Origin of the sequence: Bacillus sp. NPDC094077 (assembly GCF_050279465.1) — a bacterium.
GTDB lineage: Bacteria > Bacillota > Bacilli > Bacillales > Bacillaceae_G > Bacillus_A.
In genome coordinates this window covers 57,672-173,014 of record NZ_JBNNUF010000006.1, presented here as the reverse complement: position 1 = coordinate 173,014, position 115,343 = coordinate 57,672, and the positions used below count along the sequence as shown (strand labels likewise).

Below are 115,343 nucleotides of genomic sequence, written 5' to 3'. Positions count from 1 at the left end.
ATTGTTACCGCATGTGGTAAATAAAGCTCACGATTGCCCACAAATTAGTATTTACACAATTGAAGGGCCATTATTTTTTGGGGCTGCTCAAACATTTGAACAAAACATTTTAGCAACCATTCATTATAAACCTAAAGTTTTAATTTTACGTATGGGAAAAGTTCCTTTTATTGATACAACAGGAGAGTCCTATTTTAGGAATATTGTCCAGCATTTTAAAAAGCAGGGTGGCATACTTCTTGTTTCGGGAATTCAATCGGAGTTGAAAAATAATCTGGATAAAAATGGATTGTACACTGAGATTGGGGAAAAGAACTTTTTTGATCACACAGGGGATGCGATTAACCACGCTCTAGAGCACTTAGAGAAGAAAAAATGTGTAGGGTGTAAACATTTTGCTTTTCACGAATGTACGCAACTTTCTCAACAATTTCAAGAAGTAAATAATAAAGAAAAAGTATTAGAGTTTTAAAGAAAATAAAAAAATAATGCTTATCTATTCAAATGAATGATAACAAGCGGAGGAAATAAAAATATGTCTAATTTACCAAATTGTCCAAAATGTAATTCAGAATACACTTACGAAGATGGGAATCTTTTTGTTTGTCCAGAATGTGCTCATGAGTGGTCTTTAGAATTAGAAACTGAAAATAGTGAAGATACAAAGGTAATTAAAGATGCAAATGGAAATATTTTAAACGATGGTGATTCTGTAACAGTAATTAAAGATCTTAAAGTAAAAGGAACTTCATCAGTCGTAAAAATAGGTACAAAAGTAAAAAATATCCGATTAGTTGATGGAGACCATGATATTGATTGTAAAATTGATGGTTTTGGAGCTATGAAATTAAAATCTGAATTTGTTAAAAAGGTATAAATGCAATTTCATTACATCAGAATTAGTTTGATTTAATTGTTTAAAATCAATGAATATACAATATTTTCTCGGCTGTACCCTATGCCCATCAACTTAAGGGTTCAGAATTATCCCGAAATGAAAAAATGAACTTTTTTATTATAATTTAGCAGGAAATTTCGTTGTGGGGGTATTATAAAATTTTAGCGTGATAGCGATGGGGTGCTACTCAATATTTGAAATGGTCATCGGGCTATTCTTTCGATGTTATGATGAAAGAGACGGCAAAGGAATAGGTACCAATCAGACCCCGATGTTAATTTTCGCGATTAGCCATAAAAAATGCACCTCCAATTGTTAGACTGTGTCTAACAATTGGGGTGCACTTTACATAAGGTGGCTTTTTTGGTATTCACATGAGTAAAATATAGTATCTTTTTGCAAGGCCATTGTCGCACTGCAAAAAATGCAAACACCTTGATTTATATGAATTCGTCACGTCTAAATGAATCTTTTGAAGCAATGAGCTCTAAATTAGTACCATCTGGATCACGGAAGTAGGCAAGTCCTGTATCAAATCCTGATTTCTAGTCATCTTCTTTCTTGAAAACAATCGGCTCGCCACCTGGTTCTACCCCAATTGCTTTTAGGCGTTTCACAGCGGTATCAATATTTTCTATTTCAAAACAAAGATGCATCGCACTAATTTGATCATTTGAGTAAGATGCTTTATCTGATTTAGGGACAATATATTCTAAAATATCGATGTTCAAAGTATCTAAGTGAAGGTTTGCATACTTAATACGAGTATCATAAGAGTGTTTTTCGACTAGAAAAGAATCTAATACCGAATAGATTCTTTTTATTTTTGTTTAATTTGATAAAAGACTTCTTTGATGAATTTGGATTGTAGCCATTTTGAAAAAAGTTTACTAATAAAAATATTATTGTTTAGTACATACATTTTTAATATGTTAAATATATTTCATATGAGCCTATGTAAGAGGGGGATAAGTAGGAGAGTACTTTCAAGTACGTATTTTTTATTGTGTTGAATATAATTCATAATAGCACCTGTAAGAAGAAAACGAGCTTTACGGTACTAGTTACTAACTATGTTCCAGCGGTTTATTTAGACTCAGAATTATTGAAGGGTTGTACTATAGAGCCCGATAATTTTAAAAATGCCACTGTGGCATAAAACGATTAGGGAGGTTAAAGATATGAGTACTTTAAATATGAATGAAATAAGAAAACAAATTTTAATAGAGGAGGAAACACTTCAATTTTCCTCTTTTACAAATGAAGATGCCTTGCAATTAGGTTTATTTATCGTTGAAACAGCAAAGCGAGAGGGAAAATTGATTGCTGTTGATATAGCAAAAAATGGTGTGCAATTATTTCATTTCAAGATGACAGGGACAACTGAGGAAAATACCAAATGGATTGAGCGTAAAAAACGGGTCGTTTCTCTACATAATCATAGCTCGTATTATATGCAGATAGAAAGTGAAATAAATGGAATCCCATATCATGAAAAATACCGTTTAGATGCCTCGGAATACGCTGCGTTTGGTGGATCATTTCCCATCCAAATAAAAAACGTAGGGGTTATTGGAATGATAACAGTCTCGGGATTACCACCAGAAGAAGATCATGAATTGGTTATAAGAGCAGTTAAAAATCATTTAAACCAAAAGTTGTAGTTAGTGAATAGATAATCAATTTTAGGGGGCAATACCATGCCATTAATTGCGCTAAATACTTGGCCGACCATGTTAACAGAAGAAAAAAAGAATTCATTTATACTGTAACTGAACTTACAATAAAATTATTAAAGGTTGTCCCTGAGAATATTTCGAATCAAGATAAAATTCGATGATCAAATTACCTACAGTTCATATTTGTGTAAATATGAAACACGCAGGGTACATTAATAGAGATTGGATAAAATAGTATCAAACGATGACTGGATCTTATTAATGATTCTATAAGGCGTCTTTAGGTAAACTGAAGTGATTTGGACAAGAAGCAATGTATTTAGATTCAGAATGATTGGCAATTGGTGCTATGGAGTCTAATGATTAAAAATTCAAATCATATTATCTTCGAGATATATGATTTTGAAGGATATTAGAACTTAGGAGGAAATAAAGTTATGACAAAAGATTTCTATACTGCACTTAAAGAAAGACGTACTTACTATGGAATTAATAAAGAGGTACAAGTATCAGATGAAAGAATTAAAGAAATCGTGGAGTTTGCTGTCAAATATACTCCATCAGCTTTCAATTCTCAAACTGCGCGATTAGTTGTATTATTTGGTGAAGCCCATAATAAATTATGGGATATTACAACTGAAACATTAAGAAAAGTAGTTGGAGATAGAGATTTTTCAGGAACGCAACAAAAAATGGATTCCTTTAAAGCTGGTTATGGAACAGTACTATTCTTTGAAGATGAGGCTGTAGTTAAATCACTTCAAGAAAAATTTGCTGCATATGCTGAAAACTTCCCGATTTGGTCAAACCAAGCATCAGGTATGCACCAATTAGTTGTGTGGACGGCATTAGAAGCAGAGGGATTAGGGGCATCTTTACAACATTATAATCCATTAATTGACGATGAAGTGAAAAAAGAATGGGATATCCCTGCTAATTGGAAACTAATTGCACAAATGCCATTTGGTAACCCAACAGCTGCACCAGGTGAAAAAGAATTCCAACCGCTTGAAGAGCGTGTGAAATTTCATAAGTAATATTCTAATTTAATAACCTAAATGTGGTGTGAAAATAAAATTGTTTAGTGACAGTAAGTTAATTTCCTTTTTTTTATTAATAGGGTATATGTTATTGGTAAAGATTGCTGAAAACACTATTGTATTTACTAAAAGAACAAGGTGATTATTTTGGATCACCTTGTTTAAATTTCACATAATTTATCCTTCAAAGCTAATGATCTAAATTTCCTCTTGTATTAACCTATTCCTTTTATATCTTAAAAAATTGGGAATTATATAAATGTAGAAAAATACCTGTTTTCGATAAAAAGACAGGTGTTTTTGTCATTTTAATAAATTTAGGGATCTGCCGAAAATAAAAAATAGAAACCGATACTTATTGTTGTAATAAATATCTTATAGAAAAGGTATGCTCTGTTTGAAGCATACCTTTTTAGTTTACAATTTTATTCATTTGTATTTGGATCGTATTGATTATCAAATTTCTCTAAAATCTTTAATAAAATAGTTAAGATGATTGTGGATACAATCGCTACAATTAAAATGCCATGAGGTGATAGTTGAACCGAAGTTAATCCAACTTTAGCTATCCCAAAATATCCTACATAAGTAGCTAAAAATGATGTAACTATTGAAATTGTAAATCCTAAAAATCCTAATTCATCTAATTTATTTTCAGGTAATCCACATACACTTAGAATCTTAGTAAAAATAGCCGTTACTATGAATAACTCAATGGATAGAATAAATAATGACATTACTCCAGGATATACAATTTCATCTGGCATCCATTTTCCTAATGCTAGCATTAAAAGCGCAGGAAGGAAGAGTGGTAAAAATAGTCCTAAAATTATGACCAAGATTTCCATTTTATTTGGTGCTTCATTATTATTTTGATTGCTCATAAATCCTCCTAAATAGTAATATGAATGATAGTTTCATGAAGAGTTCAATATATAATATCACATTAAATTTATGAATTTAATATTATTTTTTATTCAGAAAATCGAATGCAATTGAGGTCCTCCAAATATAAATTATTTTCGTATTTTAACTGAAAAAAATTTTATAATAGGATTCAACTTGTCAGGCTTTATGCTATTGTTTCTGAAAGATATTAACTTGTTACTAAAAGAATTAACTTTGGTTTTAAGGGGGGAGATAGTTCAACAGTAAATTTTGGATATGTAGGTTCTTATAGAAGAGGAGTAGCTATCAAAGGTTTTAGTGATGTAGAAATATTAAAGATTTTACCACTTGATATGTATACATAATACAATAGAGGGTGTTGCAAAACTAAAATAAAGTTGCATAAATTGACCTTTATGCAACTTTACTATTTTCCTTATATTCACTAGCATCATGAAATTTGATAAATTATGTTAGCAATCAAGGATTTCTTATCACTCTTTTACTTTCCGACACCGAGTAATCGACATTTTTAATCGAGTTATAGTTACCAAGCGTTTTTCAACACTATTTTTCCTATTGCTTCTTTCGATTCCATATACTCATGTGCCTGTTCAACTTCATCAAACGTAAAAGTTTTAGAATCTAGCAATGGTTGAAGTTTTCCTTCTTCAACTATTTGTGTTATTTTATTTAAGATTTCCCCGCAATCGTTACGCTTATCTGTATGTAATATTTTTAACGCCATAAAAGTAACGTGCAGAGAGAGTCCTTTTGCGTGTAAAGGAGAGAGGTCATGGGTTGAACGAGCTGCAATTGTTACGACAGTTCCATTGATCGCGGCAGCTTCAAAAGAATTATCGAGATTCTTATTACCTACCGTATCAAATATAACTTCAAATCCCTTGCCATTCGTATGTTTTTGAACATATTCTTGAACAGACTCTTCTTTATAATTAATAGCTATGTCGGCTCCTAGACGATGGGCTATTTTAATTTTGTTTTGCTGAGAAGCTGTCGTAAAAACTTTAGCACCTGCCCATTTAGCCAGTTGAATGGCGACGTGTCCTACGCCACCAGTAGCCCCATGAATGAGGATGTTTTGTCCTGATTGAATTTTTGCACGATCAAATAAAGATTCCCAAGCAGTAATTGCAACTAATGGTAGAGCAGCTGCTTCTTCCATTGTTAAATTTTTTGGTTTGTGAGCAATCAATCGAGCATCAGCAAGCATAAACTCTGCAAGTGCACCACCAGTAGTTCCTTTAAAACCTCCAGCACACCCATATACTTCATCGCCAGGTTTGAATTTCGAAACACCATCTCCTACTTCTATAACAATACCCGATACATCCCCGTGCAATATAGCTGGAAATTCAGGAGCAACTGATGAAACAGCGCCACTGCGTATTTTCGTATCGATTGGATTTACACTTGTTGCTTTTACATGGATTAGAACATGTCCTGATAAAAGTTCCGGTTTTGAAAACTCTTCAAATTGAAATACAGATGAATCCCCAAAAGAATGGATGATTTGTGCTTTCATTGTTTATTACCTCCTGTTCGTGGTTATAGCATAGCAAAGTACAAAAAATAAGTATAATATTATGAATTTGGCTAGTGAGAATTTCATATATTCTTGTATTTTATTTAAGGGCATTTGTGTTCTCTTTAGATGATTAATGAAAAATATTCGAGCTGTATCTAATTGAACATACTGCCTATTATTCTCATTTCTTTTAGCTAGGGGAAGAAGTACTTCCTCATTTCCCTGCATTGTAAAGGAGTGGAAAGAATGAAAGCAATAGGACTTATACAATATGGAGATCAAAATGTACTACAAGAGATTGAATCGTCTTATTATCGAGAAGCCGTTTAGTCATAAATTTAAACCCACTTGCGATTGATGAAGTTAATGTGGCTAACATCATTTAATAAATAGACAAAAACTGAAAAATATTACGATATAAAAAATCTTTAATTCGAGATATTTTTCTTGACGATAATAATTTATGTAGTTAATATACTAGACATAAGGTTATTTAATAACTAAAAGTAATTAAATATATAATATTAAGTTAAATTCGATAAATAAGTAAGTTGTATTAGAAATGCTTTGAATTGCCACTATTAATATTGGGGACAATTAGAAAGCGAAAGGTATAAAAAGAACTGGAATTTGATAACTATTTATTTTTTGTAACAACATGAAGTTAGAAGATAAGAAGAAGTAAGAATGAATTAATAAGAGTATGAGCTTCTGTACAATTCATTTTTCATATATTGACAATGATTATACAACAAGAGGGGGACTGAAATTGGAATCAATGACCTTTGTTTTATTTGGAGCAACAGGGGACTTAGCTAAAAGAAAAATTTACCCCGCACTATATAACTTATATAGAGATCAAAAACTTCCAAAGCAGATATCTGTTATCGGGCTTGGAAGACGTCAACTATCTCATTTAGATTTACAGGGGAAAATAAAAGAATCAATAGAAACTTTTTCTCGTCATAGGGAAGAAGGTACTCCGGAAATGGAAGGTTTTTTAGATAATTTTCGTTATTGCCCATTAGATGTGAGTAAGCCAGAAGACTATGAGAGGTTATTACAAGTAATTCGTGAAAGGGAAAAAGAACGAAATATAAAAGGTAATAGAATGTTCTATCTTTCAGTTGCACCTGACTTTTTCGAGACAATTGCTTTAAATATTAAGGAAAGTGGACTGGATAGAACGGACGGATGGAAACGCCTGATGATTGAGAAACCGTTTGGGCATGATCTTAAATCTGCGCGTGAGCTTAATGATAAGCTTAGTCAAACGTTTGAAGAAGACGAGATATACCGCATTGATCATTATTTAGGGAAACCGATGATTCAAAACATTGAAGCACTTGAATTTGCAAATCCTGTTCTCCAATCAATTTGGAACAAAGAACATATAGCGAATGTACAAATAACGGCTAGTGAAACAGTTGGGGTTGAAGAAAGGGCAGGTTATTATGATCAGGCAGGAGCCATTCGAGATATGGTTCAAAATCATATGTTACAAATATTAATGATGACTGCTATGAATCTGCCGGAAAAAATTAACGCATCTGAAATTCGAGAGGAAAAACGAAAGGTAATGGAGACTCTTCGTAAAGTGAAAAAAGAAGACGTTCAGAACCATATCATTCGCGGGCAGTATGCTTCAGGTGAGATAAAAGGTCAACAAGTGGTTGCATATAAAGAGGAGCCAGGAGTAAATCCTTCTTCTAAAACAGACACATTTGTTGCCGCTCGTTTATGGATCGATAATCCATTTTGGACTGGCGTTCCCTTCTACATACGAACAGGAAAAAGAATGGAAGAAAAATCTACTCGTATTGTAATTGAATTTAAAAATACGTTAAAACAGCAATATCAAGATAATAATCCAAATGCAGAGCCTAACTTATTAATAATTGAAATAAGCCCAGGTGAGAATGTTTCACTACAATTAAATAGTAAAAATCCATTAAAAAATGGAGAGATTGAACCGATTCGTATTAACTTTACTTGCGAGCAAGCGGATGTAGGAGTGCCTGAAGCTTATGAAAGACTCATCCATGATGCTGTGAGTGGAGATTCTACATTCTTTGCTCATTGGAGAGAAGTCGAATTGTCATGGGAATGGGTGCAGCCAATTCTTGAAGCATTCGAGGAAAATTTATTGCCACTTCATGAATATGAGTCTGGTTCTTATGGTCCAGATGCGGCCAATGAACTATTGCAAGAAAGTGAATTTAAATGGTGGTTAGATCAAAAAATAGAAAAATAAATACATTCTTAAATGAAGGTATTTAGGGGGGACTATTATTATGGCAAAAAACATGAATCAATTAGCAGTGAATACACTTCGTACTTTATCTATTGATGCTATTAATGAGGCAAATTCAGGTCATCCAGGTCTTCCGATGGGTGCAGCGCCGATGGCTTATGCATTATGGGCGAATCATTTAAATTACAATCCTAATCATCCAGAATGGTTTAACCGTGATCGTTTCGTTTTATCGGCGGGACATGGATCCAGTCTATTATATAGCCTACTTCATTTAGCTGGATATGACGTTTCAATTGATGACTTGAAAAATTTCAGAAAGTTAAATAGTAAAACACCGGGCCATCCCGAATTTGGTCATACTCCTGGAGTTGAAGCGACTACAGGCCCGTTAGGACAAGGGATTGCCAATGCTGTCGGAATGGCAATGGCAGAAGCACATTTAGCAGCGAAGTTTAATAAGGATGGTCACTCTATTATAGATCACAATACCTACGCTTTAGTTGGAGACGGTGACTTAATGGAGGGTGTCTCTTATGAAGCGATGTCAATGGCAGGGCATATGAAACTTGGTAAGTTAATTGTACTATATGATTCAAATGAAATTTCACTTGATGGTGAATTAAACATTGCTTTCTCTGAAAACATTCAGAAAAGGGCAGAATCTGTACATTGGCAGTATGTAAGAGTTGAGGATGGAAACGATGTTGAGGCTATCACAAGAGCCATTAAATTAGCGAAAGAAAATACCGACCAACCTACCCTTATAGAAATCAGAACAATTATAGGGTATGGAAGTCCAAAAGTTGCTGGAACAAACAAAGCACATGGTAATCCGCTTGGAGTAGAAGAGGCGACAGCGACAAAACAAGTGTATGGTTGGCATTATGAGGAAGATTTCTTTGTGCCTGAAGAAGTGAAAGCTCATTTTAATGAACTTAAACAAAAAGGCATTGAAAAAGAGAACCAGTGGGATCAGCAGTTCAACTTATATAGAGAATCGAATCCTGCATTAGCAGATGAATTAGAAAAAGCGATTACAGGCGAGGTTTTAATCGAAGCAAATGACATTCTATCCTTTGATACTGAGAAGACTATTTCAACTCGTGTTGCAAGTGGAGAAGCTATTAATCATTATGTGAAATCGATCCCTTCTATTTTTGGCGGAAGTGCAGATCTTTCCCATTCCACTATGACAGATATAAAAGGTGAAGCAGTGTATGCAGTAGAAACGTTTGCTGGCCGAAATATATACTTCGGTGTACGTGAACATGCAATGGGCGCGGCAGCGAATGGACTGGCGCTTCATGGAGGAGTAAAACCTTTCGTTAGTACATTCTTTGTATTTAATGATTATCTTCGTCCATCAATTCGACTAGCTGCATTGCAAAAGTTACCTGTTACTTACGTATTTACACATGATTCAATCGCAGTAGGAGAAGATGGTCCAACTCATGAACCAATTGAACACTTGGCAGCTCTTCGGGCAATTCCTGGTCTTACAGTTATCCGCCCATCAGATGCAAATGAAACAGCAAGTGCTTGGGCGTATGCTTTACAACAAACGGATGGTCCTGTTGTTTTAGTACTTAGCCGTCAAAATTTACCGGTGTTTAATGAAACGAAAGCGAACATAGAGAATCTTTATAAAGGAGCTTATGTATTAACGCAAACAAATGAAAATCCGGATGTTATTTTAATTGCGACAGGTTCTGAAGTATCTTTAGCTGTTAGTGCGAAAGCAAAATTAGAACAAGAACATGTTTCTGTTCGTATCGTTGCAATGCCGAGCTGGGAGTTATTCGATCGTCAATCGAAAGAATATAAAGAATCGGTTCTTCCGTCTTCTATAACAAAACGAGTATCTCTTGAGATGGGTGTATCTCTCGGTTGGGAGCGTTATGTAGGGCAAGAAGGAAAGGCATTATCAATTGAAACATTTGGAGCTTCAGGAACTGGAGCTGAAGTCATGAATCTATTTGGATTTACGACAGAAAATGTTGTTCAAATTACACAAAATGTATTGAATTCTTAAGCTATGACTGTGAATACCTTTCTGGACATATCAACTTATAAGTGTTGAAAATGATATGTCAAAAAGGTATTCAAGATTGTAGTGATATGGATTTTTAATAAAAGATGATTTGAGGAGGAATTATATTATGCAAGTAGGATTAATTGGTTTAGGCAAAATGGGATTGAATTTAGGGAAAAATTTAATTGATCATAAACATCAAGTAGCAGCATTCGATTTAAATACGAGTGCAGTGGAAGAAATGAAAGAGTATGGGGCTACAGGTGTATCTAGTTTAAATGAACTTGTTCAGTCATTAGAATCACCAAGAATTCTTTGGGTTATGGTACCGCATGCTGTTGTTGATTCTGTTATTAATGAGGTTACACCGCTGTTATCAAAAGGGGATATTTTAATTGAAGCTGGTAATTCACATTATAAAGAGTCTATCCGCCGATATGAGCAATTAAAGAAAGATGGTATTCACTTTATGGATGCAGGAACTTCTGGAGGAATGGAAGGCGCTCGTAATGGTGCTTGTTACATGATCGGAGGAGATCAAGAAGCTTGGGAAATCGTTGAACCTATCTTCCGCGATACAGCTGTAGAAAATGGATACTTATATGCAGGAAAAGCTGGCAGTGGTCACTTTTTAAAAATGGTTCACAACGGAATTGAATACGGTATGATGGCTGCTATTGGTGAAGGATTTGAGATTTTAGAGAAAAGTGAATTTGACTACGATTATGAAAAAGTATCAAGAGTATGGAACAACGGTTCAGTAATTCGCTCATGGTTAATGGAATTGACTGAAAATGCATTTTCTAAAGATGCAAAACTGGATGAAATTAAGGGAGTTATGCATTCTTCTGGTGAAGGGAAATGGACAGTAGAAACAGCATTAGACCTTCAAACAGCAACTCCTGTTATCGCAATGTCTCTATTAATGCGCTATCGCTCATTAGACAATGATACGTTTACAGGGAAAGTTGTAGCAGCTCTGCGCAATGAATTTGGCGGACATGCAGTAGAAAAGAAATAAACATTTTAAAATTATAACTCGTTAAAGTTTAAAAACTGGAGGGAATTGATCATGAAGTTTTTTATTGATACTGCAAATCTTGAGGACATAAAAAAAGCATATAAACTGGGAGTTTTAGCTGGTGTTACAACTAACCCTTCTTTAGTCGCAAAAGAGGGTATCAAGTTTGAAGACCGTATTGCAGAAATTTGTCAGGCAGTACCTAAAGTTGAGTCTGTTTCGGCAGAAGTAACTCCAGATGCTGTTACAGCCGAAGAGATGATCGCCCAAGCAGAAGAATTGATTAAAATTAACGGTGGCGATAAAAACATCACAATAAAACTGCCGATGACGCTAGCAGGATTAGAAGCTTGTCGTTATCTTACTGAAAAAGATGTTAAAACGAACGTTACCCTTATTTTCACTGTGAACCAAGCACTTTTAGCTGCTCGAGCAGGTGCAACGTATGTTTCTCCATTTTTAGGTCGTTTAGATGACATTTCTGAAGATGGCGTACTATTAGTTGCTAAAATTGCTGAATTATTCGATGTTCATCAATTAGATACACAAATTATTGCGGCTTCTGTCAGACACCCAGATCATGTAACTCGTGTAGCGATGGCAGGTGCTCACATTGCAACAATTCCTTATAAAGTAATTGAACAACTTGCTATGCATCCATTAACGGACCAAGGTATTGAAAAGTTTGCTGCGGATTGGGCGAAAGCGCCTAAATTATAATGAAGTGAAGTTTTCACCAATTGCTTTTTCGCGAGAGGACCACTCTCTATGTAACTTCATCCTGTAAATTTAATCTCGAGTTTGGCATCTTATTACGTGAAAACGGCAATATAAAAAGAAACGATTCATTTTCAAAATAGCACAATAGACATGAAAAGGACCTCCTTATGAGAGTGAAGTTTGTTAAAACGTAGCTTTCATAAGGAAGAGTCTTTTTTCATATAAATCATGGTGCTCTTTTGTTATAGAAATATTTCGAAAGGGGTTACATAGTGAGCTTGAAATATATGATTGGTGTAGATATTGGGACAACTAGTACAAAATCAGTTCTGTTTTCGATTGATGGATCTGTTATTGCAAGCCATGGGATTGAATATCCTTTATATTCTCCCGCGCCAGAAATAGCAGAACAAGATCCTGAAGAGATTTTTCAAGCGGTGATACATACGATTAAAGAAACTGTGCAATCAGGTAACGTACAGCCGATTGATATTCTTTGTGTTTCTTTTAGTTCGGCAATGCATAGCGTCATTGCTGTAGACGAAGAGGGGAATCCGTTAACGAGATGTATCACTTGGGCAGATAATAGAAGCGCAAGATGGGCAGAGAAAATAAAGAATGATATGAATGGTCATGAAATTTACCTTCGCACCGGGACGCCAATGCATCCTATGTCACCACTTTCAAAATTAGTTTGGCTTAAGAATGAGCATGCAGAATTGTTCGCAAAAAGCTATAAATTCATTTCTATTAAAGAGTATGTTTTTTATAAGTTATTTAAGGAATATGTAATTGATTATTCCATAGCATCAGCAACAGGAATGTTCAATTTAAAATCTTTAAAATGGGATGAGGAAGCTCTACATGTTGCAGGAATTTCAGATGAAAAGCTTTCTAAACTTGTTCCAACGACGCACAGCTTAATAGGATTAGATGAAGATCTTGCAAGAGAGATGAATGTACTTGTTTCTACTCCCTTTGTAGTAGGAGCGAGTGATGGAGTACTATCTAATTTAGGTGTAAATGCAATAGAACCTGGGGTTGTTGCTGTTACAATTGGTACAAGCGGTGCGATACGCGCCGTAACAAATCATTCTGTAACGGATCCAAAGGGTAGGATTTTTTGTTACGCACTAACTGAGGAACATTGGGTAATTGGTGGGCCAGTTAATAACGGTGGTATGATTTTCAGATGGGCTCGTGACCAATTAGGTACTTTAGAGGTTGAACATGCGAAGCGTTTAGGAAAAGATCCATATGAAGTGCTTACTGAAATAGCAGCAAAAGTTAACCCTGGATCTGACGGTTTATTATTTCATCCGTATTTAGCAGGAGAAAGAGCTCCTTTATGGAATGCTAATGCGCGAGGATCTTTCTTTGGACTAGGATTGCATCATAAGAAAGAACATCTTATCCGTGCTGTTTTAGAGGGAATCATTTATAACCTGTATACTGTTCTCCTCGCCTTAAAAGAGCTAATTGGCGAACCGAGAAAAATTCAAGCAACTGGAGGCTTTGCAAGGTCGGAACTTTGGAGACAGATGATGGCGGATATTTTTCATCAAGACGTATATGTTCCTGAAAGTTTCGAAAGCTCTTGCTTGGGAGCTGCTATCCTCGGTTTATATAGTTTAGGTGAAATAGATACATTACATGTAGTTTCTGAAATGGTAGGTGCAAATTTTTATCATAAACCAAACATGGAAAGTGTGGAAAAATATAAAGATTTAACACCTATTTATATTCGTCTGTCTCGTCACTTGGAAGAAGAATATGAAAGTATAGCAGCTTTTCAGAAAAAATGGGTTTAGAGGCTATTGAGCAGAAAAATATGATAATTTATAAAGAGGTACTCCGATTTTTTAGGGTATTATTTCAACAAAAAATAGTTTAAGGTTGTTTCGTAACAAGTATGGTGAACAAAAACTATAGGGAGAGAGGGGTATAAAAATGATGGATAACAAAGAGTTTATTGGATATGTTGGAACTTACACGAAAGAAAATAGCGAAGGAATATATACTTTTACTTTAGACACGGAAGCAAAAAAAATTAATAATGTAACACTTGCAGCCAAGCTGGATAACCCTACATATGTAACCATTAATCGAAATAATCAATATCTCTATTCTGTTGTAAAGGAAGGAGAAGCTGGTGGTGTAGCTGCTTATTCGATTGATAGCCATACTGGAGAGCTTAAGGTAGAAAATAGACAAATAGTAGAAGGTGCCTCACCTTGTCATATTAGTGTTGATAGTAGAAATCGTACGGTAGTTACAGCAAATTACCATAAAGGAACGATTGAGTCTTTTGCAGTAAATCAAGAAAATGGAACTGTAAATACTGCCTCATCAATTATTACACATAAAGGTTCGGGTCCGAATAAAGAAAGACAAGAAAAACCACATGCACATTACGCGGGATATACTCCTGACGAAAAATATGTGGTGGGTGTTGATTTAGGAATTGATAAATTAATTACGTATGAAATAAAAGAGAGTACATTAATAGAAGTGAATAGCTTGTCTGTGAATCCAGGAAGTGGTCCAAGACATATTACTTTTCATCCAAATGGAAAGTATGCGTATGTGATGACTGAGCTGAGTTCAGAAGTTATTGTGTTAACATATAATTCGGAAGAAGGATCTTTTAGAGAATTACAGTATATTTCTACCGTTCCCGAAGAATTTGATGAAAATAGTCAAGGAAGTGCTATTCATATTTCTTCTGACGGCCAATTTGTGTATGCAGCCAATCGTGGTCATAATAGTATTGCTGTATTCAGTGTGAATCAAAATTCAGGTCAACTTACATTTGTTGAACATACATCTACAGAAGGAAATTGGCCGAGGGACTTTGTATTAGATCCTACTGAAAAATTTCTTGTTGCTACAAATGAAAAATCACATAGTCTTGTACTATTTTCAAGAAATGAATCTACAGGAAAGCTAACGCTTATACAATCTGATGTTGTTGTACCAGAGCCTGTTTGTGTTAAATTTTTAAATGTTTAACTTGTGTTTATAAAGGGCGATGGATTGAAACTGAATTCATGTAGAAATGTTGTTATTTGTCGATAGGTCGATATCCTTTGTTGAAACGTCGGTATAATTTCATGCACCAAAATAGGGCATAGTAAAAAGCAAAGCGATATCGCTTTGCTTTTTACTGTTTCTTTTTCGGTCTACGTACTAACTCCCCACCGCAATTTGGACAAACGTTTTGTCTTTCTTCAGTACAGGGTGCGCAAAATGTGCATTCATATACGCAAATGTAAGCTTCAGAATCTGGTTGAAGGGAATGATCGCAAATTTGACAGTTTGTTTTCATTTCTAGTGCCATAGTAACTCTCCTTTTAGTTTGAATATTTATAATTTAATTATAATTCATTAGGTAAAAATAGTCTTTTTCAATTGAAAGGAAATTGAATGATGTAGTTATGAATTGAAACGAAAGATGCCAGTTTATTTTAAAATTGATTATTTAATTCAATTGGAATATTATGAAATAGTCAAAAGACAACAGGGGGTATAGATTTTGACTAATCATAACGATCATTTAAAAGCAAACTGCGAAAAATGCTTTGGTTTATGTTGTGTAGCTTTACCGTTCGCAACATCGGTAGATTTTGCGGTGAATAAAGATGGTGGGAAACCATGTTCCAACTTACAATCAGATTTTAAGTGTAGTATACATAAAAATCTTAGAGGAAAAGGTTATAAAGGTTGTACCGTATTTGAGTGTTTCGGTGCCGGCCAGAAGATTTCTCAAGTTACATTTAACGGAATTGATTGGCGGAAAGATGCTGGGCATGCGAGGAAAATGTATGATGCTTTTCCGGTTATGCATCAGCTTCATGAAATGCTGTGGTATTTGAATGAGGCTATTCTTTTAAAGGCGACGCAGTCAATTCATAAAGATCTGAAGGAAGCAATTGAAGAGACAGAGCGTCTTTCGAATTTAAGTCCAGATGAGTTAATGAAAATAAATATTCCATTGCACAGAGCCGAAGTGAACATTCTTCTTTTAGAAACGAGTGAATTAGTATGGAAGGGAATGAATGCGGCACGTAAGAAACGAATCAGTCACCGCGGAGCAGATCTTATGGGGGCAAATCTGAAAAAGAAAGATTTGCAAGGTGCAAATTTAAGAGGAGCTTATTTAATTGCGGCTAACTTAAATGGTGCAGACTTACGAGGGGCAGATCTTATTGGAGCAGATTTGCGAGATGCAGATATTAGAGGGGTAGATTTTACAAATAGTATTTTTCTTACGCAAGTTCAAATTAATGCGGCCAGGGGGGATAAACATACGAAGTTACCGAAATTGTTGTCTCGTCCAGCTCATTGGACTGCGTAAAGTGTATGGAGTGAGTTTATACGAACAGGCAGAGATTAACTCTCTGCCTGTTTTTTCTTTTCGAAAGTAGTAATGATAACACTGCATATAATGAGAATACCACCAATAAAAAAGTTGTTGTTTAATGTTTCATTTAATAGGAACCAACCAAGTAATGATCCGACGATAGGTTGGAAAAAGAAAAATAATGAACCAATGCTAGCATCCATTAATTCTAATCCTTTATTCCAAAGGAAAAATGCACCTGCCGTTGATACAATTCCTAAATAAAGTACGCCTAATACTACATACAAGTTCATATGTTCAATAGGGGTAGATTGGAATTCCCATATCATAAAAGGTGTAATGAAAAAGAGTGAAAAGAATATTGCGTACGTTGTAATAACTAACGATGAAAATCGGGCTGAAGCAATTTTTACATAAATAGATAGTAAAGCCCATGTGATAGCGGCCCCAACTAAAATGATTGTACCGATAAAATAGGAGCCAATTTCAATATCCCATCCAATTACGATAATGACACCGATTGTCGCTATAATAGTAGATAACAATCTACGAGCAGTTAGTTTTTCTTTTAAAATGAGTGCTGCAAATATAACCATAAATGCCGGAGTGGCTGATGTTACTAACGAGCCTGTATGTGCATCGGATAATTTTGTACCAATAAATTGACATGTGATCGAAATGAAATATCCGATAAATCCGATCCAAGCGAAGAGCAGCCACTCTTTTTTGTGAATGGTTATTTTTTTCTTTTGTTTTTTCTCAGCTATTTTCAAAATCATATATAAAACAACAAAAGCGATAATAAAGCGTAGCCAAACGAGTGTAAGTGGTGGGATAAAGTCGAGTACATATTTGCTAACAACATACATACCGCCCCATATACTAGCTGCTAATGATAAGCATATAGCTCCTAAAATTGTTTGTTTCATGTAACGTACCTCCGTCTATTTTTAGGGTAATAGTAGTTCCCTAAGACGAGGCAAAGTGAATTTGTTATATGAATGCCCGTCTTAGTTTATAGACGGCCTACAGGTTGATCGTTTTCAAATAAAGTGTTGTAGTACATGAGCGTATTCCTCCTTCTTCTTTTATAATGATATTATAACTTAATTTTCTGATTATTGGAGGGTGTTATGAAATATATAGTAATGAAATCACATGTTAGTCGCTATCCGGATCCAATTCGTTTGGAAGAAGGGGATGTAGTCCATATTGGAGAAAAGTACGTAGGTACTGAAAGCTGGGATAACTGGGTGTTTTGTCATGAAGAGAGGTATAACCGGAAAGGATGGGTTCCGGAGCAAATTATAAGAATAGATATGGTGAATAGAGTAGGAATAATTACAAAAGAGTATACTGCGAAAGAATTAAATGTGAGGAGTGGAGAAAGGCTGATTGGATTAGAAGAGCTGAATGGATGGATTTGGTGTGGAAAAATAGACGGTGAGAAGGGCTGGATACCTAAAGGAAACTTGCGAAAATATTGGTAATAATATTTGGATAATAATAGGAAACAAATTTTTTATTCGTGAGTATATTGGCTGTAGGATAAAAAATAGATTGATAGAGAAAGAGGAGGAGATTTACATTACTACAACCGTTATATCTCATTTTTATAATGAAGAGTATTTATTGCCGTGGTGGCTTATGCATCATACGAAACTGTTTGACCATGGCATTTTAATTAATAAAGGTTCAACAGATCGCTCGGTTGAAATTTGTAAAAAATTTGCACCGCATTGGGAAGTGCGCGATTCTGCACATCCAGAATTTGATGCACTAGCAACAGATCATGAAGTAATGGGGGTGGAACAGGAAGTAGAAGGCTGGAAAATGATTTTAAATACGACTGAGTTTCTTTGTGTACAAGATAAAAATCAATTTTGGAATTCACTGAATGAAATGGGAGGAAGGATGTATTGGCTAGAAGGGCTAATTATGGTCGATGATCCTAATTATAATTATTCTACGCTTAAGTATGGAACCTCTCTAATGAAACAGCGATTTCACGGTTATTTACCAGAAGATTGGAGATTATGGAGAAGAGGTAGATTCATTCATAATCATGAACATGGAAGTTATACTGTTGGAAGACATTTAACTGCACATGAATCTATGAATTATCCACCTCTTGCGTGTATTGTATGGTTTGGGTTTAGCCCTTGGAACGATGCGATGAGAAAGAGGAAATTACAAATTGGTCCGACTCTATCTGAAGGTAGTAAGCATGCAGGAATGGGAACTCACCATATTATTACGCCTGAAAGGTTAGAAGAATGGTATAAGGAATTAGCGAGAGGGACGAAGGATTTACGTTTTAGTGATGCGTATCGTTATGTTTTTTTATAAATGATTCCCACCACAAAATTGTTTCTTCGATTCCAGTGTTTAGATCGTATTTTGGTTTCCAGTTTACTGCGTTTTTTAAACGTTCCACATTAACGCCGACAAATAAAGGTTCATCTTTAGGAAAAGGGATAGCACCTAGTTTAATTAAATTTTCTTTTCCTATCTTTTTAGCGATGATAGAAGCTAATTCTTTAATTTGCACAGATTGACCAGAAGCGATATTTATTGTGCCTGTAACGTTGCAGTTTAATAAAGTTACAAGGGCGTCAGCGACGTCACCCACATGGAGGAAATCCCTTGATTGTTTTCCATGTGTACATAGTGCTTCTTCGTTTTTTAATAAGGAAGTGATAATATTAGATACTAGACGATTACCCGCTTCATAAGGACCGTATAAATGAAAAATTCTTCCCCAGCACATACTAAGACCGGTTTGTTCAGAATAAGATTGTAACCATGAGCGTAAGGTATTTTTACACAATGAATAAGGAGTTTTATAGGAGAGGAGCATTGAATCTTCTGATAAGATACCATTAATCCATTCATATTCGGCCCCTGTACCAGCTACTACTATTCTTTGGCCACCAGATTTTGAAAAATGTTGAATTAATGAAATGCTGGATTGTAGCCAATAATAATTATTGATAGATTGATAACATTGTGGGGGTACAGCTTCCCATGCCAAATGAACAAGGTGAGAAGGTCTTATATAGTAAATAAGATCTTGTACTTCTTCATTATGAAGTAAATTTACTTTGTGCCAATTACATGAAATATGAGACGGTTTGTTGCTGTAATAAGTAGCATGCACTTCATAGCCCATTTTGATTAATGACGTTACTACGTACTTACCAATCCAACCATTTCCACCTGTCACAAGGATTTTTTTCATATTTAAATCACTTCTACTTTCGGTATAACAACTAAAAATTTCCCGCCCCATTCATGAATAAAGGAGCATTCTTCCATAATTTCGTCCTTTAAGTTCCACGGTAAAATGAGAATGTAATCTGGTTTTGTTTGTTTTATTTCTTCAGGATCTTTAATAGGAATTCGAGTACCTGGTAAATATAAACCTTGCTTATGAGGATTTTTATCTACTGTATAAGAAAGGAACTCTTTACCAAGTCCACAAAAATTTAAAAGCGTATTTCCTTTGGCCGGTGCTCCATAACCTACAATTTGTTTGTTTAAGGATTTTGCTGTAATGAAAAAATTTAAAATATCTATTTTTAACCGCTCTACTTGTTTAGAGAATAGAAGGTAACAATCTAATTTGTGGAGTCCATGGCGTGTTTCTTTTTGAATCAATTTTGTAACATTAGAATGGATTAATGCATCTTTGTTCTCATGTTTGATAAATAAACGTAATGAGCCGCCATGTGTAGAAAGTTCTTCTACATCTATTACTTGTAATTTATGATGGGACAGTATTTTTTGAAGAAATATAAGTGAAAAATAAGAAAAGTGCTCGTGATAAATTGTATCGAATTGCTTATAAGAAATGAGATTTAATACATGTGGAAATTCAATTGTGATTACACCATCTGGTTTTAACAATGTTTTTAAACCTGCAATAAAATCATGTAAATCAGGAACGTGGGCTAATACGTTGTTAGCTATAATTAAGTCGCCTTGATAATTTTCGGATAGTAATTGTTTCGCTAAATCACTTCCGAAAAATTCACTTTTAGTAGGAATGCCTTTTTGAATGGAAACCTCTGCAACATTTTTTGCCGGCTCAATCCCTAACGTACGAATCTTTTGCTTTTGGAAATATTGTAATAAATATCCGTCATTACTTGCAATCTCAATAACTTGTGAATTTTGCGTTAAATTAAACCGCTTGATTGCCATTTCTACGTATTGTTTTGCATGTAATAGCCAACTAGATGAGTAAGAGCTGAAGTATAGATAGTCATTGAAAATGTGCTGTGGTGATTCAAATTCATCTAATTGTACAAGCAAGCAAGTGTCACAAACAAACGTATGAAGTGGATAAAACGGTTCCATTTTATCTAAATTTTTTGGAAGCACAAATGAATTAGCAAGAGGAGAAACACCTAAATCTAAAAAGGTATGTGTCAGCAATGAATGACAAAAACGACATTTTTTATGTGACATTTTTTATAGACTCCTTATATGGTTTTAAACGTATCGATTTGTTTACGAGTAAATGATGAAATATCCTCTCCATTGACATATTTTCGATACCACTCAACAGTCCAAGAAATAGATTCTTTAGTTGATAATTTTGGAACCCATCCTAATTCTTTCATCGATTTATTGCTATCAAGTGTTAAAACAGATGATTCGTAATGGGAAGAGTCAGTAGGAGAGATAATTTCTAATTTTTTATTCCACAGCTTCATTGTCATATTGACTAACTCATTTACTGTCATATGAGGCTGATTGACTGGACCAAAATTCCAAGCCGCTGCATATCTAGGGGTTTTCCATACTTTTTCAGCAAGGAGCAAATAACCATGTAAAGGGTCTAAAACATGTTGCCATGGACGAATTGCATTTGGATTTCTGATACTAAATTTGTTCGAATTTATATAGGCTCTCACCATATCTGGAAACAGTCGATCTTCAGCCCAATCTCCACCGCCAATAACATTACCTGCTCGTACGGAGGCTAACTTCGGTGAAGAAGAGTCTTTAAGGTGAAAAAATGATTTTTGGTAAGAAGTTGTAACTAATTCTGCGCAGGCTTTACTTGCACTGTATGGATCATGTCCTCCTAGTCGGTCGTTTTCTTCAAAAGAGTGATTCCCAAACCCATCATTTTCATAACACTTGTCACTTGTTACGTTAATAATCACGTGCACGCTTTGTACATTCTTTGCTGCTTCTAATAGATGTACGGTACCTAAAACGTTGGTTTTAAATGTATCAATCGGATTTTTGTATGATGTTTGCACTAAGGGCTGTGCGGCCAAGTGAAAAATAATCTCAGGCTTGTAATCCTTAATTGCTTGCAATAAAGAAGGGAAATGAGTGATATCTCCCTTTGTAGATTTACATTCTGTTGTCGCTTGTGTTAATTCAAATAAATTAGGGGATGATGGTGGATGAAAAGAGTAGCCGCTTACATCTGCACCTAGTGATGCTAACCATAAAGTAAGCCACGTTCCTTTAAAACCGGTATGGCCGGTAATAAAAACCTTTTTCTTATGCCAGAAAGATGTATCGATCATACTACCAAACCTTCCAAGGAGCATTTTTATTTTCCCATAATTCCACTAACTTTTTCTTATCACGTAATGTGTCCATTGGCTGCCAAAATCCATTATGTTGATAGGCATGTAACTGTTTATGATTAGCTAATTGAACTAATACATCAGTTTCCCAAACGGATCTATCATCTAGAATATAATTAAAAACGGCGGGATTTAAAACAAAAAATCCCCCATTAATCCAGCCGCCATCGCCTAAAGGTTTTTCCTTAAATTCCAAAACCGTTTGATTTTGAAGTATAAGAGAGCCGAATCTGCCAGGAGGTTGAACAGCAGTAACGGTAGCGAGTTTTCCATGTTTTTTATGAAATTGAATGAGTTCATTTATATTTACATTACTTAATCCATCTCCATAAGTAAGACAAAACGGTTCATCACCAACATAATTTTGTATTCTTTTAATACGTCCACCAGTTTCTGTATTTTCACCTGTATTAATAAGTGTTATCTTCCAAGGTTCTGTATTACTTGATTGATTTGTAATTTCGTTTCTACTCATATCGATAGTGAAATCTGACATATACCAGTTATAATTTAAAAAGAATTCTTTAATTACATGTCCTTTATATCCTAAACAGATGATAAATTCGTTAATTCCATAGTGACTAAACAATTTCATGATATGCCAAAGAATTGGTTTTGCCCCTATTTCAATCATGGGTTTTGGTTTTAAATGCGTCTCTTCCCCAATTCGCGTACCATATCCACCTGCGAGAATAACGGCTTTCATTTTTTCCCTCCTATAACTGTAGAAGAATTTTTTGAACGAATTTCCTCCTCTTACATTATTCAACTTTTTATTTAATGGTGTTGTATTTAGCTGAAAAGATAAAAAAACAGTACGATTCTCCATTTTTATAGGAAACCATACTGTAAAATGAAACTAATAAAAATGAATGTATTCATAAAAGAATTTGCTTCAACAATGGATGGATTATAGGAATGGAAGGGGGATCTTAGTATGTTCTCTTTTATATTCAATAGGAGCTATAAATCAGGAAATAAAATTTTATATTCTGGAATTAAACGAAGATCTTGAGTGGCACTAGCATATGTTAGAAATCTTTCATCTAGTTCTTTTGATAAGGCTAGATGGTGAGTTCCTAGTCCATGTTGAATACTGTGTGCAGAAAGGGTAGGACCTATTTGTAATTTCCGTTTTTTCATAGCGTTATTCCAAGGGCTGTAAAAAAATTTTAAAATGAAAGCAGGATATAAGTATATGATGAATTTATGTGGTGACCAATGTCTACCAGCTGTATAGCTGCCGTGTACATGATTGTGAATGAGTCTACCAACATAAGGTGTAAGATCTTTGGGAAATAAACCGTGGTAGCGCTGTTTAACTAGAGGGAGTTCATATATTGGATCTTTATAACCATAATTAGGATCATCTACCATCATGATCACTCTGATTGAATACATGTTCTCTCCTAAAAGACTAAGTGATAAAAAAAAGTCATCCTTATTAAAACAGCAAAGAAACTCAGTGGTATTTAATACCATTTTCCATCCTGTCACTTCTGTTTCAATTTCCATAACTTCTTGATCGACTGATATTGCATCAAAGTCAGGAACTTTTGAATTTCGGACTTCCCAATGAGGAGCAAACTGTCGACAAATCTCAACAGACCGATCGGTAGAACCTCTATTAATCAAAATGCCATGATCAAATAATTTTGTATGGTGCATGAGCCACCATGGAAGCAAATATTCTTCATTATAAAAATGAGAAATTAAGGTGGTAGTAATAAGAATTCCTCCTTTCAAAAATGAAAAAACATTTCAATATATTTACTCTAGTAGCATATGATGCTTATCCATAAAAGCTCCTTAAATAATGTAATGATTATAAAAGGAAATAAATATACGGAAAATGTTATTATAAATCGGGAAATAATAATTGGTATTCTGGAATGGATCGAAGGTCTTGAGTCCCGCGGGCAACTTCTATAAATTTTGTTTCTAATTCTTCTAATGAAGTTGTATAGTGAGGTTTTAACCACTGCCAGCGTGCGGAAAGGGTAGGAGCGATTTGGAGTCTTCGTTTTCGCATAGCATCATTCCAAGGACTGAAATAAAACTTTAAAACGAAAACAGGATACGGATAAACAGTAAACTTATATGAAGATGAATGCCTTCCAGGTGTATAACTACCATGTTCATAATTATGAATAAGCCTCCAAGAACATCCCAGATGTGGATCGTAGGGGAAATATCCGTGATATCGTTGCTTCACTAATGGGAGTGAGTATCTTGGTTTTGAATAAATAGAATCAAGGGGATCCACCATTAAGATCAATCTAATTGCATGCATCTGGTTATGGAAACTAATAAGGGATGTAAAGAACTCACTTTTATTTTGACAACAAAGAAACTCAGTGGTGTTTAATACCATTTTCCAACCAGGCACTTCTTTTTCAATATCTATTACTTCCTGATCGACTAATATTGCATCAAATTCAGGAACTCTTGAGTCACGCACTTCCCAATGAGGAGCAAATTGGCGGCATATTTCAACAGACCGATCGGTAGAACCTCTATTAATCAAAATACCATGATCGAATAATTGAGTATGGTGCATTAACCACCAAGGAAGCAAATATTCTTCGTTATAAAAATGAGAAATTAGTGTTGTAGTAATAAGAATCCCTCCTTTAAAAAATGAATAAAATATTTCAATACATTAACTCTAATATTATATGATACTTATCCACAAAAGGTTGCTTTATAATCTTAAATGAATATTTTGACTATGGAGTGTGAAGAATAGGCATAAAAATAGTGAAATGAAGCACAATAAAAAATAATTGTAATATAACAACTGTATTACACTATATAAAATATGTAATAATCATTTTGTTGCAACATAAATAGAGACAAACAAGGGTATTGAGAGGAGAGGTTGGATGAGCTTTGCTTTTGAAATATTAATTCGGGCACCAATTGATGTCGTATTTGATTATGTAAATAATGATAAAAAAATAAAAGAGTGGAATACGCTAGTAATTGAAAATCGGTATTCATCTAAGTGTAGCAAAAGAAGATCCGCGTGTAGGAGAATAAGTATATTATGGTGTGAAAAATTAGAAAGAAAGCTTATGAATTTGAAGTGGAATTATTAGAATATGAAGCGCCATACATCGTTTCAGTTGGTGGTGAGATGAAACAAGGTTATTCTACCACAACATATATTTTAGAAGAAGGTGGGGATGGGATGTTACTTACACTTATTGTAGAATATGAGCCTAGCAATCGTTTTTATAATATTATATATGCATCAAATTGAACGTTTAGCAGAATGTGTAGAGTCTACATAATAAAGAAAAAGGGATGTAAGAGTAAAAAATCTGAAGCGTAATACAGATTTTTTTATTTTAGTTGAATGCAAACCGTCACGTTTGACTGTACAGTTTATGTGTTGTATGATGTTAGTAATATAAACAAGGGGGGAAGATCGTTGGGAAGGTGTATCGAATCGGACAGTTGGCTCTCATGGCTCACGTGTCGAAACGAACGATTGATTATTATACGAATCTAGGTATCTTAAAAGCGGAGCGATCTCAATCTAATTATCGCTATTACGACGAAACAGCATTTGAGACATTACAGTTTATTGAGAAGTGCAAAGAAATGCATATGCCGCTTTGTGAGATTAAAGAGAAAATCGAGGAGAAGAAAAAGCTGCTCGGTATCAATGAACACGTTTCGAAACAAGTGAATGAAGTGACAGACCATATTCATCGATTAGAAGCAGAGTTAACGGAGTTAAAGCCGCTTTTAGATGAATTGACTGATTCACAACGTGAAAAAATATCGAAATCTTTATCTGGTCAAACGACAGCTTTAATACAGACACTTGCTCTATTATTATAGAAAAAGTGAAATCCGACCTCTTTAATTTTTGTATAGGGCTATGTTTTCTAATGAACAAATAAGAAAACATTATAGTATACAGGAGGTGGACACCTTAGTTTTTTAACTAAGGGTATTCATTGGAAATATTTAATTTAGTCATGGTTGCGATTTTAATCGCATTTACTGGATTTTTCGTGGCAGCAGAGTTTGCGATTGTAAAAGTACGTTCAAGTCGCATTGATCAGCTTGTTGCGGAAGGGAAACGCGGTGCTTTAGCTGCAAAAAAGGTAACAACAAATTTAGATGAATATTTATCTGCTTGTCAATTAGGTATTACAGTTACAGCTATGGGATTAGGTTGGTTAGGTGAACCGACAATCGAAAAGTTATTACACCCATTATTTGAGAAATTGAACTTAAATCCTTCTATTTCACAAGTATTGACTTTTGGTCTTGCTTTTATGTTAATGACGTATTTACACGTTGTAGTAGGGGAATTAGCTCCGAAAACGATGGCAATTCAAAAGGCTGAAAAAGTAACATTATTATTTGCAAGTCCATTAATGATGTTCTATAAAGTGATGTATCCGTTTATTTGGATGCTGAATAGTTCAGCTCGTGTTATAACTGGTTTATTCGGTTTAAAACCTGCTTCAGAACATGAAGTAGCTCATACAGAAGAAGAATTACGTCTTATCCTTTCAGAGAGTTATGAAAGTGGCGAAATTAATCAGGCTGAATACAAGTATGTAAATAACATTTTTGAATTTGATAACCGTATTGCAAAAGAAATCATGGTACCGCGAACAGAAATCGTTGGTTTCTACCTAGAGGATTCAGTAGAAGAACACATGAAAGTAATCCAAAATGAGCGATACACACGTTATCCGATTTTTGGGGAAGATAAAGACGATATTATCGGTATGGTCAATGTAAAAGATTTCTTTATTCGATATATGACCGATGATCAAAAAGATTTATCATCTATTCGTTCGTATATGCGTCCGATTATTGAAGTGATGGAAACAACTCCAATTCATGACTTATTACTGCAAATGCAGAAGAAGCGAATTCCGATGGCTGTTTTATATGATGAGTACGGAGGAACGGCTGGAATTGTAACGCTTGAAGACATCTTGGAGGAAATCGTCGGCGAAATTCGTGACGAATATGATGAAGATGAAGCACCGCCAATTCAACATGTGAACGAGTATCATAAAATTGTGGATGGAAAAGTGCTTATCACAGAAGTAAAAGATCTATTTGGATTACACATTGAGGAAGAAGATGTGGATACAATCGGTGGATGGATTATGATGCAAAATCATGAAATTGAAGAAGGACAATACGTTGAAGCAGAAGGTTATGAATTTAAAGTGTTAGAAAAAGACGCTTATCAAATTAAACGTGTTGAAATTCGCAAAATGGATCATGAACAAGAACAAGAGAAAGCAGCAACTGTGTAAGTTGCTGCTTTTCTTCTAAAGTAAAAAAATGTGAAATTAGGAGCGGATATTTTGATTCAAGTAGCCTTACGTGTATATCGATTACAATTGTATGTGATCTTTAGTGGTTTACTACTTATGTGGACGATTACTCCGTTTGGAAAACAAGTGACAGGGTTTGGAATTGGATTAGCTGTAAGTGCATACTGTCTTTGGCTATTAGCTCGTAGAGTGGAGAAAATAGGAAGAAGTATCGTATTGAAAGAAAAGGCTCCTGGATTAGGCGTGTTAAATCGTTTTGCAGCTGCAATATTAGGGGCTATTATTATGTATGAAATTGAGCATGAAATGGAAATGTGGGCATTTGGTACAGGTATTTTAGGTGGTCACTTTTTAATGATTGCGAATTTAGCTTATGCAAATATGCAGCTAGTAAAAGAAGAGGAGAAGCAAAGGGAAAATGCTTCGAAAAAAATAGAGTTATAATGAAAGGGACCTAATGGGTTCCTTTTTTGATTTTGGAAATAAATGGAAATAGCCGAATTAACGACAAATATAATACGCTTCTTTTTTCGTTTTTTCAATAGTATGGAAAATAATTAAAAAAAATAAAAAAACCCATCGATTTCTAAAGCTTATGTATGTTATCATGACAAAAGACTTTTTGAAAGAGGTGGATATCAATGTTACAAGCGTTACTTATTTTTGTGCTTCAAATTATTTACGTTCCAGTATTAACAATTCGTACGATTTTGCTTGTAAAGAATCAAACAAGATCCGCTGCTGGCGTAGGATTGTTAGAAGGAGCTATTTACATTGTCAGTTTAGGTATTGTGTTTCAAGATTTATCAAATTGGATGAACATCGTTGCCTATGTCATTGGCTTTAGTGCGGGACTGTTATTAGGCGGTTATATAGAAAATAAATTAGCAATTGGTTATATTACGTATCAAGTTAGTTTACTAGACCGTTGTAATGAATTAGTAGATGAATTACGTCACTCTGGATTTGGCGTTACAGTATTCGAAGGTGAAGGAATTAATTCAGTACGTTATCGCTTAGATATCGTTGCGAAGCGCTCGAGGGAGAAAGAACTTTTAGAAATTATTAATGAAATCGCACCGAAAGCGTTTATGTCTTCTTATGAAATTCGCTCATTTAAAGGTGGATACTTAACGAAAGCGATGAAGAAGAGAGCGTTAATGAAGAAGAAAGATCATCATGCATCGTAAGGAAAAGGGAGTAGTGTAGCTTTAAAATTCAGCCTAATAAAAACACACGATAATCCCATATTTAAATGTAGAAGAGAGGAATCTAATTTGAAAAAGATTCCTCTCTTTTTTATAAAAAAGTTTGATTCAAACTTACCTCGCCTCTTTAACTGAAAAGAGGCGAAGTAACAAACGTTCCATATTAATCTTTAACATCCCCGTAGTTTTAATAAATACTTGAAAATAAAATACTCTCAAAAAATCCGAGAGATCCTTAAAATCTGTTTAATTATTTGTTATTGCTCATCCTCAAATTAACAATTAGCCATACGATTTGAATAATGATTGGGAATATAAACGCAATTAATAAAACTATAAATGCCACTGATTTAAGTTCGGGTGTTTGAGTAACACCAGCGCCATCAACCTCTCTTAGCCAAATGATAGCTGCCCATATTACAAAAATGATAATCCAAAATATGTTACCCATCCACCAAAAACTCCATCGTTTTTTCAAATTATCACTCCTTCCATTTCCCGTTCTTTTATAAGTATATTTTTGTTCGTTACATTTAAATTAAATACTATAAAACTAATCTTTTTCAACTGTATATCTAACTTGTTTAAAGGTTACCATCTCACCATCTTTATTATCATCTTTCGTTTGCAAAAGTTGAACTTTTGGCTTGTAGTCGGTCCTATGAGCATCTTTGATACCCTTAATGTCAAGTTTGTAGGATTCATCATTTTTTATTTTTTGTTCAAATACTTTTTTATTGGCAACATAAATAAAGGTCACTTTGTTTTCATCAATTCCCTCAGTCTTAATTTCTAATTGATTATCTTTTGTTGTAATCGTTGGTGTTAATAATTCAATACTGCCGTTTCCAGTTTCTAAAGAATGTTCTACTATAGTTGAACATCCGGATAGTATGATGCCAGTAGATAGAATAATACTTAATCCCATTATCTTTTTCATAAAGTCACCCCAACTCAAAAACTTTTCGATTTTGTCATTCCTAGACCATTAGCGTGGAACATAGATGATTAGCTATTAATCTTTTAAAATTATACCATAATATGTAAAAGGTAAACAGGGTGTATATCTACTGTAAGGGGTGTCTATGCTTTTACAACGCTAGAGGCAAGAAGTTTTGTATATGATTGATTCTAAATTCATCCAATAGAGTAAGTATGATTGAAAGGTGTGCGTATTGCAGTAAATCCGTATTTTTTAGATTCTCCCCCAATTGAAATGTATTAAAGGCGTTTCGTATCTTTACATAGGTATATATCTTCTTTAGAAATCTGTTTTTTCTTATTTAAAATATGTAGTGAAAAAAAGCCGATAAATCCAAATGTACCGAAAATAAGCCATGGTGCATACATTCCGTTTAAGTTCGAAGTAAACCATGTACCGGTATAATTACCAATGATAAAACCAAATGCGAGTGAAAGTTGATAAAATCCAAAATAGGTAGCAGTATACGATTCGTTACTGTAATTTGCAATAGCGATATCAGCGTTAGGTAATACGAGCGTTTCACCTATTGTAAATAAAATTACACAAGTAAATAGCCAATATGGGTGTTGGAATAAAGGAATGAGTAAAAAAGAAATTCCCATTAATGAAACACCGTATTTAATAATAGAAAGTGTGTTGTATTTATGAAAGAGTTTTCGGAATAACACCATAAATATGACGCCCGTTATTGCATTTATCGTAATAACTAATGTAGCGAGCTGGTTGCTATTACTAATGTTTTTCATATGAAGTGGAAGTGCGACAGTAAGCTGAGTAAACATAATATAGAAGAAAACCATAATAAATGAAAACAAAAGAAAGGTTTTATTTTGTAAGACTGCTTGTATTCCTAATGCAATAGACGTGTTTTCAGTAGAAACTTGGAAGTGGTTTTTAAGCAAGTAAAAGATAAGAGCGAATAATAGCATAAGAGATCCTGTTAGTGCGAAAGCGTATATCGGATCTAGAAAGAGTAAGAAACCTCCTGCAAGTGGTCCGATTATCGCACCGCAATTAAAACTAAGGTTTAAGTATGTAAATAAATTTTTTCTCATATGATCTGGTTGTGAACCGAATATAGCGCGAGCAGCGGGTTCGTAAAATGCAGTTCCAAAGCCGATAAGTGCAGAAGAAATAGAAATTGTATAGAAATCAGAGCATATTCCTAAGGCGATAAATCCGATTCCTCTTAAAAATAATCCGGCTATCATCATAATGATATAGCCTATTTTGTCAGCGATTAATCCTGAGAATAAAGGGATAACTCGTGATGTGATTGTCATAACTGTTAAAACTGTTCCTACTTGCACAGATGAAAAGTGGAGAAAATTTAATAGATAAATAGCTAAAAATGCATATACCGCAAAATACCCAAAAGACATAAAAAATGAAGAAATAAGCATGAAACGTATCGGTATTGAGAAATTTTTCATAGAACCCCTCCTAAATATGTAACCAGTAAAATTAATTGATGGTTAACGATTTTATATTATAATTATACATAAAGTCAGAAAAAAGTAAAATTTAAGAAGGTGAATGGAATTGAATCAGAACGCACCAAATGAATTAGAATATATTCGGGGATTTTTAAATACATGGAGAATACCAAATGATACGAGAGAGCCAATGGATGTGCTGCAAACAGAAGATGATATAAAGCAATTTATGAAAAAATATTTTCATGAAGAGTTTCATTTTCATACGATAGAGGAATTAAAAAGTTTTCGAGAAGACATTCGGCTAACAATTGAAGGGGAAGAATCATTACAAAAATGGTTAGAGAAATACCCATTTCATGTACATGTAAAGGAAGATATGAAAGGTATTACATATGAACCGGTATACGAAGAGAATGTGTATACAAAGGTATTAAGTATTGTTTTAATGGCGATTCAAGAAAATTTGTGGGGAAGGTTAAAAGCATGTCCAGATTGTCGCTGGGTATTTTATGATCATTCGCGTAATGGAAGTAAAAGATGGTGCGGTATGTATGCTGGGGAAGAAGGGGGAAGAGCGTGCGGTACGATTGCAAAAGTGAAAAACTACCGAGCAAAGAGAAAAGGGAGATCGGGTTATAATGTGTAATCCCTATTATGTTTGAAGCATTTAAAGGGGAAGATGTACAAGCGACATTATATAAGAGAAAAATAAGTACATACATAAATGAGTTAAATAAAGCGGGATTTACAATTGAGAGAATAGAAGAACCTGAACCATCTGGCTCGTTTGCTGAAGAACTAGCTAAGCCTTCTACGAAATATTATTCTTTATATAAAGCTAGAATGGTGCCGACTACTTTTATCCCGCTATTTGCGGGCAGTAAGACTCCCACCTCAAAGCTCGGCGAATGCGAGGGAGTTAGGTGGGAGATCAACTGCCCGTAAAAGCCCGATTGGTTCAACTAATAATCAGTGGGGGATGGACAAAACCCCCACTGACTAAAGTTTCACTTTATTATTAAGGCGAGGAAATAAATAATGTTATATAAAGGGGGAGGAAAATGGTCTATGTTAGTATGGTGAAGATTGGTGAAGTGCAATCTTCTATAGACGATAAAGTGTACAGTAATTGGGGAAGTGTTATTTCAAACATTAAAATATATCCAGAGTATATTGAAGGATTAGCAGGTCTTGAGGATTATTCTCATGCAATTGTTATTTTTTATATGAATGATTTTCAGGAAGAAAATAAACAGTCGTGGGCTAGAAAGCCAAGGGGATTAAGTGATTTTGATGAAAAGGGATGTTTTGCGCAACGGACAAAGCATCGTCCAAATCCTATTGGAATCACTACTGTTGAAATTTTGTCCATTGAAAATAATGTTATGACTGTGCAAGGATTAGACGCTAATGATCGGACGGCTATTTTAGATATAAAACCATATATTGCTGCTTTCGATACAAGGGAAAATGCTCGTGTTCCAGAGTGGATGAATAAATTAATGGTAAATTATTTTTAGTGGTAATACAAAAAGCTTTGCAATTATGAATCGCAAAGCTTTTTGTATTACATTATATTGTACGTACGGTTTCTTTATCTTTTCGGCTGAAAAATATGCTGAAAGAAGTATTTGTGATGTAAGTTATCTACAACTTTATTTGCTTGATATGTGCGTTGTTTTTCTAGGCGAAGTCTTTGCTCCATCATTTTTATTGCGTGATCAGATAAACGTAACATAATACATGTCCCCTTTTCTATAAATATAGGTGTCTATTTGGTATCGATCCCATATTTATAATTAAGGAGGCAAAATGTGTAACATAGGCAAAAAAGCACCTTCCTCTCCCGTTACGCTTACGAGGTTAGCTGTCGGACTCGGGAAGTGAGAGTTTCCCTACTTAAAAAAGATTCGCCCCAAGTAGCATAGCTACAAAAATGGTTCCCCCGCTCCAAAATTTGGACTCAGCAAAAGGTTTTATAAAGTAAAAAATAACATAATAAAACAAATAAGTCAAACTATTTATTGTTTTCTGTCTTTTTTAGTGAGGTTAAAAGCACTCCATCAGGTAATATGATATCTTGTACTTCAATAAATCCATGTTTTTTATATAAAGAAAGAGCGGGCTTATTTTCTTTCCCTGTTTGTACAATATACGTTGTGGAAGAGGAGAACATGTTAAATAAATGTAGTAGTAGCTTCGTCGCGATTCCTTTATGAAAGTGATCCGGTGACACTACTAAACGATGAATATCAACTTCATCGTCATTACTTTTAAAAGAAATAAATCCGGCAAGTACATTTTCGTAAAAATAGCCGTAAAAAATTTCGTCACAAGTTTGAATATCAGCTACAGTATCATAAAGGCGGGGGATAGCTGTACTATTTATATATTTTGCCTCAATTTCATAAGCAGGTATTTGAATTTTTAAAATAGACATAGCTGTATCATAAGAGTTTACTATTAATTTTTGAACCATAATTTATAATCTCCTTTTAGGTTGTTTTTTCATACGTTTGACAAGATTTTTCTTTTTTGGATATAATAAATGTAAGGATTAACTAATGAGTTAGTAGCTAAATAGAGTCATACTATTATAGGTACAATTGCAGTTTCTATAACAGGTAAAGATTTTCCTGCTCGTATGTTTGGGAATATAATCGCTTGTTTACTAGGAGTTTGGCTAGGTGATGAATTATTGTCCTTCGTTAGATGGTATGTATACATAGGGGCGATTGTTCTAATTTTCATTGTATCATTTATCGTAAAGGTCGCAAGAATATAAATTTATAATATATACAATGATGAAAAGCCCTTTATAAGGGCTTTTCATCATTAACTGAGGTGGTATAGTTGGATAAAATAAATTTGAGAAAAAGAGATAAGTTGAAAAAGTTTTTTAGAGAACAAAATTATTTAGCGGTGTTACTTGGATTTGCATTATTGTTCATCAATATATTGCTCTTAACAAAAATATCATTTGTATTTACGCCGTTTATCGTCTTTTTAAAAACAATCTTCTTCCCGGTGTTATTGGCGGGAGTCCTATTTTACATCTTGCATCCTTTCGTTTCATTTCTAGAAAAGAAGGGTGTTTCAAGAATTGTATCGATAGCTTCCATATATATACTTGTACTAGGATTATTTGTCTTTTTAGTCGTAACGGTTATCCCGATTATTAGAGACCAAATTGATGCGTTAATAAGTAACTTACCGTATTTCGGTCATGAAATCGAAAGAGCAGCACGTAGACTTGGAGAAAGTAATTTGCTTGGTAAAATTCAAGAGAATTTAAATATTGATGTTGCAAATATAATAAAAGACTATACAGTAGATTTTACAAAATCGTTATCATCAGTAACGGGAAATGTAACAGGATTTTTAAGCACAGTAACAGAGGTCGTTTTAACATTCGTTATGGTTCCGTTCATTTTGTTCTATCTTTTAAAAGATGGTGAGCAATTGCCGAATCACTTTTTAAAGTTTATTTCAGAGCAAAGACAACCAGCTGCAAAGAGAATACTAGATGATATGCATTATGCGATTAGCTCGTATATTAGAGGGCAAATTATCGTTAGCTTGTTTATCGGTATTATGCTATTAATAGGCTATTTAATTATCGGTATTAAATACGCGGTATTACTTGCAATTTTAGCGATGATTGTAAATATCGTTCCGTACGTAGGACCAATTATTGCAATTACTCCAGCGTTAATTATTGCATTTATTGACTCGCCAGGAATGGTTTTAAAGGTAATTATCGTTATGATGGTTGTACAATTAGCAGAGGGTAAATTTATTTCTCCGCAAGTAATGGGGAAAAAGCTAGATATTCACCCAATTACAATTATATTTATCATTTTAACTGCTGGAAACTTATTCGGTATTATGGGGATTATTTTAGCAATTCCAGGATATGCGATATTAAAAGTGTTAGTTACGCATGGTTATAGATTTGTTAAGTTGAATACGTGAAAAAAGAGCTAAAACAGATAAAACTGTTTTAGCTCTTTTTCATTAACAATTGATTTGCATATTGGCGCGCCCATTGATCAGCTTCTAATATAGCATCTAGAGAAGGATTTTTTACGTTATGATGAGCCTCAATTGTTTTGTAAATCGTCTTTTCAATATCAAAAAATGGTATTTCATTTTTTAGAAATAGTGCATTTGCAATTTCATTTGCTGCATTTAATACGGCGGGAGTAGTACCACCGATTTTGCCACATTCATATGCGTATTGTAGACATGGGAACTTCTCTAAATCTGGTTTTTCAAAATGTAAACTACCAATTTCTAATAAATTTAATTTTTCATAGGAAGAAGGTAGTCGAGTAGGGTAGTGGAACGCATATTGAATTGGCATTCTCATATCAGGAGCACCGAGCTGTGCCATGACTGATCCATCAATAAACTCTACTAAAGAGTGAATAATACTTTCTTTATGGATCATAACATCGATTTTTTCGTAAGGAATATCAAATAGCCATCTCGCTTCCATCACTTCAAACCCTTTATTCATTAATGTAGCAGAGTCAATCGTAAGTTTTGCCCCCATTAACCAGTTTGGATGTTTTAAAGCGTCTTTTGCTTGTAATGTTTTCATTTCTTCACGTGTTTTATCACGAAAAGCACCGCCAGAAGCTGTAACAATTAACTTTTCGATTTCTTTATTATTTTCCCCATTTAAACATTGGAAGATAGCTGAATGTTCACTATCAACTGGAATTAAACGGCATCCGTGTTGTTTCGATAATTCAGTAACGATATGTCCAGCCGCAACTAACGTTTCTTTGTTAGCGATGGCAATATCTTTCTTCGCTTTTAATGCTTCAATCGTTGGAAGTAGTCCTGAAATACCGACAACGGAACTTAATACAAGATTTGTATCAGGATGAGTAGCTACTGCAATTAAACCGTTATTCCCATATGTGATTTTCGTATTTGTTGAAATACGAGAACGTAATGTATCTGCTAATTCTTTTGTCGCAACGCTTACAATACGAGGTTGAAACGCTTCGATTTGTTGTTCAAGAAGATCAATATTATAATTTGCGGTTAAACCGATGATTTTAAAATGTTCAGGATGAGCTGAAACGACATCTAATGCAGAGGTGCCGATGGATCCTGTTGAACCTAAAATAGATATATATTTTACCATGAAAAAAACCTCCAAAGTTGTATCGAATATTTCTGCAAACCTATATAATATTAGACAATCAAAGTGGAAATTCCTGCTATATAAACCGGAAAATTCGGGTTTATTTGGAAGTTAAGTGTGATAAACTGTAAAAAATAACTAAAAAGCAATGAAAGAGAAGAGTACATATTCAAAACTTTTCAGAGAGCTGATATGTGGTGGGAATCAGTAAGGGATGAATATGGAATGGGCTCTGGAGCTTCTAACTGAAATGAAGTAGGTAAAGACGGTTACTTCACGTTATCGAAGTATGAAGTGAGCTAATGATAGCTAATAAAGGTGGTACCGCGGGAGTCTCTCGTCCTTTTTTAAGGATAAGGGGCTCTTTTTGTTTTTTATTTTGAGAAAGGAGGAGTTAGTATGAGTGAGAAAATAATGTTAACAGGAATTAAGCCGACAGGATATCCGCATTTAGGAAATTATATTGGAGCGATTAAACCTGCATTACAAATGTCAAAGAATAATGAAGGAAAAGCATTGTATTTTATAGCTGACTATCATGCATTAAATGCTGTGCATGATCCGAGTCAGTTTAGTAGTTATACGAAAGAGGTAGCGGCTACTTGGTTATCACTTGGACTTGGAGAAGATGTGATTTTCTATCGACAAACAGAAGTGCCAGAGATTTTAGAATTAGCTTGGATATTAGCTTGTCTAACTCCGAAAGGATTTATGAACCGTGCTCATGCGTATAAAGCGAAGGTAGAGAAAAATAAAGAAGCGGGTTTAGAAATCGATGCAGGAGTTAATATGGGGTTATATACGTACCCGATTTTAATGGCGGCTGACATATTATTATTTCAAGCTACTCATGTACCTGTCGGAAAAGATCAAATTCAGCATATTGAAATCGCTCGTGATATTGCGACGTATTTTAATCATACATTCGGTACGACATTTACGCTTCCAGAGTATGTGATACAAGAAGAAGGGGCAATTTTACCCGGACTTGATGGAAGAAAGATGAGCAAGAGCTATGGGAATGTTATCCCACTATTTGCAGGGCAAGAAAAACTCCAAAAGCTCATTTTTAAAATAAAAACAGATTCTTCACTTCCAAATGAACCGAAAGAGCTAGAAACATTATTTACAATATATAAAGAATTTGCGACAGAAGATGAAATGCAGTCGATGCGTAAAAAGTATGAGACTGGAATTGGATGGGGCGATGTGAAAAAAGAGTTATTCCGCGTTGTAGACCGTGAATTAGCAGGCCCTAGGGAAAAATACGCAACGTATATGAATGAGCCGCACTTATTATATGAAGCGTTAGAAAGAGGTGCTGAGAGGGCACGGGCTATTGCGAAGGTAAATTTAGCGGAAATTAAAAAACGGATTGGGTTTGAGAGGGAACGTTAGGCGTTCCCTTGTTTTTGTTTGAAATCTGTAATAACCCTTTCAATTACAGGAGGAAGATTACTAGGTAACTCATCAAGTGAAAAGAAGTGAAGTTCTTTCGATTCAGTATAGTCGCATACAAGCTCACCTTGGAATTCGCGGCAAATATAAATAACGAGTACACCATGCACTTGATCACCGTTTGGATAGGTTTGAAAAAATTCTGGGCCAGAATATGTACAGAACATTTCTGGATTTTTGATAATAAGTCCAGTTTCTTCAAATACTTCTCGTTTTAAAGCATCTTCTAATGTTTCGTTATATTCTAATGCGCCACCAATAATCCCCCAATGGTTAAAATCTGTACGGAGCTGCAGTAATATTTCATTTTTTTCATTTAATATAATGGCGTGTGAGCCTATTAAAATAAGTGGATGATTTCCTACTAGATTTCTCATGTCTTCAATATAACCCATATCTGTTCTCCTTATATTTAATAATAATTAGGAAGTTCTTTTAACATTCTTTCTGTTTTATGTGATGTAAAAGCTAAGTTATGATCATCTTTTGTTCTAAAGAATAATGTACGTAAAAAAGTTTTAATGTTTGCACATAAAATACAATACTCATTAAGCGAAAGGCGTTTTCTAATTTGAGGAAGCCTTTTTATTTTTTTTTGAATAATTGAAATTAACCCATCTTGCGGGAAGTCATGATACAGCATTGATAGTAACGGCGTAACAATGCGTTCATCTTCATTATTATGAAATAGATCCGATGGAATAAAAATTTTATTTAATAAACAATGAATTAATTCCTCATACCACTCAAAGGTCGCATAGGAATTGTGCACAATTTCAGTGAAGGCGTCAGATACATGGGCAATACAATGAGCCCATCCTTTATTTTCAATATAGCCTCGAAAATCCATTTCCAAGTTTGTATATGTAATGAGTTTGTTTTTTATTTCCTCGATATCCTCCTCTGTAAAAAAGTAGTGCGAGTTAGCGAATTGGAGTATTAACGCAATTAAAGAAACAGTGTAAGAACGTGTGAAAACCCCATCTGTATGTGGGGAGTAAATGTCACAATATAAATACTCATCACTTAAACAAGTATGTAGAAGTAATTTCAGCTGATCGTCCATAAGGAATTCATGATGAATAAAATGCGTAAAACATTTATATATAAGTTGGTAACGAACATAACTATCAGTCGTTCCGATATATTGAAGCATATTTACAGTTAACTCATTTATATCTATATGCTGCAGTTGCGTATAGTCATTTTGTTGTATAAGCTCTAACTGTTGTTGCAGCGCTGTAATATCCAATGGAGAACCTCCTCCGCACTTTAAAGATGCGATCTTTTCTAGTATTCTATATATTCAAGGACAATCCTGCTCATGCAAGGAGAACAATTAGAAATTCGAGTATGACATAAGATGAGGGAAGAATATGAAGAATATAGAACAGTTAGAAAAACATTTTAAAATAAGAAGAAGTGCTCCTTCTATAATGATAAAAGAAAATAATGCAGAGGTTTTTACAGAAGAGCAATTAGAAGAGATGATACAATATTGCATTGCTGAAGCTGAAAAAGAGGGGGTAGAAAACTTACATTTTGAGATTTCTTCAAAAAGTTCAAATTATGATGTGTATAAGAAATGTTTCGAAACTTATTCATTTGAATATATTACTAAAAACATAATTGTTTTTAAAGATATATATGAAGTCGATGATATAGAAAGTGAAATTGATTTTAAGCTTATTGAAGAAATAGGAGAAAACGCTTTTTACTCACTGTGGAATGAGGTGACAGGAGAACAAGTCGATTATGATCAATTTGTAAAGTTGCTGGAACAAGAAATTGGTGGGCAATGGAAAGAACATTGTTTAACAGCAGTTGTAGGTGAAGAGACGGTAGGAATTGTAATCCCTCATATTGAGAGAGGCACGTTAGAAGAAGGGAAACTTATGTATTTCGCAGTTGCTCAAAATATGCGAAATAAAGGGTACGAAGCAGCGTTATTCACTGGGGCGATGTTTGTCTTAAAGGAAATAGGCGCATCTTATTATGTTGGCGAGACAAATGTACAAGATGAGTGGATGAAGGGTGTCTTTGAAAAGAACGGATGTCAGATGCTAAGTTCTACCGAACGATATGTGAGAAAGTTTTAGGAGGATGAATGATATAGTCTCTCGAACTCATTTAGCGGGAGGGGCTATATATGTTAAAGCAAACATTTCATTCTTTCGTTTTACTATATCCAGAGGTATTGTTGGAAGGCTGGAAAATCGAAAAAGTTTCAGAACGTTTTGAAGGTGAACAGTGGGAAACTGTTTGGTTTCAGGTTGTTACGCCATCTGGAATGTTTCGTGTAAAAGAGTTTTTCCTCGATATAATGGAGCCAGTGTTTCCGGATAGTTGTATTTCTCAGGCAAAAGGAGATTGTTTTCAATATAAAAGGCTTGTGTATTGGAAAGGTATAAATTATAAGGGGAAAGATAGTTATGTTACATCTAGATGGAAAACACAAATTGAAATTTCTATTGATCGTGGATATGTAAACCAAGATGAAATGGAAAGATTTCTATTCGGGTTACAACCGGTAAACATGGAGTTTGCGAAAACGATATTACATACACCATTTCACTTATTAAGCTTTCAAGCGAAAAGAGGTGAAATTGGTGAGATAGGAAGATGCCGAGAGTGGAATTCTCCAGATGACGTATCCTATTTGAAATTGCCAATTCATGAAAAGTTAAGTTGGAAGCTCGAATCGATCGGATTCGGAAATGATGAAACGCAGTATGCATACTGGGACGAATATAATAAACTATATGCGCTTTGGGTTTGTAGGCATAAAAACAAAGCGTACTATCCTGTTTCTTCTTGGACAGTGAATTATGGCCCAAAACAAATCATAAACGGGTTAGAGTTTTATTCGCATCAGGATCGTGGAACCGTTGTATATGAGGATTTAGGTAATGAACAAATCGCTTATGTATTTCGGGGAAATCCGTGTACACATTATGAACAAGTAAAAGAACTTTTTGCCTGTTTGTAAGATAAAAAGAAAAATCGAAACGACAAAGTAAGCTTTCCTATAATACAATAGAGAAGGATTAGACTATATGAAGAAAGCGTTGGTGAAAGAATGGAGCAGCAAAGATATTGGCTACAAGCAACTGTAGAACGAAATGAAGATAATATGTTACATATAAATTGGGAAAATAATATAGAAGAAGTTCGCATTTATTGGAGTACTTCACCAGATCATATTGAAGAAAATGGAGAATTACTTGCAACGGTAAATGGAGAATCATCATGCACAATAGAAAACCCGAGTGAAAATGAGCGCCCTTATTTTAGACTAGTAGGAAATAATGGACAAGCAGTAACAGTAGCTGAGCGAAGACTACCATTACAAGGAGCGTTTAACTTCCGTGATATGGGAGGATATGAAACGACAGAAGGCCGTAAAGTAAAATGGGGTAAATTGTACCGTTCTGAAGAATTAGCAGGGCTAACAGAGTGGGATATCAAGTATTTACAAAACTCTGGCTTAAAGTTAATTTGTGACTATCGTACAGATTTTGAAGTGAAGCATAAGCCAAACCCAAGCATTACAGGCGCTCGCCAAGTGTGCTTACCAGTTATGCAAGAGTTGGCGAAGGACTTAAATATAAATGAGTTTTTCCAAGTTGGTGACCTTTCTATGTTAGGGAAACCAGGCGAATATCTTGTGAAAATGAATCAAGATTTCGTAAGTGGTAACGAGGCGTTCGTGAGCTTTTTACAATTAGCACAAAAAACGGAAAACTTACCGTTAGTAAACCACTGTACAGCTGGAAAAGACCGTACTGGATTTGGCTCAGCATTATTATTACTTTTACTAGGTGTACCTGAAAAAACAGTAATGGAAGACTACTTACTAAGTAACGGTTTCCGTGAAAAATTAAATGAAAAAATGATGGCCTTTTTAGGCGCAAAATTACAAAACGATGAAAGTAGAGCAATATTAGGTGCAATGTTTGAAGCACGTGCTGAATATTTACTAGCTGCGATTGAAGAAATCCAAAAGCAATACGGATCAGTTGAAGCATATGCTGAAAAAGCTCTTGGCTTTACGAAAGAATCGTTAGAAGAAATGAAAGTGTTATTGCTAGAAGATAAAGTGAAACTTTAATCAGTGGGGGGGCATCCCCACTGATTATTAGTTGAACCAATCGGGCGTTTACGGGCAGTCCGATTCCCACCTAACTTCTTTGTTCCAGCTGAATTTTGAGGTGGGGGTCTTACTGCCCGTTAATGCGGGATAAATAACGAGGAGGGAGGCTGATTTGGATTAGTCTCTTTTTCTTATTGTTGATATAATTTTGTTTATGAGGATGTTGTGCACCGAGGAGAAAATGGATGAAAAGAACTTACGGATCGGGGGATAAAATGATTCATACACGTTTAAAAGCAGAGGAATTAAGAGGAAAGTTAACAACAATATTAAGCCGAGAATATAAGGAATTAGCTGTTCAGAATTTAAAGGTGATTGGGACGGGAGTGCAAAATATTGTTTTTCGCGGAGATTCAGAAAAGGGACCTTTAGCATTTCGAGTGCCGTGGGAAAGAGAAGTGGAAAATATAAATGAAGATTTATTTAATAGTCGAATTTCGTTGCAAAAGGAAGCAGAACTTTCTAGTTTTTGTAATGCAAAAGGTATCCCAGTACCAAAGATACACGGATTACATCTTTCTGCCGAACTTGATTTTTTAATTTCGGATTGTGTGTCTACTGATCATATGCCAATTTCTGCGCACAAAATAGGAGAGTTAGTTAGCAAGCTTCATAGTATGTCAATTGAAGGGTTACATTACGAGCAAAATATTAGAGAGCCAATTAGTAAGCATATAGCGGAACGAATTGTGAAAAGAGTGGAAGGTTTTAATACAATTACGAACTGTGGTATTAAACTTCCAGATACACAAACGATTGAACATATTCTTAGTACAGCTGATCATGTAAAGAGTTTATTACATATGGACATTCGACCAGCCAATTTAATTGGATATAATGGAGAAGTTAAAGCGATAGTTGATTGGGATAACGCTCTAATTGGTCATCCATTATTGGAGCTTATGAGAATAGCTGAAACAAATGAGGTTAATTGGGAAGAATTTAAAGGTGGATATAAGAATGATAGTATCTTTAACGCTATCTCGCATATTGTTAGTTTATTTTATAAATTAGATACAGCGGTCATGCTAGCAAACTTATTTATAGCACATTTGAAAATAGAAGATAAAGGTGTATTCTATAAAGAGCGAGTCAAAGCACTTTATAATGAAATATATAAAAGCTTATAATTAAGCTATGAAAATGAAGCTTTTAAAATAGAAATTGAGGAGAACATCATGAAATACAAAGTTATATTATTCGACGTAGATGACACATTATTAGATTTCCCTGAAACGGAAAGAAACGCATTACATAACGCGTTTGTACAGTTCGGCATGCCTACAGGGTATGATGATTATCTTGCAAGTTATAAAGAGATTAGTAATGGTTTATGGAGAGATTTAGAAAATAAAATGATAACGCTAAGTGAATTAGCGGTAGATCGATTTAGACAATTATTTGCTCTTCATCATCTAGAAGTAGATGCGCAGCAGTTTAGTAACGTATACCTTGAAAACTTAGGGCAAGAAGTACATCTTATAGAAGGTGCAGTGCAATTATGTGAGAACCTTCAAGATTGCAAGTTAGGTATTATTACGAATGGATATACAAAAGTACAACAATCAAGAATTGGAAATTCGCCTTTATGTAACTTCTTTGATCATATTATAATTTCTGAAGAGGTCGGCCATCAAAAGCCAGCACGTGAGATTTTTGATTATGCGTTTGAGAAGTTTGAGATTACTGATAAATCAAGCGTACTAATGGTTGGAGATTCCTTAACTTCTGATATGAAAGGCGGAGAAGATTACGGTATTGATACGTGTTGGTATAATCCGAGTTTGAAAGAGAACACGACGAGTGTTAAGCCGACTTATGAAGTGGAGAGTCTGCTTCGTATTATGGAAATTGTGGAAGAAAAAGTAGTTTCCTTCTCATAAGAATTCTCCATTGTCGATTGGTGTCAGTAAATCGATATATTGAAAAAATCGCTGATATAATTTGAGTTGCGGTCGATATATTGGGAGTATGTTGTTTTGAAGGAATTCGCAAAGCAAAAATAGCGCTACTATACGAGGGTCATTCAAGTGTTATAATGCATGAATTAAATGTGTATATACATAGTTTCTCAGAGTGATGCAATGTTAGGTGTGAGCTGTGTAACAACTAGAGGTGAGTAAAGGATGTTAACGTTTTTATTTGAGTTAGACAAGAGTCTACCGCAGAAGGATGAGCCACGGTATGTTGCTTATGCAAATGGCTTTATCGAAGGAGATTTAACAATTTGTGTGGGTGACAGAGTACTTTTTCAGAAGTCATGCATGAAGGTCGCAGAGCTCGGTATTTATTTAGGACAGTGGATGGAACAAGTTCAAAACGGGCAGAACGTACATATGAATTATGAAACGACTGACCGTGATGAGGTAATTCTTGGTTTCTTTTATGAAGAGGACAATCAGTGGAGAATTTCTTCCAGTTGGCAAGAATTTGAACTTCAGGAGCGTATATCTACTACAACATTAGTAGAGAGTGTTCAACGCTATTTGTATGGGCTAAATAAGGAACTGCGCATGATAGAATATCCCGTGACGTTTGATCAGTACTTAAGAGGAGAGCGGATTATGCAGCTTTCTTACAAACGACTGTGTGATAGTAAAGCAGATACGACGCCGATAGAGGTTTACGATGGAAGCAAACCAGTAGGCGTAGTAAGGGGCTATTATAAAAATACGTTGATGAAAGTGCTAGACTTCATTCCGAAGGTTGGTAGTAATATCAATTATGAAATAAAGGATAGTAAGGACAATATTCGCATCATTGCAAAGGATATAAGTAGGCGGCGCCAAAGAAAGATTTTAGTAACGTACATCGATAATAATGATGCAGAGCATGAAATAATTGTATGTGACGGAAAGCTATTGGATGCAAATTTCTTATTTACCTTTACATTTAAGACAGAAGAATATGTTGTTCACAAAACTTCATTTGGGATGGGAAAGTTATTACGAAAGGGCTATGTAATCGCAGATTGGAATATTCGTCTTGAGGAAGATATGTATTATATCGAGATGAATGTATATGATGATGAATATATACAGGATCAATATTTACTGTTAGGTGTATTTCATGCGGTTTTGTATGGGTGATAAAGTGAAACTATAATCAGTGGAGGGGGTTCATCCCCCACTGATTACTAGTTGAACCAATCGGGCGTTTACGGGTAGTTGATCTCCACCTAACTTCTTCGCTCCAGTGAATTTTGATGTAGGAGTCTTACTGCCCGCAAATAGCGGGATAAATAAGAAGTACCGGTATTCTTCATGGGAAGGATGCCGGTATTTTTTATGTGGTTTTAGTGCAAAGATTGCATTTATTTGAAATGTGATAAAAACTATAAAAAATAGGTGTATCAAGCAAAGTGTTGATACACCTTAAAACTACACTGTTCAACAATATCCGTCATTGTGTAGTATATCTTTAATTACTTTAGAATCATACATATTAGACTTAGTGTGCTTAATTAATCTTCGAAAATAAAAATCTCATCAATCGTACTATGCAGTGCCCTCGCTATATCGTGAGCGAGCTGTAAGGAAGGATTGTATTCTCCTTTTTCAAGATGACTAATTGTTTTACGTCGTACGCCAACGTTCTTCGCTAAATCTTCTTGTGTCATGTTTAATTTGGCACGGTATTCTTTTATTTTCGTTACGAACGCCATGGTGCATCTTCCATTTCATCAACTGGTTTATCGTAAAAGAACATAGAGAAACCGAACGTAAGAATGAGTGTGCCGAAAATAAGAGCGATATCAATTTCTTGTAAGATCGGATTTGGAAACAGCATTTCAATAAACATAATGATAGCGGTCGTTAGTAATGTAACGATAAAGGCGTTGCGGCATGATTTATTGACGATTTGTTCAAAAAGTTCATCGTGATGCATCTTTCTATATGTCGTGAAAAAGGAGAAGAAACAGAACATAGTAAACAAACCTTTTTCATAAAAAAAGCCAAGAAAACCGAAGAAGCCGAGAAACCCTAAATATTTTATCCAAGTTGTTTTCATGATAGGTCCTCCTTATAATGTTAGAAATAATTCACGTTATGTTATAAATATATTACATATGGATATGAATGGTAATAATAGTTTTCCAGTTGGCTTCATAATAATAGTAAAAAAGAGAAATATGCTGCGAAATAAAGAGGATAATATTGTAAAATGGTTGTAAGGAGGGGGAGGAAGAAATGCTAACTTGGATTATGATCGTTGTATTACTTGTAGTGATTACTGTAATTGCGACGGTACTAATTGGGCGGAATGGTGATGCAAATTATAGTAAAGCGACAAAAGGGAATATTAAGCGGCTTACGATGATTTATATTATACTAGCTGTTGTTTTAATTGTTGGATTAGGAGTTTATATTTATTTTAAAGGTTAAAAAACTGAAAAATACAAAAATCTAAAAATAGAAGTATGCTATAATATCAATATAGTTATTTGGTAATTAAGGAAAGGATTGGATGGAATGATTGAAATTTCGAATGTGTCAAAAAGTTATAACGGGTCTACCTATGCAGTAAAAGATTTAAGTTTATCTGTACCTAGCGGAGAAATCTTTGGATTTTTAGGACCGAATGGTGCGGGTAAATCAACGACAATTAAGATGATTACCGGTATTCACGGGGTGGACAAAGGGACTATTACGATTAACGGCAAAGATATTATGAAAGAGCCGATGGAAGCGAAAAAGACGTTTGGTTATGTGCCAGATAGTCCAGATATGTTTTTACGATTAAAAGGAATTGAATATTTAAACTTTATGGCAGATATGTATGAGGTGCCGAAAGAAGTACGACGAGAACGAATAGAGTCATTAGCAAAGAAATTTGATCTTTATAATGCGTTATCTGATCAAATTCAAAGTTATTCACACGGTATGAGACAAAAGATTGTTATTATTGGTGTACTTATACATGAGCCAGATGTATGGATTTTAGATGAACCGTTAACGGGTCTTGATCCGAAATCTGCATATATTTTAAAAGAAATGATGAGAGAGCATGCAGATAAAGGAAAGATTGTATTTTTCTCTACACACGTATTAGAAGTAGCGGAAAAAATATGTGACCGCGTAGCGATTATTAATAAGGGGAATTTGCAGTTTAAAGGGAATTTAGATGAAATGAGAGATCATTTTAAATCCAATGAATCACTTGAAAAAATGTTCTTGGAGATGACGGGCAATGAGTAAAATTTGGACGTTAACGAAAGTATTATTGAAATTAAATTATGCAGATTTCATAACAGATAAAAAGAAACGATGGGCGTATTTATTTTCATTTGCAGCAATATTATTTGTTGGCTTTTTAATGTTTGGTTCTATAACGCACGCAATGTATGAGGGAATGAAACATTTAGGGCAAGATCCAGGAATGATTATCGCAATGGGACTTGCGATTGCGAGTATATGGGTATTTTTAATGAGTATTACGAACATTTTAACTGTATTTTACTACAGCAATGATATTGAAATGTTATTACCATTACCATTAAAACCAGCGCAAATTATTTCGGCAAAATTTTTAACGGTACTAATTACACAGTACGTAATGAGTTCATTCATTTTACTACCAATCTTTATTACGTACGGTTTAAAAAGTGGCGCATTTATTACATATTACATATACATGATTTTTATTTACTTACTCTTCCCAATTGTGCCGTTAGTATTAGCTTCGTTACTGATGACAATTATTATGAGGTATACAAATATAGCGAGAAATAAAGACCGAGGAAATATATTTATTGGAATCGTAAGTATACTATTTATTGTAGGAATTAACGTATTTATGCAGTGGAGAAATAAAAGTTCATTTTCTGAAGATGCAATTGCGAATTATCTTGCAAACAACCAATCTTCTCTTTTAGTACAAATGACAAATTATTTTCCAACTACATATTTTGGAGCAGTGGCATTAGTAGAAAGTACAAATTGGAAGGGTCCTTTATACGTAATAATCTTTGCAGTTATTTCATTTGTATTTTTTGTGTTGTTTTATTACATTGCAGAGCGTACATATTTAAAAGGGGTTATTGGACTTTCAACGAGTACAGCAAAAAAAGAGGTCATTTCAGCAGAAGGTTTACAGAAATCAACAGTACAAAGTTCACATTTGAAAGCGTATGTGAAAAAAGAATTTAAAACGTTATTCCGTACACCTCAATTTTTCTTAAATTGTATTGTACAAACTTTCGTTATGCCGATTATGCTGTTCTTTGTTTTATTTGTACAAGATGGAAATTTAAAATGGATTACAGCATATATTGATAATCCACAATCGGCAGGTCTTGCAATTGGTGTTGGTCTGTGTGCATCACTATTTTTAATGGGGAGTAACGTTATTGCAACTACGTCATTTTCAAGAGATGGAAGTTCATGGTTTGTGAATCGTTATTTACCAGTCAAGGCTTCGGATATCTTTTTTGCGAAAGCGATAACAGCTTGGTTAATTAATGTGATCATTTTAGCAGTATTCGGTATTATGATGGCAGTTGTAGCGGGGGTTTCTCCAGTATTTATGGTGCTTTGGTTTTTACTAAGTGCGAACGGTTTATTGTTAATCAATTTAATCGGTACACGCTGGGATGCACAAACTGCAGATATTCATTGGGATACAGAGCAGAAATTATTTAAAAGCCGATATACAACTTTGTGGAATTTTTTAGCTAATATTTTAATAGCTTTAGTTATTGTAGCGGGAGTAAGTGTATTATACTTCTTCCTTCAAGTAGGACTTTGGGTTATGTTTATTGTTTTATTTGTACTATTTACGATAGTAAATTATATCTTTATTAAAATTTTAAAATTAGGTGCAGAACGCATATTGTCAAATATTCAATAAAAAGATAGATCCTCTGTATTCGTGCAGGGGATTTATCCATAGATGGAGGAGAAAAAAGGTGAAGAAAATAGCAATTGTAACAGGGGCAACTCGTCTGAATGGAATTGGTGCAGCTGTATGCAAGGTGCTTGCTCAAAAGGGGATAGACATTTTTTTCACGTATTGGCCTCAGTATGATAAAGCGATGCCATGGGGAATGAATGATCAAGAACCCTTTGTATTGAAAAAGGAGATTGAAAGTTTCGGGGTTCGATGTGAAATGGCAGAAATCAATTTATCGCAGTCGTATTCGCCAAATCGTTTGTTTTATATGGTATCAGAACGTTTAGGCGATCCATCTATTCTAATTAATAATGCAGCATATGCTACACATACGAAAATAGAGGAGTTAGATGTAGAACAGTTAGATAAACATTATACAGTTAATGTCCGGGCTACTATGCTATTGAGTTCATTATTTATAAAACATTATGCATTAAAAACGAATGGAAGTATTATTAATCTTACTTCAGGACAGTCACTAGGTCCAATGCCAGATGAACTTGCATATGTAGCGACGAAAGGAGCAATCGAAGCATTTACAAAATCTGTGGCACCAGTTGCGATGGAAAAGGGGATTACTGTGAATGCTGTTGATCCAGGACCGACGAATACCGGATGGATTACAGAGGAATTAAATCATTATTTAGTATGGAAATTCCCGCAAGAAAGAGTTGGAGAACCGGTAGATGTAGCACGTTTAATTTCCTTTTTAGTAAGTGAAGAGGCGAAGTGGGTTACTGGACAAATCATTCATTCAAATGGTGGTTACTCATAAATATATTATGTTAACAAATATTGAGAAACAAAAAAATGAAAGAAAATTTTATTTTTTTGTTTAAATAAAATGTCAAGAAAGATAAAAATTTGATAGGAGAGTATATCGTCATATGCAGATAGTAATTCTTAATGTGACAATATACTCTTTTTCTTTTATAGCAGAGCAGAAAAATGAAGTAGAAGAAACTCGAATATTAAAATGAGTTTATCAGTTTTTGTACGTATTATTATGAAGAATACTGTCGGAAAGATGGTAATTCATGTGAAAAGGGATTTTTTAAGGGGAAATAGAATCGTAAAGGGGAGGATAAAATTGTAAACATAGGGGGATTTATATGAAAATGAAAAAGGTCGCTATCGCATCGATAACAATTGGTACAATGCTTACTATGGCAGCTTGTAGTCCTTCAGCTGATAAAGAAAAAGAAAAGAAAGAGCAAGTAACGGCACAAAATGAAGGGGAAGTAAAAACGACAAGTACAGATGAAGCGTCAAAAACAACGAAAGATACTGAAAAAGAAACAAATACTTCTTCAAATGAAAAAACAGATAAAGATGCAAAAAATACAAAAGAATCATCGGGAACAGAAAGTAACGGCAAAACGTCAAAAGATAAAGAAACGACAGGAAAAACGAATGAGCAAACTACTAGCGGGAACACGACAGACCAAACGACAAGCGGAAAGACTACTAAAGATCCGAAGAAAAGTGTCGCTGTGAAAACGAACGTAAAAGAAGTCGTTACATTAATTGAAAGCTTAGACAAGCAATTAGCTGCTAATCCGAAATTGGAAACAGTGAATAAGCTTGGCAAACAAATTAATGAAAAGTGGGATGTAATTGAAAAAGAGTTAGAAGCATCACATCCGACGGATTCTAAAACAATCGGTCAAAGTATGTATCCGTTAATTGTAGGAGCGGAGAAAGAAAAAATTGATATTAATAAAATGAAGTCATTAACGACGAAAACGAAAAAAGATTTAAATCAGTTATTGACGAAGTTATCGTAGTGTAAAAGAAGCCTACTGGTGTGAGTAGGCTCTTTTTACGTAGAGAGTATAAATTTGTTATTTCTAAAGTTAATGGGAAGCCTAACTAAAAAGGATGGTGGAAATATGACAATTGATCGAATTTGTACAATTGGGCCAGCAAGTAATAATAAAGAAACGTTAGCCCAGTTAATAAAAAATGGCATGAGAATTGTTCGATTAAACTTATCACATGGTACCCATGATAGTCACAAAGAGATCATTCGTTTAGTGAAATCTTTAGATGATTCTATTAAAATTTTAGGTGATGTACAAGGTCCTAAAATAAGAATAGGTGAAATGAAGGAAGAGCAAGTTACACTTAAGGCGGGAGAGTCATTTATTTTACATACGCAGCCAGTTCCAGGGAGTAATACAGAAGCAAGTGTTGATTATGTAGGAATTGCGAATGATGTGAAAGTTGGAAGTAGAATTTTGATTAATGATGGAGAAGTTGAATTAATTGTTGAAAAGATAAGTCCGGAAAAAATAGAAACAAAGATCAAAACAGGTGGTAATATTTCATCTCATAAAGGGGTGAATTTACCAGGTGCCACTGTTAGCTTACCGGCTATTACAGAGAAAGATAAAAAAGATATTCAGTTTCTTTTAGAAGAGAATGTTGATTTTATCGCGTGTTCTTTTGTACGAAAATCTAGTCATATAAAGGAAATACGGGATTTTATACAACAGCATAAAGAAACTTCTCCAAATTTAATTGCAAAAATAGAAACGATGGAAGCGATCGAGAATTTTCAAGATATATGCAAAGAAGCAGATGGAATTATGATTGCAAGGGGCGATTTAGGAGTGGAATTGCCGTATCAATTTGTTCCTCTTTTACAAAAAATGATGATTCGTGAATGTAATCGAACGAATACATATGTCATTACAGCGACGCAAATGCTTCAATCTATGGTAGATCATTCTGTTCCTACAAGAGCTGAGGTGACTGATGTATTTCAAGCTGTACTGGACGGAACGAATGCGGTTATGCTTTCTGCTGAAAGTGCATCAGGAGAGCATCCAATTGAAAGTGTAAGAACACTACGTCTCGTTTCTGAATTTGCGGAGCATGTAAAAAAAGATGGTCCTTTTGCGATGACAGATATACTGGAATTGCTGCATAAATCTCTTTAATATATTTAGTCTGATAAGTGATGAATAAAAAAAGAGGGCGGATATATATCCCCCTCATAGACTTAACGAACGTTATTCTTGCTCATCCAAAATCTTCTCAAAAGCAGCAGATACTTTTTCAAACTCTTCGTCATTTTCAATGTATGAAAACTCATTATCTTCTTCTACTTTTAAAAAGAAGATATCAATGTCTTCCTCAGTTTCTGTTTGAATGTCTTCTACAAAGGCAACTGCTATGTATTCTGCTCCTTCGACATCCATCGCACCAAGTACTTCAACTTCTTGCTCTTCATTATTCTCATCACTAAGTGTAAACACTTCGCCAACTTCAATATCAGACATATTCATTCTCCTCCTGTCCAACTCTAAAAAATAGAGTGTTCAAACTGCATACTTACTAATATATCTTTCCATGAAAAATCAAATTCATACATAAGAAAAACAACTGATTCTTCTTTAGTATAAGTATCCAGCTATAAGGAGCATTATTTGTGAGTGCTATATTACTAAATCCATTCAACAATTGTATCCATAATTTGTCTTGTTTTATCACGCTTTGGCTCTTCTTTACGGTAACCAAAGGCAACCATAACTGATACTTCAAGATTATCGTCTTTTACAATCCCTTCTTGACGAAGTAAAGTATCTACTTTCTCTTTATCAAATCCTTCTATTGGACAAGAATCGATACCGATTTGAGCTGCGCTAGTCATCATATTAGCTAAAGCAATATAGGTTTGTTTTGATGCCCAATCAAATACAGCACGGTCGGATTCTAGCAAGTTAAAATCTGATTCCTGAAACTTTTTAAAGAATTCATATCTAATTTTTTGAGTGTCTTCAGGTAATCCAATAATATCGTTCATCATATATTTGATATACTCTGCATCATAGTGCATATCTTTAATGTTTCTTGAAAGGACAATGACAAAATGACTTGCTGTTGAAAGCTGTCCACCAGCTCCCCATGAATAAGGTAATAGTTTTTCTCTTACTTCTTTACTTTGTACCACTATAAATTTCCAAGGCTCATATCCAAAAGAAGAAGGGGATAGTCTTCCAGTTTCTAAAATAAATTTAAAATCCTCGTCTGAAATTTTGTGCATAGGATCGAACTCTTTACATGCATGTCTGAAATGAAAAGCCTCCATAATTTTTTCTTTTGTAATTTGTTTTGTGTTTGTCATAAAAGTTCCTCTTTTCATTCATTTATTTTATAACCAAATTATATTTTTTAAGTAACATTGATACAAGTACGCACATTTATGTGCTATAGTATCAAAAAAGATACTATTGTTAAGGGAAGGGATTTTTATGGATTGTTCAAAAGAAGATAATATAAATTACCCATTTTTAAATAAATATTCTTGTCCAGTCGAAGCTATGGTTGAGGTTATTGGCGGAAAATGGAAAGGGGTTATTCTGTATCATTTATTAGATGGTAAGAAGCGATTTAATGAACTAAAAAGATTAAAACCTAATATCACACAAAGAATGTTAACACTGCAGCTTAGAGAACTCGAGGCAGATGGCATCATACATCGTGAAGTATACCGTGAAGTGCCACCAAAAGTAGAATATTCGTTAACTGAGCTTGGTGAATCACTCCGTCCAATGATTCTATTAATGATGGAATGGGCAACTCATAATATGGAGAAAGTTTTGGAGAGTAGGAATACACAAAATAATAGTTAAGAGATGGAATTGGTATAGAAGAGACGGATACGAATTTCTCTTGACTTGGTAGTGGGGGCGGGGGGGGGAGTTAATGATAATTATGTTATGTGAACTAATTATCATTAACTATTATTTAGAAAAACTACCTAAGTCAGGGGACATCATGCCCATGAGGTTCAAATGAAGTAAAAGTCTGTTCAACTAGATTTTTTGGTTTTCTAAAGAGTTGATTTAATATATCCATTGTGTTTAGGGAATAGTAATTCAAAACTTTAAAAAATGAACAAAAAGATTGTGAAGCGGAAAGGAAATACAAATAGACATTTATATTTAAACAATAATAAGTAACGGTAAAAACTCCATTATTATTTAATGGAGTTTTTAGCTTACATAACTTACGTTTTGGGAACATTTCGCAATCATAACTTAGTAGGCATATTAAAATAATTATTTAATGTATTGTCTTTCAAAGAAGAAAAGGGAACTTTCACTTCACTACCTTCCTTCATATTCCGCAGCATAACTGTTTCTGTACATAGTTCCTCTTCACCGAGTATAAGCACATAAGGGATATTCTCTTTATTTGCATAATTAAGGGCACGTTTTAGTTTGCGTCCTGCTAGTTCAAGTTCGATTTTTAATGAAGTAGTAGCTCGTAATTGTTGTGCAATTTGTAAGCATTGTAATTCAGTCCCGAGTGGGATGATAAAAAGATCCGTTGTAGATGATGTTGTTTCTTTCTGTGATAGTGCTGCATAAATAACATCTAAGCCGAATGAAATACCGACTGTTGGATAGTTCATATTATCACCACGGAACGCTCCAATAATATTATCGTAACGACCACCGCTACCAATGCTAGATGTAATCGTGCCATCTTTTAGGAAGATTTCATATACAGTACCTGTATACATTGTGAGTCCTCTTGCTAAAAACGGATTGAATATCGTATTTTCATTTATTCCGAGAGCGATTAAATATTGTTGCAATTGTTGTAATTCGTTTATTCCATCGGTAACAAGTGTACTATTAAATGCTTCTTCAAATTCAGTGAGTTCAAACTTCATACAAGATAAAACGGTATTACATACTGATTCTACTGTTGGTGCAGCAATCCCTCGCTCTAATAAATCTTTCCTTACACCATCAATTCCGATCTTTTCAATTTTGTCTAATGATAAAATTACGTCATTCGTCAATTCGGCAGGAATGTTCATAGACTGGAGAATGCCATTTAATAATTTTCGATTATTATATTGAATTGCTACTTCTAAGTTTAACGTTCGGAACAGTTCAAACGCCATGCTCATGAGTTCAGCTTCCGCCATGACAGATTCTACACCAACTATATCAACGTCGCATTGAATGAACTCACGAAATCTCCCTTGTTTTATCGGACCATCTCGAAATACTTTCCCAATTTCATAGCGTTTAAAAGGGAGGCGAATATTTGGATTCATCGCCACGACTTTTGCGAATGGAATTGTTAGATCGTAACGTAAGGCAAGCTCACGTTTTCCTTGATCCTGAAGTGTGTATATTTCTTTTAAAATTTCATCACCACCGCCGTATTTATATGCCATAAGTTCATACATATTTAACGTTGGTGTTTCTAACGGTTTACATCCATATCGTTCAAATGTATCTTCACAAGCCCTTTTAATTTTATTTCGCAACACTTGCTCCTCTGGTAAATAGTCTTTTGTTCCTTTTACATTTTTCATTTCCATAGTAATCACTCCTTTTTAAATTAAAAAAAGCTATGCAGGTATAAAAATACCCACATAGCTTTATGAATGCTTCGTGGGTCAACAGGAAAAGCCCTGTACCCACGAAGAAAAATTTTTCTTCGGATACACGGCGTTACGTATGATGATGAAGTTGGAAAGAAGTATTAAAAATTCGCATTACAAATCTCTCCTTAACATAAGTTTTTCCAAATTATATCAGATGTTTTTTGAAAAAACAATATTTTCAGTTTTGAAATATACGTGAAGTTATGTAGGCGAAATTGAAAAGAGTGTATAATATAAGAAAACTTAATAATATGGAATAACTTTTTAAGGAGAAAATCATGAAAAAAGATAAAACAAATGCAATGCGAATTTTAGATAAAGAAAAAATTGAATATTCAATGATGTCATACGATCCGGACGATGGAAAAATTGATGGGGTATCAGTAGCTGAGAAAATTGGACGAGAAGTGAGAGAAGTATATAAAACGTTAATCGCTCAAGGAAATAGTAAAAATTATCATGTTTTTATCATTCCAGTAGATGAGGAACTGAATTTAAAAGCAGCGGCAAAAGTAGTTGGTGAAAAGAAAATTGAAATGATTCCTGTAAAAGATATTACGAAAGTGTCAGGATATATTCGCGGCGGTTGTTCACCAGTCGGAATGAAGAAGTTATTTTCTACATGTATTGATGAAAGCGCCCAATTACTTGAAACGATCATAGTAAGCGGCGGGAAAATTGGTACACAAATTGAGCTTAAAGTTGATGACTTGGCGAAAGTGACGAGAGCGCAGTTTGGTGAGATAACGAAGTAAATATACATAGGAAAAGAAGTTCTAGTTGTATGGAGCTTCTTTTTATTTTAGGCAGATGTTTCCTAACGGTTGATTTTGTTAACGGAAGTTTACTTTAAATCCATATTTTGTGTGAAATAAAAACATATAATAAAAGTATGAGGTGATAAAGTGAGAGAGATTCATATTCATAAAATCATTGCGGATAAGAGAAAAGAAAAGGGAATGACACAAGAAGAGTTAGCGGCTTATATCGGTATTACAAAAGCATCTGTTTCGAAATGGGAAACGGGACAAAGTTATCCGGATATTACATTTTTACCACTGCTAGCATCGTACTTTAACATAAGTATAGATGAACTAATTGGCTATGCACCGCAAATGGAACAAGAAGATATTAAAAGTTTATACCATAGACTTGCGGAAGCTTTTAGTGAAGAACCGTTTGATGAAGTAATGATGGAATGCAGAGAAATAATAAAAAAATATTATTCTTGTTTTCCACTATTAATTCAAATGGGAGTACTTTTTATGAACCATCATATGTTAACAAAGGATACGGATGAAAGAATTGAAATTTTAGAAGAGACAATTCATCTTTTTAGCAGGGTGCAGGAAGAAAGTGACGATGTTTCTCTTGCGAAAGAAGCGGTATCGTTTAAAGCAACTTGCTATCTTCTACTGAATAGACCGAATGAAGTGCTGCAATTGCTTGGCGGAACGATACGTCCTAACGTTCCAGAAGAAGACCTAATTGCACAGGCGTATCAAATGCTTGGAATTGCTGAAAAGGCGAATGAAATTATGCAAATTAGTATGTATCAACATTTAATGCAACTCGTTGCGACAATACCGAATTATGTATTAGTAAATGCTTCGAGCGCCGAAAAGGTAGAAATAATTTTAAATAGAGCTTTTATGTTAATAGACATTTATGAAATAGAAAAATTACATCCCCATATGACTTTAAAAGTTTACTATGCTGCTGCGCAAGTATATTGTATGCAAGAAAACTATGAAAGAGCATTAGAAATGTTGCAGAAATATTCAACAGTTTGTGCAGCTAGTTTTATAGTAAATAATCTGCATTTACACGGCGATTCATATTTTGATGCGATTGATGGATGGTTTGCAGAATTTCCGCTTGGCGCTAAAACGGTTAGAAATGAAGAAATTATAAAGCGGAGCATGTTACAAAGTATTGCAGAGAACCCAATTTTCGCATCGATGAAAAACTTACTAGAGTATAAAAATATGATAGCGAGTTTGAAATTTAAATTGGATATAAAAGAATAGAGGGGGGAAAATATAATGACCTTTGACGAATATGAAGTAGCGATAAATAGTGAATTAACTTTGCAAGGTACGATTACAAAGCCGAAAGATGATGGGAAGTATGCTGCAGTTGTAATTATCGCGGGATCTGGAGAAGTTGATCGTGATGGAACGATATTACCGCTAAAGCTTGAGTCAAATATATATAAAGATTTAGCACATGTGATCGCGAAACTTGGAGTAGTGACGCTCCGTTTTGATAAGCGCGGAGTAGGAAAGAGTGATGGGGAATTTACGAAGACTGGAATGTGGGATTTAGTTAGTGACATAGAGGCTACGATTACGTATTTAAAAGAACAACCATTTGTTGATCCGGAAAATATCATTTTAGCTGGTCATAGTGAAGGCTGTATGTTAGCGACGGTAGCAAATGCAAAAACACCAGTTAATGGACTCCTATTACTTACTGGAGCTGCGGAATCATTAGAAGAAGCTTCGAAAAGACAAAGAGAGATTGCTTATAAAGAACTAAAAGAGCAGAAAGGAATAAAAGGGAAGTTAATGCGTCTACTCAATGTGGAGAAACGTGGAGAGAAGCAGATGGAAAAAATAAAAGAGAAAATGATGAACACGGAAAAAGATACAATTAAAATTGGTTTTAAACCGATGAACGCAAAGTGGTTTAGAGAGCATTTTCAGCATGACATATATATAGATTTACAAAAAGTAACATGTCCCGTGCTAGCTATCGCTGGTGATAAAGACATTCAGGCTGATCCAGAAAAGGCGAAACGAATTGGTGATTATGTGAAAGGTAATTCTGAAGTACATGTAATAAAAAATATGGATCATAGTTTGAAAAGTTTTGAAGGTGAGTTCAGAGCTTTAGAGTTTAAAAAGAATTATGAAGAAGGGGCGGGAAAGCCACTTCATCCACAGTTGGAAGAAATAATTATGAATTGGATGGATACGCATTTTATCTCGCAAAATGCGGGCAGTAAGACTCCTACATCAAAATTAGGTGAATATGAGGAAATTGGAAGGGAGAGTAATTGCCTGTAAAAGATTGATTGTTGTGGGTTAATAATAGGTGTAAGTTTTTCTACATTATTCGTTTCAAGTACTGGAAATGTATGAACATTTTTGTCCATAATACTCCCTCCCTAATTTTAGATTTTCTAATTAGTTTAACATCACTTTTGAGCTAGTAGGATTTTATTATTTTATTATCATATTGCTCTGGCAAGTCCTCATATTCAATCCGATATGCTATTACATCCTGTAGGAGGGGGTGTTTGTATAAGAGTCGAAGTACAAATTCGTATTCTTCTTCAAAATTTCTATCTAAATCAATATAGATGTAGGTTTGAAATACAGTTTGACCATTTCTTCTTTTGTTATTTAAAAATCTCACCCGATATTTGAATAATGATACTTTTATCTAGTACTCTGGAAAAACACCCTATAAATAATCCAGGCTATTAAATATTAGGAGGAGGCCAACTATACACATAATCCATGACAGAGCTGATCCTGTACTATTAGCGATTTTCACTCGAAGCCTCTCGAGAGGTTTTTGCATCCACCGACCAAACAGGAGATAGAAGAGAAAAAGTACAAGAGAGGGCAATACCATGATAAAGTTGTATCCAGCTAAAATAGAAGACCATTCCACCCATGACAGATTAGAAGTAGTCATTATGCCAATTGCTGTAAAATAAGGTAATGCAGTTCCCACTTCAATTAATGAGGTAGTGAATCCTAGCGTAATCATTGAAAGAATGCTTTTTGATTTTGGTGCAGGTAGCGCTGAACTTTTCTTTGTTGGAATATAAAAGCTTGCGATGAATAATATGGCTCCAATAATAAAGAACGTCCAGCTTACGATTCGATTTTGAAATACGCCAGAAATAATCGCAAATAAAAAATCTAATCCTAACATGAGTGAAACTCCAACAGCAAAATAAAATCCTGCTACCGTCAATAAATAAACCAATAAACGTTTAGTAAGTCTCTCTGTATCTGTTAAAAGTAGATATATTGTTACTCCTATTGTAGTAGGGCTTAACGTGTCCAATATGGCCAATCCCCCTATTAGGAGAAGTTGTTCTGTACCCATCGCTCGATCTCCCTTATTTCGGTTGAGGATTATTCTTTTCAGTCATAAAAATGGCATATGCCTGGTTCATAAACTCAAGCACATCTTGATCAATTGGATATAAACTTAGTTTCTCTGATTGTTTTGGAGACATCCTTATCTCCCAAAGCTTATCTAAAAATTCATCCTCACCTTCAAATTCCTCTAAGCGTTTTTCATCCATTCTTCTAATGATATTTTGGACTTTGGTTGCTTTTGGACCGTCCTTCATATAACGCTTTAACTGACCTATCAGAGCAATCCATTCGAGTGAATCAGAGCAGTTACTTGCCATATTAGGAACCTTTTCCCATAGTTTTATTTCTTTTTCTTTAAATACAGATTCGCGATAATACTGTTGTATCTCTTTATCTTTGCTGGATAATTGCATGATCTTCTGAATCGCGATCCAGCTTTCTTCTCCTTCTATCGCAATTCCATGTATCATTTCCCGTAAGGATAACTCTATTTTCTTTAAATTTTCCTGTTCTTTTATCACATAGGATAATTGACTCTTTAAACTATCCGACCAATCCCACTCATTGAAGTCGAGCATATTCTTAATCTCTTGTAACGGAAATCCAACTTTTTTTAAAAATTGAACCTGCTGTAGTTTTTTTATTTCTTCATTTGTATATAAACGATGGCCACCCTCTGTTTTGGATGCTGGTTTTAATAATCCGATTTTATCGTAATAACGCAGTGTTCGTACTGTAACACCTGTCAGCTCTCCAACTTTATTAATGTGTATCAACTGATAAACCTACCTTTCTGTACGTTAAGATTCTATCGTTAACGATTATTTTCTTCATTCCACATCTATTCTTCTTTACTAAAAAAATTTTTAAGTAAGTAGCCTGCTCCTAAGCCAATTAGTACACCAGGAAATGCATGATCCAGTGGCAGTCCAATACCTGCACCTATAATGACACATCCATAAATAATAATATCGCCCTGTTTCATCTAAAAACCTCCTATTTTTCTAATTTCTTTTATGATATCGCTAAATAGTAGCTACTTAACAGTATATAAAATGACCCAACGTCAATTTCAAGCCTTATAGATTTTTAATTTTTATTAATAAATCTATATAATCCTTAAGTTGATGGATGTGGGGTAAAACTACATCACCATCAAGCTAAGAAAAGCAAATATCCCCAAAACGAGAAAATTGGCATCTCCAGGTGAAAATGTACATTTTTTTGTTTTTGGGTCAACTAGTTGTATTAGCTGATGGGCATGCGGCTGAACCTCTATTAGACTAATAGTTTCTTTACTGATTGCTGTTATATATGTAATGAATGTAAACGTAAAGTAACTCCAAAATATACGTGAGAGGCAATCTGATTTATTTAAGATTTCTTTTTTTGTTGGAAAAACTAAAAAGATAATTAGGGGGACATTTATATGCTAAAACTAATGGAAACGTATAGAAAAGAAGAAAAGTAGTTGGGACTAATATTAAAGTGTGTATGGGAGAAATGTAGCTTTAATGAAATGGCTATAAATGCTGTAAGAAGATTTTTTAAAACGAAATGTCATGTATATTAAAAACAAATCAACTTACAAAATCGTTTGAAGGAAAAGAGGTTGTTCTTCTTGTAGAAGTGGTATTTTACAAATTTTATACACTTAAGGAATTTGTAAGGATCAAGTAAGAGAAACGAGAGTTTTGTTTCGTATAATCAAAATATAAAGTGAAGGGAAGAACGAAACGTCATATATATTAAAAACAAATCAACTTACAAAATCGTTTGAAGGAAGAGAGGTTGTTTCTGGGGTTAATATGCATGTGAAAAAAGGAGAGATCTATGGGTTTTTAGGACCGAACGGTGCTGGTAAAACAACGATTATGAAAGTGATTACAAATTTAATCAAACCAACAAGTGGTGAGATTGAAATTTTCGGTGAGAAATTAACGGATACATCATTCGACGTGTTAAAACGTATGGGGACGATTATTGAATATCCTATTTTTTATGACAAATTAACAGCTAAAAAGAATCTCTACTTACATTGGGAGTACATGGGCTATTATGATAAAAAAGCATTGACCATGCGTTAGAACTTGTGAAATTACATAATATCGAGAATGAAAAAGTAAAAGATTTTTCCCTTGGGATGAAACAGAGGTTAGGAATTGCCAGAGCGATTACGACAAAGCCAGAACTGTTGGTTTTAGATGAACCTATCAATGGTTTAGACGATTTTGCTATTACACACTGATCATCACGTCCTTTTTTAGAGTAATAATATCAGTATGTCCAAGTTTGTGAGATTACTTGCAGATATTTTGAAGTTTTTGCACCAGAACCCTAATTACCATACCTGTTTTTTTACCATCACATATTGGAGGTTAAAACATGAATAAAAAAAATAAAATACAAAAATCAGCACTTTCCTTTACCCTACTCTTTTCTTTAGGCTTTTCATCTTTCCCGCTTACAACAGCTATTCACGCAGATACACGTGAGGAACAATCTGCAGAAAAGAAACTAGTCTCTTTAACGGAGCGTACATCATTATTTTTTGAATATCTCCAGCAAGGTAAGTATGCAGAGGCACTCCAGTTGACGTCTGCTGCTTTTCAATCCAAGTTTACAGCAAACACATTACAAAACTGGTGGACACAAAGTGGCTGGAGCAGGATAAAAAGCATGGGAACACCTGTAATAAAAGAACGAAACTTGGTCCATCAGACGGTGGAAATTTCAGGAGCTATCGAAGGAACTACCATACCGCTACTCATTAAATTCACACCTGGCGGGAAAATAGATGAAGTTGGGGAAAGGCCGCCCCAGGAATCTTATACCATCCCGCTTCCTAGCTATGATCAACCTGCTTCTTATCAAGAACGTGAAATCGTCATTGGAAATTCTACATATCCGTTACCAGCCACATTAACGGTTCCGAAACATAAGCCTGGTGAAAAGGTACCCGTAGTTGTTCTTGTTCATGGTGCTGGCATCCATGATCGCGATAGCACATTTATGGGAACAAAAATCTTACGAGACCTTGCGGTGGGCCTTTCATCCAACGGAATTGCAGTGTTGCGCTATGAAAAACGTACCTTAGAACATGCATTAAAGATGAGTGCAGAACCTGGTACGTTAGACCGTGATACTACAGATGATGCCATATATGCAGCGAAATCAGCAGCGCAGCAGGAAGGCATTGATCCAAATAATATTTTCATTCTCGGACATAGCCTAGGAGCTGGCACAATGCCGCGTATACTGAGCAAAGCGCCTTCCTCACTTGTCCGAGGAAGTATCTTACTCGCACCACCTGCACGCCCTTTGACTGACATTGCCATTGATCAGAATCAATACCTTGGGGCACCAAAGGAAGTAATCGATGAATTAAAAAGACAGTTCGCTTTTATCCAGGATCCTACTTTCGATCCTGATCACCCACCGGCTGGTTACAATTATCCGTCTCCACATTTCATGTATGATGTTACACGGTGGCGCCCAGTTGAGGAAGCAAAGTCACGAAAAGAGCCTTTACTGATTCTGCAAGGCGCACGTGATTATCAAGTAACAGTAAAAGATGAGTTTACAAAGTGGCAGGAAGGACTTTCAAACCGTGGGAATGTTCAGTTCAAAGAATACTCGAAATTGAATCATTTCTTCACGGAGGGTGAAGGGGAATTAAGTCTTCCAAGTGAATACGAAATCCCTGCCAATGTTCCCGAGTACGTCATCCAGGACATTATTATATGGGTCAACGAGACAAAAAAATAAGAAAACATCAAAAGCCTTCATGCAATCATTATTGCGTGAAGGCTTTTTTGAAAGTAGTGATTTCATCCAAGTGATTCAGACATATCTATTATTTTCGTTATCATTTTATATAATATTTTCCTTGTTATCCCATACCCATCAACTTAAGAAAAATAAACGCCTCCAAAACGATAAAAGTGAACTTCGGTGCAAAAAAACACAAAATTTCCATTTAGAGGGTACTTTAAAATCTTAGGTTGCTGGCAATGGGGTACCGCCAGCATTTCGAAAAACCCCACGCTAAGAGTATGCAAGATTTTAAACAGTTTTTTTGTTAATCCAGTAACAAACGGGACCCCAAAAACCCGCGCTAGGATAGGAATGTATAAAAAAATGAATAGAGTCATAGAAAAAGAAAAAGGCGGATTCCTTGTGAGGGTAAGGATCCTCCTTATCCTTGCTACCGATAATGATACATTATGTTTACTAAACATGTATGGGATATTCATGTTTTATTCTTTTTTATTATTGTTTTGACACCTAATGCAACACATATAATCCCTATCATTTTCATTAGAGTATTGCCTATATCTCCAAGACTATTAACTGTTAAACCAATTAACAAACTTCCCAATAGAATAAGAAATATACCAAATAACATTTTCAATAAGATTAGCACCTAACTTCTTTATAAATTTTTTTAAAGTTTTACCCTTTCTTTTAACAATTGGATAAATTTACATTTTATCCTTTTCTTTTTATGTAGAGTACTCAAGATCAAGAAGTATTCGCTATAACTTCCGCTTTCGAAAATTATGTAAATAAGCTGTTCACTGGATTCTCATAGAAAACTGTGGTGAGATGAAATTTTTGATTTTGAAGTACTTCAAAATCTTAGCTAGATGGCTATGTATCGGTACTCCACAATAAAAAGGCAGGAACATTTTGTACATATCAAATATGTTCCTGCCTTTGATTTTATTAAGTTTAACATCTATGACCTAAATATAAAATTTTATGGAGCTTCTTTTTTATTTTATAAATCTTTTTCATACTATAATAATGGTTGTGTTATAGGCTATCCAATAACTAATAAAATAACCTAAAAACTGACCAGAGATTAGTGTTTAATAGAATATTTGCAGTATTTAAAATTGGCATGATTCTTGCAGAGTAAAAAACTGTGAGTTCTGAATTTTACAATACGATGAAATGGGGGGGGATAGTCTATTATGGAGATAATCAAAAAAACGGGGAGAAATGCTTCAAAGGATAGAGGGGGAGCAAGGTGAAAACAGAATTTTTGAATTGGAGGATACTTTATGCAATCTATTAGGGAAGAGGAAGCAGTTGAAAAGACAGCTGATCAGGTGAGAGTAGAGAAGAAAAAAAGATTCGTACAACCTGACGCTTATGTTCTATTATTTTTTGTTGCATTGATTTGCGCTATTGCCACATACATTTTACCAGCAGGTGGATTTGAAAAGATAAAAAAAGGGGATATCACCCTAACAGTACCTGGAAGTTTTCATTATATTGATTCAAATCCCACAAGTTTTGTAGACTTCTTTACTACGATTCAGCACGGAATGGTAAAAGGTGCACCACTTATTTTCCTTATTCTATTTACAAGCGGAGCCTTAGCTGTCATTGAAAAATCGGGTGCGATCGATGCGTTTCTTAAGTCCACCCTTACTCGATTCAGGAATCGCTTGCTGTTTTTAATTATACCTGTAGGATTGCTATTTTCTGTTTTGGGAACGACTGGGATTGTGGTCAATTCGGTAATCGCTTTCATTCCGTTGGGATTACTTATCGCACGTGAATTGAAATTGGATCCTATTTTCGGCGTTGCTCTTATTTATCTAGGAACCTATACAGGTTGGAACGTACCTGTTTTTGCCCCTCAAACGCTTGGGTTATCTCAGCGTATTGCCGAACTTCCGCTTTTCTCGGGAATGGGCTACCGGATCATTATCTACCTAGCATTTTTGGCTGTTACTCTTATTTATATATATTTGTATGCACGCAAAATTCGAAAGGATCCGACTAGGAGTATCCTTGGCCCAAAATCGTTCACTTCTGAGATTGTCGTGAAAGGTGCTGAAGTAGAGACTACGGTAACGGTTTCCTTGCAGCAAAAGCTAATTTTATCATTTGCTGGATTGTCCTTGCTAGGTTTTATAGTTTTCTCTCAGATATATAAATGGACAGAAAATGAAATGGCTGGTCTTTTCATTTTTATTGCCATCGGTGCCGGCTTGATTGCTCGAATGAGTGCAAATGATATTGCATTGACATTTATTCAAGGTTGTAAACAAATGGTCTATGGAGCTCTTATTGTGGGGATGGCCAGAGCAGTGGGCTTAATCCTTGAGGATGCAAAGATATTAGATACCATCGTCAATGCGTTGGCTCAATTCCTTGAACCGCTGTCACCACTTGCTGCTTCGATTGGAATGTTTACTGGAAGTGCGGCACTTCACTTTTTAATTTCTTCCGGTTCCGGGGAAGCGACCGTATTGATGCCGATTCTTGTTCCGTTGGCAGATTTACTACATATTACACGTCAAGTAGCTGTCCAGGCAGTTATTTTTGGGGAAGGATTAGTAAATACCATTAATCCGACATCCGGTGTGCTGATGGGGATATTAGTAATGAGTGGCATCTCCTATGGAAAATGGTTGAAGTTCATGCTTCCATTAACGGCAGTTTGGTTTGTTCTCTCATGTCTTTTCATCATTCTCGGTGTGATGATCAACTGGGGACCTTTTTAAGAAATTGGCGATTAATAAAGGAGACTTTAAACATGGATACAGTATTAGAATATTTAAAGCAACACCAAGAAGAAATCTTGAAAGATCTAAAAAAACTTGTGCTAGCTGAGTCACCCTCGCATTCGAAAGTGCGGGTGGATCAGTGTGGAGAAGTGATTCAACAGTTGTTTAAGAAGCATCTTGACGTTGAGGCGGAAGTGATTCCCCAAGAACATGTGGGAAATCACCTGCGGTTTAGTTATGGGAAAGGCGATCCCCAAATTTTAATCATTTGTCATTTTGATACTGTTTGGGAGGTGGGAAGACTTTCCTACCGAGTAGAAGGAAATAAGGCGTATGGGCCAGGCATCCTAGATATGAAAGGAGGAATTATCCAAGCTCTTTGGGCCTTGAAAGCCTGCCGTGAGCTGGGGATTTCCTTAAATAAGAAGATCGTTTTCTTTTGCACTAGCGATGAGGAGGTTGGAAGCAACACGTCTAGGGTATTGATCGAACGGGAAGCTTTAAAGAGTCAGGCTGTTCTCGTTCCGGAGCCGGCAGCGGCACATACAGGTGCACTTAAAACGGTTCGAAAAGGAATTGGTAAGTTTTCAATCCAGATTAAAGGGAAAGCAGCGCATGCAGGGCATAATCATCAGGATGGAATCAGTGCGGTACAGGAAATGGCTCATCAGATTTTATTCTTGCACTCACTTACTGATTATGAGTTGGATACAACTTTAAATGTCGGTGCGGTACGAGGAGGGAGCGCCGGAAATGTGGTAGCAGAACAAGCGGAACTGGCTGTGGATTTGCGAATCAGCCAGTTCGATGAGGGAGAGCGTATTTCGAAAATCATTTATGGGTTAAAGCCACATCTGGAAGGGGTATCCTTACAGATTTCAGGTGGAGTTACTCGCCCGCCTATGGAAAGAACAGCTGAAAATGCAAAATTGTTTAAACTGGCAAAAACATGTTCATCTAAATTAGGGTTTCACTTGACTGAGGAATCAGTGGGGGGGGGCAGTGATGGGAGTTTTACTTCCGCATTAGGTATTCCAACACTAGATGGATTAGGTCCAGTCGGGGAAGGTATCCATGCCGAAAATGAGCATGTTGAAATCGAGCAACTTCCCGTTAGGTCAGCTCTGACCGCCCATCTACTCCAAAAATTATAATTTTAATACATAAAAGCGTAACTCTAGATTTGGCACTTGCATTTTTTTTCATAAGAAAGTTTAAATTAGAAAAAACGTGAAAAATGAACAACCTTTTCTATCTGGATAACACCTTCCTCTAATAGCCGTCTAGTTTTCTTGAAATACTCCGATAGAAGTTTTTATTAGGTATAGTTTTAGGTTTGTGTTTAAGTTATTATTATTCTAAAAAAGGGTTTTAAGAGGAGAGAAAAATGGAGAGACCAAGCATTTTACTGCTAACAAGAGGGGAAAAGCTAGCACAAACCTTTGAGACTAACCTGAGAATGTTTTTCGGTACCAATATTCAAGTTTATACCGTTCATGAGCATGAGGAGCTGGATAATCAATTAATGGACGAGTGCGAACTGATTCTAGTCTCCGCTGAAAGTATGTTGGAGCGTTTACCGAAACGACTCCATGAGCGGGTACTGTTTGTCAGAAGAACCGTTCATTTGCCAAATCTCGAAAAACTGATGGATTTAGCTCCGGGAACCCAATGTCTATTTGTCTCAAACAGTATGGATACGATTTTAGATGCCATTGAGCTTTTGAATCGCCTGGGGTTTGATTATTTGCACTTTATTCCATATGTTCCGCACCCAAATGAAATCCAGCCTGTACTTGAAGGCATCGGTGTAGCGGTTACTCATGGATTAAAAGAACTTGTCCCAGAGACAATTGGTAAAGTGGTTGATTTAGGCATACGCCCGATCGATTTGACAACGATTTATGATATTGCTCAACAATTGAATCTACCTATAGAAAATGCGCATTTCTATACAGCGGAGTTTTTTCGTGATTTTGTCCGCCTCGGAAGAAATTTAGCCAATTCCGTAAACAATGAAAAGCGGTTAAATCAAAAGTTAGAATCCGTATTTAATGCTGTTCATGAAGGAATTATCAGTATGGATGAATGGGGCGATATTACGGTTTTTAATGAAGAAGCGGAGACAGTTCTCGGCCTGTCTGCAGAGAATTGTCTTGGAAAGACGTATTGGGATGTAATTCCTGAGTTTAATCTGAATCAGATTTTTCGGTCCCACGTGGAGGAGTCCAATCAATTATTAGAGATACGGAACAAGGTTCTTCTGGTTACCAAGGTTCCCATGATACTGGATGGGCATTTGATGGGCGTCGTTGTTACATTTCAAGACGTCACAATTGTTCAACGAAATGAACAGGAAATCCGCAAAAATAGTAGCCGTCTGGGATTAACGACAAAATATTCTTTTGAAAACATCATTGGCGTAAGCGATTGCATAAGCTCTACGAAACAGGTTGCAGTCAGACTGGCAGAAAGCGATTTTACCGTATTAATAACAGGAGAAAACGGTACGGGCAAGGAAGTATTTGCTCAAGCGGTTCATAAGTATTCCACACGGAGGGATGGCCCATTCGTCCCGGTCAATTTTGCCGGACTTACAGAAAGTTTGGCAGAAAGTGAATTGTTTGGATACGAAGAGGGCTCTTTCACAGGAGCTAAAAAAGGAGGGAAAATGGGTCTATTTGAATTGGCCCATAATGGAACCATTTTTCTGGATGAGATTGGGGATGCACCTCTCGGTATTCAGGCAGCCTTGCTGCGTGTGCTCCAAGAGCGGCAGGTGATGCGGGTAGGAGGAAATCGCGTAATTCCCATTAATGTTAGGGTAATTGCTGCCACAAACCGAAACTTGAATAGTATGGTGTCGAAGGGTGATTTTCGGGAGGATTTGTACTATAGACTAAACGTTTTGCCATTAAATATCCCAAATCTTAGAGAACGACAAGAGGATCTTTTTATTCTCATCGACTATTTCCTTCGTGATAATGGGATAAAGCTACAATTTACACCTGAAGTAAAAAATGTTCTTTTAAACTACAGCTGGCCGGGGAATATTCGAGAGTTGGAAAACTTTATTAAGTACCTGAAGGTAATCGTAGAAGGAGATACAGTAAAATTACAACATATTCCTGAACGTATATTGAATAGCAACGTCATCTTGTCACGCTCTTACGGTGTAACAGCCGAAGGGGAAGATATCCTTCAATTTTTATCACGCCATGGTTCCCTGATGGAGTATGAGGAGATATTGACGATCCTGTGGAATATTAGTAAACGGCAGGAGCGGGCGGGCCGAAACCTTTTATGCTCATTGGTCTCCCGTCCATTATCCGAAGCTCAAATGCGCAATAAGCTATCAATTCTCAAACGGTGTGGATGTGTCGTGATAGGTGTCAAGAAGCAAGGTACAACAATCACTCCTACGGGAATACAAGTTTTACAAAGTATTAGAGAGAAAATCATTAATTAAAAAGGACGTTCATTAGTTATAAAAATATAGGGAGCCATTACTTTTGAATAGAAATAGCTTCCTATATTTTGTCATTTAATAGGGCCCCCACTCCATATTCACTCCAACAATAAGAAAAACAAGTCCAATGATAAACCAAATGAATGCAAGTGGAGCCATGAAACGAATCCATTTGCCATAAGAAATGCCGCTCGCTGCGAGAACGCCCATTAAAACACCAGAAGTTGGATTTAAGCAGTTCACTACACCTTCTCCAAGCATAACAGCCTGTACTGTAACTTGGCGTGTAATGTGCATGAAATCAGCTAATGGGGCTAATATCGGAATGAAAATAACAGATTCACCTGTACCTGATGAAATGAGGAAATGTAATGCAGCACTACTTACATACATACCAAGAACGCCAAATACAGGGCTTTGTCCTTCGAGAGCCTGCGCTAGTTGGTTAACGATTGTGTCCAGCAATTTTCCTTGTTCTAAAATGACTGAAATACAGCGGGCCATTCCGACGATTAACGCACCGTATATAAGTTTTTGGCAGCCTGTTAGAAAAGTAGAGGCGATATCGTTTGCTTTCATACCACCTATCATTCCCGCTACAATTGCTATGAAAATAAAAGTAGCGGTCATTTCTGCATCCGTCCAATGTAGCCGAAAAGCGCCCATTAAAAATACAATTAATGATAAAGCTGAAACGAGTAAAATTAACTTATGACGCATTGTCCAAGGAACTTCTGTTTTCTGCGTTTCTTCTCCACTTGAAAGAGCATTACTTGGAAACCAGTTGTCTCCAAGCATGCTTCCTTTATTCGATTCCTTTAAGCGTTTTACATACCAATGAATATAAAGAATGGTAGCAAGTAAAAAAGATATATAGATTGCTATACGTAAACCAATTCCTGAAAACATCGGAAGTTCTGCGATTTTTTGTGAAATACCTAAAGGTGAGGGAGATAAAATAGTAGCATTAAAACCAGCATAAGTGCCTAAATAGATAATTGCTACGCCGACGATAGCGTCCCATTTTAATGTGCGTGCAACGATGATACCAATGGGGATAAAACCGATAACTGAGTTAACGATAATGCCAGTCGTTCCAAGAATGGAAAAGAGTGCTGCGACAATACAAATGAAAAGTAATTGCTGATTCCGAAATTTGTTAATAACATGATAGATTAGACCGTCAAGAGCACCTGTTTTTTCAAGAATTGCAATGGCACCGCCTGTAAATAAAATTAAAAAGATGATAGGAGCAGCAAGTGTCATTCCTTTTTCAATAGCGGTAAAAAAGGAAACAAACCCTACAGGCGATTGTGGAACAGAATGGTAACTTCCTGGTATTGTTGTTGTAACAGTGCCGTTTGTAACCCTTTTAAATTCTCCAGCGGGAACAAAATAAGTAGCAATAGCGCAAAGTAAAGCAATAAAAAATAGTAGTACATATGCATCAGGCATTTTAAATTTTGATTGACTAGGCTGTTTTTTTGTCTCAGTTTGTAATTGCATGTAATCCCTCCTTTTTTCACTTGATTAATTTTAAATATTCTGAATTTTATCTGTGAAATAGATTATAATAAAGCTTTCTCCTTAAGGCAATAGTTTAAGTTTCTACAACCTATATTTGTACATAACTTTTCCCTCACATACAAATTATTGCAACATGAGACAGGGAAACGAAAAAAATCCAAGAATATGTTATATAGGGTGAAACGTTAATCAGTGGGGGACATTCCGCAGCTGAGAAATAGAAGGATAAAAAGGAAAAGAGGGAAAAAGATGTGGAAAACTACGGATCTATGTGATGAGTTTGAAAGTGAATTACAAATATGTCGCCAGTCTTTTCGGTCTTTTGGGAAGAAAGAACAATTTTATGGGAAAATTGCAACGGTAAAAGTGAAGGATGATAATGTACTAGTGAAAGAGGGATTGCAAACATTGCCAGAAGGAACGGTATTAGTTGTTGATGGAGGAGCCTCTACTAATTGTGCGTTACTCGGCGATAATTTGGCGGCTATTGCGGAAGAAAGAAAACTGGCAGGGATTATTGTAAATGGATATGTTCGTGATTCTAGTGAACTGAAAAATATTAATATTGGTATTTTAGCGTTAGGGACGATGCCAAATAGAAGTGTAAAAGAGGGAAAAGGAGAACGAAATATTTCATTGCAATTTGGAAAAGTGGAATGGAAACCAAATGAATATGTTTATGTTGATGAGGATGGCGTTATTATTAGTGAAAAGAGTTTGCATAGTTAGGAGGTTAGAAAGTTAGTATTCTTAGAAAATAAATCCGATAAAGCATGGACAAAATTCTTTGTCAATAGTAAAATAATACAGAAATTTAAAATATACAGAATGTATAGGTTTATCGTTTTTACGATAACTTGAATGGAAGTTAGTTTTGCCTAGAAAAGTGAATGCTATCACAATGATACGTTCATAAACGAAATTATTTTTCCTATACAAATATAGCCGCGAATTATGCGGGTAGGAGGTGTTGTGCATTTTTGTTCGACACTTACAAAAAGAGAGTGTCAATCGCATGCCCTTGAAGGGCCTTTTTTTGTGTAAATGGTAGTAAGGGAGGAAATTTTGGGATGGCAATATTAAGAAAATGGCTGCTTACGTCGTTAATGGCAGTTACACTTGTATTTGTTTCTTTTGCGAATACGGTACATATTACGTTTGCTGAAGGAAATACAGCAAAACTTGCAATTATTGGCGAATCACAAAAGGGCATTATATTATGCCCGAAAGAAGAGCAAATTGAAGATGGGGAAACAGCTTTAAGTTTGCTACAAAAAGTCATGGGGGACAAAGTAACATCTGAAACAATGTCGTTTGGAACATATGTAAAAGGCATTGACGGCTTAATGGCTGGGGACACAAGCGGTTGGATGTACGATGTAAATGATAAATCTGCAGAAGTTGGAGCAGATAGTTATAAATTAGAGTCTGGAGACGTTGTTGTATTCCGTTTCGTTTCAGACTGGAGCAATATGAGCCAAGAAACATTGAAAGAAACGTTAGATAAGATTGGAACTTGTAAAACAGAAGATCCTAACGGTGGCAAAACTGACGAAACAAACTCAGAAGGTCAAGATGGTAAAACACCAGATGGTAACAAACCAGAAGGTCAAGATGGTAAAACACCAGATGGGAACAAACCAGAAGGTCAAGATGGTAAAACACCAGATGGGAACAAACCAGAAGGTCAAGATGGTAAAACACCAGATGGGAACAAGTCAGAAGGTCAAGATGGTAAAACACCAGATGGGAACAAGCCAGAGGGCCAAGATGGTAAAACACCAGATGGGAATAAACCAGAAGGTCAAGGCGGTAAAACGCCAGGTGGAACAACAGAACAACCAAAGCAAGAGAACATTCGAGTTGCAGCAACACAAGTAAACGAAGCAATTTCTAAAACGTCTGAAAAGATGTTACAAGATGGAATTGAAAGTGATTGGGTAGCATTAGGCCTTTCTCGTTCTGGAAATAATATACCAATTGAGGCGCAATTAAATTATGTTAAGGCAGTAACAGAAAAAGTGGAAAAACGTATTAATCGTTTTTCAGCAACAGATTTAGCTAGAACGATTATTATGATGAATGCAATGAATGCAGACCCTAAAAAGGTAGGCGGACATAACTTAGTTCAAAAATTGTATGAATCAGATAAGGTGAATTCTGTTACAGGTTATACATTTGCTTTACTTGCATTTGATACGAAGAAATATGAGATTCCAGTTGAATCAAAATGGAATCGAGTTGCTTTAGTAGAAGCGCTTTTAAACACTCAGCATACGGATGGTGGCTGGACTTATGATAGTACAAGTAGTAAAGATAGTGCAAGTAACGTTGATGTAACAGGTATGGTTTTATCAGCATTAGCTCCTTATCAAGATCGACCAGATGTGAAACCAGCTGTACAAAAAGCTGTTGCGTATTTATATAACGAACAACTAAAAAATGGCGGTTTTTCTGCTGATGGAAAAGAAAATTCGAATAGTACTGCGCAAGCGATTATTGGATTATCACTTGTTAAAGATGTAGATCAAAATCGCCTTCATAAGGCAGTGCAAAGTCTGCTGTCATATCAGCTTCCAAATGGTGAATTCAAATGGTTACCAAGTGATCAAAACGGTAGTGGAATGGCTACAGAGCAAGCTCTTTTAGCGTTGCTTCAATTTAAAGATATCGGTAAGTCTATTTATAATTGGTCTAATGTAGTCGTTGATGAAGTAATTAAGCCGAAACCGATTGAAGAGCCAGAAAAGGTAGTCGAACCGGAAAATAATGTAGTAGATAAAGAAGTTACAGAAGAACAAAAACAAGTACAACAAGAAACAAAAGATGAAACTATAAAAGTTGTTGTAGATAACGAACCGGTTAAAAATAAAAAATCCGGAAACGGTAGCAGGCTACCAAAAACAGGAGCATCTTCTCATAGTGCAGCTACAGAAGTAGGTATGGGTGTATTATGTATTGCTTCTGCATATGTATTATGGAGACGTAAAGCAGCTTAACAAAAATTAGGAGCAATGATTTGCTCCTAATTTTTATATGAAAGGTGAGAGAGAACATGAGTAAGATGAAGTGGTTCATTTCTTTAATGCTTTCGCTCGGGCTACTTGCTGGATGTGAAGAGGCAGCTGTAAAGCCTGAGAAGAAAATAGAACCAAAACAAGAAGAGGTAGCAAAACAAGAAAAACCGAAACCGGAAGAGAAACAAGCTGAACCGGAGCAGAAGCAGCAAGAAGAGCAGAAAGAGAAACAAGAACAAAAAGTAGAAGAAAAGCCGAAAGAGGAAAAGACACAGGAACAGTCTGAAGTAAAGAAAGAAGAGAAACCTCAGGAACAACCTGCCGCTACTAAACAACCAGAACAGCAAAAAGCACAAGAAGAGAAACAACAGCAACCGAAAGCACAAGAAGTAAAAGAAGAAGCAAAGGTTGTTAATCAGCCGAAAGAAACACCGAAGCAGGAGCAAAAGGTAGATCCGAATAAAGAGAATAAAGCTATACCGACTCCGCCGGTGCCAAATCCTGAACCACCAAAACCAGATCCAGTTCCTAAAGAAAAACAAGTCACTATCTCAGTAAAAGGTCATGAAGGATACTTATTAGGTGCGAAAAAGGTTGATGTACAAGAAGGCGATACTGTTTATAAAGTGTTGCAGCGTACAGGATTAGATGTTGATGCAAGTGGATCAAAAGATAGTATTTATGTAAAAGGTATTAATGATTTATATGAAAAAGATATTGCTGATACTAGTGGATGGAAATATCGTGTGAACGGTGCATTTCCAAACCGTAGTGCTGGTGTAGTTACAGTAAAACCAGGAGATACAATTGAGTGGGTATATGTATTAAAATAAGAAAGGCATTCGGTAAAGGACTATGAAAATAAGTTTTTCTTCTTTACATCCTTTTGTGAATTTTTTCTATTATATCGGGGTGATGATACTATGTATGATGTGTCTTCATCCTCTTTTTTTAATTGGAGCAATTATATTAATTGTTATTATAAATATAATGCAAGGGAATAGCGGAAAGATACGAAAGATGTTACCGAGCACAATCGTTTTCTTTTTTATGGTGATTTTATTTAATTCGTTATTCACACATAGAGGTCGAACTACGTTATTTTGGTTAGGTGATAGTCGTATTAAGCTTGAGGCGATTATGTTTGGACTAGTAATGGGATTATTATTAGTTGCGGTTATGTTTACGTTCGCGTCTTATAATGATATTATTTCAAGTCATAAATTTTTATATTTGTTTTCGAGAATTTCACCGAAAGTTGCATTATTAACGATGATTACAGTGAGATTTGTTCCTTTGTTTATTAGGCGGTTAAAGAAAATAACACTTGTCCAAAAAACGAAAGGTGTGCAGGTAGATTCAGGTTCAATTGTTGAACGAGTGAAAAATGGTATGCAGTTGCTGCAAGTATTATTAATTTGCTCGTTAGAAGATGCACTTCAAACGGCAGATTCAATGCAAGCTCGTGGATTTGGTGTAACGAAGCGTACGACATATATTCGATATAGAATGGAAAGACGCGATTGGTATATGCTCAGTTATTTAAGTATTCTATTTATAGCTGCTGTCATAGTGAGTAATTATGGCGGAGGTAAATTAATTATTTATCCGAAAGTCGAATCTATTCTATTTCAGCAATACGATGGAATGATGTTTGTACTATTTACGCTGTTTATTAGTTTACCAATTATAATGGAAGGAAGGGAATGGGTATGGTGGCGCATGCAGAAATAAACAATTTATCATTTGTATATGCTGATGAAAACGAAGAAGCGTTACAGCATATTTCTCTTTCTATTCAAAAAGGTGAGTTTATTACACTTGTTGGCGGATCGGGTTCTGGGAAGACGACTTTATTAAAACATTTTAAAAAGGAGTTACTTCCAATAGGTAAGCGTTCTGGATATACGTATTATGACGGTGCTTTATTAGAAGATGTACCAGATTTATTATCGGCCCAAGAAATTGGGATGGTATTTCAAAATCCAGAAAATCAGATCGTTATGGATACAGTGATTCAAGAATTAGCATTTTCTTTAGAAAATATCGGATTACCATCACATATTATTCAAAAAAGAATAGCAGAGCTTATTAGTTTTTTAGGATTTCAAGATTTACTGCATCAATCTGTTCATACGCTATCTGGTGGGCAAAAGCAACTTGTAAATTTAGCTGCGGTATTAGTTATGCAGCCGAAATTATTATTATTAGATGAACCGACAGCGCAGTTAGATCCGATTGCTGCGAAAGAGTTTTTAGGATTATTAAAACGTATAAATGAAGAACTTGGAATTACGATTATTTTAAGTGAACATCGTTTAGATGAAGTCATGCCACTTGCAACACGAGTTGTTTGTATGGATAACGGCCGAATTATTTATGATGGTAACCCTAAAACGGTTATAGCGAAAATGTGGGAAGTAAAAAACTTCCGTCCATTCATTCCGCAAATTCCAAGATTGTTTTTAGAATGGAATGTGGAAGATATTCCCTTTACAGTGCGAGAAGCGCAAATGAAAATGAACGATTTTTCAGCGATATCATATGTGGATAAGCAAGAGAAGCGACATGAAAAACAAGAAATAATTTTAAATGCAGACCATATTTCTTTTCAATATGAAAAAAATAGTCCACTTATTTTACGAGATTTAACAGTTGCGATTGAAAAAGGAAAATGGGTAGCCCTCGTTGGGAAAAATGGTACCGGGAAGTCTACATTGTTAACGATTTTAGCTGGATTGCAAAAAGCGAGAAGAGGGAAAGTAAAATGGAATGGTAAAGTGATACATAAAATTGATTCGAACGAACGATTTAAAAGTATCGGGTATGTATCGCAACATCCGTATTATCATTTTACATTTGATACAGTGTGGGAAGAAATTTATGAACGTGCTCGTGAATTATATGGGGAACAAGGAAAAGAAATAGCAGAAGATATGTTGAAAAGGTTTTGGTTAGATTCACTTAAAGAGCGGCATCCACATGATTGTAGCGGGGGAGAGCAACAATTACTCGCATTATGTACAACGCTATTATCAAAGCCAACTTTATTATTACTTGATGAACCAACAAAGGGATTAGATCCATGGAAGAAAGAAAGAGTAGGAGAGTTATTTAAGCAGCTGCAAAAAGAAGGTACAACAATTGTAATGGCAACGCATGATATTGAATTTGCAGCGAAATACGTTGATCAATGTATGATGTTATTTGATGGAACAGTCATTATGAATGATGCACCGAAAGAATTTTTTAGCGGTAACTTTTTTTATACAACATCCATTAACAGATTCATTCGAAAAAAGTTGCCATATGCATTAACGTGGGAGGATGTGTACGAAGCGTGTCCAAACGATATGTTGCATTCATAATATGTATTTTTGCAGTTATAATAGGCACATTACTCTTTACTACACTTATCATAGACGGTTATTACATGTTAAGTAGTTTGTTTTTATTAGTTGTTATTATGTTACCTTTCTATGTTCGTTTTGAAAGGAAGGCGTTTGTTTCACGTGAAATTGTTCTCGTTGCCGTATTAGCAGCAATCGCAGCAGTTAGCCGAGTACCATTTTCTATTTTGCCAAGTGTGCAACCGACTTCTTTTGTCATTATCGTTTCTGCAATCGTGTTTGGAAGTGAAACTGGTTTTATGATCGGTGCCACAGCTGCTATTGTATCTAACATTTTTTTAGGACAAGGTCCGTGGACCCCATGGCAAATGTTTTCGTGGGGCATGATTGGGTTTATAGCAGGCTTACTTCGCTATACATTTTTAATGAAAAAGCTATGGGGAAGACTCCTGTATGGAGTGATCGTTGGATTTTTATTTGGCTGGATTATGAACTTCTGGGGACTACTCGGTTTTATACGAGAAGCAACGTGGGAAACTGTCATTTCGTACTATGTCGCAAGTTTTTACTTCGATTTGAGCCATGCGATTTCGAATGTTATTTTCTTATTATTATTTAGTACCTCTTGGATTAAGATTCTTACAAGATTTAAAAAGAAATATGGCATATTAGATGAGCATAACGTGACATAGAAAAGCATACTCATATAAGGTAGGGTCGCGACTTACATATTCGTTTGCCTCTTTCATGCTTCTTACATATTGTAAGGAGCATTTTTTTGTCAAAAAATAGATTCAATATGCATCCATTATTATATGAAATTATTTGTATAATAGTGGGTGAGAATTATTTTCAAGAGGGAGGTGTATAGGTAATGAAGTTAGTTATTCCGAAGCAACATGGGGCATGGGCTATGCTTGTTATACCATTTCTATTAAGTATTGTACTTGGGAAACCTACTTTATATCATATTCCATTGTTTTTAGCTTGGTTTTTTATTTATTTAGCTACGTATCCATGTCTCATGTACATAAAGCAAAGACGAAAAAAAGAGTTTTTACACGCTGCAATTGTTTATTTTATTATTGCGTTCGTATTTGGGATGATTTCTTTATTATATGAATGGCGAATTCTTTTATTCGTAGTAATCATGATTCCATTGTTTATTGTAAATATATATTACGCTCGTCAAAAAAATGAAAGAGCATTACTAAATGACATTTGTGCAATCATTGTTTTTTGTATAGGTGGTTTAATTAGTTATTATTTTTCAATGAAACTTATAGATAAAACAGCATTATTTATTGCGCTTATTTCATTTTTATATTTTTTAGGAAGCACGTTTTATGTGAAAACGATGATTCGTGAGAAAAATAATCCGAAGTATCGTCTTATATCTTGGGGTTATCATATCGTGTTGACGATAATCGTATTTGCTATCAATCCGTGGTGTTCTCTTATCTTCATACCAAGTGTCATTCGAGCAATTATGTTGTATGGCAAAAAAATTTCTATCATAAAAGTAGGGATTTTAGAAATTGCTAATTCTGTATATTTTTTAATCATAACGGCAATAATAATGAAGTATGCCATTTGAAAAAACTTCCCATCAATTGATGGGAAGTTTTTAATCTTGTTCTAAAATGTGAACCGTGTAATCACAACGTTGCAATGCTTGTTCAATAGCATAAAGTGATTGTTCAATACGAGCGCGATTAAAATCTTTTTCAACTGTCTGTAGTGCTTCTTCTAAACAATGTTTTGCTTCTTGTAATGATTGAAAAGAATCTTGTACATATCCGCGAGCGTTTTGATGCATTTCATAATCCTCCTTGAATGTTCATATATGTATAGTATGAACATTGAAGAAAAAAATATAATTTGTTATATTTGTTTGACAATTAAAGTGAAATTACGTATAGTAAGTTTTAAGTGAATATTTTCTTATCCAGAGAGGTGGAGGGACTGGCCCGATGAAACCCAGCAACCGCGATGCAGGTGCTAATTCCAGCAGAACATATTTGTTCTGGGAGATAAGACGAAGATATATACGTAACTTCTTCTTATCGGAGAGGTTTTTTTGTTGCAAAAAAACCGATTACGAAAATTTATATTAAGAAGAAAGGGGTTGCGGATTACTGTGACACTCGAAAAATACGTAAAACTGCGCAGTACAGTTTATGAATATATGATAGAACAAGATAAGCCAATATCATTGTTAGATATTCAAGAACATATCGTTTCGCATCATGAAGGAAAATTCACGAAAAAAATGTTACATCAATTTTATTTATCGAGGCTATTAGACGAACTGAAACTGGATGGGAAAATTACTTTAGCTGATGATGAATATCTCTTTGCGGAAAAAGGGGTATATTATAAGGCGAGAAAAGGGAGCTAAGCTCTCTTTTTTTTGAAGTATGTAGTGTAAAAGACTGCTAAAGCAGCCTGATACAAGGGAATGGTGTTGAGTGTGTAGTGTCAAAAGTTGAATGTGCCTGAAAGAGGCACTTCCTATCGGCTACAAACGAAAAGAGACACCTTCGCCGAATAGGTGTCAGTTGTTTTGTCACGTAGGCTCGCTACTTGACAGTTAATAGAATAACATGCAGGGTTTTGGAAGTCAAAAGGGAATTAAAGGAAGAGGTGTTGTTATGTACGCTTACTTATTAAAAGATATAACGAAATGGATTCCGAAGTACATTATTGACAGAGGATATGAATATTATGAAGATGGACATGTAGAAGATGTTGAAATACACGACAATAAAGTGTTTGCTTTCGTTACTGGGAATGCTGGGAACTATGAAGTAATTATTGATCTCGAGGATTTTACAGAAAGTAGCTGCGAGTGTCCTTATGAGAACTTTTGTAAGCATATGGCGGCGGTTGTTTATGATATTCAAAGTGCAGGTGAGAGTACGGTTAAAGAGAAACTGAAAGGTTTAGAAAAAGAAGAGTTACTAACAGTATTAAATCGGTTGTTACAAAGTTCAAAAAATGTGCAAATTGTAGAGAAGATGTTAAAGAAGGGGAAACTGTAATTATAGAGGGGGTGCTTTGTAGTGAACGTACTAATTATATACGCTCATCCTAATCCTTCAAGCTTTAACGGGGCAATTTTAGAGCATGTGCAAAAAGGATTACAAGAAACAAATCATTCTGTTACGGTACTTGATTTATACAAGGAACAATTTGATCCGGTACTTGTATTTAATGAAGAGAAGAGAAGGCGTGATTTAGTAAATGAGGAAGAGACAGTGCGATATAGAAAATTAGTGGAAGAAGCGGATACTCTTCTCTTTATATATCCGATATGGTGGTGGGGGATGCCTGCTATTTTAAAAGGATTTATTGACCGTATTTTTGTAGCTGGATTTGCTTATAAATATGAAGGAGCTTTACCGAAAGGATTATTGAACGGAAAGAAAGCGTGGGTTATTAATACGTTAGATTCGCCTTTATGGTACGTCGCATTATTATATCGATCAGCGGATTGGATTGTGATGAAGAGAGGCGTTTTACGTTTTTGCGGCATTCGCGATATAAAACGGTCAGTTTTTCAATCTGTGAAAACGAGTAAAGTAACGAAGCGAGAAAAGTGGCTTTTACAAATAGAAGAAAAGGCACGTACATTATGAATGAATTTGATCGTATTATAAAGTGTTGTCAGTATGATGACGAACTTTTTCGGACGTATATTACGTGTTTACTTCAATTGAAGAAATGTAGCGAAATGTTTCAACAAGTTCAAATACAATTAAGAGATGACTATTTAGTGAGAGGAATTTGTGAAAGAGAAGTTGATGAGGTAGTACGGGGAAGTAAAGAATATGAAATACATTTTCTTCCTAAAGTATTACGCTGGAATTTCCTTAAGAACAATCCTCATATGATTGAAAAAATATGTGAAGATTTGTTTGCATATAAAGCATTAAATCTTACAGGTATAGAGTGGAGAAAGATTATAAAATGTATAAAAAATGAATGATTTATTATATAAAAAAGCTAGTATAAAACTAGCTTTTCGTTTAAATAAATAAGAAACATAGACTAATGATAAAACCTGCATATAGTAAGTTAACAACGCAAAATCCCATAATATCACGAGCACCTAAACCAGCTATCGCTAATGCTGGTAATGCCCAAAAAGGTTGAATTAAATTCGTCCAAGCATCGCCCCATGCAATGGCCATTGCTGTTTTTGCAGCAGGTACACCAAGTTCAGCGCCAGCTGGAATCATAATTGGTGCTTGCACAGCCCATTGACCGCCACCAGATGGAACGAAAATATTAACTATGCCAGCACTTAAAAAACTAAAGAGTGGGAAAGTCGTTTCATTTGAGATGCTAATAAAGAAATTAGAAATAGCTCCTCCAAGTGAAAGTCCTTCACTATTTGCCCCAATCATCATACCCATAATACCTGCGTAAAATGGAAATTGAAGTAAAATGCCAGAAGCGCTTTTCGTAGAGTCTGAAAAAGCACGAATATATTGAATCGGAGTCCGGTGGAAAATAAGACCTGCAATTAATAACATAAAAATAACGATATCTAGCGTAAGGTTAAAGCCTTTCGTATAAAAGTAGTTGAAAATGTAAATGAGACCTAATAATCCAACGCAAAGTGTAATAATGATGCTATTTTCCATTTTTTCAGCGAATGTTTTTTGCTCTACTTCTTGAGCGGCAGCTTCTTCATGGAATACGCTAGGGTTTACTGTAATCGTATGTTTTTCATCTGGATGCATCGCCCGGTTAATGAGAGGCATCGTAACTAAAAAGATAATAACTGGAACGAGAGCGTATGGTGAGAATAACGTTTCTGTTATTGGAATCGCTTCTTTAATACTTCCAGCTGTCGTTTTGATTAACGTTTCGCCGCCTGTTGCTAATGTAAGAGGGATAGAAGCAGAAAGCCCTGCATGCCAAATGAGAAATCCAGAGTAAGAAGAAGCGATTGCTAGTCTATAATCTAATCCTTCTAATTGTCTTGCCACTTCTTTTGCGTATAAAACAGATACAACAATGCCGAAGCCCCAGTTTATGTATGCGCCAAGTAAACTTACGATTGAAATGGCAATAATCCCTTGGCCATTCGTTTTCGGTAGCCTTGCAGCTTTCGTTAATCCTTTTTTAATAAGAGGAGCATTTGCTAAAGCAGATCCTGTCACGAGTACAAGTGCCATTTGCATAGAAAAGGCGAGCAGTCCCCAAATTCCATTGCCCCAATGATTAATCATCTCAACAGGTGTTTGATGCGTCGCAAACATGCCGAAGAAGATAACGAAAACAGTTAATAAACAGGATAAAATAAACGGTTCTGGCAAGAAGCGTTGCACTAAGGCGACGCAACCATTTGTAAAAGAACGAAACAAAATAGATCAACCTCCTTATGTATGTTTATTACAATATTCGAGGTTGTTTAGGTGATAACCTTCAGTAAATTGAAAATTCAGATATTTAAAACCGGCTAATCTTATATGTGGAAAATATACAGTTTCAAGTATAAAGAAAAGGTACCCCTGCTGCAAGGTACCTTTTCCGAGTGACATAACTCATAGTCTAATCGAGCGTTGGTCACATAAACCGCTTAGATTATGAAATGAGTTATATTATGCAGTTATTAGTATGATTATTGGTTAAAATCACCTTCAATAATCATGCTTTGCTCCTTTATCATCTAGATGTAGTGATGGCAATATGAGTGGAAGATTAACATAAAATGTTGTGCCTTCTCCAAACTTACTTTTTACAGATGTCGTACCGCCATGTGCATGAGCAATCGTTTGAGTAATAGAGAGGCCTAGTCCAGAGCCACCATGTTTTCGCGTTCGAGAATCATCTATTCTATAAAAACGATCGAATACATAAGGAAGATTTTCTTGTTTTATGCCTGAACCATTATCCTGTAATGATAGTTCTACTTGATTATTCAATACCATTAAAGAAATTGTTATTTTGCCTGTAGTAGAATCAGTATGTTGGACCGCGTTATGGAATAGGTTTAGAATTACTTGTTTAATCTTATCAGCATCATAAGTACCTGTTACTCCTTCTGTTAAATCATATAATATGTGCCTGTGTCCGCCTAAAACACTTAGTTGTGGCTGCATTTGTTGAATGAGTTCGGTTAGATTCGTTTCCGATAAATGTAGTCCAGGTTCACGATCCATTTTTGCAAGAAACAATAAATCTTCTACTAACTTTATAATACGTTTTGATTCGCCGTGCATACTATTTAAAGCATTATATAGCTGATTAGGGCGATCTGCTGCGCCTCGTAATAACACTTCTAAGAAACCATGAATTGATGTAAGGGGTGTTCTAAGTTCATGAGAGGCATCAGCAATGAAACGCTTCATTTTCTCTTTTGTTTCTCTTTCATATTGAAAGGCTGTCTCTAATCGCTTTAGCATGTCATTATAGGCTGAAGCTAATTGATCAATTTCTTCTTGTCCTTGGTGTGTAGGGAGGCGATCAGCCAAATTACCCGCATTTGTATTTTTTACTGCACTTACGATGTTAGAAAGAGGAATCAATGTATTTTTTAGAACCGGTAAATATAGCGCTAAACCGATAAGTAAAGCTAGTACAGATAGGACAATGAACGTTAGTAATTGCTGAAATAGAATATCACGTAAAGGAGCAGTATCTGTCCCAATTTGAAGAATTCGATTGGGTGCTTGATTAAAATCCCCATTGGAACCATTAGGAATACCTGGAATAGGTTTAAAAACGATTAATTGTTCAATGCCTTCTTTATTACGCACTACTTTATATGTTACTTGTTTACGATTCGAGAACTGTTCTAGTATTTTTTCATACTCTTTGCTTAATAACTTTGGAGAGGATAATCCGGTGCTCTCTGCGAAGTCCTTAAAATCACCAGCCTGTCCGATAATTGCGAATGAAATATCTTTTGAGAATAAAAATCTTGGTCGATTAGGATCAGGATATTTTTTTTCTTCATTTTCTGAGTTGAAAGGAAGTAAATCTATGTCTGGTGGTAAAGACATCATCTTTGCTCGTAATGTCTCAGCCTCGTTTTTATATAGGAAGTCTTTCATTACCCAAAATTGTAAAAAACCGATACTCAAAAGAATAAGAGATAAAATAAGTAATGTTCGTGTTAAAAGTTGACGTCGTAGGGAGCGAGGCAGGAGCCTTTTGTTTATAAAGAACTGCATTCGCTTAATCATGGTAGGTCCACACGATAACCTGCACCTCGAATTGTACGAATGAGTTGGTGTTCTTTATCTTTTAATTTTTCCCTGAGTGAACGAATGTAAACTTCTACAATATTTTCATCTCCTTGAAAGTCGTAGCCCCATACTTTATCGAGTATTATGCCCTTGCTTAATACAATTCCGTGGTTAATTACAATGTATTTAAGTAGTTCATATTCCGTCGGAGAAAGCTCTAAAACTTCTCCTTTAAATAACAACTCTTTTCTACGATCATCTAATTTAAATGGCCCGTAAATAACTTCGCTGAATAAATTAGGAAACTGATTGCGAAGACGTGCATGTATACGGGCAAGTAGTTCGTCAAAACTAAATGGTTTTATCATATAATCGTCTGCGCCTAACGTTAGTCCTTTCACCCGATCATCGACTTCGTCTTTAGCAGTAAGCATAATTACGGAAGTAAGAGCGCCGCTTTTTTTTATCATTCGACATACTTCAAATCCATCCATACCAGGCATCATTACATCTAAGATGGCTACATGAGGCTGAAATTCTTGCGCTAAGTTAATCGCACTTATTCCGTCGGCCGCTTTTTTTACTACATATCCTTCGTTCATTAACCCTATCTCTAAAAACTGTAAAATATGGGGTTCATCATCTACTAATAATATTTTAATCCCTTTAAGAGAGTTCATATTTTTTACCTCCGGTTATTTAATTATTTTTAGTATCTTCGATTATGCTGAAAATTTGCTGAAAGTAACATGAATAAGTGGTAAGCTTTTTTAATTTTTGTTTTTCCACTGTAATGTTACAGCTATTTTACGTTTTCAGGAAACTTTCAGCTTATATTCAAGTCTACTTCAGATGGAAGAAAGATAATACAGTCATGGCCTAGTGCAATGTATAAAATAATTAAGGAGTTGTAATTCTATGTTTTTACACTTAAAAAAACGATTGGATGTGTTTTTAATATTGATAGTTCTTTTAGCTATGTTTTTATATGGCTATAATATTTGGACGGATCAATATGTAAATACCTATTATACGACTGCAGTAGCAAGTATGCTGCAAAACTTTCATAATTTCTTTTTTGCTTCCCTCGATTCAGCCGGGTCCGTAACGGTAGATAAACCACCTGTTGCATTTTGGATTCAAACGATTAGTGCCTATATTTTTGGGTTGCACGGTTGGAGTGTAATTCTACCTCAAGCATTGGCAGGGGTAGGATCTGTATTGTTAATATATTTTTTAGTTAAACCTTCTTTTGGTGTAGTTGCTGCACGTCTTAGTGCTTTAGCCTTTGCATGCACACCAATTGCAGCAGCAGTGAGCCGAACAAATAATATTGATAGTTTGCTTGTATTTACTCTTTTGCTAGCTACTTGGCTCTTGTTTAGAAGCGTGAAGCTTAGTAGTATTTGGAGTCTGTTCGGATCTTTTGCGGTAATGGGGATAGCTTTTAATATGAAGATGCTACAGGCATATATGGTACTGCCTGCTATTTATCTCTTTTATCTGCTAGCTGCGAAAGTGAACTGGAAAAAAAAGATTGGTTTCCTTACTGGTGCAACAGCTATTATGCTCGTTATTTCTCTTTCTTGGGCGGTAATTGTAGACAGTATTCCTGAAAATAAACGTCCGTATATTGGAAGTAGTGAGACAAATTCAGTTTTAGAATTAGCGTTTGGTTACAATGGCATATCACGTCTTACTGGGAATCAAGGAGTACCTGGTTCGAAGGAAAATCAACAACCATCTCAAAATAATATGTGGGGAATGCCAAATGATGGTGCTGAGAATGGCAAACAGGAAGTTCCAGCAGATAAAGGAGTACCTAATGCAAATGATCAATCTCAACCGCTTCAAGGTAACAATGAAGTCATACAAAACGATAATACTCAAAATGGAGCTAATTTACCAAAAGGAAATGGTGATGGTCCGCCGATAGGTAAAAATGGGGGTCCAGGTGGAAAGGTAGGAGGTATGTTTGGAACTGGAGAGAAAGGGCCGTTCCGTCTATTCCAGTCTGAATTATCTGGACAGGCTAGTTGGCTTCTACCGTTTATTGCTATTGCTAGTATTAGTTTATTAGCTAGTGTAAGAAGAAAGAATATAACTTTAAAACATAAAGAAGCTGTCTTTTGGCTCGCATGGTTAATTCCAGTCATGGTATTTTTCAGTATTGCTGGATTCTTTCATCATTATTATTTAATAATGCTCGCGGCTCCTATTGCAGCTCTATTTGGAGCTGGTTGGGCACAGCTTTTTGAGGATTACAAAAATAATACTGGTTGGAAATCTTGGTTATTGCCAATTGCAGTTGTAGGAACGGCAGGCTTCCAATGGTATATAATTCATCCTTACAGTGATGTCATTGGGGCTGCGTGGTCTTTTGGTATAGCTGCAGCCGGAACTATCTTTACTCTCTTGCTTGTTTGGTTTAAGTGTAAAAAGAATCAATTGCCTTTTATGCTGCATATTGCCGGATTACTTATATTATTAATTGGACCATTGTATTGGGCTGCTACACCGATTACTTATGGTGGAAATAGTATGCTCCCACAAGCGGGACCAAGCTCAGCAGATGGTCAAGGAGTACCAGATGGAAGTGGAATTCCAAACGAACGAGATCACGCTTTAACAGAAAATCATATGCAAGTTCCAAGCACTAGTGGAAAACCTTCAGGAATGCTAGGAAACAAACAAAGAGGTATGGATAATGAGAGTTTAGATGATAAAACTTTGTCATACTTAAAGAAAAACAATACTGGTGAACAATACTTGTTTGCTACAACAAGTTATCAAACTGCAGCTCCTTACATTATAGATAAGGGGGAATCTGTAATAACGATGGGTGGATTTTCTGGTTCGGATCCAGTGTATTCTGTTGAGAAATTAAAAGAGTTGGTAGTAAGCGGGAAAATAAAGTACTTCCTCATTTCAAATGAAGGAATGAGAGGCGGAAGTTCTGAAGTAACGAAGTGGATTCAAGAAAATGGTGAGGAAATACCTTCTGAAGAGTGGCAAACAATAAAAAATGGTGAAAAAGAAAGTATGAATATGGGTGGTCCTGGGCGCTCAAATACTTTATATAAAGTAACTTTGTAAAGGATTGGGTATAGTGGAAAATAATATATGTTATTCGATAATAATCCCAATGTATAACGAAGAAGCTGTTATTGGAGAAACGTATCGAAGACTGAAAAACGTCATGTATTATCCACTGTAATTAAATATTCATAGTATGAAAGATGGAAGACAAAAATATTTACAGGGATGAGGTGAATAAAGAATGTTTCGTAATTATTTTTACAACGAAACGCAAGTGCGCCCTTTAGGAGGGACGGGGCCTGCGCAAAGTACTATTCAAGCGGTTCATCAGGCGATACAAGCACAACAAATGCAGCAAAGTTATTACCCATCACAATCGCATTATTCATTACAGCCCTATTACCCATCACAATCGCATTATTCATTACAGTCTTATTATCCATCGCAATCGTATTATTCATTACAGTCTTATTATCCATCACAATCGTATTATCCGATGTAGATTAAATAGAAAAGAATATCTTTGTAATCAATTTCGTATAAAACTATAAAAGTTTTATATTAACAAAAAATTCATTTTATCATAAATAAAAAGGCGGTTGTTCCTGCAACCGCCTTTTAGTAAAACAAAGCACCTTCTCAGAAATAAAATATGGATGATTCCTGAAAAAAGTTATAGGATATAACCCTGTTTTTATAATTCAATTGACGAGCTTAATTTTATAAGAAAGGAATGACTACATTATATGAAAGCTTGTCTATAAAAGTTACAAATAAAAGAGCAGTTAGCAAAAGCTAACTGCTCATCTCCATGGGGAATGGAGAAAATATAATGTTGTTCACATTATTGACGGAATATGGAGTTTTATTTAGGATGGATTATATTTTACAAATTAGATTATGATAGTCGATATTCTCCATATTGACCAGAAAAGAACTAAAAATTCTAGTGAAATTCCAAGTATTCTTTTCCTAGTTTTTTGAAATTCTTTTATTAAATAGCCAACAGCACTAATTGCTATAAGGGTGAAAAGAATGAGTTCAAGTGTATCAGGCATTTTACCTACTCCTAATATTGTTTTTAATTCATTATATATTGATTATGAAATATTTTGAAGGCTAGTGGTGAAAATTAAACAAAATAATCATTTGAAATAGAAGGTGAGGAATTAACAAGGGCTCTAGAAAGCTGTGGTATGGTATTTGAAATGCTTAAATGTATCAAAGAAGGGGAGTGGCACATATAAGCGTCCGACTCCTATGAAGGTACTAAATGGAAATGATTATATAAATGGAAAGAATACTTATCGTAAAGAGAATGGAGTATGGAAGCAACGAAATAAATAACGTGAGGATAAATGAGTTTGATTAAGTTTAAAGCAATTATTGTAGGCGCTACCGTGACCTGGGTGGCGTCTTGTTTGTTGATAAGGAAAGATAAAATGATAACTGGGAATAGGATTGATGCAAATAGAACACTCAAATAAAAAAGCTTACACTACTGTGAAAGCTTTTCTAAATGATGTGCAATATCAACATACATATTTGAGTAAGTTGAATGTATTTCATTGCTTGGCGCAGCGTTAGAAGAGAAGTGGACGATTACCATATTTGCTTTCGGGTCGATGTAAAGTGTTTGTCCGTAACTACCTAACACTTCGAAAGCACCTTGTTCATTGTGCGGAATCCACCATTGATTATGATAAGAAATAGAAGCACCACTGCCAATTGCGAGTTCACCTTCTTGTACATCTTTTACACTTTCTGTAATAGAGGAAGGGATGATTTGTTTGCCGTTATATTGCCCGTTATTTAGTAGTAGTTGTCCGAATCTCGCCATATCTCTAGCAGTTGCATTTAAACCAGCACTTGCTTGTTCTACTTTTGTTTCATCTGTAACGTAATACGCGTTTTCTTCCACACCAATTTGAGACCAAATTCGTTCACTTACATTTTCAGCTAGTGATTTACCAGTGATTGTTCGAATAATCCAGGCGAGCGTTTCCGTTGATCCGTTATTGTAAGAAAAAGCGGAACCAGGCGGTGCAGTTTCTTCAGCTTCTCGTAACATATCATAAATTTTCATTGGACCATCGTAATTTTTACCTCGAGGTAAAATATTGCTAGCTAAATATAGTTGTGCATCTTGATTTTCTAGTCCAGGCTGCACATATCCGTGAGTGGGGTATTCTACAGAAACTTGCATGTCCATTAATTGCTGAAGTGTTGCTTTTCCGAACGGTGTATTTTTTAATTCTTTTATGTAAGTGTCAGCCGTTTTTTCTACATCAATACGATTCTCTTCAGCGAGAGATTGTATAATTGCCCCGGTAAATACTTTTGCTAATGATGCCATTCCATGAGGTTCATTCTGTTTATACCCATTGAAATAGCGTTCATAAACAAGTTGACCATTATGTACAACGACAAAAGCATCTGTTTTGTTATCGTCTAAAAGCTTTTTTAGAGGAGTTGTATTTCCTAATCCACGTTGAACAGCAAAATCGTCTAAGTTTTGTAGTGCAGTAGGGAAGTGGGAAATTTGATTAGGGTTATTATTTACCTCGTTAATTAAAGTGAATTCTTTCATATGTGTGTACGACCAACGTAAGTAAGGATCATCTAACCAATTTTCTTTTGTCACGTTATTTTTCGATGGGGTCGTTTTATTCTGTTTGAAGTATGTAAAACCAAGCCCTGTAATTACAAATATGCATGTTATTATGAGTAAGAGTAGGGGAGATTTTTTAAATTTCATATAGGTCCCTCCTTTATTTTCTATTATAAGTATACGCTCGTCTTGAAAGAAATACAAAATAAGGAAAGTAAACGGGGAAGTTTACTTTCCTTATTCACGTTAAGCGGATATTTGTCCGTCTGTACGTTGTTTCTTGAATTTTTGTTTTCGCCCGTGTAATCCATAATATAGAAGTAAAGTGAACGCAACGATAATAGCTGCGATAAAATACATATTATGATAACTTGATTTCGCAGCGACGATACCTAAAATGAAAGAACCAAAGCCAATGCCGCTATCAAAGAATGAGAAGTAAGTAGCTGTCGCAGAACCACGTCGATGGTTTGGAGCGGCAGAAATTGCAATCGTTTGGAAGCTTGGAATTAATGTTCCGTAACCTAAACCGATTAACATACCTGCGCCAAGGAACCAAAATGAAGTTTGTGCTTGGCTTAAAATGAACATTCCAATTGTGAAAATAATAATAGCTGGATAAATAAGTACATTTTCACCGAAACGATCAAAGATTTTTCCTGTAAATGGACGAGAAATTACAACAACAAGTGCGTATAAAATAAAGAAGTAACTAGCAACCTCTCCTAAACCAAGCTCTTTTGCATAAATAGGAATAAAGGATAAAATACCACTATAAGAAAAGGCTAAAACAAATCCTGTCAGAGCGATCGGAATAGAGGATGGTTCAATTAAGTCTTTCCATTTCATTTTTTCTCGTTTTTGTTTGCTTACTGGTTTCTCATGTGGAATATTCACTACTAATCCTAATAAAAATGCGAGTAATGAAAATACGGAACAAACGATAAATAATACAGTAAATGAAAAATGAGAAATAATTGTTAAACCTAAAAAAGGACCAATTACCATTGGCAGACTCATAAATACGCCATAATAAGCAAGTGCTTCACCGCGTCTATGAGCTGGCGCAACATCTGTTACAATCGTACCAGTTGCAGTTGTTGCCATGCCGAACCCAATACCATGTAAGAAGCGAAGGGCAAGTAATAAAAATAAACTTTGTGCACCGAAATACATAACGGTAGCGGCTAAAAATAATGAAAGCGAAATAAATAATATTTTCTTTCTTCCTAAATCATCGAGCCATTTTCCTGTGAATGGTCTACATAAAACAGAAGAAATAAGAAAAACAGTTGCAACTAAACCAATTTCCTCAGGTTTTCCTTTTAGGCCGTCTATTACATAGACAGGCAGAGTAGTCATAAGCATGTAAAATGTTAAAAAGAGAAATAGACTACTAAAACAAGTTCCGAGGAAATCCTTCGTCCAAAGTTTCTCACTTTGCATCGTCATCCCTCCAATTTAATCATCTAAATTTTTAATAATTTGTTGTAACACTTGAAATGCTTGATGTAAATCATCTTCGTTAATACCATCTAGTGTCTTTTCTTCGAAAGTATCAACTTCCTCTTGCCATACCGGAATCATTTCTATCGCTGTTTCTGATAAAGAAATGAGCTTCTCGCGACGATCTTTTCCTTCTGTACGAATAATCCATCCCATTGTTTCCATACGTGTTAACGTACGAGTCATCGTTGGAGATTCAACATTTAAATACTGGCATAATTCTGTTTGAGTACAGGGACCAGTTTGATTAATGCGGAAAATTACAGCCCATTGCGCACTAAATAACCCAGTTGGAGATACGCGTTCATTAAATTTCTTCGTAAACTTTCGAGAAGTCTGGCTGACGATGTGAAAAAAATGTTGTTTTTCGTCCATGTATTTTGATCCTTTCAAATTAGTTACCTAGCTAACTATATACTTTTTTATTATAATTGTCTAGTAATAGACATGTAGTATTATGTAAAAATTTCGTATAGGTTTTATGTTGAGAACGTACATTCTGCATGGTATTCTTTAATTAAGTAAAGAATTTTCTTTCTATTAAAAAGAATGGGGGAACTTGTGATGATTAGGCCTGCAACAATGGAGTTTGTTTCACTATCGAACGGAGAAACGATCGCGTATCAGGAAGTTGGAAGGCAAAATACAGAAATTCTTGTACTCATTCACGGGAACATGACATCGTCACAACACTTTGATTTAGTTATTGAAAAGCTGCAAAATCAATACCATATTTACGCTCTTGATTTAAGAGGATTTGGACAATCAACGTATAATAATTCGATAGATTCATTGCAAGACTTTGCAGAAGATGTAAAACTATTTATCGATCAATTAAAACTAGAGAAATTTTCATTGATGGGATGGTCAATGGGCGGTGGTGTTGCGATGCAATTTACAGCGAATCACCCAACTTTTGTAGAAAAGTTAATTTTAGTAGAATCAGTAGGGATGAAAGGATATCCAATCTTTAAAAAGGATATTAACGGGCAACCGATCGTATCGAGTTTATTAAAGACGAAAGAAGAAATCGCGCAAGATCCAGTACAAATCGTTCCAGTACTAGATGCGATAAAAAATATGAATAAATTATATTACCGTACAGTATGGAATCTTTTAATATATACACATAATCAACCGGAACCGGATCGTTATGAGAAGTATTTAGATGATATGTTAACGCAGCGTAATTTCGTAGATGTGAATTATGCGCTCATTACATTTAATATTTCGGATGAACACAATGGGGTTGTAGAGGGGAATAAGCAAATTCATCGTATTAAAGCTCCTACACTCGTCATACAAGGTGACAGAGATTACGTCGTACCGCAAGTAGTAGGTGAGGAATTAGCAAAACATTTGCCGAATGCAGAGTTGCAGGTGTTAGAAGATTGCGGACACTCACCGTTTATTGATTGTTTAGATGTATTTATAAAACATGTAGAGAATTGGTTAGAAAATAAGTAGGGAAGGGGAAGAAGTTAGATGAAGCAAGTCTAACTTCTTTTTCATTATTGAAGAATTGATATAATTTCATTCACTATCTCTTTCTTATTAGAAAGAATACAGTTTATAATGAGTGTGTTGGATTACAAAAGGGAGAGATTAGGGATGTCAATGCGTTTTACTTTTTGGATTATGGTTGGGATTGTAGCAATTTCAGGTTTGTCACAAGGAATGCTTTTACCTGCCATTGCAATGATTTTTGAACAAGAAGGGGTTAGTTCAAGTATTAACGGTATTCATGCGACGGCATTATACATTGGGATATTAGTTATCTCACCATTTCTTGAAAAACCGATGCAAAAGTTTGGAATGAAGCCAATTATCGTCATTGGTGGGTTTCTCGTTATTATTTCATTATTCTTTTTTACACAAACATTTTCATTTTGGATATGGTTTATTCTTAGATTTCTAGTTGGAGTCGGAGATCATATGCTTCATGTCGGAACGCAAACATGGATCACGACAACATCGGACCCGAGTAAAATAGGAAGACAAGTATCAATATACGGTGTATTCTTCGGAATTGGTTTTGCCGTCGGTCCGTATTTAGCAAGCACTGTTCAGTATGGTCTTGCAACACCATTTATCGTATCTACTATACTTTGCTTAATAGGTTGGCTTTTACTACTCCCAACGAAAAATGCATTCCCAGCACTAGATGAAATGAAAACTGAAAGTGAATCATCATTTTCTCGTTATAAACAAGTTGTTGGATTAGGGTGGATTGCTTTAATGGGACCACTTGCATACGGTGTGCTTGAAGCGATGCTAAATAGTAACTTACCGGTATATGCGCTTCGTAAGGGATGGTCCGTTTCAGAGGTTTCCTTCTTATTACCAGCGTTTGCAGTTGGGGGCATTATTACACAAATCCCGCTCGGTATATTGAGTGATAAACACGGAAGAGATCGTATTTTAACGTGGACGTTCAGCATAAGTACTGGCATTTTCCTACTTGCAGCCGTATTTGATCAATATTATTGGATTGTCTTTACTTGTATGCTTTTAGCGGGTATGGTCATTGGATCGTGCTTCTCTTTAGGACTTGGATTTATGACAGATTTATTACCGAGGCACTTACTACCAGCAGGTAATATATTATCCGGAATCGCCTTTAGTATAGGAAGTATTATGGGACCTGTATTAGGAGGCATATTTATAGAAAAAATACAGTATACAAGCTTTTTTATTGCGGTTATGATTATAATGGGAATTCTCGCACTGTTATATATGATCTACATGAAGAATCAATTCGCATCAAGAAAAATAGAAAGTAGGTTAGGGCATGACAAAACAACCTAATAAGAAAAAATTTGAAGTACTCGAAAACGAAACGATTACTGACTGCTTAGCGCGCATGGAACAAGAAGGATATGCACCGTCTCGTCGTATGGAAGAGCCAATCTTTCATGAAGTGAAGAAAGACGGTAAAACAGTAGTTGAACCGTGCGGTAGAAAAATTGTTTTTGAGGGGAAATTGAAGTAATCAAATAACAGGTGTTCTTTTTGATACAGAATAAGCCATCCAATTCATTCTTTATGAGTTGGATGGCTTGTTTTTTTTACAATTGATCAGTGAAAGAAGAGGGAATGTAGCGGTTGAATAGGTGTTTTTTAAATTGACCACGATTTTATCTACAAGGGTGCTGTCTCATCCATGAAATAGCCTACTTTTCGGACAACCTCTTTTTGTATGCTATTGTTTCGTACTAGCCAAATACATTAGCTTATGGAATTTTTCGTCTATTACATGATAGTCGAAATAAGGTCCTGGATCTGTACAGTAACCGATATTTTCACTTTGCGTAATTTGAAATCCGTTGACCGATAAATTTTCTTCTAAGTATTTTGGATACAAAATATGCTCGTCGGAATTTGGATATAAGGTTGAAATGTTTTTCAAGGATTTGGCCGAGCTATCATAATACGAGTACCCGCCGACAATTGTTGAATTGCTATGGAAATAGTTTTTTAGAACGTGAATTGGGAACTGCGGATTGAGCAGTGAAAAATCTGTTACTGTAAAACTATCCACAAAAACATCGATGCTAAGTGGTTTTAATGGCAGATTTAAATCAGAATTCAAAATATAAAGGACGCGTGGCTTCGGATTCATCCGCTCAATTCTATTTCTAACCTTCTTTAGCATTGCAAGCGAATAGCCACTGAATACATAGGATGCGCTCGTTTCAAGAACATCGATATATTTGGGGAGTGACACAAAAGCGTCAATGTTTGTTTCTACAATTAATTTATTTTTCAAAGCTATATTTTGTAGAACTTTTTGAAACCAAAAATTACTTTTTTCAAATAAGTTAATCATTTTGGGATTGATCTCTTTAATCGTTTCTTTATCGTAGAAATAAGATGGATAAGGAGACGTCTCGTACAAGTTCGTAGTAATGATAATACCTTCCTCGATAGCTGCCTCGTATCCACAGGTGCAAGTTAAACTTCCTGTGTGAATGTCGACTTTTTTAATCGTTACATCTTTCATTTCAAGTGGAATGCGGCACTTCGGACAATAGAGTAGATTTACAAAGGAAAGTGGGATCCCTGTAAGATTTTCTTCTTTAGACGAAGGCGATCTAGTTTGAACCGCTGTTTCAATTAATTGGATAGCTTTTGATATGTCTTCTTTTTTCTTGGTCAACTCGTTCTTTTTATCAATGAGCAAGTTGTTGTAGTAGTCGATATCCTCATGGTCCGAGAAGTTTGTAACACGCTGATATGATAAAATTCGTTGGATTTCTTGCAATGAAAAATGAAATTTTTTCAGCTTAGTAATAAAAGCCATGTCGTCGAAGCACAATTGGTTCATTTGATACTGGGTGTTTTTTTTGTCTGGTATTAATAATCCCAGTTCAATGTAATAACGAACGGTATCAGTCGTAACATGAAAAAGCTTTGCAAATGTACCAATCTTCATAGATGTCCCCCCCACTGAAAAAAGTGGAGTTACTCCACTTTTTCACAAAAATGAATTAAAAAAACTCTCAAATAGCTATTGACTTGGAGGAAACTCCAAGTAATATGATGAACTAAAGAAATTTGAATATTTAGAATATTTTTGACTGTATTGTAACATACATGTCACGAAAGGAGAAGGATTAGCTATGGATAAGATGGATCGAATGGATACTCTGTCTCTGTGGACAGCGACTGCAAACAGCTATGACAAAGGAAAACCTCTTGAAGGAAACGAAGAGGCGGATGTTGTCATTATTGGCGCAGGTTTCACAGGTCTTTCTTCTGCATATCATTTGCAAAAATTAGGGAAGAGTGTCATTGTCCTTGAGCAGGAAACAATCGGATATGGCGCAAGCGGTCGTAACGGCGGAATGGTATTGCCAGGCTATAAGCCAACGATGCAGGAGCTTGCGAAGAAGTATGGTGACGACGAGGCGAGACAACTTAACAATCTTTCTCTGCTCAGTGTTGAGCTGGTTAAAAACATCATCGACGAGCATCAAATCAACTGTAATTTTAGAAAGACAGGTCACATTGTGGCGGCTTACAAAGCCAAGCATTTTGAAGGATTGAAACATGAGAGCGAATACTTAAATGAAAATTTTGGATACGAATCAAGCGTGCTGAATCGAAGTCAGTTGCATCAAGAAATCGATTCTCCACATTATTATGGCTGCTTAGTCGACAACTCGAGTTACTCGTTTCAACCACTGAACTATGCAATTGGTTTGGGAGAAGCAGCTAAATCGCTCGGTGCAAAAATCTTTGAGCATTCGAAAGCGCTATCTATTGAGTACGGTCGAAACAGCGTGAAAGTTGTAACAGAAAAAGGTGCTGTTACTGCGAAAGACATTATTGTGGCAACAGATGGTTACTCTGGGAAAATCATGAGTGAGCTGAATAAAGGCGTACTGCCAATTTCGGCACGTATTATTGCTACTGAACAGTTTCCAGAATCACTGGTGAATACGGTCATTCCTAATGATCGCATGGTTTTTGATACAAGTAGTTTTCTTTACTATTTCAGGCGTACACCAGATAATCGCATCTTATTTGGCGGTGGCGATGTTCGTCCAAACTTAGGTGATGCTGTTTATCAAAGTGTTTACGATGCTATGGTTAAAATAATGCCAAAACTAGCAGGAAGCAAGATTGATTACCGATGGGGTGGATTTATCGGGGTTACAATTGACACGTTCCCGGTTATCGGCAAATCCAAAGAAGGCGCATATTTCGCAACGGGTTATACGGGCCACGGCGCGTCTCTTTCGACATTGTTTGGTAAGTTATTGGCACAATGGATCGTTACGGGGAGCGCAGGTGGATATCGATTTGAAAAGGAACGTCTCAAATCATTCCCGTTCTATAATCAGAAAACGATGCTGGTCAATCTAGCACATATTGGTTTCAAACTGTTAGATATTATTGCGTGAAGGAGAGTTATTTATGAAAATTAACATGTTCATTGACGGGAAATGGGTGGAAGCATTATCGGGTGCTAGGCGAAACATTATCAATCCTGCAACCGGAGAGGTTATCGCAACGTCTGCTAATGGATCAGCAGATGAGGCGAAGATAGCAATCAAAGCGGCTCGTAAAGCGTTTGACAGCGGGATCTGGTCGGAATTATCGGCTGATGAAAGAGCTGACTATCTATATAAGATTGCAGATCGTCTTGAAGCGAAGGCAGTTGAAATCGCACGTTTGGAAACTGCAAATAACGGTAAGGTTATTCGTGCAACAACCTATGTGGATATTCCGGTGTCGATTCAATGCTTCCGCTATTATGCTGACTTGATCAAAGGTATGAAAAAGGAATCGTACACTCGTGCTGATTCTTCGGAAACAATGATTATTCATGAACCGATTGGTGTTTGTGGACTTATTGTACCTTGGAACTTCCCGCTTATGTTAGCTGTTTGGCAAATTGCTCCTGCACTCGCCGCAGGGAATACAATTGTAATTAAACCTGCTGATGTCACTCCTGTAAGCGTATTTAAATTATTTGAAATTATCGAAGAAGTTGGACTTCCTGACGGAGTGGCAAACTTAGTATTGGGACCTGGTTCAAAGGTCGGGAATGAGCTTGCAGAGAGCCATGATGTTGACAAAATTGCCTTTATCGGTGGAACAAAAACAGGTCAAAGTATTATGCGCGCAGCTGCGGGAAATATGAAAAAAATCACACTTGAACTCGGTGGTAAATCTCCACTTATTGTGTTCGACGATGTGGATTTTGAAATTGCAGTCGAGAATGCGATGTTTGGTATTTTCCACAATGCTGGGCAAGTTTGTTCAGCTGCATCCCGTTTGCTTGTACAAGAGACCATTTACGATCAGTTTGTTGAAAGATTAGCCGAGCGTGCGAGCAAAATTGTAGTGGGTAACGGGGAAAGCGAGAGCGTTGAAATGGGAGCCCTCACAAACGAGCCTCATATGAATGAAGTTTTACATTATATTAAGAGCGGAATCGAAGAAGGTGCAAAATTAGTTTGTGGTGGAAAGCGCTTAACAGAAAATGGGCTTGATCGAGGATTTTTCATTGCGCCAACAATCTTTGCTGATGTAAATGCGAATATGCGTATTGTTAAGGAAGAGATTTTTGGTCCAGTCCTTGTGGTACAGAAATTTAAAGATGAGGAAGATGCCATCCAAAAGGCGAATGATTCCATTTATGGATTAGCAGGTGCTGTATTTACTGAAGATATGGATCGAGCAAAACGTGTCATTAGTAAATTGCGTGCGGGAATTACTTGGATTAATAGTTATCATCTCGCTTATGTTGAAGGTCCTTGGGGAGGGTATAAGCAAAGTGGAATCGGCAGAGCGTTAGGTGCTGTTGGGCTAGAGCACTTTATGGAAACGAAGCAAATCAATATCCACCAGCATGCCAAGCCTGTAGATTGGTATGCGAATTAATTGAGCTTAACTTGCTATATAAATTATTTATAAGGGGATATGCTCATGAAAATAGTAGACGACCGTCCGTCATCGAAGAGAGAGCAACTAGAAGTAATGAATAAGCCGGCGTATGATTCAGTACTGGGAGCCAAAAGCATTCCGTTACTATATTTACGGTTTGCTTTGGCAGGAATTATGGCTAACGTAATTCTAGGAGTTGTATCGGTTGTCGATGGCTATTTCGTCAGTGGCTTTCAGGAGCTGGAAATCGAAGGGATAGGAATTGGATTTACGGTCATGGTTATTACCCGTATGATTGGCGTTCTTTTAGGTGTGGGAGCTGGAGCGGTCATTTCACTTCGACTTGGAAAAGGGAATATCGAAGAAGCTAGAGGTATTATGGGTCAAACCTTATGGTTTACTCTTTTTCTTTCCACTTTAATAGCTGTACTGGGATTGGTCTTTGAAAATGAAATTATGATTTTATTCGGGGCAAGTGATGAAGCGCTTCCGTATGCGGTGCAATATAGTCGACTACTATGGATTTCATTGCCATTAACGATATTGGCCGTTGTATTAAGTATTTTAACTAATATCGATGAAAAACCTGTATTATCAATGAACAGTTGGTTAGTCGCAGCAGTTGTTGCTGGGATTGCAGAATGGATTATGGTAACGAAGTATGACATGGGGATGATGGGGTCCTCATGGGCTAACACGATTTCACAATCGATCCCTGTTCTCCTAATCTTTTATTTCTGGTTTGGTAAAACAAGCCTTAAGCCGAAAATGAAAGATCTGATGATTAATTTCAAGACGATTGGTGAAGTGGCTTGGACGGGCTTCGCATCTTTCTCGAATCAGTTCATGATGTTTATTGCAATTATTTTCACCAACAACTTACTGCAAAGCTACGGTGGTGGTCTGCACGTTGCAGCTTTCACGATTCAAAACGGTTACATTACAAATCTGCTCGCCTTAGCAGCGCTCGGTGGAATGACAGGACTTCAACCGATCATTAGTTATAATTACGGTGCGGGCAACCTTGATCGTGTTAAACAAGCAATTAAGATGGGACTCATTTTTACGGTTTCCTTCTTTGTGATTGTGACAGCCATACTAATCATTTTTGCGGATCCAATTGTGTCATTTTTTTCCGGTGGTAATCCTGAATTGCAGAAATTGGGCATTTGGACGACAGTTGTATTCAATTCTTTGTTTACGCTTAGTGCAGTCAGCTTGCTTATCTCCGGTTATTTCGAATCACAAGAGAGAAACTGGTCCGCAACGTTTATTAGTGTTAGCAAAATACTGTTGTTCATGTTACCGTTTCTATTTATTTTTCCGAAATTCTGGGGTGTAGAAGGTGTATGGTACGCTGCTCCTGCTGCAGAAATTCCAGGCGTTCTCATTGCCATATACTTTATGAAAAAAGAGTTCAAACGTTTAAAAGATACAAATGTTAAGGCAGTACGTTTATAGAACTTCTTCCTTCAAAATTACCAATAAGAAAGAGAGAGGATCATCATGTTTTTTGCGAAAAAACTTACAGCAGAAGAAGCTGAGCAACTAGGTGTTGACACATGGGAACCATGGATAGGCGAACCGAATAAAGGAACTTGGCATGTAGAAGAACAGGAAGTTTTCTATGTGACAGACGGTGAAGTATGTATTACTGTTGATGGAAAAAAGTATCATGTTGCAAAGGACTGGATCGTTTCCTTGGCTAAGGACCTTGTCTGTGAATGGGATTGTCCAGTGTTTTTGAAAAAGAATTATAAAATGAACCATGAGATCAATCTGAAATAATGTTGAAATGGGGGGAGATGCTAAGCGGATAACGGATCCTATACATTCAGTAGACTGAAAGTTCTGAATGATAATAAAGCCTAATGAATCGAAAAGCTGACATTGTTCTCTCAAGTAATGTTGACGAAATGTAGTGAAATGTATACAAGTAAGTTTACATACCGTCTTATGAATGCGCTTTCTTTTGTAAGTGTAATAAATACATAGGACGGTTATCTTAAAATAGGAGGTTTCACCATGGTAGTAACGAAAAATGTAGAGATGTTGAAAAATCATATTGGCGGATAATGGATAGAATCCACAAGTAAACAGGTTGAAGACGTACCCAATCCTTCTATGGTGATCTCCATGCAAATGGAAAAGATGGTGTAGCATTTTATACTCGCAAGAAAATGCTTACGGCTCGTTATTGAAAGAGTGATGTGAAATCATAAAAGGATAGAATGGAGTTGGTGATTATGCAAGTGACAGAACAAACACAAAGTTTGAAAAAAGCAGATGAAAAGTACCTTTGGCATGCAATGAGAGGAGCAGCCCCTAGTCCAACGAATTTAATTATTACAAAAGCAGAAGGGGCATGGGTGACGGATATTGATGAAAATCGTTATTTAGACGGTATGTCCGGTCTTTGGTGCGGTGAATGTTGGGTATGGTCGAAAAGAGCTTGCAAGAGCGGCGTTTGAACAACTTGAAGAAATGCCGTATTTCCCTCTGACACAAAGTCATGTTCCTGCTATTAAAAAGCGGAAGAACCTATCGAGAGATATAGCTTTAAATACTGAATGAATTACTCTAAAAGAGTAATTCCGAAAGGGTTGAGTTTATGAAAGCTGATGTTGTATTGATAAATGGAGAAGTTATTACAGTAGACCAAAAGAATACAGTAGTCGATGCTGTAGCAATTAAAGATAATCGTATCGCAGTTGTTGGTTCAAATCAGGAGGTTAAGAGTTTTATAGGAGAAAAAACGAATGTAATTGACCTGCAAGGAAAAACGCTTCTTCCTGGATTCATTGATTCTCATATTCACCTCATTGCTCATGGGTTGAATCAGTTGGCGGTAAGTTGTAAAGCTGAACATATTGATTCTATCGAGGCTTTGTTAGATGATCTGAAAAAGAAGGCCTTAGAAACTCCAAAAGGTGAATGGATACGTGCTTGGGGCTTTAATGAAACCGCTGTGAAGGAAAAGCGTTATCCAACAATCACTGAGCTGGATGAAATTTCAGTTGAACACCCTATTATTGTATCTCGTACTTGCAACCATATAAGTGTGGTGAACAGCAAAGCATTAGAAATTGCGCAAATTAACGAGAACACACCGAATCCTAATGGGGGAGTTATTGAAAAGAATCAGGCAGGAAGGCTTACAGGAAAGTTAATTGAAGCAGCAAATATGGAGATGAGTGAGGTTGCAAATTATACAGAAAGTGAAATGATGAAGGCTGTGAAAATTGCATCAGATCATTTCGTTGCAGCGGGCATAACAAGTATACATGACGCAGGTGGAGATGGTCCTGAGAGTTTCCGTTTACTGCAACAAGCTGTGAAGAGTAAGGATATTCGTGTCCGAATATATGCAATGATATGTCAGTTAAATAACTCCCATGAATTTGTTAATAAAATGATCGAAGCTGGTGTGGTAACTGGTACTGGAGATGAGAGATTCAAAGTTGGACCAGCTAAATTGTTTACAGATGGAAGTAGCACTGGACCTACCATTGCAACACGTGAGCCGTACTCTAGTGACTCTAACAATTATGGCATTCTTTATTATAGTGAGGAAGAAATCTATCAGGTTTTAGGTGAAGCTCATAAAAAAGGCTATCAGATCACTGTACATGCACAAGGCGATAAAGCCATTGAAATGTATTTAAATTGTGTAGAAAAGGCATTGGAGGAATCGCCAAGAAAAGACCACCGTCATCGAATCGAACACGCGGGAATTTCTTCACCAGATTTACAAGAGAGAATGAAAAAACTCGAGGTGATTCCAATTCCAAATCCTCCATTTCCATATGAATTTGGAGAGATATATGTAGAGCACTATGGTAATCGTGTTAATCACATGTACGCTGTTCGTGATTTCATTGATCGTGGCATCATTGCAGCAGGTGGATCGGACGCACCAGTTACTGACTATAATCCTTTATTAGGAATTCATGTTGCTGTCAATAGAAAAAGCCAGTCTGGAATGGAGATTGGTGCTAATCAATCTATAAGCGTAATGGAAGCTATTAAACTATACACATGGAATGGCGCTTATGCGAGTTTTGAAGAAGAGATAAAAGGAAGCATAGAGGTCGGAAAGCTGGCGGATTTAGTTATATTAAATGACAGCATTTTAAGTGTTAGTCCAAACAAAATTAAAGATTTAAAAGTAGAAACAACTATTATTGATGGTGAAATTATCTATCAAGAAGAACAATCAGTGAAAATTTAATATATCATAGCTTGCATACCACGTAACTCTTGTAATGTTACGTGGTAGTTTATTTTGTTACCTTTATGGCAATGTAAAGCTAACATCGTATAGTAGTCGTTTGATAACAGTACAAATTCACATGATTTTCGATATAGGAAGTAACCATTCTATTCTTTTAACTGTTGTTAACAGTACAAATTAACTTTTCTAATACTTGTGCTGCACCATCTTTATCATTGGTATCGGTAATAAAATATGCAGCATCCTTCAATTTAGGTATTGCATTTCCCATAGCGATTGGAAAACCAGACGTATAGAATAGCTCTAAATCATTCCAATCGTCTCCAAAGACCATTATGTTATCCATAGAGATATTATTTTGAGTGCAGATTTCCCTTACAGCTCGTTCTTTAGAAACACCTTTTGCCATGATTTGAGTTAAAGTTCCTTCATCGGTACATAGCGTACTTACTTTATGCACAAACTGTTTTTGTAGTTTTTCATAGTGAGGATATTGTGAGATTAATAATTTCGAAGCACTAACTTTTTTTAATTCATTTAATGGAACTACAATTGGATTTACAACTGCATTCATGGTTTTGTTGAAATCCAATGTTTTATTACTGTACCATGTATCTTCCGATTCAACTGAAAGGCATGCATCAGCCTGGTGAGTAATAACAAATTCTATAATTTCATTTGTGATAGCTGACTCAATCGGGTAATGTTGTCTGTAACCTATTGCGTTATCTACTACCAAAGCTCCATTGTAGTAAATCATAGTTGTAATGTCTTGAAGTTCGTGAGGAAGAAACACTTTAACTGATCGTGGCGCCCTTGCTGTAGCAAAAATAACCTTTATTCCTTTCTTCAGACACTCCAGTATAGCCTTTCTATTTCTCTCTGACACTTTCTTTTGTGAATTTAATAAAGTACCATCTAGATCTAAAACGATTGCTTTAACCTTGGATTCTAATTCCATATGTATGTCCCCTTATTTACAGTATAAACTCCTCTTTTTTATGTTCTATATCAAGTTATAAAACCCTGTATATTCCATACGTGTGAAAGTGGTATTAGCGACATTTTGACTCATCCAAACACATAAAGCAACTAAGTCTTTTGCTTACTGATTGTCAGTATCAAGAACAAATCCTTCTAAACATGCTTGAGCATTTTTTAATCCAGAAATAGTTTGTTTAAGCTTAGTAATTACTGTCATAATTAAATTCCTCTTTATAATTATAAATTCACTATTTAGAATAGCTATTTTCTACTAAAAACATGATTTCTAAATTTTGGTTATCTTTATAGAAGGGATAGTGCCACACAGCCATCAAGCTAAGAATTTTAATTCCCCCATAACGAAAATTTCCTGCAGCGTTGACTACTGATAATGAATATTATATATATCATTTATACTCTGGTAACAATTCATATGATCAAGAATAATTAGGCTAACAGATTTCGTTAATTTACCATCATCTTTTTTGTAACCGAATAGATTCATTACTGTTTCAGACCTACGTATTAATTCATAACCTAACAGTAAAAGGGGGGAATTGAAGATATGGCGATTAATGATGAATCAATTTGTCAACAGTTTGCAAGAATTATCGGCGGTCAAAAAGGATTCGCTGGTGGGAAATGCGTGGCAACAATAAATCGGGATGAAATACAAGCTACAATCTTGGGAAAACGTTTTAGAGTAACAACTTCCTTCTCATTCGAATCAAGAGATAAAAAAACTGGACGGGCATTATGTCTAGGCCGGGTAGCACTCTTACAAAAGGAAGTCACTGAATTTGTTGCTACAATTATTAAACAAGGAATAATAGTTTCGTCTATACACAATGAGTGGTTATGTGATGATCCAAATTTGATTTACGTTAATATCGAAGACGTTGATAATCCACTAATTTTCGCAAGAAAAGTCAGAAGAGCGTTAAGGAATTAACAAATTTCTTTAGTTAAATGAGCGATTATGTTAATTAGAATATTTCAGATTTTTGAAGGGTATATTTGAAAATAGGTTTAAGTTGATGATTTTATAATATAAAAGAAGGCGTTCCATATTTGGAATGCCTTTTCATGATGTTTTTGTTGCTAATGTGGGTTGTTATATTATTTTAATTGATTACATGGTGTTTATCTTACAACAAGAACTGGGTGAGGTACCCCTTAGAGTTGTTTGACTGTCTGTAGGGGATCTGATGCAAAAACTTAAAGACAATTGCAATGAATCTATTGTTATTCGTGTTCTTCATTATATATTTGCACCAAAACCTTTTAAATAATGTATATTAATAAACCGCTAGATGAAAATATCGGAGGATACTTTACGTCCTTTTTATGCATTATGAAATGGTTTATTCAATTTTGCATAGACCAAAAAGCAAGGAGAGAGAGTAATGAATCCCTTTTTACATGGCACAATTTTTGCATAGTAATAAAAGAAAAAATGATTTAAGGGAAGTTTCGTTAAATGTGAAAAATCATGCTTAAAAAGGGGAAATGCAAAATGAAATATCCACTCACACCAGACGTAAAACCAGAATTTTGTACGACAGGTACATTTATGAGATTACCTTCTAGTAATGATCAAGCAAAAATTGCTATTTTAGGAATGCCATTTGATACGGCAGCGTCATTCCGCGTTGGTGCGCGTTTCGCCCCGCAAGCAATTCGTCAAGCATCTATGACGTTGTTTCCCTATCATCCAATTCACCATGTATACCCGTTTGATGACACAAATGCAATTGATATTGGGGATGTTTCTGTTATCCCGCATAATATTCATCGTAGCTATGATTTAATTGAAGAAGCTGTTTTGGGATTAATGCAGCAAGGAATCATTCCAATAGGACTTGGCGGAGATCATTCTGTTACATTAGCAAGTCTTCGTGCAGCAGCTAAAGTTCATGGTCCTGTCGCGATGATTCATTTTGATTCTCACACAGATACGTGGGATACATATTATGAAGAAAAATATTGGCATGGTTCGCCATTTATACGTGCACATGAGGAAGGATTATTACAACCAGATAAGGTATTTCAAATTGGAATCCGAGGAACGTTGAATCATCCTGGTGATATAGAAGCTAGTAGTGATTTAGGTTATAACGTCATTACAACAGCAGAATTATGCAATCGTGGTTTTGAAAGCATTCTCCAGCAAATGCGAGAAATAATTGGTGATACGCCATGTTTCTTAACATTTGATATTGATTTTGTAGATCCATCTTGTGCGCCAGGTACAGGTACGCTAGAGGTAGGGGGATTTAATAGTCGAGAGACGCTGGATATGGTGCGAGCATTAAGCGGTTTTAATTATATTGGTTTCGACTTAGTAGAAGTATTACCGCCATATGATCAAGCGCAAATTACGTCCCTTTTAGCTGCGACACTTGTGCATGATTTTGCGAGCTTAATTGCGTTGCAGTTGAAAAATGGACAGAATACGTAAGCAGAAAATTTATATCGAGATATAGTGAAGGTCTATGAAATTATTTTTTTGCAAATTTTCTTTAATAAAGTCTTCACGACCAGATTTTTTTTATAAAAATGTTGATGATATTCTTCTGCTTCAAAGAAAGGAGCTGCTTGACGAATTTCCGTTACAATTGGATCTTTAAACATACTGCTTTCTGCTAGAGCCCGCTTTGATTTTTCAGCTAGCTCTTTTTGCATTTCATTGTGATAAAAATAGCTGTATGATTGGATGGACCAAGGTCAAAAAAATTGTCCACCATCATTAGTTGGATCAAATTGTGGCCAGTATAAATCCAATAACTCTTGATAAGAGAAAATAGAAGTATCGGATGTATTTTGAACAACTTCTAAATGTCCAGATGTTCCAGATTTTACTCGTTCAATGAAACTGATATTTTCAAATCCAACTTGGGGTCCCCCAGCATCTTGCATGCTCTTTGCGTGTTTTTTTCCAAAATGCTGGCGGTACCCCATGCCCATCAACCTAATATAATGAATAATCCCCAAAATGAAAAAATTCGTTTGGGGATGTTCTTATTTTATAATTGATAGATATTAAAGATGACTCTTTAAGGGGATTATTAACAATTTGCAATTTTCGCCAGAAAAAACTGTTCTGAAACTTTTCTTTTCCCCCATTTTCTTGACAACCATTGAAATCCTAAAAGCATATAATTAATCTAACTTTATATTAGAATTGTGATAATTTCTTTCTTAACTCTAATTCCTCAATTGTTTCAAAACCTTTAAAGAATAAACTTCCAATTACAAAAAAATAAAAAAAACTATCCTACATCAGCAATTGCTTGAATAGAATCAAGTCTCACATTAATCTTGTTTGGAGAACCTATAATATTATTAGTTAAATTACTTTCTACTTCTACATTCGGTCCAATAATAGTAACTAAATTATAACCTACATTCATTATAAAACCTTTAATATGAATCCCTTCTAAAAATAATACAGTACGCAAATTAAGTAACTGATAAGAATACAAAAATTCTCTAATCTCATTTGTTAATTCTAAAAAACTATTGTTAGAACTATTATCTACTAAATGATGAGAAGATGATTCCATTAATTCTACAGAATCATTAGAACTATTATCTACTAAATGACGAGAAGATGATTCCATTAATTCTACAGAGTCATTAGAACTATTATCTAGTAAATGATGAGAAGATGATTCCATTAATTCTACAGAGTTATTAGAATACATTTTTGACTCTAATAAAGCATCAGAAGATTTGTCTGATTCAGCTGAAGTATCAGACATTCTTCTAGATTGATACGGAGTAAAAAAAGGAATAGGTTTTATCTCAAATAATTTAAATTTACGTTCCTTATTTTTAAAATCAGAACAAAAATCACACACCCGTATCCCCCCCTTATAAGCATATGATATGTACTATATAATAAACATGTTATAAAAAATGTACTGGGTATTTATAAATACCCAGTACATTCTTTAATTTATTACGCTCCTTGATCATCACTAACCGATAAGATGTCACTAATTTTAACACTAATTTGATTTGGATTTTCAAGAGCTCCACCATTATCATTGCTTTCCACTTCAACGCCTTCTCCATTACCACGACGGAGAGTAACAAAAGTTTCTCCAATTCGTGTAATAAGGCCCTCTACATGGAACGATGGTAAAAATAATACAACTCTTGCTCCTACCAATTGAAATGCTTGTAACAAAGTACGAATTTCAGTTTCTTGCTGAAGTTCAGCCATATTCTTATACCTTCCTTTTCTACTAAATTTTAATAAATAACAATGAAATTAAATTCTATTAAATTATTTCATCACTACTTATATAAATAGAATATGTTTAAGCTTAATAAATGAAATAGACATGTTGGCAAAAAAATTAATCATTACAATTTTTTTTAAAACAAATATATCGATAATTGATGTTTCTTTTTAATTTCTTCAATTTGAATACTTTTTATGATTTTGCAAATATTTATTGTGTAGCTCTATCAATATCGTCTTTTCGTGCATTACATAATATATTAGGATTAACAAACCACTTACGGGATAACAGAAACCCTATCACTATCCCAAATAAGCAGTAGTAGAAATGAAACTAAACATTATTTGGCTTTCATTCAAAAGGAGTATTTTAAAACAGAAGATGTTGTAAATTGGCTAGATGATGAACAAGCCCGCAAAGCGAAAGGAAAAGTAACTGAGTTATATGCTTATTGGGACTAAGGGAGTGATAAAACTGTTTGGAGTGTTGTAGATCATTAAATATATCAAGTCGGAGGAAGGCACCTTAGGGTGTCTTTTCTTTATGGGGTACTGACGCATGCCCAGCAAGTTAAAATGTTGCAGCACCCCCAGAACGAAATTTTAGACCTTTTTGTAAAAAAGAAGATCATTTTATCGTTTTGGGGGTACTTAATTTCGTTAGCTTAATAGCGATGTGGTGGCCCCAAATTAGATTTGACAAAAATAGTAAAAAAATATATAATTCAATTAATTGAACGTTCAATCAAAAAAATGAATGTTCAATTAAAAATGGTGAACAATTTATAAGGTGGTTATTCTTATGGAAGACAGACAATCTTTTATAACAGAAGCAAGAAGAGAACAAATAATTAAGGCCGCTGTTGAAGTTTTAAGAGAAGTTGGATATGTAAGTACAAGTTTGTCGAAAATAGCAAAAAAAGCAAACATAAGTACAGGGTTAATTTCTTATCACTTTTCTGGTAAAGAAGATTTGATGAACAATACTTTAATGTATTTAGTTGAACAAGAATGGTTATTTATTAATGCAAGAGTTAGTCAAAAACAAACGTCTACAGAAAAATTAAAAGCATTTATCGAAGCAAGTTTAGCTTATCAGGTTATAAACCGAACAAATAATATCGCTTTAATTGAAATAGTTTTTAATGCACGAACACCAGATCATATTCCTTATTATTTACTAGAAGGCGATGAAGAAAATTTAATAAAGGGTTTATTACAAGAAATTCTCTTACAGGGGCAGGAATTAAAAGAATTTGGAGATTTTAATATTCAAGTGACCGCAACAATTATTCAAGGTTCGATATCGGAATCTTTGATATCTTCCCAAAGTAAAATGAGTTTAGAAGATTATAGTGAAGAATTGATAAAAAGTATATTGAAAATAGTTAAATAATGAAAACAAAAAAACATTTATATAAGTTAATAAAATGACATAAAAACCCCTTTCTTTTTAGGGGAGGACGAGAGCATCTGGCCGTTCCCAGAAGCGATCGGGGCCTTTTCCTGACACATGTGATGTTTAAAACAAAGAGAGTAAGCCAGTAGCGGCCATGTTGTATTCTGCATATCAGCGGCTTATATGTCGATATATAAGTCCAAAATATTATTTATAACTAATTTAATAGAGAGGATAGGGATTATGATAGAAAACGAAACATTTCTTGGACATAGTAAACCCCAAAAAACAATTATTGTTTTAGTACCCATGATATTAGGCGGTTTGATTGGTTGGTTTGTTCCCATCATTGCCAATTGGATACTAAAGCTTCCAGTAGTTCCAATGGAGAAGTTAATTTTACTCATTACATTCTTTAACAGCTTATGGGTTTCAAGTATTGCCACCGTTATTGGAACAATAGCAGGTTTATTATTGGGTTTTATTATTTTAAATGAGAGTCTCGAAGTCACAATTTCCTACAATAATTTGCAACTGAAATTTGGAGAAAAAATAAATATCATTGAGAAAAAGGACATTTTAGCAATCTATATAGAAAATAAGCATTTAATTATCCTTGGGCAAAAGAGTAATGAATTATATAGAGAAGTTATTGAAGTGAAGAAGGATACTGTACGAGAAGCTTTTAATAAGCATCAATATCCATGGAATGAAACTGATCCATTTGGTAGCGAATACGAGCGATGGGCTTTAGGACATACTGATTTTCCCGAAAAAATTAATGTATTACTTTATGCTAGAGACCGTGCATTGAAAGAAAAGAAAAAGGCAGATGCTAAATATCTACGAGAAGATTTAGCTCAGTTAGGAGCTGTCATTAGAGATGAAAGAAATGGTCAGTACGTGAGACTTGCCCAAAATGCTCATTTTGATGTTTAGTATTTAACTCGATTTAGATAAGACTATTTTCTATACTCCTTACCAATTCGAGTAATAATTGTGTGCTATCTTTAATCGAAATTTATTTCAAAGTAGCTGATCTTCCATGGTAATAGATAGCGGACTTCATGAAGACTACAAGAACGGTTTGAACTGCCAAATACTGTTGTGACAGGAATGTATGAAATCTTGCATACGGAGGGGGGAGGAAAGCTAGAAAACTATTGATATGAATGGCTTTCTGGGATTTGGTTACTACTGATAATGATAATTATGTAAATGAGCTGTCCATATGGGCAGCTCATTGTATTTTTTGCTTAGCGTGGTTTTTTTCCGAAATGCTGGCGCCCCATCAAGTTAAAATCTCATACCACCCCCAGAACGAGAATTTTACCTTTTTACAGCTATTTATAGAATTTGGCTCATTTTTTTCGTTTTGAGGCCACTTTAAAATATTAGCTTGATGGACATGTGACGCTATCCCTAGACCAGTAAAAAAGTGTTAAATTAACGCTTTTTTATTCTTTCATTACAGATTGTTTTTATCATTGTTTAAAATGTGTTATAAACTTGTTCACAAGTCGCGGCTGTTGGTTGAAAAAAACAGTGTTTTTTATAACGCCCCACAAAAGGCTGATTATACCATTGTTGAGGACAATCACCTGGTGGCCTAAAATACCACAAACTAAATTTCCCAGGCCAGAACCTCTCTCCATTGATTACTCGACGAGCTAAGCGTTTTTCACTTTCTCTTGCTCTTTGATAGAAATAACCGTGAGTAACAGCTTCAAATGCGTGTTCTTGGAAAATCATTTGTCTAATGGTACGAAGGTTTTTAAAATCGGAACAATTGGCTCTTATTCGGTTAATTCCTACATTTCCGACGAGCAACATCCCCTGAAGTCCTTCTCCTTCGGCTTCTGCTCTCAGTAATCTTGCTAAAAGTGCAATATCTGCATCTGTAGCGTTAACAACTCCCATGACTCCACCTCCATTATATTTTCTTCTTATAGTATTGTTTATTAGTCAGGATAATGACTTTTTCACATAATAAAGGTTATTATGTTTACGAAGTATGAAAGGGATAGTCATGTAAGGTTAACATAACCCTACTTATCGGTATTCAATGTATCTAGAAATCTAGAAAAGTCCCTTCAGAAGATCTGAAGGGACTTTTCATTCACATAATCACAGTTATAGGGAGGGAATATCAATCACTGAGCATCAATATTCTTTAACTGAGTAACAGTTCCAAAACTGATTTTTAAGTGTTTTTTGTTTTATACGATTCCTATAATGATTACAGGACTGAAGTATGGTTCGAAATAGCGTTGATTATATGATCCCAATCGTCACAGTGAATCTCGTGACCCGATTCTTCTAGGGTTAGCAATAAAGCATGCGGAATTTCATTAACAAGAGCAAGACCATGCTCGTATGGAAGCACTGTATCTTCTGTACCATGGATAACCAAAGTAGGTATATTGATTCCTTTTAATTTCCCTTCATAAGAATCATCGCCTTTAAGAAGGGAATGATTAAACATACTGAGTAGATTATTTGCTCGTTTTATTTCTTTTTCTACTTGCTTATAAACCCTCTTCTCATCGAATTTATGTTTTGAACCACAGAGTAAAGCTGATCCTGCAACCAAGTAATTAGCAACAGATTCTTCATCCGACCAATTTAGTTTGGCCGCATTAGCATGGTAAGCGAGTATTTTCTCATCGATCGGAGGCAAATTTCGGTTGTTGTCTTCAGAACCAAAAATACCTGATGCAATCAAAGTTATACTGAGAACTCTTTGAGGGGTTCTTAAGGCTACAATTTGAGCAATCATTCCACCCAATGACATTCCAACAATATGTGCTTCGTCAATATGATATGCATCGAGTACCCCAATCGCATCATCAGCCATATCTACCACAGTATAGTGGGAACTCCCCGGTTCATAAGTAGTTGACCGTCCGACATCTCTATTATCATAACGAATAACATATCGACCCGTATCAGCTAATTGTTGACAAAATTCCTCATCCCAATAAACCATTGAACACATGGCTCCCATAATCAGTAAGACTGCTGGATTTGCTGAATTGCCAAAGCTCTCTGTACATATATCAATTTCATTAATTTTAATAATCTTTTCAGTCATGATTAACTCCTCATTTCATTCGTATTTAGTTAATAAAAAAGACACACTCAAATAAACCCGCATGTTTTGAAAAAAATAGCTGGGCATAATGAATTGTGTTTAAAATTAACGTAAACGAATGAACTTGATAATCATGTTAAACACTCTCCTATAAAAAGTAAATAAGGGTAAAACCCTTATTCTGATTATAACATACCTCAGTCAGTTATAATACGGGTCCATTTTTTATTATTTAATAATTGAAAAAATTTTTGCTGTATGAATCCAAACTCTTAGTTGAAAAAAGACGATGTATACAGTATCCAAACCTAATTAATATAACGTCTCATTATAGGTAGCAGGGAAAAAGTCAGCTTCTTACTCCCACAAGGGAACCTCCTTTTTTTGTTCTATGGATCTATTCATTTTTTTATACATTCCTAACCTGGTGCGGTTTTAGGATTCTCGTTTGTTACTGGATTGACCAAAAAATTGTATAAAAATTTGCATACTCTTAGCGTGCTTTTTTTTCCAAAATGCTGGCGATGTGGTGGTATCCTTTATTGTGAATGTTATCTGTAATCTAGGTAAAGTTTCGGACAAACAGAAACTTTAGATTGATAGGCATAGGGTGGGACCACTTTTTATAAAGATTTATTACTTGTAAGGGACTATTCAGTGTGAATTGAAAAAATTTATCTATCATTTTTATTTGTCGTTTTATTAAAAAGTCTAAATTTGATCAATTAAATGCGATAAAATTTGGTCAAAAATAATGAAATTTTAGGAACAATAAGGTACACTAGTCAATGGTTTTAGTTTAAAATCGATTGATGTTGATGTATACGGGGGAAAGATTGATGAACAACAATACAATAAATGAGTCAGTTGAAGAAGTTGATAAAAAAAGAGTAAGATCAAGCAAACGTTTTACAAATTGGAAGCTTATTGCAGCGGGTGGTGGTATAATTACACTTCTCATTGGGGGAATGAGTTACTATCAGGCAACCCACTTCAATTCAAATGTTACGATTAATGACACAAAAGTCGATGGTTTGACCGCTGATCAGGCAATACAGAAATTAAAAACATCTGGATTAGAAAACAAAGTCTATGTCGGTCAACAACAAATTTTAGATGAAAAAGATACGCAAATGGAATTTACGGAAAAAGATTTGTCTCAAGTTAAGAAACTATTAAAAAGCCAGTGGACATTTTTCCCTTCCTCAAAGGAAACAAATTATTCACTGCTATCGAAAAAGGTGGATCAATATCGTAGCGAAACGTTGAAAAAACTTGTAGAAGAAAAGCTCGTCTCTATGAATAAAAAATTAAAAGCCCCTCAAGATGCTATGGCGAAGCTCGAACAAGGAAAATTGGTTATCTCGAAAAGCGTTGATGGGGATCAGTATGACGTTGCTAGTCTATTGAAAGATTACGAAAAGCAGAAGTATAAAAGCGAAATTCATCTGAAGTCTGCATACATACAGCCTATTAAAGAAGACAATCCGATTGTCAAAAAAGAGGAGAAAGCACTACAGGATCTTCTTCAACAGTCCGTTGATTATAAGGTACAGAATGAAGTTTATCCATTAAAAGCGAAAGATTTAATTCAAAATGCCTCTATGTCAAAGGATATGAAAGTTACAATCGATGCGAGCGATATTAAGAATAAGATTACTGAAATTAATAATGCTAAATCAACATTAAATAAAGATTTCACATTTACAACTCATTCTGGTTCGGTCATATCAGTAAAAGGACAGGGCTATGGCTGGGCACTAGATGTTGAAAAAGAAACAAAGCAAGTCCAACAAGCCTTTGAAAAAGGAGAAAAATCGCTTTCTGCTTCTAATATTCACGGAAATGGCTGGAGTAAGGAAGGCATCGGCTATGAAACAACATCGAATAATGGCATCGGAGACACGTATGCGGAAGTTTCAATTGCAGAGCAACAAATTTGGATTTACAAGGATGGAAAGTTAGCAGTCACAACAAATGTAGTAACTGGGAAACATAGCACGAGTGAAGATACTTCACCAGGTGTGTGGTACATCCTTTATAAACGATCACCGTACACACTCAAAGGCAGTGCAGTAGGTAAAGCTGATTATTCCGTTAAAGTAGATTATTGGGCTCCGTTCACAAATGGTGGCCAAGGGTTCCACGATGCCGGCTGGCGAACAAACTGGGCAAATAATGCTTATTTAACGGGAGGATCTGGAGGATGTGTTAACCTGCCTCCTAGTATTGCAAAGACTGTGTATGATAATTTAAACACGTATGAACCGGTTATCGTGTACTAGTAAATAGCAACCTCGTGTGAAGCGATGTATGTATTAAGAATGTAAATTTATAAAAGAATTAGTGAAATAATTATACATAGTGAAAAAGGATCTGATATGAATATCAGATTCTTTTTCATTAGTAACATAGTATACTTGCTTACCGTATCTGCTTAACTAGGCTTTAGAACCTGTTTGGTTTCCAGATACTACAATCTTAATCTCTTCATCTTCTTTGTTTTTGGGG

At 35.4% G+C, this 115,343-nt stretch carries 108 protein-coding genes, 10 pseudogenes, 2 riboswitches and 1 other annotated feature (1 of these 121 only partly in view); of the genes and pseudogenes, 74 read left to right on the top strand and 44 right to left on the bottom strand.

Annotated features, from left to right (window positions below):
• Both ACQKNR_RS16975 and ACQKNR_RS16970 read left to right on the top strand, forming a co-directional pair.
• Window positions 1-472: the 3' portion of a SulP family inorganic anion transporter gene (locus ACQKNR_RS16975; protein ID WP_427318906.1), read on the top strand. 1,283 nt of this gene lie to the left of the window's left edge; only the last 472 of its 1,755 coding nucleotides appear in the window; its start codon lies beyond the left edge, outside the window; it ends in the stop codon at window positions 470-472.
• Between the two features lie 63 nt (window positions 473-535).
• Window positions 536-877 carry a zinc ribbon domain-containing protein YjdM gene (locus tag ACQKNR_RS16970; protein WP_427318904.1) on the top strand — a complete coding sequence of 114 codons (342 nt, stop codon included), beginning with the start codon at window positions 536-538 and terminating at the stop codon, window positions 875-877.
• Between the two features lie 461 nt (window positions 878-1,338).
• On the opposite strand, the pseudogene ACQKNR_RS16965 reads toward ACQKNR_RS16970, so the two are convergent.
• Window positions 1,339-1,668, bottom strand: a pseudogene (locus ACQKNR_RS16965) (VOC family protein); the annotation flags it as partial.
• A gap of 411 nt (window positions 1,669-2,079) precedes the next feature.
• On the opposite strand from ACQKNR_RS16965, the gene ACQKNR_RS16960 reads away from it, so the two are divergent.
• The 3 genes and pseudogenes from ACQKNR_RS16960 to ACQKNR_RS16950 all read left to right on the top strand — a co-directional run bounded on the left by ACQKNR_RS16960 (window position 2,080) and on the right by ACQKNR_RS16950 (window position 3,614).
• Entirely contained in the window at window positions 2,080-2,562 is a 483-nt protein-coding gene (locus ACQKNR_RS16960; protein ID WP_427318902.1) for a heme-degrading domain-containing protein, read from the top strand.
• A 36-nt stretch (window positions 2,563-2,598) separates the two neighbouring features.
• Window positions 2,599-2,714, top strand: a pseudogene (locus ACQKNR_RS16955) (tautomerase family protein); the annotation flags it as partial.
• A gap of 300 nt (window positions 2,715-3,014) precedes the next feature.
• Window positions 3,015-3,614: a nitroreductase family protein gene (locus ACQKNR_RS16950; RefSeq protein WP_427318900.1), complete on the top strand. Its 600-nt coding sequence runs from the start codon at window positions 3,015-3,017 to the stop codon at window positions 3,612-3,614.
• A gap of 428 nt (window positions 3,615-4,042) precedes the next feature.
• Here the strand turns inward: ACQKNR_RS16950 and ACQKNR_RS16945 are convergent, their stop codons facing one another.
• Both ACQKNR_RS16945 and ACQKNR_RS16940 read right to left on the bottom strand, forming a co-directional pair.
• Window positions 4,043-4,501, bottom strand: a complete 459-nt coding sequence (locus ACQKNR_RS16945) for an epimerase (protein WP_427318899.1) — start codon at window positions 4,499-4,501, stop codon at window positions 4,043-4,045.
• Window positions 4,502-5,052: 551 nt separating this feature from the next.
• The gene (locus tag ACQKNR_RS16940; protein ID WP_427318897.1) at window positions 5,053-6,051 is read right to left on the bottom strand and encodes a zinc-dependent alcohol dehydrogenase family protein; all 999 of its coding nucleotides are present in this window, start codon (window positions 6,049-6,051) and stop codon (window positions 5,053-5,055) included.
• Between the two features lie 772 nt (window positions 6,052-6,823).
• Here ACQKNR_RS16940 and zwf point away from each other — a divergent pair.
• From zwf to ACQKNR_RS16910, 6 genes are all read left to right on the top strand, one after another.
• Window positions 6,824-8,308, top strand: coding sequence for a glucose-6-phosphate dehydrogenase (gene zwf, locus ACQKNR_RS16935; protein ID WP_427318895.1), 1,485 nt, complete (start codon window positions 6,824-6,826; stop codon window positions 8,306-8,308).
• A 40-nt stretch (window positions 8,309-8,348) separates the two neighbouring features.
• Window positions 8,349-10,343 carry a transketolase gene (tkt, locus tag ACQKNR_RS16930; RefSeq protein ID WP_427318893.1) on the top strand — a complete coding sequence of 665 codons (1,995 nt, stop codon included), beginning with the start codon at window positions 8,349-8,351 and terminating at the stop codon, window positions 10,341-10,343.
• A gap of 127 nt (window positions 10,344-10,470) precedes the next feature.
• Entirely contained in the window at window positions 10,471-11,364 is an 894-nt protein-coding gene (gnd, locus tag ACQKNR_RS16925; protein WP_427318891.1) for a phosphogluconate dehydrogenase (NAD(+)-dependent, decarboxylating), read from the top strand.
• A gap of 51 nt (window positions 11,365-11,415) precedes the next feature.
• Complete coding sequence (gene fsa, locus ACQKNR_RS16920) at window positions 11,416-12,084, top strand: fructose-6-phosphate aldolase (protein ID WP_427318889.1); 669 nt, start codon at window positions 11,416-11,418, stop codon at window positions 12,082-12,084.
• A gap of 269 nt (window positions 12,085-12,353) precedes the next feature.
• Window positions 12,354-13,895, top strand: a complete 1,542-nt coding sequence (gene gntK, locus ACQKNR_RS16915) for a gluconokinase (protein ID WP_427319068.1) — start codon at window positions 12,354-12,356, stop codon at window positions 13,893-13,895.
• A 139-nt stretch (window positions 13,896-14,034) separates the two neighbouring features.
• Complete coding sequence (locus ACQKNR_RS16910) at window positions 14,035-15,096, top strand: lactonase family protein (RefSeq protein WP_427318887.1); 1,062 nt, start codon at window positions 14,035-14,037, stop codon at window positions 15,094-15,096.
• 151 nt (window positions 15,097-15,247) lie between these two features.
• On the opposite strand, the gene ACQKNR_RS16905 is transcribed toward ACQKNR_RS16910, so the two are convergent.
• Window positions 15,248-15,424: a DUF1272 domain-containing protein gene (locus ACQKNR_RS16905; protein WP_199674312.1), complete on the bottom strand. Its 177-nt coding sequence runs from the start codon at window positions 15,422-15,424 to the stop codon at window positions 15,248-15,250.
• A gap of 195 nt (window positions 15,425-15,619) precedes the next feature.
• Here ACQKNR_RS16905 and ACQKNR_RS16900 point away from each other — a divergent pair, with 195 nt between their 5' ends.
• A complete protein-coding gene (locus ACQKNR_RS16900; RefSeq protein ID WP_427318885.1) occupies window positions 15,620-16,441 on the top strand; it encodes a pentapeptide repeat-containing protein in 822 nt (273 codons plus the stop codon).
• Between the two features lie 35 nt (window positions 16,442-16,476).
• Here ACQKNR_RS16900 and ACQKNR_RS16895 read toward each other — a convergent pair whose 3' ends face one another.
• On the bottom strand, window positions 16,477-17,376 hold the full coding sequence (locus ACQKNR_RS16895) for a DMT family transporter (protein WP_427318883.1): 900 nt from the start codon (window positions 17,374-17,376) through the stop codon (window positions 16,477-16,479).
• A gap of 204 nt (window positions 17,377-17,580) precedes the next feature.
• On the opposite strand from ACQKNR_RS16895, the gene ACQKNR_RS16890 reads away from it, so the two are divergent.
• Together ACQKNR_RS16890 and ACQKNR_RS16885 are read left to right on the top strand one after the other, a co-directional pair.
• The gene (locus ACQKNR_RS16890; RefSeq protein WP_427318881.1) at window positions 17,581-17,937 is read left to right on the top strand and encodes an SH3 domain-containing protein; all 357 of its coding nucleotides are present in this window, start codon (window positions 17,581-17,583) and stop codon (window positions 17,935-17,937) included.
• 58 nt (window positions 17,938-17,995) lie between these two features.
• Window positions 17,996-18,796: a glycosyltransferase family 2 protein gene (locus ACQKNR_RS16885; RefSeq protein WP_427319066.1), complete on the top strand. Its 801-nt coding sequence runs from the start codon at window positions 17,996-17,998 to the stop codon at window positions 18,794-18,796.
• On the opposite strand, the gene ACQKNR_RS16880 is transcribed toward ACQKNR_RS16885, so the two are convergent.
• From ACQKNR_RS16880 to ACQKNR_RS16855, 6 genes are all read right to left on the bottom strand, one after another.
• Window positions 18,765-19,688: an NAD-dependent epimerase/dehydratase family protein gene (locus ACQKNR_RS16880; RefSeq protein ID WP_427318879.1), complete on the bottom strand. Its 924-nt coding sequence runs from the start codon at window positions 19,686-19,688 to the stop codon at window positions 18,765-18,767. The genes ACQKNR_RS16885 and ACQKNR_RS16880 overlap by 32 nt on opposite strands.
• 2 nt (window positions 19,689-19,690) lie before the next feature.
• Window positions 19,691-20,920 (bottom strand): methyltransferase domain-containing protein, encoded by a 1,230-nt coding sequence (locus tag ACQKNR_RS16875; RefSeq protein WP_427318877.1) that lies wholly within the window; start codon window positions 20,918-20,920, stop codon window positions 19,691-19,693.
• A gap of 14 nt (window positions 20,921-20,934) precedes the next feature.
• Window positions 20,935-21,999 (bottom strand): CDP-glucose 4,6-dehydratase, encoded by a 1,065-nt coding sequence (rfbG, locus tag ACQKNR_RS16870; protein ID WP_427319064.1) that lies wholly within the window; start codon window positions 21,997-21,999, stop codon window positions 20,935-20,937.
• A 1-nt stretch (window position 22,000) separates the two neighbouring features.
• The gene (gene rfbF, locus ACQKNR_RS16865; RefSeq protein ID WP_427318875.1) at window positions 22,001-22,768 is read right to left on the bottom strand and encodes a glucose-1-phosphate cytidylyltransferase; all 768 of its coding nucleotides are present in this window, start codon (window positions 22,766-22,768) and stop codon (window positions 22,001-22,003) included.
• Between the two features lie 257 nt (window positions 22,769-23,025).
• Window positions 23,026-23,808, bottom strand: coding sequence for a glycosyltransferase family 2 protein (locus ACQKNR_RS16860; protein ID WP_427318873.1), 783 nt, complete (start codon window positions 23,806-23,808; stop codon window positions 23,026-23,028).
• Window positions 23,809-23,920: 112 nt separating this feature from the next.
• Window positions 23,921-24,682 carry a glycosyltransferase family 2 protein gene (locus ACQKNR_RS16855; protein WP_427319062.1) on the bottom strand — a complete coding sequence of 254 codons (762 nt, stop codon included), beginning with the start codon at window positions 24,680-24,682 and terminating at the stop codon, window positions 23,921-23,923.
• A 265-nt stretch (window positions 24,683-24,947) separates the two neighbouring features.
• Between ACQKNR_RS16855 and ACQKNR_RS16850 the strand changes: the two are divergent.
• The 5 genes and pseudogenes from ACQKNR_RS16850 to ACQKNR_RS16830 all read left to right on the top strand — a co-directional run bounded on the left by ACQKNR_RS16850 (window position 24,948) and on the right by ACQKNR_RS16830 (window position 28,573).
• Window positions 24,948-25,358, top strand: a pseudogene (locus ACQKNR_RS16850) (SRPBCC family protein).
• Between the two features lie 148 nt (window positions 25,359-25,506).
• Entirely contained in the window at window positions 25,507-25,914 is a 408-nt protein-coding gene (locus ACQKNR_RS16845) for a MerR family transcriptional regulator (protein ID WP_025149265.1), read from the top strand.
• 119 nt (window positions 25,915-26,033) lie between these two features.
• Window positions 26,034-27,362, top strand: coding sequence for a hemolysin family protein (locus tag ACQKNR_RS16840; protein WP_427318871.1), 1,329 nt, complete (start codon window positions 26,034-26,036; stop codon window positions 27,360-27,362).
• A 51-nt stretch (window positions 27,363-27,413) separates the two neighbouring features.
• Window positions 27,414-27,827: an ATP synthase subunit I gene (locus tag ACQKNR_RS16835; RefSeq protein WP_427318870.1), complete on the top strand. Its 414-nt coding sequence runs from the start codon at window positions 27,414-27,416 to the stop codon at window positions 27,825-27,827.
• A gap of 197 nt (window positions 27,828-28,024) precedes the next feature.
• Window positions 28,025-28,573 (top strand): DUF2179 domain-containing protein, encoded by a 549-nt coding sequence (locus ACQKNR_RS16830; protein ID WP_098308576.1) that lies wholly within the window; start codon window positions 28,025-28,027, stop codon window positions 28,571-28,573.
• 268 nt (window positions 28,574-28,841) lie between these two features.
• Here the strand turns inward: ACQKNR_RS16830 and ACQKNR_RS16825 are convergent, their stop codons facing one another.
• From ACQKNR_RS16825 to ACQKNR_RS16815, 3 genes are all read right to left on the bottom strand, one after another.
• Window positions 28,842-29,069 (bottom strand): DUF3923 family protein, encoded by a 228-nt coding sequence (locus ACQKNR_RS16825; protein WP_427318868.1) that lies wholly within the window; start codon window positions 29,067-29,069, stop codon window positions 28,842-28,844.
• 75 nt (window positions 29,070-29,144) lie between these two features.
• Window positions 29,145-29,531: a hypothetical protein gene (locus ACQKNR_RS16820; protein ID WP_427318866.1), complete on the bottom strand. Its 387-nt coding sequence runs from the start codon at window positions 29,529-29,531 to the stop codon at window positions 29,145-29,147.
• Window positions 29,532-29,812: 281 nt separating this feature from the next.
• Window positions 29,813-31,009, bottom strand: coding sequence for an MDR family MFS transporter (locus tag ACQKNR_RS16815; protein WP_427318864.1), 1,197 nt, complete (start codon window positions 31,007-31,009; stop codon window positions 29,813-29,815).
• A 109-nt stretch (window positions 31,010-31,118) separates the two neighbouring features.
• Here ACQKNR_RS16815 and ACQKNR_RS16810 point away from each other — a divergent pair, with 109 nt between their 5' ends.
• The 3 genes and pseudogenes from ACQKNR_RS16810 to tsaA all read left to right on the top strand — a co-directional run bounded on the left by ACQKNR_RS16810 (window position 31,119) and on the right by tsaA (window position 32,535).
• The gene (locus ACQKNR_RS16810) at window positions 31,119-31,661 is read left to right on the top strand and encodes a CGNR zinc finger domain-containing protein (RefSeq protein ID WP_427318863.1); all 543 of its coding nucleotides are present in this window, start codon (window positions 31,119-31,121) and stop codon (window positions 31,659-31,661) included.
• 2 nt (window positions 31,662-31,663) lie between these two features.
• A pseudogene (locus ACQKNR_RS16805) lies at window positions 31,664-31,879 on the top strand (class I SAM-dependent methyltransferase); the annotation flags it as partial.
• Between the two features lie 197 nt (window positions 31,880-32,076).
• Window positions 32,077-32,535 (top strand): tRNA (N6-threonylcarbamoyladenosine(37)-N6)-methyltransferase TrmO, encoded by a 459-nt coding sequence (gene tsaA / locus ACQKNR_RS16800; RefSeq protein ID WP_427318862.1) that lies wholly within the window; start codon window positions 32,077-32,079, stop codon window positions 32,533-32,535.
• A 74-nt stretch (window positions 32,536-32,609) separates the two neighbouring features.
• On the opposite strand, the gene ACQKNR_RS16795 is transcribed toward tsaA, so the two are convergent.
• The gene (locus ACQKNR_RS16795) at window positions 32,610-32,753 is read right to left on the bottom strand and encodes a hypothetical protein (protein WP_098543343.1); all 144 of its coding nucleotides are present in this window, start codon (window positions 32,751-32,753) and stop codon (window positions 32,610-32,612) included.
• Between the two features lie 98 nt (window positions 32,754-32,851).
• Window positions 32,852-32,994: riboswitch (cyclic di-AMP (ydaO/yuaA leader) on the bottom strand.
• Between the two features lie 38 nt (window positions 32,995-33,032).
• On the bottom strand, window positions 33,033-33,494 hold the full coding sequence (locus ACQKNR_RS16790; RefSeq protein ID WP_427318861.1) for a GNAT family N-acetyltransferase: 462 nt from the start codon (window positions 33,492-33,494) through the stop codon (window positions 33,033-33,035).
• 114 nt (window positions 33,495-33,608) lie between these two features.
• Between ACQKNR_RS16790 and ACQKNR_RS16785 the strand changes: the two genes are divergently transcribed.
• Window positions 33,609-33,800 carry a GlsB/YeaQ/YmgE family stress response membrane protein gene (locus ACQKNR_RS16785; RefSeq protein ID WP_427319060.1) on the top strand — a complete coding sequence of 64 codons (192 nt, stop codon included), beginning with the start codon at window positions 33,609-33,611 and terminating at the stop codon, window positions 33,798-33,800.
• Window positions 33,801-33,868: 68 nt separating this feature from the next.
• On the top strand, window positions 33,869-34,990 hold the full coding sequence (locus ACQKNR_RS16780) for an AI-2E family transporter (protein ID WP_427318860.1): 1,122 nt from the start codon (window positions 33,869-33,871) through the stop codon (window positions 34,988-34,990).
• Window positions 34,991-35,018: 28 nt separating this feature from the next.
• Here the strand turns inward: ACQKNR_RS16780 and ACQKNR_RS16775 are convergent, their stop codons facing one another.
• Window positions 35,019-36,176, bottom strand: a complete 1,158-nt coding sequence (locus ACQKNR_RS16775; protein WP_427318859.1) for a 1-deoxy-D-xylulose-5-phosphate reductoisomerase — start codon at window positions 36,174-36,176, stop codon at window positions 35,019-35,021.
• Between the two features lie 139 nt (window positions 36,177-36,315).
• Window positions 36,316-36,524, top strand: a binding site (T-box leader).
• A 51-nt stretch (window positions 36,525-36,575) separates the two neighbouring features.
• Between ACQKNR_RS16775 and ACQKNR_RS16770 the strand changes: the two genes are divergently transcribed.
• Window positions 36,576-37,574: a tryptophan--tRNA ligase gene (locus ACQKNR_RS16770; protein ID WP_427318858.1), complete on the top strand. Its 999-nt coding sequence runs from the start codon at window positions 36,576-36,578 to the stop codon at window positions 37,572-37,574.
• On the opposite strand, the gene ACQKNR_RS16765 is transcribed toward ACQKNR_RS16770, so the two are convergent.
• Complete coding sequence (locus tag ACQKNR_RS16765) at window positions 37,571-38,029, bottom strand: NUDIX hydrolase (RefSeq protein WP_427318857.1); 459 nt, start codon at window positions 38,027-38,029, stop codon at window positions 37,571-37,573. The genes ACQKNR_RS16770 and ACQKNR_RS16765 overlap by 4 nt on opposite strands.
• A 17-nt stretch (window positions 38,030-38,046) precedes the next feature.
• Complete coding sequence (locus ACQKNR_RS16760; RefSeq protein WP_427318856.1) at window positions 38,047-38,886, bottom strand: DUF2785 domain-containing protein; 840 nt, start codon at window positions 38,884-38,886, stop codon at window positions 38,047-38,049.
• A 124-nt stretch (window positions 38,887-39,010) separates the two neighbouring features.
• On the opposite strand from ACQKNR_RS16760, the gene ACQKNR_RS16755 reads away from it, so the two are divergent.
• The 6 genes from ACQKNR_RS16755 to ACQKNR_RS16730 all read left to right on the top strand — a co-directional run bounded on the left by ACQKNR_RS16755 (window position 39,011) and on the right by ACQKNR_RS16730 (window position 44,876).
• A complete protein-coding gene (locus ACQKNR_RS16755; protein ID WP_427318855.1) occupies window positions 39,011-39,733 on the top strand; it encodes a GNAT family N-acetyltransferase in 723 nt (240 codons plus the stop codon).
• A gap of 50 nt (window positions 39,734-39,783) precedes the next feature.
• Entirely contained in the window at window positions 39,784-40,623 is an 840-nt protein-coding gene (locus ACQKNR_RS16750; RefSeq protein WP_427318854.1) for a hypothetical protein, read from the top strand.
• Window positions 40,624-40,713: 90 nt separating this feature from the next.
• On the top strand, window positions 40,714-41,745 hold the full coding sequence (locus ACQKNR_RS16745; RefSeq protein WP_427318853.1) for a tyrosine-protein phosphatase: 1,032 nt from the start codon (window positions 40,714-40,716) through the stop codon (window positions 41,743-41,745).
• A 227-nt stretch (window positions 41,746-41,972) separates the two neighbouring features.
• Window positions 41,973-42,917, top strand: coding sequence for a phosphotransferase family protein (locus ACQKNR_RS16740; protein WP_427318852.1), 945 nt, complete (start codon window positions 41,973-41,975; stop codon window positions 42,915-42,917).
• Between the two features lie 48 nt (window positions 42,918-42,965).
• On the top strand, window positions 42,966-43,670 hold the full coding sequence (locus ACQKNR_RS16735; protein ID WP_427318851.1) for a YjjG family noncanonical pyrimidine nucleotidase: 705 nt from the start codon (window positions 42,966-42,968) through the stop codon (window positions 43,668-43,670).
• A gap of 243 nt (window positions 43,671-43,913) precedes the next feature.
• Entirely contained in the window at window positions 43,914-44,876 is a 963-nt protein-coding gene (locus ACQKNR_RS16730) for a tubby C-terminal domain-like protein (protein WP_427318850.1), read from the top strand.
• A gap of 374 nt (window positions 44,877-45,250) precedes the next feature.
• Here ACQKNR_RS16730 and ACQKNR_RS16725 read toward each other — a convergent pair whose 3' ends face one another.
• Together ACQKNR_RS16725 and ACQKNR_RS16720 are read right to left on the bottom strand one after the other, a co-directional pair.
• Window positions 45,251-45,451 carry a helix-turn-helix transcriptional regulator gene (locus ACQKNR_RS16725; RefSeq protein ID WP_427318849.1) on the bottom strand — a complete coding sequence of 67 codons (201 nt, stop codon included), beginning with the start codon at window positions 45,449-45,451 and terminating at the stop codon, window positions 45,251-45,253.
• Window positions 45,439-45,798: a DUF3796 domain-containing protein gene (locus tag ACQKNR_RS16720; protein ID WP_427318848.1), complete on the bottom strand. Its 360-nt coding sequence runs from the start codon at window positions 45,796-45,798 to the stop codon at window positions 45,439-45,441. The genes ACQKNR_RS16725 and ACQKNR_RS16720 overlap by 13 nt, the downstream gene beginning before the upstream one ends.
• Window positions 45,799-45,977: 179 nt before the next feature.
• On the opposite strand from ACQKNR_RS16720, the gene ACQKNR_RS16715 reads away from it, so the two are divergent.
• The 6 genes from ACQKNR_RS16715 (at window position 45,978) to ACQKNR_RS16690 (ending at window position 51,623) form a co-directional block, all read left to right on the top strand.
• Window positions 45,978-46,172 (top strand): hypothetical protein, encoded by a 195-nt coding sequence (locus tag ACQKNR_RS16715; RefSeq protein ID WP_000958861.1) that lies wholly within the window; start codon window positions 45,978-45,980, stop codon window positions 46,170-46,172.
• An 87-nt stretch (window positions 46,173-46,259) separates the two neighbouring features.
• Window positions 46,260-46,985, top strand: a complete 726-nt coding sequence (locus ACQKNR_RS16710; protein WP_427318847.1) for an ABC transporter ATP-binding protein — start codon at window positions 46,260-46,262, stop codon at window positions 46,983-46,985.
• The gene (locus ACQKNR_RS16705) at window positions 46,978-48,636 is read left to right on the top strand and encodes a putative ABC transporter permease subunit (RefSeq protein WP_427318846.1); all 1,659 of its coding nucleotides are present in this window, start codon (window positions 46,978-46,980) and stop codon (window positions 48,634-48,636) included. The genes ACQKNR_RS16710 and ACQKNR_RS16705 overlap by 8 nt, the downstream gene beginning before the upstream one ends.
• Window positions 48,637-48,694: 58 nt before the next feature.
• Window positions 48,695-49,453 (top strand): SDR family oxidoreductase, encoded by a 759-nt coding sequence (locus tag ACQKNR_RS16700; protein WP_427318845.1) that lies wholly within the window; start codon window positions 48,695-48,697, stop codon window positions 49,451-49,453.
• Window positions 49,454-49,790: 337 nt separating this feature from the next.
• On the top strand, window positions 49,791-50,465 hold the full coding sequence (locus ACQKNR_RS16695) for a hypothetical protein (RefSeq protein ID WP_427318844.1): 675 nt from the start codon (window positions 49,791-49,793) through the stop codon (window positions 50,463-50,465).
• A gap of 72 nt (window positions 50,466-50,537) precedes the next feature.
• Window positions 50,538-51,623, top strand: a complete 1,086-nt coding sequence (locus ACQKNR_RS16690; protein ID WP_427319059.1) for a pyruvate kinase — start codon at window positions 50,538-50,540, stop codon at window positions 51,621-51,623.
• A gap of 72 nt (window positions 51,624-51,695) precedes the next feature.
• Here ACQKNR_RS16690 and ACQKNR_RS16685 read toward each other — a convergent pair whose 3' ends face one another.
• Window positions 51,696-51,971, bottom strand: coding sequence for a DUF1292 domain-containing protein (locus ACQKNR_RS16685; RefSeq protein ID WP_427318843.1), 276 nt, complete (start codon window positions 51,969-51,971; stop codon window positions 51,696-51,698).
• A 158-nt stretch (window positions 51,972-52,129) separates the two neighbouring features.
• Window positions 52,130-52,810, bottom strand: coding sequence for an NAD(P)H-dependent oxidoreductase (locus ACQKNR_RS16680; RefSeq protein WP_427318842.1), 681 nt, complete (start codon window positions 52,808-52,810; stop codon window positions 52,130-52,132).
• Between the two features lie 127 nt (window positions 52,811-52,937).
• On the opposite strand from ACQKNR_RS16680, the gene ACQKNR_RS16675 reads away from it, so the two are divergent.
• Window positions 52,938-53,318, top strand: coding sequence for a winged helix-turn-helix transcriptional regulator (locus ACQKNR_RS16675; protein ID WP_427318841.1), 381 nt, complete (start codon window positions 52,938-52,940; stop codon window positions 53,316-53,318).
• A gap of 401 nt (window positions 53,319-53,719) precedes the next feature.
• On the opposite strand, the gene ACQKNR_RS16670 is transcribed toward ACQKNR_RS16675, so the two are convergent.
• Entirely contained in the window at window positions 53,720-55,030 is a 1,311-nt protein-coding gene (locus ACQKNR_RS16670) for a histidine--tRNA ligase (protein WP_427318840.1), read from the bottom strand.
• Between the two features lie 344 nt (window positions 55,031-55,374).
• On the opposite strand from ACQKNR_RS16670, the gene ybaK reads away from it, so the two are divergent.
• The 3 genes from ybaK to ACQKNR_RS16655 all read left to right on the top strand — a co-directional run bounded on the left by ybaK (window position 55,375) and on the right by ACQKNR_RS16655 (window position 58,167).
• Complete coding sequence (ybaK, locus tag ACQKNR_RS16665) at window positions 55,375-55,851, top strand: Cys-tRNA(Pro) deacylase (RefSeq protein ID WP_427318839.1); 477 nt, start codon at window positions 55,375-55,377, stop codon at window positions 55,849-55,851.
• A 150-nt stretch (window positions 55,852-56,001) separates the two neighbouring features.
• On the top strand, window positions 56,002-57,126 hold the full coding sequence (locus ACQKNR_RS16660; protein WP_427318838.1) for a helix-turn-helix domain-containing protein: 1,125 nt from the start codon (window positions 56,002-56,004) through the stop codon (window positions 57,124-57,126).
• 15 nt (window positions 57,127-57,141) lie between these two features.
• Window positions 57,142-58,167 carry an alpha/beta hydrolase family protein gene (locus tag ACQKNR_RS16655; RefSeq protein ID WP_427318837.1) on the top strand — a complete coding sequence of 342 codons (1,026 nt, stop codon included), beginning with the start codon at window positions 57,142-57,144 and terminating at the stop codon, window positions 58,165-58,167.
• Window positions 58,168-58,567: 400 nt separating this feature from the next.
• Here the strand turns inward: ACQKNR_RS16655 and ACQKNR_RS16650 are convergent, their stop codons facing one another.
• The 3 genes from ACQKNR_RS16650 to ACQKNR_RS16640 form a co-directional block, all read right to left on the bottom strand.
• Window positions 58,568-59,224 carry a GAP family protein gene (locus ACQKNR_RS16650; protein ID WP_427318836.1) on the bottom strand — a complete coding sequence of 219 codons (657 nt, stop codon included), beginning with the start codon at window positions 59,222-59,224 and terminating at the stop codon, window positions 58,568-58,570.
• 13 nt (window positions 59,225-59,237) lie between these two features.
• Window positions 59,238-59,996, bottom strand: a complete 759-nt coding sequence (locus tag ACQKNR_RS16645; protein WP_427318835.1) for a MerR family transcriptional regulator — start codon at window positions 59,994-59,996, stop codon at window positions 59,238-59,240.
• A 65-nt stretch (window positions 59,997-60,061) separates the two neighbouring features.
• The gene (locus tag ACQKNR_RS16640) at window positions 60,062-60,205 is read right to left on the bottom strand and encodes a hypothetical protein (RefSeq protein ID WP_427318834.1); all 144 of its coding nucleotides are present in this window, start codon (window positions 60,203-60,205) and stop codon (window positions 60,062-60,064) included.
• 760 nt (window positions 60,206-60,965) lie between these two features.
• Here ACQKNR_RS16640 and ACQKNR_RS16635 point away from each other — a divergent pair.
• The 5 genes and pseudogenes from ACQKNR_RS16635 to ACQKNR_RS16615 form a co-directional block, all read left to right on the top strand.
• Window positions 60,966-61,459: pseudogene (locus tag ACQKNR_RS16635) on the top strand (ATP-binding cassette domain-containing protein); the annotation flags it as partial.
• A 146-nt stretch (window positions 61,460-61,605) separates the two neighbouring features.
• Entirely contained in the window at window positions 61,606-62,988 is a 1,383-nt protein-coding gene (locus ACQKNR_RS16630; RefSeq protein WP_427318833.1) for an alpha/beta fold hydrolase, read from the top strand.
• A 1,301-nt stretch (window positions 62,989-64,289) separates the two neighbouring features.
• Complete coding sequence (locus tag ACQKNR_RS16625) at window positions 64,290-65,744, top strand: YfcC family protein (protein ID WP_427318832.1); 1,455 nt, start codon at window positions 64,290-64,292, stop codon at window positions 65,742-65,744.
• Between the two features lie 32 nt (window positions 65,745-65,776).
• Window positions 65,777-66,901: a M20 family metallopeptidase gene (locus tag ACQKNR_RS16620; protein WP_427318831.1), complete on the top strand. Its 1,125-nt coding sequence runs from the start codon at window positions 65,777-65,779 to the stop codon at window positions 66,899-66,901.
• A 233-nt stretch (window positions 66,902-67,134) separates the two neighbouring features.
• A complete protein-coding gene (locus tag ACQKNR_RS16615) occupies window positions 67,135-69,216 on the top strand; it encodes a sigma-54 interaction domain-containing protein (RefSeq protein WP_427318830.1) in 2,082 nt (693 codons plus the stop codon).
• Between the two features lie 75 nt (window positions 69,217-69,291).
• Here ACQKNR_RS16615 and ACQKNR_RS16610 read toward each other — a convergent pair whose 3' ends face one another.
• A complete protein-coding gene (locus ACQKNR_RS16610) occupies window positions 69,292-70,722 on the bottom strand; it encodes a YfcC family protein (RefSeq protein WP_427318829.1) in 1,431 nt (476 codons plus the stop codon).
• A gap of 270 nt (window positions 70,723-70,992) precedes the next feature.
• On the opposite strand from ACQKNR_RS16610, the gene rraA reads away from it, so the two are divergent.
• The 7 genes from rraA (at window position 70,993) to ACQKNR_RS16575 (ending at window position 78,707) form a co-directional block, all read left to right on the top strand.
• On the top strand, window positions 70,993-71,472 hold the full coding sequence (gene rraA / locus ACQKNR_RS16605) for a ribonuclease E activity regulator RraA (RefSeq protein WP_042978866.1): 480 nt from the start codon (window positions 70,993-70,995) through the stop codon (window positions 71,470-71,472).
• Window positions 71,473-71,813: 341 nt separating this feature from the next.
• Window positions 71,814-73,742: a DUF4430 domain-containing protein gene (locus ACQKNR_RS16600; protein WP_427318828.1), complete on the top strand. Its 1,929-nt coding sequence runs from the start codon at window positions 71,814-71,816 to the stop codon at window positions 73,740-73,742.
• Between the two features lie 56 nt (window positions 73,743-73,798).
• On the top strand, window positions 73,799-74,593 hold the full coding sequence (locus tag ACQKNR_RS16595) for a DUF4430 domain-containing protein (protein WP_427318827.1): 795 nt from the start codon (window positions 73,799-73,801) through the stop codon (window positions 74,591-74,593).
• A gap of 22 nt (window positions 74,594-74,615) precedes the next feature.
• Window positions 74,616-75,494 (top strand): energy-coupling factor transporter transmembrane component T, encoded by an 879-nt coding sequence (locus ACQKNR_RS16590; protein WP_427318826.1) that lies wholly within the window; start codon window positions 74,616-74,618, stop codon window positions 75,492-75,494.
• Window positions 75,467-77,128 carry an ABC transporter ATP-binding protein gene (locus ACQKNR_RS16585; RefSeq protein WP_427318825.1) on the top strand — a complete coding sequence of 554 codons (1,662 nt, stop codon included), beginning with the start codon at window positions 75,467-75,469 and terminating at the stop codon, window positions 77,126-77,128. The genes ACQKNR_RS16590 and ACQKNR_RS16585 overlap by 28 nt, the downstream gene beginning before the upstream one ends.
• Window positions 77,101-77,802 carry an ECF transporter S component gene (locus ACQKNR_RS16580; RefSeq protein ID WP_427318824.1) on the top strand — a complete coding sequence of 234 codons (702 nt, stop codon included), beginning with the start codon at window positions 77,101-77,103 and terminating at the stop codon, window positions 77,800-77,802. Before ACQKNR_RS16585 ends, ACQKNR_RS16580 begins: the two co-directional genes overlap by 28 nt.
• A 182-nt stretch (window positions 77,803-77,984) precedes the next feature.
• Window positions 77,985-78,707 carry a YwiC-like family protein gene (locus ACQKNR_RS16575; protein WP_427318823.1) on the top strand — a complete coding sequence of 241 codons (723 nt, stop codon included), beginning with the start codon at window positions 77,985-77,987 and terminating at the stop codon, window positions 78,705-78,707.
• A gap of 30 nt (window positions 78,708-78,737) precedes the next feature.
• Here the strand turns inward: ACQKNR_RS16575 and ACQKNR_RS16570 are convergent, their stop codons facing one another.
• Entirely contained in the window at window positions 78,738-78,929 is a 192-nt protein-coding gene (locus ACQKNR_RS16570) for a hypothetical protein (protein ID WP_427318822.1), read from the bottom strand.
• A 122-nt stretch (window positions 78,930-79,051) separates the two neighbouring features.
• Window positions 79,052-79,150: riboswitch (SAM riboswitch) on the top strand.
• 40 nt (window positions 79,151-79,190) lie between these two features.
• On the opposite strand from ACQKNR_RS16570, the gene ACQKNR_RS16565 reads away from it, so the two are divergent.
• The 4 genes from ACQKNR_RS16565 to ACQKNR_RS16550 all read left to right on the top strand — a co-directional run bounded on the left by ACQKNR_RS16565 (window position 79,191) and on the right by ACQKNR_RS16550 (window position 81,101).
• Window positions 79,191-79,511, top strand: coding sequence for a hypothetical protein (locus tag ACQKNR_RS16565; protein ID WP_427318821.1), 321 nt, complete (start codon window positions 79,191-79,193; stop codon window positions 79,509-79,511).
• 205 nt (window positions 79,512-79,716) lie between these two features.
• Window positions 79,717-80,154, top strand: a complete 438-nt coding sequence (locus ACQKNR_RS16560; protein WP_427318820.1) for an SWIM zinc finger family protein — start codon at window positions 79,717-79,719, stop codon at window positions 80,152-80,154.
• A 21-nt stretch (window positions 80,155-80,175) separates the two neighbouring features.
• On the top strand, window positions 80,176-80,751 hold the full coding sequence (locus ACQKNR_RS16555; protein ID WP_427318819.1) for an NAD(P)H-dependent oxidoreductase: 576 nt from the start codon (window positions 80,176-80,178) through the stop codon (window positions 80,749-80,751).
• Entirely contained in the window at window positions 80,748-81,101 is a 354-nt protein-coding gene (locus tag ACQKNR_RS16550; RefSeq protein ID WP_427318818.1) for a group-specific protein, read from the top strand. The genes ACQKNR_RS16555 and ACQKNR_RS16550 overlap by 4 nt, the downstream gene beginning before the upstream one ends.
• A 40-nt stretch (window positions 81,102-81,141) precedes the next feature.
• Here ACQKNR_RS16550 and ACQKNR_RS16545 read toward each other — a convergent pair whose 3' ends face one another.
• The 3 genes from ACQKNR_RS16545 to ACQKNR_RS16535 form a co-directional block, all read right to left on the bottom strand.
• Complete coding sequence (locus ACQKNR_RS16545) at window positions 81,142-82,488, bottom strand: short-chain fatty acid transporter (protein WP_427318817.1); 1,347 nt, start codon at window positions 82,486-82,488, stop codon at window positions 81,142-81,144.
• Window positions 82,489-82,764: 276 nt separating this feature from the next.
• Window positions 82,765-84,312: a sensor histidine kinase gene (locus tag ACQKNR_RS16540; RefSeq protein ID WP_427318816.1), complete on the bottom strand. Its 1,548-nt coding sequence runs from the start codon at window positions 84,310-84,312 to the stop codon at window positions 82,765-82,767.
• Window positions 84,309-84,995, bottom strand: a complete 687-nt coding sequence (locus tag ACQKNR_RS16535) for a response regulator transcription factor (protein ID WP_427318815.1) — start codon at window positions 84,993-84,995, stop codon at window positions 84,309-84,311. The genes ACQKNR_RS16540 and ACQKNR_RS16535 overlap by 4 nt, the downstream gene beginning before the upstream one ends.
• Window positions 84,996-85,233: 238 nt before the next feature.
• Between ACQKNR_RS16535 and ACQKNR_RS16530 the strand changes: the two genes are divergently transcribed.
• Both ACQKNR_RS16530 and ACQKNR_RS16525 read left to right on the top strand, forming a co-directional pair.
• Window positions 85,234-87,411: a glycosyltransferase family 39 protein gene (locus ACQKNR_RS16530; RefSeq protein ID WP_427318814.1), complete on the top strand. Its 2,178-nt coding sequence runs from the start codon at window positions 85,234-85,236 to the stop codon at window positions 87,409-87,411.
• 184 nt (window positions 87,412-87,595) lie between these two features.
• Entirely contained in the window at window positions 87,596-87,856 is a 261-nt protein-coding gene (locus ACQKNR_RS16525) for a hypothetical protein (RefSeq protein ID WP_427318813.1), read from the top strand.
• Window positions 87,857-88,852: 996 nt separating this feature from the next.
• Here ACQKNR_RS16525 and ACQKNR_RS16520 read toward each other — a convergent pair.
• The 3 genes from ACQKNR_RS16520 to ACQKNR_RS16510 all read right to left on the bottom strand — a co-directional run bounded on the left by ACQKNR_RS16520 (window position 88,853) and on the right by ACQKNR_RS16510 (window position 91,846).
• Window positions 88,853-90,112 carry a serine hydrolase domain-containing protein gene (locus ACQKNR_RS16520; RefSeq protein WP_427318812.1) on the bottom strand — a complete coding sequence of 420 codons (1,260 nt, stop codon included), beginning with the start codon at window positions 90,110-90,112 and terminating at the stop codon, window positions 88,853-88,855.
• Between the two features lie 99 nt (window positions 90,113-90,211).
• Window positions 90,212-91,411 carry an MFS transporter gene (locus ACQKNR_RS16515; protein WP_427318811.1) on the bottom strand — a complete coding sequence of 400 codons (1,200 nt, stop codon included), beginning with the start codon at window positions 91,409-91,411 and terminating at the stop codon, window positions 90,212-90,214.
• A 15-nt stretch (window positions 91,412-91,426) separates the two neighbouring features.
• Entirely contained in the window at window positions 91,427-91,846 is a 420-nt protein-coding gene (locus ACQKNR_RS16510; protein WP_427318810.1) for a MarR family winged helix-turn-helix transcriptional regulator, read from the bottom strand.
• Between the two features lie 174 nt (window positions 91,847-92,020).
• On the opposite strand from ACQKNR_RS16510, the gene ACQKNR_RS16505 reads away from it, so the two are divergent.
• The 3 genes from ACQKNR_RS16505 (at window position 92,021) to ACQKNR_RS16495 (ending at window position 94,463) form a co-directional block, all read left to right on the top strand.
• Window positions 92,021-92,938 carry an alpha/beta fold hydrolase gene (locus tag ACQKNR_RS16505; protein ID WP_427318809.1) on the top strand — a complete coding sequence of 306 codons (918 nt, stop codon included), beginning with the start codon at window positions 92,021-92,023 and terminating at the stop codon, window positions 92,936-92,938.
• Window positions 92,939-93,082: 144 nt separating this feature from the next.
• Window positions 93,083-94,279, top strand: coding sequence for an MFS transporter (locus ACQKNR_RS16500; protein WP_427318808.1), 1,197 nt, complete (start codon window positions 93,083-93,085; stop codon window positions 94,277-94,279).
• On the top strand, window positions 94,263-94,463 hold the full coding sequence (locus tag ACQKNR_RS16495; protein ID WP_000166303.1) for an NETI motif-containing protein: 201 nt from the start codon (window positions 94,263-94,265) through the stop codon (window positions 94,461-94,463). Before ACQKNR_RS16500 ends, ACQKNR_RS16495 begins: the two co-directional genes overlap by 17 nt.
• A gap of 210 nt (window positions 94,464-94,673) precedes the next feature.
• Here ACQKNR_RS16495 and ACQKNR_RS16490 read toward each other — a convergent pair whose 3' ends face one another.
• Window positions 94,674-95,906, bottom strand: coding sequence for a MerR family transcriptional regulator (locus ACQKNR_RS16490; RefSeq protein WP_427318807.1), 1,233 nt, complete (start codon window positions 95,904-95,906; stop codon window positions 94,674-94,676).
• A gap of 187 nt (window positions 95,907-96,093) precedes the next feature.
• On the opposite strand from ACQKNR_RS16490, the gene ACQKNR_RS16485 reads away from it, so the two are divergent.
• The 7 genes and pseudogenes from ACQKNR_RS16485 (at window position 96,094) to ACQKNR_RS16455 (ending at window position 103,100) form a co-directional block, all read left to right on the top strand.
• Window positions 96,094-97,380, top strand: a complete 1,287-nt coding sequence (locus tag ACQKNR_RS16485) for an NAD(P)/FAD-dependent oxidoreductase (protein WP_427318806.1) — start codon at window positions 96,094-96,096, stop codon at window positions 97,378-97,380.
• A gap of 13 nt (window positions 97,381-97,393) precedes the next feature.
• Window positions 97,394-98,866, top strand: a complete 1,473-nt coding sequence (locus tag ACQKNR_RS16480; protein WP_427318805.1) for an aldehyde dehydrogenase family protein — start codon at window positions 97,394-97,396, stop codon at window positions 98,864-98,866.
• 45 nt (window positions 98,867-98,911) lie between these two features.
• Entirely contained in the window at window positions 98,912-100,330 is a 1,419-nt protein-coding gene (locus ACQKNR_RS16475; RefSeq protein WP_427318804.1) for an MATE family efflux transporter, read from the top strand.
• Between the two features lie 45 nt (window positions 100,331-100,375).
• Window positions 100,376-100,657 (top strand): cupin domain-containing protein, encoded by a 282-nt coding sequence (locus ACQKNR_RS16470; RefSeq protein ID WP_427318803.1) that lies wholly within the window; start codon window positions 100,376-100,378, stop codon window positions 100,655-100,657.
• A 326-nt stretch (window positions 100,658-100,983) separates the two neighbouring features.
• Window positions 100,984-101,070: pseudogene (locus ACQKNR_RS16465) on the top strand (methylmalonate-semialdehyde dehydrogenase); the annotation flags it as partial.
• Window positions 101,071-101,115: 45 nt separating this feature from the next.
• Window positions 101,116-101,416, top strand: a pseudogene (locus ACQKNR_RS16460) (aminotransferase class III-fold pyridoxal phosphate-dependent enzyme); the annotation flags it as partial.
• Window positions 101,417-101,480: 64 nt separating this feature from the next.
• The gene (locus ACQKNR_RS16455) at window positions 101,481-103,100 is read left to right on the top strand and encodes an amidohydrolase (protein ID WP_427318802.1); all 1,620 of its coding nucleotides are present in this window, start codon (window positions 101,481-101,483) and stop codon (window positions 103,098-103,100) included.
• A 157-nt stretch (window positions 103,101-103,257) separates the two neighbouring features.
• Here ACQKNR_RS16455 and ACQKNR_RS16450 read toward each other — a convergent pair whose 3' ends face one another.
• Together ACQKNR_RS16450 and ACQKNR_RS16445 are read right to left on the bottom strand one after the other, a co-directional pair.
• Complete coding sequence (locus tag ACQKNR_RS16450) at window positions 103,258-104,064, bottom strand: HAD family hydrolase (protein ID WP_427318801.1); 807 nt, start codon at window positions 104,062-104,064, stop codon at window positions 103,258-103,260.
• 147 nt (window positions 104,065-104,211) lie between these two features.
• Window positions 104,212-104,304: pseudogene (locus ACQKNR_RS16445) on the bottom strand (DUF1657 domain-containing protein); the annotation flags it as partial.
• A gap of 348 nt (window positions 104,305-104,652) precedes the next feature.
• Here ACQKNR_RS16445 and ACQKNR_RS16440 point away from each other — a divergent pair.
• Both ACQKNR_RS16440 and speB read left to right on the top strand, forming a co-directional pair.
• A complete protein-coding gene (locus tag ACQKNR_RS16440) occupies window positions 104,653-105,039 on the top strand; it encodes a DUF1259 domain-containing protein (RefSeq protein WP_427318800.1) in 387 nt (128 codons plus the stop codon).
• Between the two features lie 564 nt (window positions 105,040-105,603).
• The gene (gene speB, locus ACQKNR_RS16435) at window positions 105,604-106,548 is read left to right on the top strand and encodes an agmatinase (protein WP_427318799.1); all 945 of its coding nucleotides are present in this window, start codon (window positions 105,604-105,606) and stop codon (window positions 106,546-106,548) included.
• Between the two features lie 32 nt (window positions 106,549-106,580).
• Here the strand turns inward: speB and ACQKNR_RS16430 are convergent.
• From ACQKNR_RS16430 to ACQKNR_RS16415, 4 genes and pseudogenes are all read right to left on the bottom strand, one after another.
• Window positions 106,581-107,006 (bottom strand): annotated as a pseudogene (locus ACQKNR_RS16430) (peptide-methionine (S)-S-oxide reductase).
• Between the two features lie 353 nt (window positions 107,007-107,359).
• A complete protein-coding gene (locus ACQKNR_RS16425) occupies window positions 107,360-107,950 on the bottom strand; it encodes a hypothetical protein (protein ID WP_427318798.1) in 591 nt (196 codons plus the stop codon).
• A gap of 101 nt (window positions 107,951-108,051) precedes the next feature.
• Window positions 108,052-108,318 carry a hypothetical protein gene (locus tag ACQKNR_RS16420; protein ID WP_427318689.1) on the bottom strand — a complete coding sequence of 89 codons (267 nt, stop codon included), beginning with the start codon at window positions 108,316-108,318 and terminating at the stop codon, window positions 108,052-108,054.
• Window positions 108,319-108,473: 155 nt separating this feature from the next.
• A pseudogene (locus ACQKNR_RS16415) lies at window positions 108,474-108,625 on the bottom strand (MarR family transcriptional regulator); the annotation flags it as partial.
• A gap of 516 nt (window positions 108,626-109,141) precedes the next feature.
• On the opposite strand from ACQKNR_RS16415, the gene ACQKNR_RS16410 reads away from it, so the two are divergent.
• A complete protein-coding gene (locus ACQKNR_RS16410; RefSeq protein ID WP_427318797.1) occupies window positions 109,142-109,735 on the top strand; it encodes a TetR/AcrR family transcriptional regulator in 594 nt (197 codons plus the stop codon).
• 246 nt (window positions 109,736-109,981) lie between these two features.
• On the top strand, window positions 109,982-110,677 hold the full coding sequence (locus tag ACQKNR_RS16405; RefSeq protein WP_427318796.1) for a YqeB family protein: 696 nt from the start codon (window positions 109,982-109,984) through the stop codon (window positions 110,675-110,677).
• A 552-nt stretch (window positions 110,678-111,229) separates the two neighbouring features.
• On the opposite strand, the gene ACQKNR_RS16400 is transcribed toward ACQKNR_RS16405, so the two are convergent.
• Window positions 111,230-111,658: a cell wall hydrolase gene (locus tag ACQKNR_RS16400; protein WP_427318795.1), complete on the bottom strand. Its 429-nt coding sequence runs from the start codon at window positions 111,656-111,658 to the stop codon at window positions 111,230-111,232.
• Window positions 111,659-111,977: 319 nt separating this feature from the next.
• On the bottom strand, window positions 111,978-112,832 hold the full coding sequence (locus tag ACQKNR_RS16395; protein WP_427318794.1) for an alpha/beta fold hydrolase: 855 nt from the start codon (window positions 112,830-112,832) through the stop codon (window positions 111,978-111,980).
• Between the two features lie 839 nt (window positions 112,833-113,671).
• Here ACQKNR_RS16395 and ACQKNR_RS16390 point away from each other — a divergent pair.
• Complete coding sequence (locus ACQKNR_RS16390) at window positions 113,672-115,117, top strand: L,D-transpeptidase family protein (protein WP_427318793.1); 1,446 nt, start codon at window positions 113,672-113,674, stop codon at window positions 115,115-115,117.
• Window positions 115,118-115,343 lie beyond the last annotated feature (226 nt).

Bases quoted from the DNA above. Each gene is read 5' to 3' on its own strand.
- ACQKNR_RS16970 (WP_427318904.1), top strand. From the start codon at position 536: ATGTCTAATTTACCAAATTGTCCAAAATGTAATTCAGAATACACTTAC.
- ACQKNR_RS16960 (WP_427318902.1), top strand. From the start codon at position 2,080: ATGAGTACTTTAAATATGAATGAAATAAGAAAACAAATTTTAATAGAG.
- ACQKNR_RS16950 (WP_427318900.1), top strand. From the start codon at position 3,015: ATGACAAAAGATTTCTATACTGCACTTAAAGAAAGACGTACTTACTAT.
- ACQKNR_RS16945 (WP_427318899.1), bottom strand. From the start codon at position 4,501: ATGAGCAATCAAAATAATAATGAAGCACCAAATAAAATGGAAATCTTG.
- ACQKNR_RS16940 (WP_427318897.1), bottom strand. From the start codon at position 6,051: ATGAAAGCACAAATCATCCATTCTTTTGGGGATTCATCTGTATTTCAA.
- tkt (WP_427318893.1), top strand. From the start codon at position 8,349: ATGGCAAAAAACATGAATCAATTAGCAGTGAATACACTTCGTACTTTA.
- gnd (WP_427318891.1), top strand. From the start codon at position 10,471: ATGCAAGTAGGATTAATTGGTTTAGGCAAAATGGGATTGAATTTAGGG.
- fsa (WP_427318889.1), top strand. From the start codon at position 11,416: ATGAAGTTTTTTATTGATACTGCAAATCTTGAGGACATAAAAAAAGCA.
- ACQKNR_RS16910 (WP_427318887.1), top strand. From the start codon at position 14,035: ATGATGGATAACAAAGAGTTTATTGGATATGTTGGAACTTACACGAAA.
- ACQKNR_RS16905 (WP_199674312.1), bottom strand. From the start codon at position 15,424: ATGGCACTAGAAATGAAAACAAACTGTCAAATTTGCGATCATTCCCTT.
- ACQKNR_RS16895 (WP_427318883.1), bottom strand. From the start codon at position 17,376: ATGAAACAAACAATTTTAGGAGCTATATGCTTATCATTAGCAGCTAGT.
- ACQKNR_RS16890 (WP_427318881.1), top strand. From the start codon at position 17,581: ATGAAATATATAGTAATGAAATCACATGTTAGTCGCTATCCGGATCCA.
- ACQKNR_RS16880 (WP_427318879.1), bottom strand. From the start codon at position 19,688: ATGAAAAAAATCCTTGTGACAGGTGGAAATGGTTGGATTGGTAAGTAC.
- ACQKNR_RS16875 (WP_427318877.1), bottom strand. From the start codon at position 20,920: ATGTCACATAAAAAATGTCGTTTTTGTCATTCATTGCTGACACATACC.
- rfbG (WP_427319064.1), bottom strand. From the start codon at position 21,999: ATGATCGATACATCTTTCTGGCATAAGAAAAAGGTTTTTATTACCGGC.
- rfbF (WP_427318875.1), bottom strand. From the start codon at position 22,768: ATGAAAGCCGTTATTCTCGCAGGTGGATATGGTACGCGAATTGGGGAA.
- ACQKNR_RS16830 (WP_098308576.1), top strand. From the start codon at position 28,025: ATGTTACAAGCGTTACTTATTTTTGTGCTTCAAATTATTTACGTTCCA.
- ACQKNR_RS16820 (WP_427318866.1), bottom strand. From the start codon at position 29,531: ATGAAAAAGATAATGGGATTAAGTATTATTCTATCTACTGGCATCATA.
- ACQKNR_RS16815 (WP_427318864.1), bottom strand. From the start codon at position 31,009: ATGAAAAATTTCTCAATACCGATACGTTTCATGCTTATTTCTTCATTT.
- tsaA (WP_427318862.1), top strand. From the start codon at position 32,077: ATGGTCTATGTTAGTATGGTGAAGATTGGTGAAGTGCAATCTTCTATA.
- ACQKNR_RS16795 (WP_098543343.1), bottom strand. From the start codon at position 32,753: ATGTTACGTTTATCTGATCACGCAATAAAAATGATGGAGCAAAGACTT.
- ACQKNR_RS16790 (WP_427318861.1), bottom strand. From the start codon at position 33,494: ATGGTTCAAAAATTAATAGTAAACTCTTATGATACAGCTATGTCTATT.
- ACQKNR_RS16775 (WP_427318859.1), bottom strand. From the start codon at position 36,176: ATGGTAAAATATATATCTATTTTAGGTTCAACAGGATCCATCGGCACC.
- ACQKNR_RS16770 (WP_427318858.1), top strand. From the start codon at position 36,576: ATGAGTGAGAAAATAATGTTAACAGGAATTAAGCCGACAGGATATCCG.
- ACQKNR_RS16765 (WP_427318857.1), bottom strand. From the start codon at position 38,029: ATGGGTTATATTGAAGACATGAGAAATCTAGTAGGAAATCATCCACTT.
- ACQKNR_RS16755 (WP_427318855.1), top strand. From the start codon at position 39,011: ATGAAGAATATAGAACAGTTAGAAAAACATTTTAAAATAAGAAGAAGT.
- ACQKNR_RS16750 (WP_427318854.1), top strand. From the start codon at position 39,784: ATGTTAAAGCAAACATTTCATTCTTTCGTTTTACTATATCCAGAGGTA.
- ACQKNR_RS16745 (WP_427318853.1), top strand. From the start codon at position 40,714: ATGGAGCAGCAAAGATATTGGCTACAAGCAACTGTAGAACGAAATGAA.
- ACQKNR_RS16740 (WP_427318852.1), top strand. From the start codon at position 41,973: ATGAAAAGAACTTACGGATCGGGGGATAAAATGATTCATACACGTTTA.
- ACQKNR_RS16735 (WP_427318851.1), top strand. From the start codon at position 42,966: ATGAAATACAAAGTTATATTATTCGACGTAGATGACACATTATTAGAT.
- ACQKNR_RS16730 (WP_427318850.1), top strand. From the start codon at position 43,914: ATGTTAACGTTTTTATTTGAGTTAGACAAGAGTCTACCGCAGAAGGAT.
- ACQKNR_RS16725 (WP_427318849.1), bottom strand. From the start codon at position 45,451: ATGGCGTTCGTAACGAAAATAAAAGAATACCGTGCCAAATTAAACATG.
- ACQKNR_RS16720 (WP_427318848.1), bottom strand. From the start codon at position 45,798: ATGAAAACAACTTGGATAAAATATTTAGGGTTTCTCGGCTTCTTCGGT.
- ACQKNR_RS16715 (WP_000958861.1), top strand. From the start codon at position 45,978: ATGCTAACTTGGATTATGATCGTTGTATTACTTGTAGTGATTACTGTA.
- ACQKNR_RS16710 (WP_427318847.1), top strand. From the start codon at position 46,260: ATGATTGAAATTTCGAATGTGTCAAAAAGTTATAACGGGTCTACCTAT.
- ACQKNR_RS16705 (WP_427318846.1), top strand. From the start codon at position 46,978: ATGAGTAAAATTTGGACGTTAACGAAAGTATTATTGAAATTAAATTAT.
- ACQKNR_RS16695 (WP_427318844.1), top strand. From the start codon at position 49,791: ATGAAAATGAAAAAGGTCGCTATCGCATCGATAACAATTGGTACAATG.
- ACQKNR_RS16690 (WP_427319059.1), top strand. From the start codon at position 50,538: ATGGGAAGCCTAACTAAAAAGGATGGTGGAAATATGACAATTGATCGA.
- ACQKNR_RS16685 (WP_427318843.1), bottom strand. From the start codon at position 51,971: ATGAATATGTCTGATATTGAAGTTGGCGAAGTGTTTACACTTAGTGAT.
- ACQKNR_RS16680 (WP_427318842.1), bottom strand. From the start codon at position 52,810: ATGACAAACACAAAACAAATTACAAAAGAAAAAATTATGGAGGCTTTT.
- ACQKNR_RS16675 (WP_427318841.1), top strand. From the start codon at position 52,938: ATGGATTGTTCAAAAGAAGATAATATAAATTACCCATTTTTAAATAAA.
- ACQKNR_RS16670 (WP_427318840.1), bottom strand. From the start codon at position 55,030: ATGGAAATGAAAAATGTAAAAGGAACAAAAGACTATTTACCAGAGGAG.
- ybaK (WP_427318839.1), top strand. From the start codon at position 55,375: ATGAAAAAAGATAAAACAAATGCAATGCGAATTTTAGATAAAGAAAAA.
- ACQKNR_RS16655 (WP_427318837.1), top strand. From the start codon at position 57,142: ATGACCTTTGACGAATATGAAGTAGCGATAAATAGTGAATTAACTTTG.
- ACQKNR_RS16650 (WP_427318836.1), bottom strand. From the start codon at position 59,224: ATGGGTACAGAACAACTTCTCCTAATAGGGGGATTGGCCATATTGGAC.
- ACQKNR_RS16640 (WP_427318834.1), bottom strand. From the start codon at position 60,205: ATGAAACAGGGCGATATTATTATTTATGGATGTGTCATTATAGGTGCA.
- ACQKNR_RS16630 (WP_427318833.1), top strand. From the start codon at position 61,606: ATGAATAAAAAAAATAAAATACAAAAATCAGCACTTTCCTTTACCCTA.
- ACQKNR_RS16625 (WP_427318832.1), top strand. From the start codon at position 64,290: ATGCAATCTATTAGGGAAGAGGAAGCAGTTGAAAAGACAGCTGATCAG.
- ACQKNR_RS16620 (WP_427318831.1), top strand. From the start codon at position 65,777: ATGGATACAGTATTAGAATATTTAAAGCAACACCAAGAAGAAATCTTG.
- ACQKNR_RS16615 (WP_427318830.1), top strand. From the start codon at position 67,135: ATGGAGAGACCAAGCATTTTACTGCTAACAAGAGGGGAAAAGCTAGCA.
- ACQKNR_RS16610 (WP_427318829.1), bottom strand. From the start codon at position 70,722: ATGCAATTACAAACTGAGACAAAAAAACAGCCTAGTCAATCAAAATTT.
- rraA (WP_042978866.1), top strand. From the start codon at position 70,993: ATGTGGAAAACTACGGATCTATGTGATGAGTTTGAAAGTGAATTACAA.
- ACQKNR_RS16600 (WP_427318828.1), top strand. From the start codon at position 71,814: ATGGCAATATTAAGAAAATGGCTGCTTACGTCGTTAATGGCAGTTACA.
- ACQKNR_RS16595 (WP_427318827.1), top strand. From the start codon at position 73,799: ATGAGTAAGATGAAGTGGTTCATTTCTTTAATGCTTTCGCTCGGGCTA.
- ACQKNR_RS16590 (WP_427318826.1), top strand. From the start codon at position 74,616: ATGAAAATAAGTTTTTCTTCTTTACATCCTTTTGTGAATTTTTTCTAT.
- ACQKNR_RS16585 (WP_427318825.1), top strand. From the start codon at position 75,467: ATGGGTATGGTGGCGCATGCAGAAATAAACAATTTATCATTTGTATAT.
- ACQKNR_RS16575 (WP_427318823.1), top strand. From the start codon at position 77,985: ATGAAGTTAGTTATTCCGAAGCAACATGGGGCATGGGCTATGCTTGTT.
- ACQKNR_RS16570 (WP_427318822.1), bottom strand. From the start codon at position 78,929: ATGCATCAAAACGCTCGCGGATATGTACAAGATTCTTTTCAATCATTA.
- ACQKNR_RS16560 (WP_427318820.1), top strand. From the start codon at position 79,717: ATGCAGGGTTTTGGAAGTCAAAAGGGAATTAAAGGAAGAGGTGTTGTT.
- ACQKNR_RS16550 (WP_427318818.1), top strand. From the start codon at position 80,748: ATGAATGAATTTGATCGTATTATAAAGTGTTGTCAGTATGATGACGAA.
- ACQKNR_RS16540 (WP_427318816.1), bottom strand. From the start codon at position 84,312: ATGATTAAGCGAATGCAGTTCTTTATAAACAAAAGGCTCCTGCCTCGC.
- ACQKNR_RS16535 (WP_427318815.1), bottom strand. From the start codon at position 84,995: ATGAACTCTCTTAAAGGGATTAAAATATTATTAGTAGATGATGAACCC.
- ACQKNR_RS16530 (WP_427318814.1), top strand. From the start codon at position 85,234: ATGTTTTTACACTTAAAAAAACGATTGGATGTGTTTTTAATATTGATA.
- ACQKNR_RS16525 (WP_427318813.1), top strand. From the start codon at position 87,596: ATGTTTCGTAATTATTTTTACAACGAAACGCAAGTGCGCCCTTTAGGA.
- ACQKNR_RS16520 (WP_427318812.1), bottom strand. From the start codon at position 90,112: ATGAAATTTAAAAAATCTCCCCTACTCTTACTCATAATAACATGCATA.
- ACQKNR_RS16515 (WP_427318811.1), bottom strand. From the start codon at position 91,411: ATGCAAAGTGAGAAACTTTGGACGAAGGATTTCCTCGGAACTTGTTTT.
- ACQKNR_RS16510 (WP_427318810.1), bottom strand. From the start codon at position 91,846: ATGGACGAAAAACAACATTTTTTTCACATCGTCAGCCAGACTTCTCGA.
- ACQKNR_RS16505 (WP_427318809.1), top strand. From the start codon at position 92,021: ATGGGGGAACTTGTGATGATTAGGCCTGCAACAATGGAGTTTGTTTCA.
- ACQKNR_RS16500 (WP_427318808.1), top strand. From the start codon at position 93,083: ATGTCAATGCGTTTTACTTTTTGGATTATGGTTGGGATTGTAGCAATT.
- ACQKNR_RS16495 (WP_000166303.1), top strand. From the start codon at position 94,263: ATGACAAAACAACCTAATAAGAAAAAATTTGAAGTACTCGAAAACGAA.
- ACQKNR_RS16490 (WP_427318807.1), bottom strand. From the start codon at position 95,906: ATGAAGATTGGTACATTTGCAAAGCTTTTTCATGTTACGACTGATACC.
- ACQKNR_RS16485 (WP_427318806.1), top strand. From the start codon at position 96,094: ATGGATAAGATGGATCGAATGGATACTCTGTCTCTGTGGACAGCGACT.
- ACQKNR_RS16480 (WP_427318805.1), top strand. From the start codon at position 97,394: ATGAAAATTAACATGTTCATTGACGGGAAATGGGTGGAAGCATTATCG.
- ACQKNR_RS16475 (WP_427318804.1), top strand. From the start codon at position 98,912: ATGAAAATAGTAGACGACCGTCCGTCATCGAAGAGAGAGCAACTAGAA.
- ACQKNR_RS16470 (WP_427318803.1), top strand. From the start codon at position 100,376: ATGTTTTTTGCGAAAAAACTTACAGCAGAAGAAGCTGAGCAACTAGGT.
- ACQKNR_RS16455 (WP_427318802.1), top strand. From the start codon at position 101,481: ATGAAAGCTGATGTTGTATTGATAAATGGAGAAGTTATTACAGTAGAC.
- ACQKNR_RS16450 (WP_427318801.1), bottom strand. From the start codon at position 104,064: ATGGAATTAGAATCCAAGGTTAAAGCAATCGTTTTAGATCTAGATGGT.
- ACQKNR_RS16440 (WP_427318800.1), top strand. From the start codon at position 104,653: ATGGCGATTAATGATGAATCAATTTGTCAACAGTTTGCAAGAATTATC.
- speB (WP_427318799.1), top strand. From the start codon at position 105,604: ATGAAATATCCACTCACACCAGACGTAAAACCAGAATTTTGTACGACA.
- ACQKNR_RS16420 (WP_427318689.1), bottom strand. From the start codon at position 108,318: ATGGCTGAACTTCAGCAAGAAACTGAAATTCGTACTTTGTTACAAGCA.
- ACQKNR_RS16410 (WP_427318797.1), top strand. From the start codon at position 109,142: ATGGAAGACAGACAATCTTTTATAACAGAAGCAAGAAGAGAACAAATA.
- ACQKNR_RS16405 (WP_427318796.1), top strand. From the start codon at position 109,982: ATGATAGAAAACGAAACATTTCTTGGACATAGTAAACCCCAAAAAACA.
- ACQKNR_RS16400 (WP_427318795.1), bottom strand. From the start codon at position 111,658: ATGGGAGTTGTTAACGCTACAGATGCAGATATTGCACTTTTAGCAAGA.
- ACQKNR_RS16395 (WP_427318794.1), bottom strand. From the start codon at position 112,832: ATGACTGAAAAGATTATTAAAATTAATGAAATTGATATATGTACAGAG.
- ACQKNR_RS16390 (WP_427318793.1), top strand. From the start codon at position 113,672: ATGAACAACAATACAATAAATGAGTCAGTTGAAGAAGTTGATAAAAAA.